Genomic DNA, 113,010 nt, shown 5'->3' on the forward strand with positions numbered 1-113,010 from the left:
CGCTTTCGAGGCCTTGTCCGCGTCGCCTGCCAATGCCTGCTGCAAGCCGCCGCACAGAACATCAAGAAGATCGCCATGGTCCTGACAAAGACCCCAAAGGCAGCCAGCGTATGAGCGGTTGCAGCCGCTTGCAACTCCTTACTAAGGCAGTCACAAAACGCGCCCCTCTCAAAAACAAAACCCGCCGAAAAATATCGGCGGGTTTGTCAGCAGCCTGAGGCCGGGAAAATCCCGGCCCTTCTGTTTTACTTCTTGTTTTGACGGTTTTCGATCAGGTCGTCCACCACGCCCGGATCGGCGAGGGTTGACGTGTCGCCCAGTGAACCGAAATCGTCTTCGGCGATCTTGCGCAGGATACGGCGCATGATCTTGCCCGAACGGGTCTTCGGCAGGCCGGGCGCGAACTGGATCTTGTCCGGTGTGGCGATGGGGCCGATTTCCTTGCGCACGTGCTGGGTCAGCTCCTTGCGCAATTCGTCGGCGTCCTGTGTTTCCGCGCCGGTCATCAAGGTGACGTAGCAATAAATGCCCTGTCCCTTGATCCCGTGCGGATAACCAACAACGGCAGCTTCGGAAACCGAATGATGTGAGACAAGCGCCGATTCGATTTCCGCCGTGCCGAGGCGATGGCCGGAAATATTCAGCACGTCATCGACGCGACCGGTGATCCAGTAATAACCGTCTTCATCGCGGCGGCAGCCGTCACCGGTGAAATACTTGCCCTTGTAGGTGGAGAAGTACGCCTCGATGAAGCGCTTGTGATCGCCGTAAAGCGTGCGCATCTGGCCGGGCCAGCTGTCGGTGATGCAGAGATTGCCATCGGTCGCACCATCGACCACATTGCCTTCATTATCCACGAGCTCCGGCTTGACGCCGAAGAACGGGCGCGTGGCGGAGCCGGGCTTGAGGTCGGTTGCGCCGGGCAGCGGCGTGATCAGAATGCCGCCGGTTTCCGTCTGCCACCAGGTATCGACGATGGGCGACTTTTCCTCGCCGACCACATGATAATACCATTCCCAGGCTTCCGGATTGATCGGCTCGCCGACCGAGCCGAGCAGGCGCAGCGAGGAGCGCGAGGAACGCGTCACGAATTCATCGCCAGCGCCCATCAGCGCGCGGATCGCCGTTGGCGCGGTATAGAAGATGTTGACATGGTGCTTGTCGATGACTTCCCAGAATCGGCCCTGATCGGGGAAATTCGGCACGCCTTCGAACATCAGCGTCGTGGCGCCATTGGCGAGCGGTCCATAGACGATATAGGAATGGCCCGTGACCCAACCCACATCCGCCGTGCACCAATAGGTGTCGCCGTCGTGATAGTCGAAGACATATTGATGGGTCATCGAGGCATAGACCAGATAGCCGCCGGTGGTGTGCAGCACACCCTTCGGCTTGCCGGTGGAGCCGGACGTGTAGAGGATGAAGAGCGGATCTTCCGCATTCATCGGTTCCGGTTCGCAATGCGGCTCGACGCTGGCGACTTCCTGATGATACCACAGATCGCGGCCACGGCCCCAGCTGACCTTGCCGCCGGTGCGGCGCACGACCAGCACCTTGTTGACCATGACATATTGCTTGGCGGCAATATCGATGGCGGTGTCGGTGTTTTCCTTCAGCGGAACCGGCTTGCCGCCGCGCACGCCTTCATCGGCGGTGATGACAAATGTGGATTCACAATCGACGATACGACCGGCCAGCGCTTCGGGTGAGAAGCCTGCAAAAACCACGGAATGCACCGCGCCGATGCGCGCGCAGGCGAGCATGGCATAGGCCGCTTCCGGGATCATCGGCAGATAGATCGTGACGCGGTCGCCCTTCTTGACGCCGTGCTTCTTGAGCACATTCGCCATGCGGCAAACGTTTTCGTAAAGCTCGCGATAGGTGATCTTCTTGTCGATATACGGATTGTCGCCTTCCCAGATGATGGCGACCTTGTCGCCACGGCTCTTCAGGTGGCGATCAATACAATTATAGGAAACGTTGGTGACGCCGTCTTCATACCACTTGATGGAAACGTCGCCGTTGAAATCGGTGTTCTTGACCTTGGTGAAAGGCTTGAACCAGTCGATGCGGCGACCGTGCTTGGCCCAGAAGCCATCCGGATCGCTCACGCTTTCCTTGTACCATTCGAGGTAGGTCTCATTGTCAATGAGCGTGTTCTTCTTTGCCTCCGGCAGCACGGGGTAAAGCTTTTCCGACATCATTTCCTCCAAGTTTCACCAACGTCCTCTCGTCGGTGCGTGGTTCGTAACCACTGTTGGGTCTTATCTAGCTTCCTAAGCGGTGAAGGTAAATTAGACGATAGGACCGTCTGCCGTCCACAATGACGCAGGCTAAATCTCCGCATTGGCAGCACTCATGCCTTTATGGTGCTAACATATTGTTTTTACACTTTAAAAACCATTTGGAGCGATTATCTCAAATACAGGAGCCAAATATATGGCTCTTCACAAAAAGGGGAAATCGCCATGACGACGTCCGCTTTTCACGCGAGATCGGCCTTCGAACTGCAACTCGCCGGTTACGGTCTAACGACGGCAAAACTTTTCTATCACATGCCGGATCACCCGCATCTGCTGCAGCTGTTTGTCTGGCAGGAATATGATGTCGCGCCGGAATTTCCGGTGCTGCATCATTTCATCGAGTTCTGGAAACGGGAAATCGACGGGCCGCTGCATTCGGTGACTTACACCCATTGCCGCTTGCTCGGCCCATCGGACTGGAAAAATGTGCAGGGCGAGATCGTTCTGCATTAATCTTGATTTACGAACTTCGATGGCCTGTAAATCGGATTTTTCAGCGCTTCAGGTCCACTCGTACCTTACGCATAATCCCTCCGGCTCTCGAAGATTGCCATTTGAGCTCGCTAAAAAACAACCTCGTCAGATCATCGCTGTGTATACTCATTGAAAACAGGCGACAGGATTGCATTTGCTTGCGTGGCTATTTCGCTGTTCGAGCCTTCATCAGCGGTCCACATGGATGTGGGCGCCGATGAAGGCTATATAATAAAGCTGCCGCATTCACGAGAAGGAATATCGTGAATGCAAGCTGCTCTATTTAAAAGTTTATGCGTATTTTTTTATAACATAGGGAGATGTGGTCCTCAGCATTTTAAATAGAAATATTACCAAGACTATAAATCTTGGTACTTAGCGACAATAAATTTCTCACCTTCTCTTCCGGGGTGGTCTGGAGTATCTTTGTTCTCCAGATAAATATTGGTGTACGAAGTGTCGCCTGGTTTCGGTTCAAATACAACAAGCCTTCCACCTCCCAATTTTTCTATATAATAAAGCTCTTTTTCACCGTCAAATTTAATAAAATTAAATAGCATGGGATTTCCGTTATCATCACTTTGAGCAATGCATTGATATACGTATAATCCGTCTATGTTGGATTCGCCTTTTAGTGCATTTAAGCTTAAAATGTTTCTTATTTCTTTTTCCCATAGGATTATTGATATAGGCTGTGAAAAAAGATATACATCATCAGTGAATTCCCATACACTTTTTTTGCGATCTAGATCTTTACTCATATTTACTAAAAATAAACCTCCGCCAATCGTTTTTTGAAGGGTGAGGTATTCTCCTGTTAATAGGCTTTTTATAGTGTATTTCGGCATTTTTTACTCCAATTTGTTTTAATATACTAATAATTATTATATCAATTAATGACATATTATTACTGTCACTTCTGACCAAATGTTTTGCTCGTATCAACAGTGGCTTTCCGTCCCGCCTTGGAGGTGATGGGGCGATGTAGGCAAGTTTGACCGGCAGCGAGCTAGCCCTGTCATCGGCCTTAGCGCTGTTCCTTCAGGGCTGATCAAAATCGTATTAAGACACGTTGTGTCGTTGCGCTGGGAGGGGCTGAGCTTCGGGCGCATCAAACCGAGAGGTGGGTCTCAGGCTGGCGACGTATAGGACCGACCGCCGAAAATCGCTGAGCCGACCCGAACCGAGGTCGCGCCGAAGCCTATAGCGGTCTCATAATCGCCTGACATGCCCATGGAGAGCTTCTCGACGCCAGCTTCGCGGGCGAGCTTTTCCAACAGGGCAAAATGTGGTCCCGGGTTTTCATCGGCAGGCGGGATGCACATCAGCCCTTCGATGGCGAGACCGTGTTCATCACGACAGCGTGCGACAAAGGCGACGGCGTCCTTCGGTGCGATGCCGGCCTTTTGTTCTTCCAGACCCGTATTGACCTGCACATAAAGTTTCGGGCTCTTGCCCTGCTTGGTGATCTCGTCGGCAAGCGCGGCTGCGATCTTCTCGCGGTCCACCGTTTCGATGACGTCGAACAGGGCGACGGCATCGGCTGCCTTGTTGGATTGCAACGGGCCGATCAAATGCAGTTCGATGCCGGAATAATGGTCGCGCAGTTCAGGCCATTTGGCTTGTGCTTCCTGCACACGGTTTTCCCCGAAGACGCGCTGTCCGGCGTCGAGTGCCGGGCGGATCGCGTCTGCGGCGAAGGTTTTCGACACGGCGACGAGCGTGACCGAGCCTTTGGTGCGACGTGCTTCCTTTTCGGCATTGGCGATTGTGGCCTTGACCGTGTTCAGGTTCGTGACGATATCTGACATGAAACTCTCGCTTTCAGGCTTTTCATCCGCAAAAGGTTGACGCTTTCGCCAATACGTGGTGAAGGTCGCCATTAAATATCGACTCTCCTTATTGCATCACCTTCGTACGAGTAAATACGGACATGGCAGCCGAACGTTATAATCCGCGCGTGGCGGAAGCTCACTGGCAGAAAGTCTGGGAAGAAAACCGGACTTTCGAAACGGACAACAGCGATCCGCGCGAGAAGTATTATGTGCTTGAGATGTTCCCCTATCCATCGGGGCGCATCCATATGGGCCATGTGCGCAACTATGCGATGGGCGATGTCGTTGCCCGCTACAAGCGCGCCAAGGGGTTTAATGTGCTCCACCCGATGGGTTGGGACGCGTTCGGCATGCCTGCGGAAAATGCCGCGATGCAGAACAAGGTGCATCCAAAGGAATGGACCTACCAGAACATCGACACGATGAAGCGCCAGCTCAAGTCCATGGGCCTGTCGCTTGATTGGTCGCGTGAATTCGCGACCTGCGATGTGGAATATTACCATCGTCAGCAGATGCTGTTCATCGACCTGTTCGAAAAAGGTCTGGTCACGCGCAAAACCTCCAAGGTCAACTGGGATCCGGTGGACAACACCGTGCTCGCCAATGAGCAGGTGGTGGACGGTCGCGGCTGGCGCTCTGGCGCGCTGGTCGAACAGCGCGAACTGACGCAGTGGTTCTTCAAGATCACTGATTTCAGCGAAGAATTGCTGGCCGGTCTCGACACGCTCGACCAGTGGCCGGAAAAAGTTCGCCTGATGCAGCGTAACTGGATCGGCAAGTCGGAAGGCTTGCAGGTTCGTTTCGCGCTCGACGGCAAGACGGCACCGGAAGGCTTCTCGGAAATCGAGGTTTACACGACGCGTCCCGACACACTGTTCGGCGCGGCTTTTGTCGCGATTTCCGCCGATCATCCGCTGGCCAAAAAGCTTGCCGAAGGTAATGCTGCGCTGACCGGCTTCATCGAAGAATGCCACCAGCACGGCACCTCGCTTGCAGCGCTTGAAACCGCTGAAAAGAAGGGCTTTGATACCGGCGTCAAGGTCAAGCACCCGTTCGACGAGAACTGGGAGCTGCCGGTCTATGTCGCCAATTTCGTGCTGATGGAATATGGCACGGGCGCTGTTTTCGGCTGTCCGGCGCATGACCAGCGCGATCTGGATTTCGCCAATAAATATGCGCTGAAGGTAACGCCGGTCGTGCTGCCGAAGGGCGAGGACGCTGCCACTTTTGCCATCACCGACTCGGCCTATACCGATGACGGCGTGATGATCAATTCGCGTTTCCTCGATGGTCTGGCGCCGGAAGCAGCCTTCAACGAGGTTGCAAACCGTCTGGAACAGACCACGCTTGGCAATCGTCCGCAAGCGGCCCGCAAGGTGCAGTTCCGTCTGCGCGACTGGGGCATTTCGCGCCAGCGCTATTGGGGCTGCCCGATCCCGATGATCCATTGCGAGAGCTGTGGCGTCAATCCGGTGCCGCGCGCCGACCTGCCGGTCAAGCTGCCGGACGATGTGGATTTCGACCGTCCGGGCAATCCGCTGGATCGTCATGCCACGTGGCGTCATGTGAAGTGCCCGAAATGCGGTGGCGAAGCCCGGCGCGAGACCGACACGATGGATACGTTTGTCGATTCGTCCTGGTACTATGCGCGCTTCACGGCGCCGTGGGAAAACGAGCCGACCGATCGTGCGATTGCAGACCGCTGGCTGCCGGTCGACCAGTATATCGGTGGTGTCGAACACGCGATCCTGCATCTGCTCTATTCGCGCTTTTTCACCCGCGCCATGAAGGTTACGGGCCATGTCGGTCTGGATGAGCCCTTCAAGGGCCTGTTCACGCAGGGCATGGTTGTGCACGAAACCTACAAGGCCGATGGTCAGTGGGTTGCTCCTGCCGATATCCGCATCGAGGACATTGACGGCAAGCGCACCGCAACCATGCTGGACAGCGGTGCGCCGGTTGAAATCGGTTCCATCGAGAAGATGTCGAAGTCGAAGAAGAATGTCGTTGATCCTGACGATATCATCTCTTCTTATGGTGCAGATACTGCGCGCTGGTTCATGCTGTCCGATTCGCCGCCGGAACGTGACGTGATCTGGACGGAAGCAGGTGCCGAAGGCGCGCATCGCTTCGTGCAACGCGTCTGGCGTCTGGTGTCGGAAGCAGCCGAACATCTGAAGGATGTCGCGCCGAAGACCGGTTCGCAGGGCGAAGCGCTTGCCGTTTCCAAGGCCGTGCATAAGACAGTCAACGCTGTTGGCGACGATATCGAAAAGCTCGCTTTCAATCGCGGCGTTGCGCGACTTTATGAGCTTGTGAATGCGCTTGCTGCACCGTTGCAGCTTGTCGCTTCGGACAAGGCCGATGATGAGCTGAAGGGCGCTGTTCGTGACGCCACGGAAAAGCTTATCCAGATGCTCGCACCGATGATGCCGCATCTTGCTGAACAGTGCCTGACGGAACTGGGCGGCAAGATCGCCGGACAGGAAACGTTGGTCGCCCGCGCGCCATGGCCGCTCTTCGACGCCGCATTGGTGGTGGAAAACGAGATCGTGATGCCGGTGCAGATCAACGGCAAGAAGCGTGGGGATTTGACAATCGCCCGCGACGCTGATCAAGCTAGCATCCAGCAGGCGGTGCTCGAACTTGACTTCGTCAAGGCTGCGCTCAACGGGGGCTCGCCGAAGAAGATTATCGTGGTGCCGCAAAGGATCGTCAATGTCGTTGCCTGATCGTTTCCTCTCCGCAATCAAGACTTTCCGCGTCGCTTTTGTGGCTGTGGGAGCTGCGGTTCTCCTTGCTGCCTGCACGGTGCAGCCGCTTTATTCGTCGGGCGGCAGCGCTGGTGGTTCGATCGGCGGCAGTGTGACGCCGGATATGCGCACCAAGCTTGCTTCCGTGTCCATCGATCCGGCTGGCGATGTCTATGGCCAGCAGGTGCGCAATCGCCTGATCTTCCTGCTCGGCGGTGGCGCTGGTGAACCAGCCAACCCGATGTATCGTCTGAGCCTCGGCCTCAGCACGAGCACGATTTCCGCCGTAAGCGTGGATATCGGCGATCAGACCGACCGCACGGGCCGTCCATCGGCTGGTATCGTCAAGGCGACGTCGAATTTCGTGCTGCGTGACAAGGACGGCAAGCCGCTTGCCACGGGCACACGAACGACGGGCGCTTCCTTTGATCGTCCGCGTCAGGAATTTGCAAACCTTCGTGCAGAACGCGACGCGCGCAAGCGCGCCGCGGAAGAACTGGCCGAACAGGTTTTCCTCGCATTGGCGCAGAAGCTGTCAAAGCTCTGATCGTTCCTCTGATCTGAAATCACAAAAGCGGCGCCTCCGGGCGCCGTTTTTTTGTTTCGCTAATCACAAAAAGGCTCAAGGAATTCAGCAAGGTAACATTGCTGTTCCCTGCAAACATTTTTATAACTCCTTGTTTCAAATGAACTAATTTACAATTTGCATATTGCCCGAGGCGTGACGCGAAAAATGGGAAGCGACTTCCCCATGCGTCATGCGTGAAAGCCGCGCGGTGTGTCCGTCGGTTCAATCATTATTTCAGGAGTATTCAGATGATGCGATTTTCAGACCTCATGAAAGGCATGGCCTTTGCGGCACTAGGCGTGGCGGGACTGGCCGTTGCGGGTCCGGCAGCGGCACAGGAAAAGGCAGCGCCGTTGCAGTGGCAGTTTTTCCAGGCCGATGAGAATGGCTTCAACCGGACGCCGGTTCTGTTGACGGGGGAAAAGGAAGCCATTCTGCTCGATGGCGGTTTTACCTTCTCCGATGGCAAGGCCGTTGCCGAAAAGATCAAGGAAACCGGCAAGAAGCTCACCACGGTCTATGTCAGCCAGAGCGACCCCGACTATTATTTCAACCTGCGCGAGATCAAGTCGGCTTTCCCGGATGTCAAAATCATCGCTGCTCCTGAAACCGTTGCCGCCATCAATGGCAATGTCGAGACGAAGCTTAACGTCTGGGGACCGCAGCTGAAGGATAATGGCCCGCAGAACCTGTCCGATCTGGTTCTGCCGCAGGCCTCGGACGTGAAGACGCTCACGCTGGAAGGCAACGAGATTGAGATCGTCCCGGCTGAAGGCATGAAGAACCGCCGCTATCTTTGGGTGCCATCGCTGAAGGCGGTGTTCGGCGGCGTGTTGATTGGCGCAGGCGAGCATATCTGGCTGGCCGATACGGCTGACAAGGCGCAGCGCGAGGCATGGATCAAGAACCTCGATGCGATTGCGGCGCGCAATCCTGAAGTGGTTGTCCCGGCCCATATGATGGCCGGTTCTGCGACGGATGTTTCGGCGGTCAAATTCACCCGCGATTATATCGCTGCATTCGATGAGGAGGCCGACAAGGCCAAGGATAGTGCCACGCTTATCGCTGCGATGAAGAAGCGCTATCCGGATCTGGGCGGCGAAAGCAGCCTGGAACTGGGCGCCAAGGTCATCAAGGGCGAGATGAAATGGGAATAATGCGCGGCCAAGAGACAATCGCCGGTTCGAGCCTGTGACGGCCTTGGCCGGTTGATTGGAATTTGTGGTTCGCATCGAGATGGATATAAAGGGCGGCGCGGCATGTGCCGCCCTTGTTGTGTCAGCCTGTTGTGGAGATCATGCGCCTCGCTTCCTTTTCGGCCAAAGGCTATCGTTCGCTGCGTTCTGTCCGGTTCGATCTTGGACAGGTGACGGTGTTCGTCGGTGAAAACGGGGCGGGCAAATCCAATCTCTATCGGGCTTTGCAACTGATCAAGGCGGCTGCGGAAGGCAATTTCTCCACGGAGATCGTGCGGGAAGGCGGCATGCAGTCGGCCATGTGGAGCGGCGGTCGTCGCAAGCACGAATCGGCGCGGATCATTCTGGAAGCGGATTTCGAGGACGAAAGGCTGGCGTCGCGCCTTTCCTATCGGGTGGAGGCGGGTTTGCCGCCACCTGTTTCCGGGGCATTTCCTTTCGAGCCGCAGATCAAGGAAGAACAGCTTAATCTCGATACGGGTCGTCGCCCGGTCGATCTCATGGACCGGCGCGGTCCGGCGGTCTTTGCCCGCGATGGGGAAGGGCGGCGCATGGAGCATCCGACGCGGCTTCTGACATCGGAAAGCGGGCTGGCCGTGCTTGGTCAGTCGGGCCATTATCCCGAGATCGGCGACCTCGCGGCGCAACTGCGTGGCTGGCGATTTTATCACGGCTTCCGAAGCGACCGCGACGCTCCTGCACGCCAGCCTTCCATTGCGGCCACCGCAGCCATGCTGGACGAGGATAGCGGCAATCTTGCCTCAGTCTTTGCCACGCTTGCGCATATCCGTCAGGATACGGTCGATCTGGATCGCTTTATAGAAGAGGCGCTGGATGGTGCGAAACTGGTCGTTCCTTATCCGGAAGAAACCGCCAGTTTCGGCCTGAATTTTCCAGCTTTCCCGCCCCGCATCTTTCGACCCGGCGAATTGTCCGACGGACAGATTCGCCTATTGGCGCTGGCGGGCGCGCTTTTAGCCTACCGCCTGCCGCCATTGATCGCGCTGAACGAACCGGAAGCAAGCCTGCACCCGGACATGATCCCGTCACTTGCGAGAATGATCGCGCAGGCATCCGAGCGCAGCCAGATCTGGGTTGTAACCCATTCCAGCGCTCTTGCCAGCGCTATAGCCGAGCATTGCGGCAGCAGGCCGATTCGGGTCAGCAAGCAGGATGGTGAAACGGTTCTGGAATAAAAAAGCGGGCCGAAGCCCGCCTTTCATTTGTTTCGCAAAAATCGCTGATTAAGCGATCTTCTGACCGGTCTTCGCCCAATCGGCGAGGAAGGTTTCGAGGCCCTTGTCGGTCAGCGGATGCTTGACGAGCGCCTTGAGCGTTGCCGCAGGCGCGGTCACGACATCGGCACCGATCAGCGCTGCTTCCTTGACGTGATTGACGGTGCGAACCGAAGCGGCAAGAATTTCGGTGCGGAAATCGTAATTGTCATAGATCGTGCGGATTTCCGCAATCAGTTCCATGCCGTTGATAGCCATATCGTCGAGACGACCGATGAACGGCGAAATGAAGGTCGCGCCAGCCTTGGCTGCAAGAAGCGCCTGATTGGCCGAGAAGCAGAGCGTCATATTGACCTTGTGGCCATCGGAAGACAGAGCCTTACAGGCCTTCAGTCCGTCGAAGGTTACGGGCAGCTTGATGCAGATATTATCTGCATATTTGGCGATGTGGGCAGCTTCCTTCATCATCTGCTCATATTCGGTCGCGGCAACTTCGGCAGAAACCGGACCCTTGACGAAGGAGCAGATTTCCTTGGTAACTTCCTCGATATTGCGACCCGACTTCAGGATGAGGGATGGGTTGGTGGTCACGCCATCGACCAGTCCAAGGTCGTTCAGTTCGCGGATTTCCTTGACGTCCGCAGTGTCCACGAAAAACTTCATAACAGCGTTCCTCCATAGTGAGCGCGGGTGGTTTTGGGAGCTAAATCCGTTTAAGTCCCGGAAGGTGGCTTTTCTTTAGCGCAAAGCCGCGCCAAGGTCACGCGATCATGTCGAAAGATTCGCACGATATTGCTAACCCTGTTCTGGGCCTGTTTTCGGACGCGCTGCCGGGCTTCACGCCGCGCGTGGTTCCCGTGCTGGTGCCTATGCCAGCAGAACGGCCTTATTCTTATATGGTCCCGGAGGGCATGAACGTCCAGCCCGGGTCGATCGTGCGCGTCCCGCTCGGACCGCGTGAAGTCGCGGGCATCGTCTGTGAGGGCGAAACCGATGCGGTCGACGCCAAAAAGCTCAGAGCGATTTCCGAAGTGTTCGATTGTCCGCCGGTGGATGGCGAGATGCTCCGCTTCATGCGCTGGGCTGCGGATTACACGCTCTCACCGCCCGGCATGGTGGCGCGTATGGTTCTGCGCGTGCCTGCCGCCTTCGACCCCGAGCCGTCGGTGCCGGGCCTGCGTTATTCCGGCGGTGAACCGGAACGCATGACCGATGCGCGCGCCCGCGTGATGGAGCTTGCCCGCGACGGGCTTGCCTGGACCCGGTCGGGTCTCGCCCATGCGGCGGGCGTTTCGGCAACGGTCGTAGAGGGATTGAAGGCGCAGGGCGTCTTTGATGAAGTGATGCTGCCACCGCCCGCCGTAGTGGCGAAGCCCGACACGGATTATGCCCGCGCCACGCTCTCGGAAGACCAGCAGGCAGCTGCCGAAATGCTTTCTGATTCCGTCGCGGCGGATTGTTTTTCCGTTTCCCTCCTCGATGGCGTGACGGGATCAGGCAAGACCGAAGTTTATTTCGAAGCTGTCGCCAAGGCGCTCGATCAGGGCAAGCAGGTGCTGATTCTCCTGCCCGAAATCGCGCTGACACAGCAGTTTCTCGACCGCTTTCATGATCGTTTCGGTGCCAAGCCCGCCGAATGGCATTCAGACCTTGCGCCCCGCACCCGCGAGCGCGTCTGGCGTCAGGTCACGGAAGGCACGGTACGGGTGGTTGCGGGCGCCCGTTCGGCGCTGTTTCTGCCCTTCAAGGAACTGGGGCTGATCGTGGTCGATGAGGAACATGATCCGGCTTACAAACAGGAAGACCGGGTTTTCTACAATGCCCGCGATATGGCCGTCGTGCGCGGCCATATTGGCGGTTTCCCGGTGGTGCTTGCCTCGGCCACGCCCTCCATCGAAAGTCAGGTCAATGCGGATCAGGGCCGCTACAAGCGAATCAAGCTTTACGGGCGTTATGCGGAAGCCGCACTCCCCGATCTTAAAACCATCGACATGCGGCGGTCACCGCCGCCGCCGGGACGCTTTCTGTCGCCCGCACTCACCGAAGCGGTCGGCAAGACCGTCGCGCGCGGCGAACAGGCCCTGCTGTTCCTCAACCGTCGCGGCTATGCGCCGCTGACATTGTGCCGGGTGTGCGGTCACCGCTTTCAGTGCCCGCAATGTTCAAGCTGGCTGGTCGAGCATCGCTTTCGCGGACAGCTGATGTGCCATCAGTGCGGCTATCACGAGCCGGTGCCCGAAGCCTGCCCGGAATGCGGCACACTCGATCATCTGGTCGCCTGTGGCCCCGGCGTGGAACGGATCGCGGAGGAAGTTGCCGCGACGTTCAACGAAGCGCGAATCATAGTGCTTTCGTCTGATATGGCGGGCGGCGTGAAGCGGCTGCGTCTGGAACTCGACGCCATTGCGAAGGGCGAGGCGGATATCGTCATCGGCACGCAGCTTGTCGCGAAGGGGCACAATTTTCCCAATATGACGCTGGTGGGCGTGGTGGATGCCGATTTGGGGCTGGCCAATGGCGACCCGCGCGCCGCCGAACGCACTTTCCAGCTTCTCAATCAGGTGACGGGCCGGGCGGGCCGTACGGGTCGCAAGAGCCTCGGTCTGATCCAGACCTATCAGCCGGATCATCCGGTTATGCGCGCCATTGTCAGCGGCGATGCGGAAGCCTTTTATGCTCGCGAGATCGAGGAGCGGGAGCGCAGCGCTCTGCCGCCCTTCGGACGGCTTGCTGCGCTGATCATCTCGGCCGATAACCGCCCGGATGCGGAAAACCATGCGCGTGCGCTTCGCCGCGCCGCCCCGTCCTCTTCAGAGATTTCCGTGCTTGGTCCCGCCGAAGCGCCGCTGGCGCTGGTGCGCGGCAGGCACCGCTTCCGAATATTGATCCACGGGACAAAACGCGCGGATATTCAATCCTTTATCCGTGCTTTGCTGGCTGCATCACCCAAGGAGCGAGGCTCAATCCGGGTTCAGGTTGACATCGATCCGCAAAGCTTTTTGTAAGGTTGGGCAACTATCGACGTGCACGCAAGAAATAGGGGCTTGCTTCTCTAGTCGCTAGAGGATGCAGACTGGTTTTCAAGGTTCCAATGAGGCTTGAGACCAATGAAATATACCCCTTCCCAACCCGCGCAATCATCAGCGAAGAATGGTCCCGGATTCTGGCTGGTCGCCCTTTTTGGGCTGGTGGTCTGGACATTGTTAATGTGGTTTGCCTATTCCATCTCGGATGCTGTGATCGTCTGGATCAGCGGCAACGGAGCGGTTCTGGCCGAGACCGGAAAAAGCCTGATCGGCTCGGAAGTAACAGCGCTGCTGGATACGACCAAACTGGACCAGATAGCCGGTTCAGGTATTGAATTGCTGCAGAGTTTGCTTGCGCCCGCACTTGCGATCATCTGGGTGATCGGTGCCGTGGCCATCCTCTTCATCCGGTCGATTCTGGCGCGTATCATCGGGATGCGCGGTTCGCTGTCGCGCTGAGGACCGGCTCCATTGATGTGCGTTCATGCCGTGCGATCGGTTTTCGTTTGGGCAAAACTGGTTTATAGCCGTGCTGTTCAAATTGAGGGGTGATCGCGATGGAATTCTATCTTCCCACCACGACCGGCGAATGGCTCGCCTGGAGCTCGGCAGCCGTGACGGCCTTTGCGGGCATCGTCATGCTGTTTGCGCCCGGCATCACCATGAAGCTGTTGCGGTTGCAGCCGGTCAATGCGCGACCGGAAGCGTTCAGTTCCATCCGCGCCGTGCTGGCCGGTCCCTATCTCGGTCTGGGGCTTGGCTGCCTCATTTTTGCACAACCCTTCTTGTGGGTTGTTCTGGGGGCGGCGTGGGGCTTCGCCCTGTTCGGGCGCTTCATCTCGATGATGTCCGATAATGTCGGACGCGGCGGCGGCACGATCTATAACTGGTTGGCAGGAATTGTAGAATTCCTTCTGGCCGCCGGGCCATTGCTCTACGCTTTTGGCTTCATCGGTTAACCCTGCGACTTTTTTGATCGGAAAACGCGACAAAACTTACACAAAAGTGCGGGATTCGCGTGTTGCGAGTCCGGTTCGTCTATGCTAGACGGCAATCACATTTCGGTGTTGACGTGCTCGCGCGTCAGTGGTTTTCCGGAAACATTCAATAAAATCATCGGCTTGGCGTCCTGAGCAACATTGGGCCCCAAAAGGATGGTTTCAACGTAGAGAGCAGGTTGTTCGTGGCTGAAACGTCTTCGCTCATTTCAGGTGTGGCACAGCGTTACGCCGGATCGCTTTTCGAGCTGGCGCTCGAAGCCAAGTCCGTTGCTGCTGTGGAGAAAGATCTTGTTCGTTTCGAGGCGCTTCTGAGCGGAAGCGAGGACCTCAAGCGTCTGATCTCCAGTCCGGTATTTTCTTCGGAAGACCAGCTCCATGCGATCGGCGCCATTGCCGACAAGGCGGGCATCAAGGGTCTGGTAGGAAATCTCCTGCGCGTCGTCGCAGCGAACCGCCGCCTTTTCGCCCTGCCGGGCATCATCGCCGCATTCCACAAGATTGCTGCTGAACATCGCGGAGAAGTTTCCGCCGATGTCACTTCCGCGCATGCGCTGACCGCTGCGCAGGAAAACGAATTGAAGGCAACGCTGAAGAGCGTGGCCGGCAAGGACGTGACGATTAACGTCACCGTCGATCCGTCGATCCTCGGCGGTCTTATCGTCAAGATGGGTTCGCGTCAGATCGACACGTCCCTTCGCACCAAACTATCTTCTCTCAAGCTTGCACTGAAAGAGGTCGGCTGATGGACATCCGCGCTGCGGAAATTTCCGCTATCCTGAAAGAGCAAATCAAGAACTTCGGCAAGGAGGCTGAGGTCTCCGAAGTCGGTCAGGTTCTGTCCGTCGGCGACGGTATTGCTCGCGTCTATGGTCTGGACAATGTTCAGGCTGGTGAAATGGTCGAATTCCCCGGCGGCATTCGCGGCATGGCGCTCAACCTTGAAAACGACAATGTTGGTGTCGTTATCTTCGGTGCCGACCGTGACATCAAGGAAGGCGACGTCGTCAAGCGTACCGGCGCCATCGTTGACGTACCGGTTGGTCCGGGCCTGCTGGGCCGCGTCGTTGACGCTCTCGGCAACCCGATCGACGGCAAGGGCCCAATCGTTGCTACCGAGCGTCGCCGCGTCGACGTCAAGGCACCGGGCATCATCCCGCGCAAGTCGGTTCATGAGCCAATGTCGACCGGCCTCAAGGCTGTTGACGCTCTGATCCCGGTTGGTCGTGGTCAGCGCGAGCTGGTCATCGGTGACCGTCAGACCGGCAAGACCGCCATCATTCTCGACACCTTCCTGAACCAGAAGCCGATCCACGACAACGGCCCGGACAGCGAAAAGCTTTATTGCGTTTACGTTGCTATCGGCCAGAAGCGTTCGACTGTTGCTCAGTTCGTCAAGGTTCTCGAAGAGCGCGGCGCACTCGAATATTCGATCGTTATCGCTGCTACCGCTTCCGATCCGGCTCCGATGCAGTACCTCGCTCCGTTCGCAGGTTGCGCAATGGGCGAATACTTCCGTGACAACGGTCAGCACGCTCTCATCGGTTACGACGATCTGTCCAAGCAGGCTGTTGCTTACCGTCAGATGTCCCTTCTGCTTCGTCGTCCTCCGGGCCGTGAAGCTTATCCGGGCGACGTTTTCTATCTGCACTCCCGTCTTCTCGAACGCGCTGCAAAGCTCAACGACGAAAACGGCGCTGGCTCGCTGACGGCTCTGCCGGTCATCGAAACGCAGGGCAACGACGTTTCGGCCTTCATTCCGACCAACGTGATCTCCATCACCGACGGCCAGATCTTCCTCGAAACCAACCTGTTCTATCAGGGTATCCGTCCGGCTGTTAACGTCGGTCTGTCGGTTTCGCGCGTTGGTTCTTCGGCACAGGTCAAGGCCATGAAGCAGGTTGCCGGTTCGATCAAGGGCGAGCTCGCCCAGTATCGTGAAATGGCCGCCTTCGCACAGTTCGGTTCGGATCTCGATGCCTCGACCCAGCGTTTGCTGAACCGTGGCGCGCGTCTGACCGAGCTTCTCAAGCAGCCGCAGTTCTCGCCGCTCAAGACGGAAGAACAGGTTGCCGTGATTTATGCCGGTGTGAATGGCTATCTCGACAAGATCGCCGTCAACCAGGTTGGCAAGTTCGAAGCAGGTCTTCTTTCTTCGTTGCGCACCGAGCACAAGGATGTGCTGGATGCTATCCGCGATCAGAAGGCACTCACCGACGACATCAAAGCAAAGCTCAAGGCAGCGGTCGACGCGTTCGCCAAGTCTTTCGCTTGAATTTTGTGACGGGATGAACGGATGCCTTCACTAAAGGATCTGAGAAACCGTATCGCCTCGGTCAAGGCGACGCAGAAAATCACCAAGGCGATGCAGATGGTCGCCGCGGCGAAGCTGCGCCGTGCCCAGGAAGCTGCGGAGGCCGCTCGGCCTTACTCGCAGCGCATGGGCGCCGTTCTCGCTAATATCGCGCAGAATGTCAGCGGCGAAGATGCACCGGCATTGATGGCCGGTACGGGTAAGGACGACGTGCATCTGCTCGTCGTCTGCACTGCAGAACGTGGCCTTTGCGGCGGTTTCAACAGCCAAATCGCACGCCTGGCGCGCGATCATACCCGCAAGCTCCTCGCTGAAGGCAAGACGGTCAAGATCATCACGGTCGGCAAGAAGGGCGCAGATATTCTGCGTCGTGAATTTGCCTCTCTGATCATCGACCACGTCAATTTGCGCGAAGTCAAGCAGCTCGCTTTTGTGCATGCCGACCAGATCGGCCACAAGGTGATCGAGCTGTTCGAACAAGGCGCATTTGATGTCTGCACCCTGTTCTATTCCGAATTCAAGTCGGTGATTGCACAGATCCCGACTGCGCAGCAGATCATTCCGGCTTCGGCTGGCGATGTTGCGCAGGCGGACGCTGCAGGCGATGCGATTTATGAGTACGAACCTGATCCTGCGGCGATCCTGAGCACGCTGATCCCACGCAACATTTCGGTCCAGATTTTCCGCGCACTGTTGGAAAATGTGGCGGGCGAAATGGGCGCGAAGATGAGCGCCATGGACAATGCGACGCGTAATGCCGGTGACATGATCAACAAGTTGTCGATCACGTATAACCGTCAGCGTCAGGCTCAGATCACCAAGGAACTGATCGAAATCATTTCGGGCGCGGAAGCGCTCTAGGGTTTACCGCATGGTCTATCCGGGAAGTCTGCAACTTTTCGGGACCATGCTAACGGAAGGTAAGGATCGATGGCAAAAGCAGCGACCCCGAAAACTACCGCCGCGGCCGAAGCAAAGCCGGCAGCGGCGAAGAAGGCTCCAGCCAAGGCTACACCAGCTAAGGCGGCTGCCGCCAAGACGCCAGCAGCTCCCAAGGCTGCAGCGACCGGTGCAGTTGGCAAGATCACTCAGGTCATCGGCGCTGTTGTCGACGTACAGTTCGAAGACGGTCAGCTGCCGCTGATCCTCAACGCTCTGGAAACCGACAATCTGGGCAACCGCCTGGTTCTCGAAGTTGCGCAGCATCTGGGCGAAAACACCGTTCGCACCATCGCCATGGACTCGACCGAAGGTCTGGTTCGCGGTCACGAAGTGCGCGACACCGGCAACCCGATCATGGTTCCGGTTGGTGAAGAAACGCTTGGCCGCATCATGAACGTCATCGGCGAGCCGGTTGACGAAGCTGGTCCGATCAAGACCACGGCGCGCCGCGCGATCCACCAGGAAGCGCCTGAATATATCGAACAGTCGACCGAAGCTGAAATCCTGGTAACGGGCATCAAGGTCGTCGACCTTCTCGCTCCTTACGCCAAGGGTGGTAAGATTGGTCTGTTCGGCGGCGCCGGCGTCGGCAAGACCGTTCTCATCATGGAGCTGATCAACAACGTCGCCAAGGCGCACGGTGGTTACTCGGTATTCGCGGGCGTTGGTGAACGTACCCGTGAAGGTAACGATCTTTACCACGAAATGATCGAATCGGGCGTTAACAAGCTCGGTGGCGGTGAAGGCTCCAAGGCCGCACTCGTTTACGGTCAGATGAACGAGCCTCCGGGTGCGCGCGCTCGCGTTGCTCTGTCGGGTCTGACGGTTGCTGAAAACTTCCGTGACAAGGGCCAGGACGTTCTGTTCTTCGTGGACAACATCTTCCGCTTCACGCAGGCTGGTTCGGAACTTTCGGCTCTTCTCGGTCGTATTCCTTCCGCTGTGGGTTATCAGCCGACGCTGGCAACCGACATGGGCGCGATGCAGGAACGCATCACCACGACGACCAAGGGTTCGATTACCTCGGTTCAGGCAATTTACGTTCCTGCCGACGATTTGACCGATCCTGCACCGGCTACGTCGTTCGCTCACTTGGACGCGACCACCACGCTGAACCGTTCGATCGCTGAAAAGGGTATTTACCCGGCTGTGGATCCGCTGGAATCCACGTCGCGTATGCTCGACCCGATGATCGTTGGTGAAGAACACTACGCCGTTGCCCGTCAGGTGCAGGCGATCCTGCAGCGCTACAAGGCTCTTCAGGACATCATCGCCATCCTCGGCATGGACGAACTGTCGGAAGACGACAAGCTGACCGTTGCGCGCGCTCGTAAGATCGAACGCTTCCTGTCGCAGCCGTTCTTCGTTGCTGAAGTCTTCACCGGTTCGCCAGGCAAGCTTGTCGCGCTCGAAGACACCATCAAGGGCTTCAAGGGCCTTTGCGCAGGTGAATACGATCATCTTCCAGAACCGGCCTTCTACATGGTCGGCTCGATTGAAGAAGCGATCGAAAAGGCGAAGAAGCTGGCTGCTGAAGCCGCTTGATGAATTGAGTTTCCCGGTGGGCCGAAAGGCCCACCGAGACGACCTGTTCATTTGTTTGAGCACGATCTTTTCGCAAACCGGTTTCCAGTTTCGAGATCACGCTCAGGAAATTTAAGTGAGAACCATGGCTCAAGCTTTCCAATTCGAACTCGTGTCGCCTGAACGCCTCCTGCTTTCCGCGCAGGTGACGGAAGTCGTCATTCCGGGTAGCGAAGGCTATCTGACGGCTCTCGCCGGTCATTCGCCGCTGATGTCGACGATCATGCCGGGAGTCGTTTCGGTGAAGCTTGCCGACGGCAAGTCTGACTCTTATGTGGTTTTCGGCGGTTTTGCCGATATTACCCCGCAGAGCTGCACCGTGCTGGCCGAATCCGCAACGCATGTCGACGCCATTGAGCCGTCGGACATTACGCGCCGCATCGATGAAGCCCGTAAGGCGCTCGATGATGCGACTTCGCCGGAGCATCGCACCAAGGCCGAAATCTTCCTGCACCAGCTGATGACGCTGCAGGGCGCGGTTATACCGGGCTGATACGGTAGAAAATTCACATATATTTGGGAAAGCGGACTCTGGTCCGCTTTTCTTTTTGGTTTTATTGTTCGTGTATATTTTTCTTATTTAAAATTTATTCATACTACCCGTTACTTCGGTTCTTTAATTCAGTCGCTCGCGAAGATCTTATTCTCGCACAACCTACCTTCAGCGGGTTTAAACTTCACGCTTGCGTGAGTTTTGCGTGCGGCCATTGAAAATGAACCGTGGGCCATTTATCCAGAAACACAATCGTTAGTTTACTAATATATAAGGCATCGGATATGAGCACCGCAGATCTCAGAGCAGAAATGATTGATGCCATGGCGAAGGTCAACCGCAGGCTTCGCACCGTTTTTGACGCCAGGGTAAAAGAGCGGGGCCTGACACTGGCGCGCGCGCGCACGCTACTGGCATTGATCGAGCAGGAAGGTCTTTATCAAAAGGAGCTGGCCGAAACGCTGGAGATCGAGAATGCGACCATGGTTCGTCTTCTCGATGGCCTGGAACGCCAGTCATTCATCGAGCGCCAGACGGTCGAGGGTGATCGCCGCGCCAAGCGGGTGGTGATGACCGAAGAGGGCAAGATTCTGGCCGAGCAGGTCGAAAAGCTTGCCGGTGATGTGCGTGAAGACCTGCTTGAAGGCGTGACCGACGAGGAATTGAGCGTGGCGCTGAATGTGTTGCGCAAAATGTCGGAATCAATGAACAAGACACATTGAGCGTCGCTCTCTTCGCACGACAACCAGCCGGGGCTAGCGTTCCGGCTTTTTCGTTTGCTCACGGTTTTGTGTAAATCTGCCCTTAAGCTGGTCTACTTGTGCCATTTTTCGGTCGCCAGTGCAGCGTTCACTGCACCCACAATTTTCAGGTTGGCTGCCGGGAGCGCCGGAAATGCGTTATTCGACTCAGACCCTTGTGGGCCTCATGGCTATTCTTTCCATCGTTTCGGTGCAGGCCAAAGATATGCGCCACGGTACCCGCCATTCCTATGCGCTGGCGCTCAACGATGTGAATACGGATGACGGCATGGTTTTCGACACCAATGCATCGACTTCGTTCGACGTGGCGACCGAGCGCACGCGAAGAAATGTTGTTTTGCGTTGAGCCGCCAGAGCATTTCCAGCAAAAGTGCGTAGCGCCTACGCGGGGAAATCAGTCCACTGGACTGATTTCTGCTCCCGCTTCGATACGTAGGATAATGCTTAAAAACAAATAAATAGAGCGGTTCCACGATTCCGTCTCAAACGTCAAATTCGAAAAATCCACTAGATACATATACTTGCTAGTGGTCTTTTTGATTCCAACATTTGCTCAGCGCGTGAACCGAGGGATGCAAATGTTGGAATCAGACCACTAGGTCAGGGGGCAAGCGTGCGCAGATATTCCATCAGTTCACTTGCCGTATTGCTGGCGCGTTCCGGTTCGCGTGACACGATGGCCTCAATGAGCGCCGCATGGGCATTCGCTGAACCGGTGATGCTGGCCGAGGGCCGCAAACGGAACCAGAACCGGCGACTATGCGTCTGAAGCGGGGCCGCGAGACGGGTCGCATAAGGATTATTGGCCGCCGAGCCAAGCACGATGTCGAAAGCCTTGTCGGCATCAAGAAATGATTGCACATCTTCATTGGGAATTGCCTGCCGCATGGCGGCCGCTGCCGCTTCCAGCCGCTGATAGTCACGCGGACTGCCGAAACGGGCGGCATCGCGCGCCAGCACACGCTCGACGCCTTCGCGGGCATCGAGAACCTTGGCGAAATCCTTGGGGTCGATGGGCGTGATCGCAATGCCGGAACGGGGGCGAACCTCCATCAGCCCTTCCCAGGCAAGCCGCTGAATGGCTTCACGCAGCGGCGTGCGGCCCATGCCCGTCAGTTCAATGAGCGTGCGTTCATTGACCACAGCGCCTGGTTCCAGCTCAAGCGTGACGACCATGCGTTCCAGCGTCTGATAGGCTTGCTCGGCGAGGCTTTCGCCGCCCAGGCTATCAATGGCGGGGATCGATTTGCCGGTGGCGCTCTTGATCGACCGTTCGCGGAGGCTCGTCTGTGTCATGTGGTCCAGTGTCTTCTATGATGGCAATTGACAGGAAACGATCCTACAAATATATCTCTGATATATCAATATCGACCAAGGTAATAGCCTTGCCGCACCCGTCCTCGCACTACCGGGTTTGAGCATAGTGTTATTCCGAAAATTTGTTGGACGGGGGATTTTCCCAATTTCAAAGTTAGCCTGATTTCGAACCAGCGTCGTGCCGGGCAGGGATCGATAGCGAATACGAAATCAGTTACCGGGAACCCGGTATTGACAAAGGCAGGGGCTCCATTCGTGATGACGCCTCGATCTGCATCGGTGGGGAGCCGCAAAAAGAATGAAATCTGATCCCAAAAATCAACAGAAAATGGGTCAGCAGGATATTGTTATCATCGGCGGCGGCATTGTCGGTTCTGCGACGGCAGCCTTGCTTGCCGAGGCCGGACGAAATGTCCTCGTCATCGATCGCACGGGCATCTGCGAGGAAACCAGTTCGGGCAACGCGGCGGCGCTTGCTTTTTCGGATATTCTGCCGATGGCGTCCAAGGGCGTCATGGGCAAGGTGCCGGGCTGGCTGATGGACCCGCTCGGACCGTTTTCGATCCGCCCGTCCTATTTCCCGAAAATGGTGCCGTGGCTTTATCGTTTCTGGCGTGCCAGCAGCGCCGGGGCGCTGGAAAAGACCGCAGTGACGCAGGCGAATATCATGCGGCTTGCGGAAAGCGAGATGCTGGCCCTGATCGACCGGGCCGGTCTGCGCGACCGCTTGCGGGAAGACGGCAATCTGGAGCTTTATGAATCCGAAGCGGAACTGACTGCCGCGTTGCCAAGCTGGGAAATTCGCGAGAAGGCTGGCATTGCGCACGATCATGTCCATGGCGCGCGACTGGCCGAATTGCAGCCGGGCCTGAGCCCGCGCATTGTGGCGGGAACTTTCGTGCCCGGCTGGAAGAATGTCAGCGATCCGAAACTGTTCGGACAGGCCATCTGGGCCCATGCGGAGCGCCTCGGTGCGCGCTTCCTGAAAGCGAAGGTGACGAGCGCGCAACCGGCTGATGGCGGCGCGCGCGTGCATCTTGAAGACGGCACGGAAATCAGCGCGAAGAACCTCATCGTGATGACGGGTGCCTTTTCGCGTGAATTCGCCAAGGGCTTCGGCGATGTCGTGCCGCTCGATACCGAGCGCGGTTACAACACCACGCTGCCGGTCGGTGCTTTCGACGTCAAGCGGCAGCTCACCTTCCCAAGCCATGGTTTCGTCATCACGCCGATGGCGACAGGCTTGCGCGTCGGCGGCGCGGTTGAATTCGGCGGGCTTGATCTGCCGCCAAATTATGCGCGCTCCAAAGCTATGTTGACCAAGGCCTCCCGCTTCCTGCCGGGTCTCAAGACCGAAGGCGGACGCGAGTGGATGGGCTATCGTCCGTCCATTCCAGACTCTCTGCCGGTCATCGGACGGGCATCATCTGGCGGCAATGTTTTCTACGGCTTCGGCCACGGCCATCTGGGCCTCACGCAATCGGCAGCGACGGCACGCCTCATCCGCGATCTGATCACCGGCGCGAAGCCTGCAATCGATATCGAACCATTCAAGCCTCAACGTTTTCGGAACTGACCATCATGGCAAGACATTCTTTTTTCTGCGTCGACGGACATACCTGCGGCAACCCAGTGCGCCTGGTGGCTGGCGGCGGCCCGAACCTCGAAGGTTCGACCATGATGGAGAAACGCGCGCATTTTCTGCGCGAGTTTGACTGGATCCGTACCGGCCTGATGTTCGAACCGCGCGGCCACGACATGATGTCTGGCTCGATCCTCTATCCGCCGACGCGCCCGGACTGCGATGTGGCGGTGCTGTTCATCGAGACCTCGGGTTGCCTGCCCATGTGCGGTCACGGCACCATCGGTACGGTGACCATGGCGATCGAGCAGGGCCTCGTGACACCGAAGACGCCCGGCAAGCTCAATCTCGACACGCCAGCGGGTCTCGTTGCCATCGAATATGAGCAGAACGGCCAGTATGTGGAGCGCGTGCGCCTCACCAATGTTCCGGCTTTCCTTTATGCGGAAGGCTTGGAAGTGGAATGCCCCGATCTTGGCACGCTCAAGGTCGATGTGGCCTATGGCGGCAATTTCTACGCTATCGTTGAGCCGCAGGACAATTACACCGACATGGCCGATTACAGCGCCTTGCAGCTGATCGCCTGGAGCCCTGTTCTGCGTCAGCGCCTGAATGAGAAATACAAGTTCCAGCACCCGCTGCTCGCCGATATTAATCGCCTGACGCATATTTTGTGGACCGGCAAGCCGACCAAGCCGGAAGCCCATGCGCGCAATGCTGTCTTCTACGGCGACAAGGCCATCGACCGTTCGCCTTGCGGCACCGGTACATCGGCTCGCATGGCGCAGCTGGCCGCCAAGGGCAAGCTGAAGCCGGGCGACGAATTCGTGCATGAATCTATCATCGGTTCGCTGTTCCACGGTCGCGTGGAGCGGGCGGTGGAAGTCACGGGGCCTGAAACGGGCCAGGAAACCGTGTTGCCGGGTATTATTCCGTCAATTGCGGGCTGGGCACGCATGACCGGTTATAATACGATCTTCATCGATGACCGGGACCCTTTTGCTCACGGTTTCACAGTTGCATAAAAACGGGTACGGCTGGTCAAAAATGACCAGCCACCCTATTTCTTGCCTTTTGAGGCTTCGGGGAAAATATGGAATAACGCGCCCGTTTCGGTAGAAAAGGACGCATAAAGGGGCTTTTCATAGGGGACATAACCGGTTTGCGGAGGGATGAAGCAATTAGTCTTTTGTTTTAGACGAAAGGGCTTGCATTCCGTGATGCAGCCGTTAGGTGTAATCGACCGGGAAAAAAATGAGGGTGCACGAAATAATAATGCGCCAATAAGATTCCGGCTTGTAAAATGGGTGGCTTTTCGATGGAATATTTCCTCCAGCAGGTGATCAACGGGCTCGCGCTCGGTTCGATCTATGGCCTGATCGCCATCGGCTACACGATGGTCTATGGTATCATCGGCATGATCAACTTTGCTCATGGCGATGTCTTCATGCTCGGCGCCTTTATGGCGCTGATTGTTTTTCTCATCATCACAACTTTCATCGGGGCGCTGCCGATTGCGTTGTTGCTGCTTCTGATGATGGTGGTTGCTATGCTCATGACCGGCTTGTGGAGCTGGACGATTGAGCGCGTGGCCTACCGGCCGCTGCGCGGTTCGTTCCGCCTTGCGCCGCTGATCACGGCAATCGGCATGTCGATCGCATTGTCCAATTTCGTCCAGGTAACGCAGGGCCCGCGCAACAAGCCGGTTCCACAACTTCTGAACGGCTCCTACAGCCTGTTCGGCACCGACGTCACGATTTCGCTGAAGCAGATCGTCGTGATCGTGGTCACCGCCGTGCTGCTGACGATCTTCTGGTACATCGTCAATCGCACGTCGCTTGGCCGCGCCCAGCGCGCCTGTGAGCAGGACCGCAAGATGGCCGCACTTCTCGGCATCAATGTCGACCGTGTGATTTCGCTGACCTTCGTGATGGGCGCCATGCTCGCAGCCGTCGCCGGTACGCTTTATCTGTCCTTCTACGGTGTGATTTCCTTCGCCGACGGGTTCATCCCCGGCGTTAAGGCGTTCACGGCTGCGGTTCTGGGCGGTATTGGTTCGCTTCCGGGCGCTGTTGTCGGCGGCCTGCTGATCGGTCTGATCGAAGCGCTCTGGTCGGCTTATTTCTCGATCGACTACAAGGATGTCGCGGCGTTTTCGATCCTGGCCATCGTGCTGATCTTCATGCCGTCGGGTATTCTTGGCCGTCCTGAAGTCGAAAAGGTGTAATCATGGCTGTACAGTCGAGTTCACGCCCGGATTCCCTTTTTGGCCGGGCCATTCGCGAGGGTATCGTCGCCGGTCTTCTGGCGCTGGGCCTCTTTATCCTGATCATCGGTTTCAAGACCGAGCAGAACATCAACAATGAACTGGTGCTGGTGCAGCGCTGGGGTGCACTGGCCGTCATGGTTGCGCTGGCGGCGGTGGGACGCTTCCTGTTCGTCGCCTTCCTGCAGCCGCAGCTGGAGGCGCGCAAGCTCGCCAAGAGCAGCCGGACGGTTGCCGCCACCGAAAGCCAGTCATTTTTCCGCACCCATTTCTCCAAGCTCGGCGTTGCCTTCCTCTTTGCCTATCCGATCCTGATCGTTCTGGCGTTGGGCTGGCAGGGCTCGCTCAAATGGGTCGATAATTTCGGGGTCCAGATCCTCATCTATGTGATGCTGGCCTGGGGGCTCAACATCGTCGTCGGTCTCGCCGGTCTTCTTGATCTCGGCTATGTGGCCTTCTACGCGGTCGGCGCCTATTCCTATGCGATCCTGTCCAGCTATTTCGGCCTGTCCTTCTGGATGCTGCTGCCCATGGCAGGCATTCTGGCCGCAACCTGGGGCATCATTCTGGGCTTCCCGGTCCTGCGATTGCGCGGTGACTATCTGGCCATCGTGACGCTCGCTTTCGGTGAAATCATCCGTCTGGTGCTGATCAACTGGACCGATCTCACCAAGGGCACCTTCGGTATTTCGGGTATCGCCAAGGCCACCTTCTTCGGTTTGCCGTTCAAGGCCGGCCCGGATGGTTTTGCCGCCCATATGGGAATTGCCTTCTCACCGGCGCATTACAAGTTCTTCCTCTATTACGTCATTCTGCTGCTGGCACTTCTGACCGCCTGGGTCACGATCCGTCTGCGCCGCATGCCGGTTGGCCGTGCGTGGGAAGCGCTGCGTGAAGACGAAATCGCCTGTCGTTCGCTCGGCATCAACACCACGACCACCAAGCTCACGGCTTTTGCCACGGGCGCCATGTTCGGCGGTTTTGCAGGCTCGTTCTTCGCGGCGCGTCAGGGCTTCGTGAGCCCGGAATCCTTCGTGTTTCTCGAATCGGCGGTTATCCTCGCCATCGTGGTTCTTGGCGGCATGGGATCGCTCGTCGGTATCGCCATTGCTGCAATCGTCATGATCGGCGGCACAGAAATCCTGCGTGAAATGGGCTTCCTGAAGGCGATCTTCGGTCCCGATTTCACGCCGGAACTCTATCGTATGCTCATCTTCGGGCTCGCCATGGTGGTTGTCATGGTCTGGAAGCCGCGCGGTTTTGTCGGAAGCCGAGAACCAAGTGCGTTCCTGCATGAGAAGAAGATGGTGTCGGGTGCCTTTACCAAGGAAGGGCACGGCTGATGGCGGAGACAGCGAGAATGCCTGACAATGTTCAGAAAGACACTGTTCTTCAGGTTGAGCATCTGTCGATGCGCTTCGGTGGCCTCGTCGCCATCAACGATCTGAGCTTCGACGTGAAGCGTGGTGATATTACCGCGCTGATCGGCCCGAATGGTGCCGGTAAAACCACGGTCTTCAACTGCATCACCGGCTTCTACAAGCCGACTGGTGGCATGTTGACCATGCATCGCAATACGGGCGAGACTTTCCTTCTGGAGCGTCTTCCTGATTTCCAGATCACCAAGCAGGCCAAGGTGGCGCGTACCTTCCAGAATATTCGCCTGTTTTCGGGCCTGACCGTTCTGGAAAATCTGCTGGTCGCGCAGCACAACACGCTCATGCGCTCGTCGGGTTACACGGTCCTTGGGCTTCTCGGCCTGCCGGGTTACAAGAAGGCCGCCAAGGAGGCTATCGAAAAGGCGCGTTACTGGCTGGAAAAGATCAACCTCACCGCACGTGCGGATGATCCGGCTGGCGATCTGCCCTACGGCGATCAGCGCCGTCTGGAAATCGCCCGCGCCATGTGCACCGAGCCGGAAATCCTCTGCCTCGACGAACCGGCAGCAGGTCTCAATCCGCGCGAGTCGGCGGAGCTGAACAAGCTTTTGCTCGATATCCGCAAGGAAACGGGAACCTCGCTCCTGCTGATCGAGCACGATATGTCGGTGGTGATGGAAATTTCCGACCACGTGATCGTGCTGGAATATGGCACCAAGATTTCCGATGGATCGCCGGAAGAAGTCCGCAACGATCCGCGCGTCATCGCCGCTTATCTCGGCGTGGATGACGAGGAAATCGCCGAGCTGATCGATGAGGCCGACAAGCCCGGTACGGGCGATCCGGCGGATTTCATCGCGACCCAGCTTGCCGAAGAAGCGATCGAGCAGGAAAAATCGGCGGAAGTCGTGCAGTTCGCCGGTGGACTGGGCGCGCCACGCGATGGCAAGGCCGACAACCTGACGCTCGTCAAGGGCATCGGTGCGGTCAACGAGAAGAAGCTGAACGAGCACGGCATCTATCATTTCGATCAGATCGCCGCGTGGTCCGAGGCCGACATCAAGCAGGCCGAAACCTATCTGGAATTCGATGGCCGCATCGCCCGGGAAGACTGGGTGGGGCAGGCGGCGCAATTGGCCGCCGGTCAGGCGACCGAATTCTCGAGCCGCGTCGAAGCCGGTGATGTTCCGACGAGCCACAAGACCACTCCCGCAAAGGCGCCGCGCAGCCGCAAAGCTCCGGCCAAGCCGAAGAAGGGAGGCGAATGATGCAGGCTGAAACCATGCAGAAAAAGCAACCGCTTCTGGCTGTTGAAAAAGTCGAGACCTATTACGGTAACATCTGTGCGCTGAAGGGCATCGACCTGACGGTGGACGAAGGTGAAATCGTCGCCCTGATCGGCGCCAATGGTGCTGGCAAGTCCACGCTGATGATGACGATTTTCGGTTCGCCGAAAGCGCGCACCGGTCGCATTCTCTTCAACGGCAAAGACATTACGTCCATGCCGCCGCATGAGATTGCGAAGCTGCGTATCGCGCAGTCGCCGGAAGGGCGTCGCATCTTCCCGCGCATGACGGTTCTGGAAAATCTCCAGATGGGCGCGAGCCTCGACAATCAGCAATACTTCGAAGAAGACGTGAAGCTGATGTTCGACCTGTTCCCGCGTCTCAAGGAGCGTATCAGCCAGCGCGGCGGTACGCTGTCGGGTGGTGAGCAGCAGATGCTGGCTATAGCCCGTGCGCTGATGGCGCGTCCGAAGCTTCTGCTTCTCGACGAGCCGTCGCTTGGTCTCGCACCGCTGATCGTCAAGCAGATCTTCGAGGCAATCAAGGAACTGAACCGCACACAGGGCCTGACGGTGTTTCTCGTCGAGCAGAACGCATTCGGCGCGCTCAAGCTCGCCGACCGCGGTTATGTGATGGTCAACGGGTCGATCACGATGAGCGGTTCGGGCCGCGATCTTCTGGCTGATCCGGAAGTGCGCGCCGCCTATCTCGAAGGCGGAAGGCATTAAGGAGGAAATCATGCAGGGTATTCTCTACGAAGAACCGTCTTTCTGGCTGTTTTTCCTCATTACGTGTCTTCTCGGCGGCTGGGCTGCCTGGATGACAGGCCGCGCCTGCGCGCAGACCTGGCGCAGCCTGCCGCAGCTGCTGGTCTATCTGATCCCGCTGGGCGCTGCGGTGCGTTTCATCCACTTCGCGCTGTTTGAAGGCACGCTGCTCTCGCTCCACTATTATCTGGTGGACACGATCGTGCTGATGATCATCGGTGCGATCGGGTTCCAATACACGCGCACCAAACAAATGGTGCGGCAGTATGGCTGGCTTTATGAAAAAGCTTCGCCGCTGAGCTGGAAAGCAAAATAATTCGAAGCTTCGCCGTTCGCGGCGGAGCTTTTTTTACAAGATCACGTTGACAGTATCATGATTCAGCGTAGATATTGCTGAGTATTCAGCAAGATAATAATGCGATGCAAAACATCGTATCGGGGTAAATACAAGGATGGGAGTTCCAAAAATGAAGAAGTATCTTTTTTCGGGCGTGGCTCTTGCTGCTGTGATGGCTTTTGGTGGCTCTGCATGGGCTGATGTACTTCTGGGCATCGGTGCGCCGCTGACCGGCCCGAATGCCGTTTACGGTGCGCAGATCCAGAAAGGCGCCGAAGCTGCTATCAAGGAAATCAACGATGCCGGCGGCATCAACGGCGAGAAGATCGCAATCACACTCGGCGACGACGTTTCGGATCCGAAGCAGGGCATTTCGGTGGCTAACAAATTCGCTGCCGATGGCGTCAAATATGTTGTCGGTCACTTCAACTCGGGCGTTTCGATTCCGGCTTCGGAAGTTTATGCCGAAAACGGCATTCTCGAAATTTCGCCTGCTGCAACTAACCCGGTCTATACCGAGCGCCAACTGTGGAACACGTTCCGTACCTGCGGCCGTGACGACCAGCAGGGTATCGTTGCCGGTCAGTACATTTTCGACAACTTCAAGGACGGAAAGATCGCCGTCATTCACGACAAGACCCCTTATGGTCAGGGTCTTGCCGATGAAACCAAGAAGAAGCTCAATGAACTCGGCACCAAGGAAGCCCTTTATGAAGGCGTGAACGTCGGCGAAAAGGACTTCTCGGCGCTGATCGCCAAGCTCAAGCAAGCTGGCGTGACGGTCGTCTATTGGGGTGGCCTGCATCCGGAAGCTGGTCTGATCATCCGTCAGATGGCTGACCAGGGCCTCAAGGCCCAGTTCATCTCGGGCGACGGTATCGTGTCGAACGAACTGGCTTCGATTGCTGGCGACGCTGTTGCCGGTACGTTGAACACCTTCGGCCCGGATCCGCGCAACAACCCGGACAACGCCGACCTCGTCAAGAAGTTCCGCGACGCTGGTTTCGAGCCGGAAGCCTACACGCTTTATTCCTATGCGGCTGTTCAGTCGCTCGCTCAGGCCGCCAAGGCCGCGGGCAGCAACGACCCGCAGGAAGTTGCCAAGGCGCTGAAGGAAAAGGGCCCGTTCAAGACCGTGCTCGGCGATATTTCCTATGACGAAAAGGGCGATCCGAAGCTCCCGGGCTACGTCATGTACAAGTGGGAAAAGGGCGCTGACGGGAAATACACCTACATTCAGCAGAAGTAAAAACGCATTATTATTGCGTCAATGGAGAATGCCCGGTCATCGTGCCGGGCATTTTTCTTTTGTTTGCTAATATAAAATCTTAAAAAACAGAATGGTCTGATTGAGCGCGTTGATCTTGAGGGGGGCAATGCGCGCGCAATTTTCTGTAAAAAATGTATTTAAAAACAGTGTATTATAACATTTCCGATACTCGACCTATTGTTGAATGACCTCCGTCGCATGACCTCATGCGAAAAACGCCGAAAGTTGAGGATTTCTACGCTTTACTTTTACGTCTCTGCGATTTTACCTAGCAAGGTGATTTTGCGTAGTGTGATTCTCTACGTTTAATCTCGCCTTCTGGGGAGGAGGCCGGTCATGCGGGCGGAGGTGCTTCATTTTCCCCCAAACTGCACCCGAAACGGGAATGCGGAATAGCCGGTTTCTTTCGACATAAAGAGACAGGGCAGTGCCGGTTCAGTTGGCAACGCTCGAAGTGGGAGTAATCGAAATGAAGAAGTCTTTGTTCTGCGGCGTTTGCCTTTCGGCTCTGGTCGCTTTTGGCGGCGCAGCCTTTGCCGATGTGATGGTCGGTGTTGGCGCGCCTTTGACCGGCAGTCAGGCCGCATTCGGCGAGCAGATCAAGCGTGGTGTTGAAGCTGCTGTCGCGGAAGCCAATGCCAAGGGCGGCATGAATGGCGAAAAGATCAGCATCGTTTATGGTGATGATGCCGCTGATCCGAAGCAGGGCATTTCGGTTGCAAACAAGTTCGTTGGCGATGGTGTGCAGTTTGTCATCGGCCACTTCAATTCCGGCGTCAGCATTCCGACCTCAGATATCTATGCCGAAAACGGCGTGCTGATGATCGCACCGGGCACCACCAACCCGACCTTTACCGAGCGTGAACTGTGGAACACCTTCCGCACCTGCCGTCGTGACGACCAGCAAGGCATCGTCGCCGGAAAATACATGGCCGACCATTACAAGGATGGCAAGGTTGCGATCCTGCACGACAAGACGCCTTACGGTCAGGGCCTTGCCGACGAGACCAAGAAGTCGCTCAACGAGAACGGCATGAAGGAAACGCTTTATGAAGGCGTGAATCAGGGCGACAAGGATTTCTCGGCGCTGATTTCCAAGATGAAGGCCGCAGGCATTACCGCTGTCTATTGGGGCGGTATGCATCCGGAAGCCGGTCTTCTGATCCGCCAGATGGCCGATCAGGGCCTCAAGGCGCAGTTCATTTCGGGTGACGGTATCGTTTCCAACGAACTGGCTTCGATTGCGGGCGATGCGGTGGCTGGCGTCATGAACACTTTTGGCCCGGACCCGCGCGACGACAAGGCGAATGCAGACCTGATCAAGGCTTTCCGCGACAAGGGTTTTGAGCCGGAAGCCTATACTTTCTATGCCTATGCCGGTGTGCAGTCACTGGTCAGCGCCGCCAATGCAGCAGGCAGCAACGATCCGCAGGAAGTTGCGACGGCGATGAAGGACAAGGGGCCGTTCAAGACCGTGCTGGGTGAAATCTCCTTCGACAAGAAGGGTGATCCAAGCCTGTCGCCTTACGTCATGTTTGAATGGCGGAAGGGTGAAGACGGCAAGTATAATTACTTCCAGAAGTAATTCTGCCTGATATATTGGCATAAATTGCTATAAAATTAATCAGAATGCCCGGCTTTTAGCCGGGCATTTTGTTTTTAATTGGTGGTTGCACAGTTTGTTTGCGCTTGATCATATTGCAAGGTAAGCAATGGCGCCTTCGTCTTTGCAGTTAGGGAGATCTGCCTTGCCTATCAGGAAAATTCTGGTCGCCAATCGATCTGAAATCGCAATTCGCGTATTCCGCGCCGCCAATGAGCTGGGGCTCAAAACGGTGGCCATATGGGCCGAGGAGGACAAACTTTCCCTGCATCGCTTTAAAGCGGACGAGAGCTATCAGGTCGGTCGTGGACCGCATCTGGCGCGCGATCTGGGGCCGATCGAAAGCTACCTGTCGATCGACGAGATCATCCGCGTCGCCAAGCTTTCGGGTGCCGACGCCATTCATCCGGGCTACGGCCTGTTGTCGGAAAGCCCGGAATTCGCCGAGGCCTGTGCCGAAAACGGCATCATCTTCATCGGGCCGAAGCCGGAAACCATGCGCCGTCTCGGCAACAAGGTTGCAGCGCGCAATCTGGCCATCGAAATCGGCGTGCCGGTGGTGCCAGCTACCGATCCGCTGCCGGACGACATGGAAGAGGTGAAGAAGCTCGCAGCCCAGGTCGGTTATCCGGTCATGCTGAAAGCCAGTTGGGGCGGCGGTGGTCGCGGCATGCGCGCCATTCGCTCCGAAGCTGATATTGCGCGCGAAGTCACGGAAGCCAAGCGCGAAGCCAAGGCAGCTTTCGGCAAGGATGAAGTCTATCTAGAAAAGCTCATCGAGCGCGCACGCCATGTCGAAGTGCAGATTCTGGGCGATACGCATGGCAATGCCGTGCATCTGTTCGAGCGCGACTGCTCGATCCAGCGCCGCAACCAGAAGGTCGTGGAACGGGCGCCTGCGCCTTATCTCAACGACGCGCAGCGTCAGGAGCTTGCCAATTACGGCCTGAAGATCGCCCATGCCACCGATTATATCGGCGCGGGCACGGTCGAATTCCTGATGGATGCGGATAGCGGCAAGTTCTATTTCATTGAGGTCAATCCGCGCATTCAGGTTGAGCATACGGTCACCGAACAGGTGACGGGCATCGATATCGTCAAGGCGCAGATCCATATTCTGGAAGGTGCTGCCATCGGCACGCCGGAATCGGGCGTGCCGCGTCAGGAAGATATCCGGCTCAATGGTCATGCGCTGCAGTGCCGTATCACGACGGAAGACCCGGAACAGAACTTCATTCCCGATTACGGGCGCATTCAGGCTTACCGTTCGGCCTCGGGCTTCGGCATTCGCCTCGATGGCGGCACGGCCTATTCGGGCGCGTTCATCACGCGCTATTACGATCCGCTGCTGGTGAAGGTGACGGCTTCGGGCGCGACGCCGCTGGAAGCCATCCGTCGCATGGACCGCGCATTGCGCGAATTCCGTATTCGCGGCGTGGCGACCAACCTCACTTTCCTCGAAGCGATCATCAATCATCCGAAATTCCAGTCGAATGATTATACGACGCGGTTCATCGACACCACGCCGGAACTGTTCGAACAGGTGAAGCGGCAGGACCGTGCCACCAAGCTTCTGACCTATATTGCCGATGTGACGGTCAACGGTCACCCTGAAACCAAGGGACGCGCTAAGCCGGCTAAGGATGCTGCAAAACCACGCGTGCCATGGTTCGGCGATACGCCGGTTGCGGACGGCACCAAGCAGCTTCTGGACAGTCTCGGACCGAAGAAGTTTGCCGAATGGGTACGCAATGAAAAGCGCGTTCTCGTCACCGATACGACCATGCGCGACGGCCACCAGTCACTGCTTGCGACGCGCGTGCGCACCTATGACATTGCGCGCATCGCCAATACCTATGCGCAGGCGCTGCCGAACCTGTTCTCGCTGGAGTGCTGGGGTGGAGCGACCTTCGACGTTTCGATGCGCTTCCTGACGGAAGATCCGTGGGAGCGTCTGGCGCAGGTGCGCGAGGGCGCGCCAAACTTGCTGCTGCAAATGCTGCTGCGCGGCGCCAATGGCGTTGGCTACAAGTCCTATCCGGACAATGTGGTGAAGTATTTCGTGCGCGAAGCCGCGCGCGGCGGCATCGACCTGTTCCGCGTGTTCGACAGCCTCAACTGGGTTGAGAACATGCGCGTGTCGATGGATGCGGTGCTGGAGGAAAACAAGCTCTGCGAAGCCGCCATCTGCTATACGGGCGATATTCTGAACCCGGACCGGGCCAAATATGATCTCAAATATTACGTCAATCTGGCGAAAGAGGTCGAGAAAGCAGGCGCGCATATTATCGCCGTCAAGGATATGGCGGGCCTGCTGAAGCCTGCCGCCGCACGCGTGCTGTTCAAGGCGCTGCGGGAGGAAACCGATCTGCCGATCCATTTCCACACCCATGACACGTCGGGCATTTCCGCCGCGACAGTGCTGGCTGCGGTGGACGCGGGCGTTGATGTGGTCGATGCGGCGATGGATGCCTTGTCGGGCAACACTTCGCAGCCTTGCCTCGGTTCCATCGTGGAAGCGCTGCACGGCGCCGAGCGTGATCCGGGTCTCGACCCGGAATCGATCCGCCGCATTTCCTTCTATTGGGAAGCGGTACGCAATCAATATGCGGGCTTTGAAAGCGACCTCAAGGGACCGGCTTCGGAAGTCTATCTGCACGAAATGCCGGGCGGCCAGTTCACCAATCTGAAAGAACAGGCGCGTTCGCTGGGCCTCGAAACCCGCTGGCATGAAGTGGCGCAGGCCTATGCCGATGTGAACCGGATGTTCGGTGATATCGTCAAGGTCACGCCGTCCTCCAAAGTGGTGGGCGATATGGCGTTGATGATGGTCAGCCAGGATCTGGACGTCAGCGATGTCGAGAACCCGGACAAGGATATCGCCTTCCCGGATTCGGTGGTGTCGATGATGCGCGGTGATCTGGGGCAGCCGCCTTCGGGCTGGCCGGCAGCGCTTCAGAAAAAAGTGCTGAAGGGCGAAAAGCCGTTCACCGTGCGCCCCGGCTCGCTGCTGCCTGCCGCCGATCTCAATGCGGAGCGCAACGGGTTCGAAGAAACCGTGGGCCGCAAGATCACTGATCAGGAGTTCGCTTCGGCACTGATGTATCCGAAAGTGTTCACGGATTTCGCAGCCGCGCAGGAAACCTACGGCCCGACAAGTGTTCTGCCTACGCCGGTTTATTTCTACGGCCTCAAGCCGGAAGAAGAAGTTTTCGTCGATCTGGAGCGTGGCAAGACGCTGGTGATCGTGAATCAGGCGATGAGCGAAACCGACGAGAAGGGCATGGTCACCGTGTTCTTCGAACTGAACGGCCAGCCGCGCCGCATCAAGGTGCCGAACCGCGCCAAGGGCGCCTCTGGCGGTGTCCGTCGCAAGGTGGAAACCGGCAATGACAAACAGGTCGGCGCGCCAATGCCGGGTGTCATCTCGACGGTCGCCGTTACCAACGGTCAGAAGGTTTCGCAGGGCGATGTGCTGCTTTCCATCGAAGCGATGAAGATGGAAACGGCAATTCATGCCGAGCGCGACGGCACCATTGCCGAAGTGCTGGTGCGCCCCGGCGAGCAGATCGACGCGAAGGATCTCCTGGTCGTCTACTCGGAGTAATTCTTGGTTCAACGGAAGCGGGGCGATTTGGGGTCGCAGTACCCGACGCCTCCTTTTCCCTCATCCTGAGGAGCCGTTGAAAACGGCGTCTCGAAGGGCGAGGGAAATGCACGGCGCCTGCCCTCGTCCTTCGACAGGCTCAGGATGAGGGGGAGGCGTAGCGCCCGTCAGACCGAACGGTCGCTTTCGCAGCAATGAAACCATCGGAAATCCCATGCCGCGCCTGTCAAAAGGCGCGGCATTTTGTTTGCGCTTGCAGTATGTGCAAATTCTGCTATGCATGTTTGTGCCGATTTATGCATGTTTATGCTTGTTGGGAGAATTAAGTGGCGACGGAGCTTTTGCTTCACGAAAGACAGGCGCGTATTCAGGACCTGTTGCAGCAGTCGGGTCGCGTGCTGGCGACGGAGTTGGCTGAGAGCTTTGGCGTGTCGGAAGACACGATCCGCCGCGATCTGCGTGATATGGCGGCTGCCGGTCTCTGCAAGCGTGTTTACGGCGGCGCTCTGAAAGCTGCACCGTCATCGCTGTCGCTGGCCGAGCGCGACGGGGAACGCACGGCGGCCAAGGCGGCGCTGGCGGGTGTGCTGCTTGGTCTGATTGAGCCGGGCATGACGGTGTTTCTGGACGCGTCCTCGGTCAACACGGCATTGTCGCGGCTTCTGGTGGAACGCGGCGAGGCGCTCACAGTTGTTACCAATACGCCGTCGATTGCGGCTATTTTGCTTCAGTCGTCGAAAATAGAGGTGATCACGATCGGCGGGCCGATTGATCGCCGTGTCAGTGCGGCGGTGGGCGCGCGGGCCTTGCGCGATGCGGAAACAGTGCGTCCTGATCTGTGCGTGCTGGGTGCCTGCGGCGTTGCGGCGGAAATCGGCGTTACGGCTCTTTTTCTGGACGATGCCGAGTTCAAGCGCACCATTGCCAGCCGCAGCCGGTCTGTCGTACTGGCAATCACCAATGACAAGCTTGGCACTGTTGCAGCGCATGATGTCGTCTCGCTGGATGATATTGGTGTCATGGCTGTTGAACAGGATGCCGATGAGAAATTGCTCGCGCCTTTTGTGGCGGCGGGCGTGAATATATTACGCGCGGCAACAGGCCGTGGCTGAGGGACATATGGAACAGGTTTCCGGACGGGAAGATACCGCGCCGTCGCGCGCGCCGATGATCACCAAAGAGCGTGTCGCTGTCGCGCTGCTCTTTCTGGCTAACGGCTATATTTTTGGCGGCTGGGCTCCGAAAATTCCAGAATTCGCCGCACGCCTTGGGCTGGATAGCGCAGGCATGGGGCTGATGATCCTCGTCTTCGGCGTCGGCTCGCTGGCCATGATGCCGGTGGCAGGCGCCTTGTCGGCGCAGCGCGGTTCCGGCGCGGTGGTGCGTATTTTCGCGCTGGCCTTTATTCCGGCGCTACTGATCATCGCTCTGGTGCCCAATGTGGTCACAGCGGTCATCGTGATGTTTTATTTCGGTGGCACCATGGCTGCGATGGATGTGGCGATGAATGCCAATGCGGTCGCCGTGGAAAAATCCATGCGCCGCGCCATCATGTCGTCCTGTCATGCATTCTGGAGCCTCGGCGGGCTTATCGGCGCAGCGACAGGCGGCTTTCTCATCACGCAGTTCGGCTCGACTGTTCATGCGCTGGTCGCGACCATCGCTGCGGCGATAATGATTGCTGTCGCGTGGCCATCGATCATTGCCGACAAGTTTCACCATCCAAGCGGCGAAAAGCAGAAGCTCACCCTGCCGCGCAATCCGCTGCCCTGGCTGGTGGGGGTGATGGCCCTGTTCTCGATGGTGCCGGAAGGCGCGATCATCGACTGGAGCGCTTATCACATGCGCCAGGATCTGGGCGCGTCGGTCACGCTCGCGGGTTTCGGCTTTGCGGCCTTCTCCTTTTCCATGGCGGTGATGCGCTTTGCGGGCGATCTGGTGCGCGACCGTTTCGGCGCGGTGCGCACGCTGCGCGCTTGCACGACGATTGCCATTATCGGCATGTTGATCGTCGGCTTTTCCACCGATCCCTATGTGTCGCTGGTCGGTTTCGCCATCTGCGGCATCGGCATTTCCAACATGGTGCCGATTGCCTTTTCGATGGCCGGAAACATACCGGGCGTGAATCCGAGCGTCGGCCTGTCGATTGCCACCACGCTTGGCTATTCCGGCATGTTGGTGGCGCCGTCGCTGATCGGCTTTGTTGCCAAACATAGCGGTTTCGGCGTGGTGTTTATCGCGCTGCCAGTCCTGCTTCTTGTTGTGCTGGCCTTTTCCAGCCTCGCCCGCTACGCCGACCAGAAGCATTAGTCTCTATTTTTACGCATTATCCAGCGCAAAACCGCTTCGCACTTTTGCTGGAAATGCTTTTTATTCCGCGGTCCAGCCGCCTTCGACCGGCAAGGCCGCGCCATTGATCTGCGCAGCGGCATCGGTGGCGAGAAAGGCGGCAAGCGCTCCGATCTGCGCGGTGGTGACGAATTCCTTCGTCGGCTGTTTATCGAGCATCACTTCGCGGATCACCGTTTCACGATCCATGTTGTGCGCTTTCATCTGATCGGGAATCTGCGCCTCCACAAGCGGCGTCAGCACATAGCCGGGACAGATGGAATTGGCGGTGATCTTCGCGGTCGCCAGTTCCAGCGCCAATGTCTTGGTAAAGCCGACAATGCCATGCTTGGCCGCAACATAGGCCGACTTGAACGGCGAGGCGACCAGTCCGTGGGCGGATGCAATATTGATGATGCGTCCCCAGCCGCTCGCGCGCATATGCGGAATGGCGGCGGCGGATGTATGGAAGGCGGAGGTCAGGTTGATCGCGATGATGCGGTCCCACTGCTCGGTCGGGAATTCTTCCACCGGCGCGACATGCTGGATGCCCGCATTGTTGACCAGAATATCGGCGCTGCCGAAAGCCTTGACGCTATCGGCGATCAGCTTGCGGCAGTCGTCGCCCTTCGACATATCGGCTGCGATATAGACCACGCTTGCGCCATGTTCCTCGCCCAGCATGCGGGCAAGCGCATGATCTTCGTCGCGGTCGGTGAAGGAATTGATCACAACGTTGTGTCCCGCAGCCGCCAATGCGTGGGCGATGCCAAGGCCGATCCCTGAATTGGAGCCGGTGACAATAGCGGTTTTGCGGGCAGTTGCGTCGGTCATGGTCTGGCATCCTCGTTTATGATGGCGCGCATAATGAGAGGGCGACAATGCGTCGGCAAGTGATTATATAGATCGAAATCCTTATAAGTGCAGACCCAGTTAAGAACAGAGCAAAATGTCTTCCGAGACCGTCAGCTATTTCTCGCATCCTTTCCCTCGTCGCCAATCGGTTGGCGTCAGTGTCGGCGGCGTTGTCGTCGGCGGCAGCGCGCCGGTTGTCGTGCAGTCGATGACCAATACGGATACGGCGGATGTGGACGCCACCGTCGCGCAGGTCGCAGCCTTGCATCGCGCGGGTTCCGAGATTGTGCGTATCACGGTGGACCGCGACGAATCCGCTGCCGCCGTGCCAAAAATCCGCGAAAGGCTGGAGCGTCTCGGCCATAATGTCCCGCTGGTCGGCGATTTCCATTATATCGGCCACAAGCTGCTTGCCGATCATCCGGCCTGTGCGGAAGCGCTGGCGAAATATCGCATCAATCCGGGCAATGTCGGCTTCAAGGACAAGAAGGACAAGCAGTTCGCCGATATCGTCGAAATGGCGATCCGCTACGACAAACCGGTGCGTATCGGCGTCAACTGGGGTTCGCTTGATCAGGAATTGCTGACCACACTGATGGATCGCAATCAGGATGCGGGCGCGCCGTTGAGCGCACAGGAAGTCATGCGCGAGGCCATCGTGCAGTCGGCGCTGATTTCCGCCAATCTGGCCGAAGAGATCGGGCTTGGCCGCGACAAGATCATTCTGTCGGCCAAGGTCAGTCAGGTGCAGGATCTGATCGCCGTCTATACGATGCTGGCGCAGCGTTCCGATCATGCGCTGCATCTGGGTCTCACCGAGGCTGGCATGGGCACCAAGGGCATTGTCGCCTCGTCGGCGGCCATGGGCATTTTGCTGCAGCAGGGCATTGGCGATACGATCCGCATTTCGCTGACCCCCGAACCCGGCGGCGACCGCACCCGCGAAGTGCAGGTGTCGCAGGAGCTGTTGCAGACCATGGGCTTCCGCCAGTTCATCCCGATTGTTGCGGCGTGCCCCGGTTGCGGACGCACGACGTCGACAGTGTTTCAGGAACTGGCGCAGACCATTCAGGACGATATCCGCCGCAACATGCCGGTCTGGCGCGAAAAATATCCGGGCGTGGAAGCGCTATCGGTCGCGGTGATGGGCTGCATCGTCAACGGTCCGGGCGAATCGAAACATGCCGATATCGGTATTTCTCTTCCCGGCACGGGCGAAACGCCGTCCGCGCCGGTGTTTGTCGATGGCAAGAAGGTCACCACTTTGCGCGGCCCTGCCATTGCCGAAGAGTTCCAGAAGATGGTTGCCGATTATATCGAGAACCGTTTCGGCCTTGGGCAGAAGATGGCTGCCGGACAGAACTAAGCCGAGCAGGTCACTGCGCGCGTCGCAGCTTCTGGTGTTGTTTTTAGTGTTGCCGCCCAGAAGACGAGCGTGGCAAGGCTGATGCCTGCGCCAAGCAGGCACACGCCATTCCAGCCCGCATGGGCATAGACCCAGGTTGAAACCGCTGAGCCACTCGCGCTGCCGATGGAATAGAAAACCATATAGGCAGCGGTCAGCCGGTTCTGCGCATCCGGGCGCACGCGATAGATCATGGCCTGATTGGTCACATGGACCGCCTGAAGGCCGAAATCGATGATCAGCACACCCGCGACCAGCCACAGCAAAGACTGTCCGAGAAGGGCGATAGGTGCCCACGCCACCAGCATCAATGTGAGTGCTACGCCGGTCATGCGCTGTGCATGGCCGCGATCCGCAGCACTCCCGGCCCGTGAGGCGGCCAGCGCTCCGGCGGCGCCCGCAAGGCCAAAGAGGCCGATCTCCGCATGGCTCAATTCAAAGGGCGGTGCACTCAGCGGCATTACCAGCGGTGCGAGCAGGGTGGTTATATCGGCAAAGATCAGCATGGCGATGATGGCGCGAATGCGCAGCACGGGCTCCTCTTTGAAAAGGGTTGCGAGCGAGAGGATCAGCGCCGGATAGGAAACGCTTGCAGCTTGTCGGGTCTGGCGCGGCAGGCTGCGCCATAGCATGAGGCCGATCAGCAAGGTAATCACCGCTGAACTGAGATAGACGCTGCGCCAGCCGCCAAGGTCGGTTAACGCGCCTGCAACCGCGCGGGCGAGCAAGATGCCAAGCACGATACCGCTGGTCACAATCCCCACGACATGGCCGCGCCGCGCCGGTTCGGCAAGGCTTGCGGCATAGGCGACGAGGGCCTGTGTCACCACGGCAAGAAGGCCGGTCGCTGCCATCGCGAGAAAGAGCAAGGATGGTTGTCCGGCAATGCCTACGGCGGCAAGTGTCAGCGAGGACAGGAGAAAATGCGCGACGATCAGTTTGCGCCGGTCGAAGAGATCGCCCAGCGGCACGAGAAAGATCAGGCCCAGCCCGTAGCCGATCTGGCTGGCACCGACGATCAGTCCCGCTGTGGAGCGGTCCAGTCCGATATCGTCGGCCATCACATCCAGAAGCGGATGCGCAAAATAGACATTGGCAACGGCAAGACCGCTCGCAATGGCAAACAGAAGAAGCGTTGGGGTGGATAGTGATGGGCGCGCGTCACTGTTCGCGGCAGTTTGCGCTGCCGCGTCGGGAGAGATCTGCATGATGAACTCCAGCAATTTTGGTTTTACTATGAAACCATTTTGTTTTTAGCCAAATAGGTTTTATATTGCAACCAAATTGAATGGATGGAGTGAGATGGTTCGCAAGAAGAGCCTGAAAGGCGACTATTGCCCCAGTGCGCGGGCGCTGGACGTGATTGGTGACTGGTGGTCGCTGCTGATCGTGCGTGAGGCGTTTGACGATGTGACGCGCTTCAGTGCCTTTCAGAAGAATCTGGGCATTGCGCGCAATATTCTGGCCGAGCGTCTGCGCAAGCTGACGGGCGAGGGCATTCTGGAAAGCGTGCCTGATCCCAATGGCGGCGCACATCAGGAATATCGGTTGACTGCGAAAGGGCGCGATCTTCTGCCAGTGGTCGTCGCGTTACGGCAATGGGGCGAGAAGCATCTGTTTACGCCGGAGGAGCCGCATTCACGGCTGGTGGACAGCGTGTCCGGTCACGACATCGCAAAGCTCGACGTGCGTGCACAGGACGGACGCGTACTTTCCGTCGATGATGTCGTTCTGATCAAGGTTCGAGAGGACGATCTCTGAGTATCAGCTCTGGCGTTCAGCGATGAAGCGCGCGGCCTGCTTGAGAATATCGGCATCCTTGCCGAACGGCGCGAGCAGGCTTTCCGCCTGGGCGACGAGGCCGGACAATTGCTTGCGCGTCCAGTCGATGCCATGCAACGCCACAAGCGTGGCCTTGCCAGCAGCCGCATCCTTGCCCGTTGCCTTGCCCATTGCAGCGGCGTCTGCCGTCACGTCCAGAAGGTCGTCGGCAAGCTGGAAGGCGAGACCAATGGCCGAACCGAATTCCGCCATGCGTTCGCGATCTTCGCGGGAGGCGTCGGCGATGATGGCTCCTGCTTCGCAGGCAAAGCGGATCAGCGCGCCGGTCTTCATCGCCTGAAGCGTGATGATACCGGCTTCGTCTGGCTTTTTTGTCTCGGCCATCAGATCGAGGGCCTGCCCGCCCGCCATTCCGCCAAGGCCGGAAGCGCGGGCAAGGGCGGAAACCAGTTTTACGCGCACGGAGGAATCGAGATCGGTCTCGTCAGCGGCAATAATGTCGAAGGCGTAGGTGAGGAGGCTGTCGCCCGCGAGAATCGCAGCCGCTTCATCAAACGCCTTATGCACTGTCGGCTGGCCGCGGCGCAGATCATCGTCGTCCATGGCCGGAAGATCATCGTGGACAAGCGAATAGCAGTGGATGCATTCCAGTGCAGCCGCGACCCGCAAGACGGCATCGCCGCTCTTGCCGAATAGTGCAGCACTTTCCACAACCAGGAACGGACGCAGTCTTTTGCCGCCATTCAGCACACCGTGACGCATGGCCGCGATCAGCCGTTCCGGTCGGGCGATCTCGCCGGTGCGCAGGCGCTCGTCAAGAAGCCCAATCAGCGTCGTCTCTACTTCGTGGGCGCGACGGTTGAGGGCATCGGTGAATTCGACAGTCACATTTTCCATGATGATCGGCATGGACGAAAGCGCTAATTTGGTCAACTGGGCATATCGATCAGCACAGGCTTTTTCATCAGACGGTCATCAAACGTTGTGTTTCCAGCTTGTTTCCAACGCAGGATTATGGAATCGGGTTCTATATTATTAAAGAATGGTTTATGTCGCTGGGGGAGTACATCAGGCGGTGGACGTGGCCAAAATCATCATCAAGAGCAAAAACGGGCGCAATTACCTGGCTGATCCCGTGTGGGGGCGCCGGATTGTTCTCGCCTTCCGCTTTCTGGTGGTGCTGGCGGTGTTGCCCCTGTTTCTCCTGCTTGTCTATTCGGTTCCCTTCGTGCGCCCGGTCTCGATGCTGATGGTGAAGGACTATGTCCTGTTGCAGGATGTAGACCGGCGATGGGTGAGCATCGACGATATTTCCCCGCATTTGATCAATTCGGTCATGATGGCGGAAGACGGTCAGTTTTGCAGCCATGGCGGCGTGGACTGGCATCAACTGAGCATCGTGCTGGATGATGAGGGCGGCCCAAGCCGGGGTGCTTCCACCATCACGATGCAGACGGTGAAAAATCTCTTCCTGTGGAATGGACGCTCTTTCATTCGCAAGGGGCTGGAATTTCCGCTGGCGCTGGCCGCCGATGCAATCCTGTCGAAGCGGCGCATCATGGAGATTTACCTGAATATCGCCGAATGGGGACCGGGCATTTATGGCATCGAAGCCGCCGCGCAGCATTATTTCAAGCGACCGGCGGCAAAGCTCAATGCGCAGCAGGCAGCCCTTCTCGCCGTGACGCTGCCCAATCCGGCGCTGCGCAATCCGGCCAAGCCGACCCGCAACATGCAGCGCCTCGCACGGGTCGTTGCCGGTCGCGCGGTGCGCTCCGGCCCCTATGTGACCTGCGTACAATAAATGCCGGTCATGAAAAAAAGATCAGACTCTGGCTGGTCAAAGCCCGCAAGAGCGTGTATAGGCACCTGACTTTCCGGAATTTTGTCCGCTGTGACAGGCTCCACCGGGGCCGTGCCGGACGTTTATTGACCGATCAGTGGAGCTGGATCCATGGCAGTACCTAAAAGAAAAACGTCTCCGTCGAAGCGCGGCATGCGCCGTTCGGCTGACGCTCTGAAGGCCCCGACCTATGTCGAGGACAAGAACTCGGGCGAACTTCGTCGTCCGCATCATATCGATCTGAAGAGCGGTATGTATCGCGGCCGTCAGGTCCTCGAAGCTAAGGAATAGGTCTGACGCTGCGGTTACCGCAGCTAGCAGACAGGTTTCAAAAACGCCGTTTCCGGGAAACCGGAAGCGGCGTTTTCTTTTATTATCTTTTGAAAAATTGCTGAGGTTTGTAATATAATTAATGTTTACTTTTACCTTTTGATGAAAAACAAAATTAGGCCTCATTTACGGTCAATATTATCGATCGTATTTTGTTTTTTTAATATATTTATTAGGTCATAAAATGGAAGAGTATTTCAAATCTGCAATTTTAAACTCTGGAATTTCATTAAGCTGCGTCGTTTCACTGTTCGATGTAATCGACAATGCGAGCTATAATGAATTTCATTCGATGAATATGTCTGATACACCCAGTTTGAATGGGCATTTGGACGAAGATGGCGCCACGGCCATTACGCATTTCGCGCTCAATAATCTGGGATAACTGATGCGATGTGAAGGCCGCGAGTATTTCGCGGCCTTTCTCCTGTTGAGCTCAGCCTGCATCCGCAGCAAAACCTGCCTTTTCTATACCGGCGATCGCGACAGCTTCGTCATTGTCGGACGTATCTCCTGAAACACCGACAGCGCCGATAATTTCACCATCGCTATTCTTGATGATGACACCGCCCGGCACAGGAACGATTCTGCCGCCGGAGACGCTGGAGAGACCTTCCAGAAAATGCGGGCGGTCCTTGGCCTGATTGTGCAGCCAGCGCGAACCGCTTCCGACCGCCAGAGCGCCGAAAGCCTTACCGGATGCGATTTCGAAGCGCAGGATCGACGTGCCGTCCTGACGCTGAAACGCCTTGAGATTGCCGCCAGCATCGAAAACCGAGACCGCCAGTGGCTTGAGCTTCAGTTCGACGGCCTTGGCAAAGGCCGTCGCGATGATGGAATTGGCCTGATCGAGCGTGAGTTGGACCATGGGGAACCCTCCTGTTTCAATGCGGCCAATGTAGCGCCTGTCGGATGATCCGCATCCGCTAAAGTACCTCCTTTTCGGAGAAACAGCTTTTCGCTTTGCTGAAGGTTTGATGTAGTCCTTGCCAAGGCGCGCTTTTTGGTTTTTCTCTGTCGCAACAGTTTGTCACGGAGGAATAGCATGACTGCCGCAACCGATCCGAAAGCTATCGTTATCGCCAGCGCCGCGCGTACGGCGGTGGGCTCCTTCAACGGTGCTTTCGCCACTGTTCCCGCCCATGAGCTGGGCGCGACGGTCATCAAGGCGGCTCTGGAACGGGCGGGCGTTGCTGCTGACGATGTCGATGAAGTCATTCTCGGACAGGTGTTGACGGCAGGCGAGGGGCAGAACCCGGCTCGTCAGGCTGCTATGGCGGCTGGCTGCCCGAAAGAAGCAACGGGCTTTGCGATCAACCAGCTTTGCGGCTCGGGCCTGCGCGCCGTTGCGCTCGGCATGCAGCAGATTCAGTCGGGCGATGCGAAAGTTATCGTCGCTGGCGGTCAGGAATCGATGTCCATGGCGCCGCATTGCGCGCATCTGCGCGGCGGCGTGAAGATGGGCGATTTCAAAATGATCGACACCATGATCAAGGACGGACTGACCGATGCGTTTCATGGCTATCACATGGGGATCACCGCAGAAAACATTGCGCGCCAGTGGCAACTGACCCGCGCCGATCAGGATGAATTCGCGCTCGCGTCCCAACAGAAGGCAGAAGCGGCGCAGAAGGCCGGAAAGTTCGAGGATGAAATCGTCCCGTTCACCGTCAAGACGCGCAAGGGCGATGTTGTCGTTTCATCCGACGAATATATTCGTCCGGGCGCGACCCTCGAAGCGCTGACCAAGCTGAAGCCAGCTTTCGACAAGGAAGGCACGGTGACGGCGGGCAATGCATCCGGCCTCAATGACGGCGCTGCGGCAGTCGTGCTGATGGAAGCCGAGGAGGCAAGCAAGCGTGGCGTCAAGCCGCTGGCGCGCATCGTTTCCTGGGCAACGGCTGGCGTCGATCCCTCGATCATGGGGACGGGTCCGATCCCAGCCACGCGCAAGGCGCTGGAAAAGGCTGGCTGGACGGTGGCCGATCTGGAACTGGTGGAAGCTAATGAAGCTTTCGCCGCGCAATCCTGCGCCGTGGTTCGTGATCTGGGTCTCAACCCGGAAATCGTCAACGTCAATGGCGGCGCAATTGCTATCGGTCATCCAATTGGCGCTTCCGGCGCGCGTGTGCTGACCACGCTGCTTTATGAAATGAAACGCCGCGATGCCAAGCGCGGTCTCGCGACACTCTGCATCGGTGGCGGCATGGGTGTTGCCATGTGTGTCGAGCGCGACTGATCCGTTTCCGACCTGCTTTATCTTTCGGCCAGGCTGTGGGTTTCCGCAGCCTGCCTTTTTATGTCCGCAAACACAGGTTTGATGGCGAATGAGGGGCGGGGCTGTTTTGGATTAGCCGCTCAAAGGTTAACGCCAAACGCCTTCTCTGTTCGTTTTAGGGTGTATCGTTGCGTCAGCTGATGTTTCAATATGGTGCGGTTTGGCAAAAGCCTACCAGATGTGGTGAGAACAAAGAGGGAAAATTGATCGATCACCGATTCGTCGCCGATTCGTTCCGGCTTTGGCCTGAAGGTTAATGAAAACGGCTTTGGCGGCTTGATGTTCGATAACCAACTATTAGGAATTGTTAAGTTTTCTTTAAGCTGCTCAAACTGTCATCGCACACTCTTGACGCGCTTTGGTCAAAAGTTAACGGCGCTGGTGTTTTGTTCTGTTTATGTCAGGACGTTGCGCATGGGAGACTCAGCATATGGTGGCTATCGACAATCCCGTTACCATATGTTGCCGTGAACAAAAGGCGAAGGAATCAGAGTCAGCGATTCGTAGCCGATTCGTTCCAGAGTCGTTCTATTCGTTAAATTGGACCCTTTGTTAAAATCGGGCGTTTGGTAAAACTGTCAGGCTGCCTATGTAAAAACTCGGGCGGCTTAAACTTAACAGGAGCGCTTTCGGCCAAGGTCGTATAGTGCTATCGCAACACACGACAATCGGCACCCCAGTTGCATGTTGGGGTGCTTGTACCGGGAATCAATTATTGGCATGAACCAACGCCCTGCCCATGATTTGCCGCTGAGCTTGAGCGGTCGCGACGTGACTGCGGTGCTGGGGCCGACCAATACAGGCAAAACCCATCTCGCCATCGAGCGCATGCTGTCGCACGGCAGCGGCATGATTGGCCTGCCGCTGCGCCTTCTGGCGCGTGAGGTCTATAATCGTGTCGTGGAGCGGGTGGGCGTCGCCAATGTCGCGCTGGTCACGGGCGAGGAAAAGATCGTCCCGCCCACTGCGCGTTATTCCGTCTGCACCGTCGAAGCCATGCCGCGCCGCACCGATGTGGCATTCGTCGCCATCGACGAGGTGCAACTCGCGGGCGATCTGGAACGCGGGCATATTTTCACAGATCGCATTTTGCATCTGCGCGGACGGCAGGAAACACTCCTGCTCGGTGCCGCCACCATGCGCGCCATTCTGGAAAAGCTCCTGCGCGGCATCAATGTGGTGACGCGCCCGCGCCTGTCACACCTGGCCTATGCCGGTTCCAAGAAGATCACGCGCTTGCCGAACCGTTCGGCCATCGTCGCTTTTTCCGCCGACGAGGTTTACGCCATTGCCGAGCTGATCCGTCGCCAGCGCGGCGGGGCTGCGGTGGTCATGGGGGCTTTGTCGCCGCGCACACGCAATGCGCAGGTCGAGCTTTATCAGTCCGGCGATGTGGACTTTCTGGTCGCGACCGATGCCATCGGCATGGGGCTCAATCTCGATGTCGATCATGTGGCCTTCGCGCAGAACCGCAAATTCGACGGCTATCAGTTCCGTGATCTGACGCCAGCCGAAGTGGGGCAGATTGCCGGTCGTGCCGGTCGTCATCTTCGCGATGGCACATTTGGCGTGACGGGGCAGGTGCAGCCCTTCGACGACGAGATGGTCGAACGGGTGGAAGCGCATAATTTCGATCCGGTGAAAGTGCTGCAATGGCGCACGGAGCGTTTCGACTTTTCGTCGATTGAAGCCTTGCGCCGATCACTGGAAACACCGGCACCAGTCGAGGGGCTGGCCAAGGCTTTGCCGGCTGTCGACCAGCAGGCGCTTGAAAATCTGTCGAAAGACGGAGAGATTGTGCGCCTCGCGACAACACCGGCGCGGATTGAACTTTTGTGGGATGCCTGTGCGCTTCCCGATTATCGTAAGATCGCACCGGCACAACATGCCGATATCATTGCGTCTATCTATCAGGATCTAGTGCGCCGAGGGAGCGTCGATGAAGATTATATGAGCGAACAGGTGCGCCGCGCCGACAGTACAGAGGGGGAAATCGACACTCTGTCGCACCGTGTGGCGCAAATTCGAACCTGGACTTTTGTGTCGCACAGGCCCGGATGGCTTGCCGATCCGACACACTGGCAGGAAAAGACGCGCGAAATAGAGGACAGATTGTCCGACGCGCTTCATGAAAGGTTGACGAAACGCTTTGTAGACCGCAGGACAAGCGTGCTTATGAGGCGCCTGAGAGAGAATGCCATGCTTGAAGCAGAAATCAGCCCGGCCGGAGACGTGAGTGTCGAAGGCCACAATGTTGGGCAACTGGAAGGATTCCGTTTCACCGCCGACGTCCAGGCCGAGGGGCCAGACGCGAAGGCGGTGAAGACGGCTGCGCAAAAGGCGCTGGCCGCCGAGTTCGATCGCCGTGCGGAGCGCTTTGCGGCTGCTCCCAACGGAGACTTCGCGCTTGGTTCGGACGGTGTGTTGCGCTGGGTCGGTGCAACCGTTGCAACTTTGGTCGCCGGTGACGACATTATGAAGCCGCGCACGGTGATCCTTGCCGACGAACAGCTCACCGGTCCTGCACGGGACAAGGTTGCTGCGCGCATCGATCGTTTCGTGGCGCATCACATCGAAACCGTTCTGAAGCCTCTGACCGATCTGGCCGGCGCCGACGCGCTGACCGGCATGACGCGCGGTCTCGCTTTCCAGATCGTCGAGAATCTCGGCATTCTCCAGCGTCGCGAGGTGGTGGAGGAAGTGCGCGGTCTCGATCAGGATTCGCGTGCGGCACTGCGTCGCCTCGGCGTGCGCTTCGGCGCCTATCACGTGTTCATGCCCATGCTGCTGAAGCCGGCTCCCGCCGGTCTCATCACGCTGCTCTGGGCCTTGAAGAACGATGGCCGCGAGCGTGCCGGTTACGGCGATGTGGTCAATGTTCTGGCCGCTGGTCGTACCTCGGTTGTGGTCGATCCGGCTTTCGATCCGATGTTCTATCGTCTGGCAGGCTATCGTGTGCTGGGCCGTCGTGCGGTTCGCATCGATATTCTGGAGCGTCTTGCCGATCTCATCCGTCCGGCTCTGGCCTGGCGTCCGGGTTCGGGTACGCGTCCGGATGGCGCTTATGACGGCGGACGTTTCATCGTCACGCCTGCCATGATGTCGATCCTCGGTGCGACCACCGAAGACATGGAAGAAATCCTGAAAAGCCTGGGCTATCGCCATGAGGCGATGGAAGCTGGCGATGTTGCCGCCAAGCTTGCGGAACTGGATGCCTTTGCTGCCGAAGCTGCCGCCAAGGATGCAGGCGCTGCCGTTTCTGCTGTTGCAGCGGAAGCGGAAAAGCCTGCCGTGCCTGCGGCGGAACCGGTGCCTGCGCCGGTTGTCGCTGTTGAAGTGAAGGCCGAAGAGACCGCACCTGTGGCGGAAGCGCCTGCTGCTGAAGCCGCTGCACCTGCCGGTGACGCGGTTGCGGAAGAGCCGAAGCCGGTTCTCCTGTGGCGTCAGGGCCGTTTCGAAGGTCGTAGCCGCAATCAGGACCAGAACAACCGTCAGCGTCATGGTGGCCAGCACAATCGCGGCCAGCAAAACGAGGCGCGCAAGTCCGAAGGCGGCGACGAGCAAAATGCGCGTGGCGGCAAGCGTTTCGACAAGAACAAGCGCCACAACCATGACGGCGAAGGTCAGGGCAAGCGCGAAGGCTTCAAGGGCAAGCCGCGTGACGGTGGCGGTCGTGATCGCCAGCCGAAGCGGGATCACGCTGCCCCCCATGGCGCGTCTAATGGCAACAAGCGTTTCGAACAGGAACGTCCGGCACGGATCGATCCCGACTCGCCGTTTGCCAAGCTGCTGGCTCTCAAGGAGCAGATGAAGAAGTAAGATGACCGGCGAACACAGCGGAAGACAGCGTATCGACAAGTGGCTGTTTTTCGCGCGCGTGGTCAAATCAAGATCGCTGGCGGCGAAACTCGCCGTCGGCGGCAAGGTCCGGGTCAACCGGGATAAGATCGAGCAGGCCGCTCATCAGGTGAAAATCGGCGATGTGCTGACCATCACGCTTGATCGCCGCATCCTCGTTTACAAAGTGCTTCTGCCCGGCGAGCGGCGTGGTCCTGCTCCGGAAGCCCAGCTTCTCTATGAAGATTTGTCGCCAGCGCCAGCCTCTTCGTCCGAGATGACGGCGGCTGCCCTGCCGCAGCGCGAAAGCGGCGCGGGACGCCCCACCAAGAAAGAACGCCGCGATACGGACCGTCTGCGCGGGATTTGATCTGGACGCGTTGCCGCAGCGTTGAAGACAGCTGCGATGGAAATTGCGCCGTAAAGTGTTTTGACGAAAGTGTTTTCTACGCTTAGGGGTTGAGACGAAAAGCCGTTTCTGCTGTCTGGCCTATGCTTACAATGCGGCGATTGCACCCTTGTCAGAGAGAGATAAAATCGCTACCTCACGCTGTGTCACGAAGAACATGGCGATGAAAAGGGTCGGATGATCCGGGATTGCTCCATGGGTCGTGATGTCGTGGCGAGATATTCCGTGACGCAGCCATTCCCATGGACCTGTCGAAATATCGGCGCAAATAAACAGGATAGACAAGCCTCCACTCGGGAAGAGGGGCGGTAACAGGAGTTCGACGATGACTTATGTCGTGACCGATAATTGCATTCGCTGCAAATATACGGACTGCGTCGAGGTCTGTCCGGTCGATTGCTTCTATGAAGGCGAGAACATGCTCGTCATCAATCCTGATGAATGCATCGACTGCGGCGTGTGCGAGCCTGAATGCCCTGCCGAAGCGATCAGCCCGGATACTGAGCCTGGCCTCGACAAGTGGCTGGAGCTGAATACGGAATATGCGGCGAAGTGGCCCAATATCACCGTCAAGAAAGATGCCATGCCGGAAGCCAAGGAAATGGACGGCGTCACGGGCAAGCTCGAAAACCATTTCTCCCCGGAGCCCGGCAGCGGCGACTAGGCCCAAAGGCCCGTCTATCGTCTTGTCATCGCATGTAGATTAGCTTTGCCTTTCACTTGCTTTTTCTACACGAAGGCGGCAAAAGACGAATAAAATCACGGGAAAGCACCGGCAAAACAGGTGTATTGAGTTGCCAGACGGGACATATCTGGCAATTTGTTGATTCTTTCGCGAAATTGTGTTAGCCTGCACCAATAATTTCGGTGACTGGACGTCAATTCGTGGCGCAAAAGCGTTTTTCTCAGAAAGGCTGATGTTTTTTACCGGGCTAAAATTGGCACCGGGGTGGATGATTGCGATCAAACGCAAGGTCCTGAAAAGTTGTTGGCTTCTCAGGGCGGTTTTATGCGCCGCAACACCATTCCGTTCCTGCTCCTTTTCTTGCCCGTTAGAGAAAATCTGCCGTTAGAGGCGTTTCCGGTTCATCGCATGTTGCAGTCAGATGAAAAGCATCTGACGCCGCATAAATGCGCCTAACAGCGGCTCAGAGTGCCGATCTGCTTATGAGATCGACTTGCTCTGGTGCCGACAACAGCTTCCGCGCTTCTCAGAAGTGCGGTCGGGTATCATGTGTCAACCGGCGGGTCGCGCCGGGCACAACAGGGAGTATTGAAGCGTATGTCATCCCAGCAGAAAAAATCCGCAATCCGTGGTGGTTTCAAGACCGGTGAGTCGATTGTGTATCCGGCTCATGGCGTTGGTCAGATCGTGGCGATCGAAGAGCAGGAAGTGGCTGGTCACAAGCTTGAACTTTTCGTGATCGATTTTGAAAAAGACAAGATGCGTCTGAAGGTTCCGGTCGCCAAGGCTGCAACCATCGGAATGCGCAAGCTGTCGGAAACGGATTATGTGGAGCGTGCTCTGAAGGTGGTGCAAGGTCGTGCTCGTGTGAAGCGTACCATGTGGTCGCGCCGCGCGCAGGAATATGATGCGAAGATCAATTCCGGCGATCTGATCTCGATTTCGGAAGTCGTGCGCGATCTTTTCCGTGCCGAAAACCAGCCGGAGCAGTCCTATTCGGAACGCCAGCTTTATGAAGCTGCGCTCGACCGCATGGCTCGTGAAATCGCAGCCGTTAACAAGCTGTCGGATACCGAAGCTGTCCGTCTGATCGAAGCCAATCTGGCCAAGGGGCCGAAGCGCGGCAAGGCCGATGCTGAAGCCGACCTTGAAGACGATGAAGTCGAAGCTGCATAAGTTTTGCTTTTCTTGATGTTTAAAAAGCCCGGCGAAAGCCGGGTTTTTTATTTGTGCTGTTCAAAGCGCCTCATATCACGCTGGTCGGATTATGCTGGCGGTGACGGATATTTGCTTCAAAGTGGAATTGTTTTCTCAAGCGATTGTTTACCCCAGCCGGCTTTTGTCAGCGTTGTCAGATATTTATACTTTTCGAAGGGAACCAGATCGCTTTTCGCGCGTTGTGAAAAGATACCAGTTCGTAATGGGTCTGTTTTGCGGCGTTTGAACGTGTGCCTCAAGACTGTTCCGAGAGGGCGTTCTGAACGACTTATGTAAGTGTTCAATTGTTCTTCGTGTAACTGGCATATCCTTCAGCCTGGCGTCCAGAAGGGTGCCAGTTCAGAACAGGAGAACCAGATGAAGCCGTCATCAATAAGCAGTTCTTCCGCAGTTCCCGCACCTCGCATGCTTCCGGCTGCGCGTAATCTCCCAACGCCAGCCTCATCCTCCCAATCCATGATCCGCAGCGCAATGTCGGCTCCTTATCTGGAGCGCGAAGAGGAGCGGGCTCTCGCCATTCGCTGGAAAGAATTGAAAGACCAGGATGCCCTGCATCGCATCACATCCGCGCATATGCGCCTTGTGATTTCCATGGCCGGGCGTTTTCGCAAGTTCAAGCTGCCGATGAATGATCTCATTCAGGAAGGCTATGTCGGTCTTCTGGAGGCCGCTGCCCGTTTCGACCCGGACCGGGAGGTGCGTTTCTCAACTTATGCTTCCTGGTGGATCCGCGCATCCATGCAGGACTATATTCTGCGCAACTGGTCCATCGTTCGCGGTGGCACGAGCTCGGCGCAGAAAGCCTTGTTCTTCAACCTTCGCCGTCTGCGCTCGAAACTTGCCCAGGCTGACGACAGCATGACCAAGGCCGAAATCTATCGCGAGATTTCGGATCAGCTTGGCGTTTCGGCGACCGATGTGGAGTTTATGGACAGTCGCCTGTCCGGGCCTGACAGCTCACTGTCCGCTCCGGTCAACAATGATCAGTCCGGGGCTTCGCGGCGCATGGACTTTCTGGTCGACGATCATCCGCTTCAGGATGAAGTTGCCGAAAGCTCCATCGATATGGAACGCCGGAACCAGTGGCTGCATGTGGCGCTGCACTCGCTCAATGAGCGCGAGCTGCACATCATCCGCGAGCGGCGTCTGGACGATGATGGCGTGACACTGGAGGCGCTGGGCGAAAAGCTCGGTATTTCAAAGGAACGTGTGCGCCAGATCGAAAGCCGCGCGCTGGAAAAGCTCAAGATTGCTCTGCTCAGCCAGCATGAACTGGCAGCCTATCAGGCTTGAGAAGCGGATAAATCAGGCAACGCAAGAAAAGGGGCGGTTCGACCGCCCTTTCTTTTTGGGGTCAGGACTTGTCGCCTTCGAGGCGGCTTGTCCAATCTTCCACCTTGCGGTTTTCCAGACGGCGCACCGCATAGCGCTTCCAGCTATCAGCCAGATGCGGGATATTGGCCATGCGCGCCAGTTCGTCGTAATTCAGCATATCGACATAAAGCAGATGCCAGATGCGATGCAGTGACCATTCCGGTGAAAGACGGTCGACCAGCACCATGCTGCCGCCAGTCTCCGCTTCCCCTTCTTCCAGCACGCGATAATACCAGCCGGTACGTCCGGTCTTCTGGACGCGGAGTGCCATGTCCGGCGTTTCCAAACGCGCATTAAGCTTCCAGCAGGGCTGACGCCCTTGCGACACTTCGACCAGCGCGGTTCCGAAACGGAAACGGTCGCCGACAGCGACATTGTGTTCATCGAGGCCGGTGGTGGAAATATTCTCGCCAAAAGCGCCTGCTGCGCCGAGGCGGTGATTGTCGCCGATATCCTTGCGCCACAGGGGGTAATGATCGCGAGGATAATGATGCAGCGCCTTCTCCGGCCCGCCATGCACCTTGCGATCGCCTTGCTCGTCGCAATCCAGCCCGACCGATGTGACGCGGACCTTGCCGGTGACGGGGCGCTTGTCGATGGCGCTTGGCGCGTTGCGCGGACCGAGCGGAGCGATCTGGCCTGCAAGCAAGGCGTCGATGCGGGTTTCCATGTTACTCACTGATGATTTTCACGCGGTCGCCGACCGAGACGGTGGCGCCGGCTGGCATAGCGTTGAGCAGGCGGAACAGTTCCAGCTTGCGCGTGGTGCCCTGAACCCGTGACGAAAGGCTCGCCATGGTGTCACCCGGCTTCACCGTCACAACGCGGATGCGCAGCGGCTTGATGGCGTTCTGCTCGGCAGGTGTCAGAAGACGGAAGGACTGCGTCACCGTCTGCGAGGCCGGAAGCAGCGCGGTGCTGCCCTTTGGCGCGGCGGTGAGGAAACGATAGACCTTGTCGTTTGCGCCAATCACCACGATGTCGAACTGCCAGCGGTCGGCAGCGGCACGTGCAGTTGCGGCTGGCAATCCGTTGACAGTGGTTGCCTGAATGGAGCTTTCATCCAGGCCCGTGACCCAGCCCGATTTGATATAATCGGTGAGGCTGGAACCGGATGGCAGAGATGCGCCGTCAAACCGGATCGCCACTTCGCCGGGACCGCTCGCCATGACGGCGGTGGCGGAATTGTCGATGGTGAAGCCGTCAGGCGCGCGGAACGTTACGCCGAGCTTCGGATGGATGAAGGTCTGTTCGCGAATATAGCCCTCATTGGGCGAGTCGCCGTAAAGCAGCCCGTCAATGCCATTGAGGAACGAATCACGGTCGGTTGTGCCGACGCCCGGCGCGCCGATACGGCGGGCATGGCCGAGCGCCAGTTCGATGCGTTGCGGCGTTGCCGGATGGCTCGCGAGGAAGTCGAGGCTGGCATCGGTCGCGCCGGATACGGAACGGAAACCGGTATAGGCTTCCATCGATTGCAGGAAACGTGCCGAGGCGAATGGATCATACCCCGCTTCGCCGATCATCTTGATGCCGATGGCATCGGCTTGCAGTTCCTGATTGCGCGAGAACTGGGCAAGCCGCAGCTTGCCGCGAATGAGCGCTTCACGGCTGGCGGATTCATTATGCAGCACTTCGCTGGCCACGCGACCGGCGATCTCGGTTTCCGCTTCCTTTTCCTGCCGCAGAATGCCGTGATTGGCGACGACGTGGCCCATTTCATGGGCGATTACGGCTGCGACTTCCGAGGAATCATTGGCGAGCGCCAGCAGGCCGCGCGTCACATAAAGATAGCCGCCGGGCAGGGCAAAGGCGTTGATGTTGGGCGAATCGAGAATGGTGATGCGGTAGGTCTGCTCCGGCTTGTCGGAAACGGTCGTGAGCTTGCCCACGATCTTCGCGACCATGCGCTCCAGCCGCTGGTCCTTATATTCGCCGCCATAGGTGGCGAGGATGCGCGGATGCTGTTGCGCGCCGATCTGCGCCAGCTTGTCGTTGCGCGTCACATTATCGACCGTCACCGGATTGTCCGATGGCTGCAAGCCGAGATCCTTGCTGGAATTGATCGACTGGCAGCCGGAAATCAGGGCGACAGCAAACAAGCCAAAGCCAATGGCTGCTTTCCGCCAATTGCGCTGCGCCCGTTCTGGCAGGGAGACTGGAAGACACAGGGAGGCCCGGATACGGGTCTTGTGACGGAACAGTATTTTATCCTCGCGATTCATAGATCATCAGGTCGTCCGCAAATCTAGTCACAGACCAGCAGACGTACAAGCGGCCCAATAGAGTTGAATACGGTTCTTCCGGGCGGATTGCGAACAAAATATGTCCGCACCCGTAACTCTATTTGAGATTTACCCGCGCTTGTCACCGATATAGCGCCGCAGCGCTTCAGGTCCAGTCTCCGACAGGAGGTCGCGAGCGTGGCCTTGCGCCGCAACCGCACCATTTTCGATAAACAGCAATTGCGCATCGAGATAGAGCGCATCTTCCGGCGTGTGCGTAACCATCAACACAGTCATGCCGGTTTCGCGGCGCAATTCATTGACGAGATCGAGCATCTGATGGCGCAATGCTGGCCCAAGCGATGCAAAGGCTTCGTCCAGCAGCAGCACCGGGCGTTCGCGAACAAGTGCGCGGGCAATCGCCACACGCTGGCGTTCGCCACCGGACAGGGCTTCGGGCTTGCGCTGCTCCTTGTCCTTGAGGCCGACGCGGGTCAGCGCTTCGGCGATGGCTGCGCGGTCGCTATCCGTCAGTTTCAGGTTTGGTGCGCGACCAAGGCCGATATTTTGCGCGACGGTGAGATGGGCAAACAGGTTGTTTTCCTGAAACACCATCGAAACTGGCCGCTCCGGCGGCGGCAGTCGGGTCACATCGACACCGCCGATGGCAATGGTGCCGGATGAGGGCGTCTCAAAACCGGCAATGAGGTTCAGGAGCGTGGATTTTCCCGAGCCGCTTGGGCCCACAATGGCCGCAATGGCGCCGCCCGCGATCGTCAGGTCGAAGCGCATTGCGGTTTCGCCATAGCTGAAGCGCACGTCGGTAAGGCGGATGTCGGCGGATGCAGTCATGCGTTGAAATTCACTTTCCGGGATATGGCAGCACGGTCGGCAAGCATCATCAGACCAAGGCAGAGAAGCCCCAGAATGAGCGCCAGACCGGCGGCATCGAATGTGCGGTAACTGCCCATGCGCTGCAAGAGAAGATAGGGCAGGGTCATCAGCGCATCGCTGCCGAACAGTGCGATTGTGCCAAGATCGCCGATGGAAAGCGCCATGGCGAAAGCGAAGGCCATGCCGAAAGGCTTGCGGATCGACGGCCAGTCGATGAGCCGCAGCCGGTTGAAGCCCTGAATACCAAGCTGGGCGCAAAGCCGGTTGTGGCGCGCTGCTGCCGTATCCCAGGCCGGGCGCAGCAGGCGAACGGCAAAAGGCATGGCCATGGCCGCGTTGACCGTCACCACCATCACCGGCGCAATTGTGAAGGGATCGGTGATGTGGCGAAGCAAGATGAACCATCCTGCACCGATCACGATGGGCGGCATGACGAGAATGAGGCTCGCGCCGGTATCGAACAGGCTGGCTATCCGGTTGCTCCTGACCGCTTCCCGCGCTGAAACCAGCGCCAATGAAAGGATGACCGACAAAGTGGCGGCAGAAAAACCGAGCGCAAGGCTCGTGACGATGGCCCGCCAGACGGTCCTTTCGCTGAGCAGGCGGGCGAGGTCGGCAGCGAGGCCAGACACGACCACGCCGGCAATCGGCAAGGCGACATAAAGAAAGCCGATGAGAATGGCGACGATGTTGAACAGGCATTCGCCCCCGGAAGGCTTGCCGTAGCGGCGTGGTGTTGCCGTGTGGGTAAAGCCTTCTTCGGAAGGACGACCGGTCAGACGCAAGGCCAGCAGGATCAACAAGGTCAGGCCGAGCTGGGTGGCGGTGAGCGCAACCGCACGCGCCGGGTCGAAATCGAAATGCAGGCTTTGATAGATCGCCACTTCCAGCGTTGTGGCGCGCGGGCCACCGCCGAGCGTCAGCACGGTGGTAAAACTCGTCACGCAGAGCATGAAGATCAGCCCCGCCATGCCGGGCAGGCTGCGGCGGATAACCGGCCACTCGATCAGCCGGAAACGGGCGCGGTTGCCCATGCCAAGCTGGGCCGCGAGTTTCCAGTAATCGGCGGGTATCGATTCATAGGCGGCGAGGATGAGCCGCACTGCCAGCGGCATGTTGAAGAACACATGCGCGATCAAAATGCCGGTAATGCCATAGATATCCGGCTGGAAAGGGTATCCCACGGCGTCCGACATATGAGCGATGAGGCCGTTGCGGCCATAGATACTGGTCACACCCAGCACAGCGACGAGGGCAGGCAGTGCGAGCGGCAGAGCGAAAAGCCGCAGGATAAGGCCGCGTCCGGGAAAATGCGCTTCCGAATGGAGGGCGCGGGCAACGGGGATCGCGAAGGCGACCGAAAGCAGGCTGGATGCGATGGCTTGTGTGATGGTGAAACGGGCGGTTCGCCAGAGATAGGCATCGAAATTTGCGGCGGCATCGAAGCCGCCGCTGGCCTCAAAGGCAAGTGCGACGAGCGCACCACCGGCCAGCACGGCAAGGAAAGCCAACGCCAAAGCCCCCGCGATGGGTTTCATCGCGGGGGTGGGGTGCGTAGCTTTGCTTGCCGGAGCGTTTATCATTTGCTGGTGGCTGCCAGCCATTCATCGACCCAGGCCTTGCGGTTCTTCGCAACCTCGTCGGATGGAATGAGCAGGGTCTTTTCCGGCTTCGGCAAAGCGTCGAATGCGGCGGGCAACGGCGTCGAGGTCTTGCCTGCCGGGAACATCCAGTTGGTTTCGGGAATCACATCCTGAAAGCCGGGGCCGGTCATGAAGGAGAGGAATTTCTGCGCCAGCGGGTTCTTGGCGCCGGTCGTCGTCTGGGCGGCCAGTTCGATCTGCAGATAATTGCCTTCCGGAAAGGCCAACGCCTTGTAGCGATCCGTCTTCTCCGCGATGACATGATAGGCGGGCGAACTGGTATAAGAGAGCACCATCGGCGCTTCACCCTTGGTGAAGAGACCATAGGCTTCCGACCAGCCCGGCGTGACGGTGAGAATGCGCTTTTGCAGCTTCTGCCAGGCGTCGTCCGCCTGATCGCCATAGACGGACTTCATCCACAACAGCATGCCGAGGCCGGGCGTCGAGGTGCGCGGGTCCTGAAGCACGAGCTTCTGCGACGGGTCGCCTTCGACCAGTTCTTTCAGGCTCTTGGGCGGATTGGGCAACTTTTCCGAATCATAGACGATGGCGAAATAGCCATAGTCATAGGGTACGAAAATATCGTCCTTGAAGCCGCCCGGCACGCTGACATTGCCAAGATCGATGCCGCTTGGCGCAAAGTAGCCGCTGGCGCGCGCTTCCGTGGTCAGATTGGTGTCGAGACCCAGCACGATATCGGCCTTGGTGTTGCCGCCTTCGAGCTTCAGCCGGTTGAGCAGCGCCACGCCATCGGCGGAAGCAACCCAGTTGATCTCGCAGTCGCATTCCTTCTCGAAGCTTTCCTTCACCTTGGGACCGGGGCCCCATTCGGAAATGAAACTGTCATAGGTGTAGATGGTGAGCTTGTCTTTCGCCTGCGCTGCGGGCGTAAGGCTTACCGCTGCCGCGAAAGAGAAGGCCAGCAAAGATAACAGCCGCATAACGGCACGTCCTTTCATCATGTTAAAAGGATATAGCGCCGCTTGGGTTCAGGAACACAATCATCACCGAAAGGTTGGAACTTGAAGCTGCAACTTTTCGGGATCGTGCCGCAGAGCAGCATCTAATCCCTCCGCCGGTGCAAACCGGATCAGGTTCGGCGGGTTGGCTTTTTGAAAAGCCTCTCAGCCATCTGCTTGCGCCGATGGCACCCCGTTAGAGCGTTGCGACATTAATATGTCAGGCCGTGAAGGGCAAGAGAGGCAAAACCATCGACAAGTCGGGCACAACGGACTTCCGGCTGCGATTTGCCCATGATATGAGCGACTTATGAGCACATTCGTCATCCTTCTCGGCGGCGATCTTGTCGTAACCGAACGGCTGCGGCAGCAGATAGCCGGCGCGCGCATTCTTGCCGCCGACGGCGGCATTCGTCATGCGGCGGTATTGGGCGTCGAGCCAGAACTTTGGCTTGGCGATTTCGATTCGACGCCACAAGCGCTCGTTGAACAATATGCGCATGTGCCGCAAAAGACATTTCCCCGCGCCAAGGACATGACAGACGGCGAACTGGCTTTCGAGGAAGCGTTTGCCCGTGGCGCAACGCGCGCCATTTTGTGCGGCGCTTTCGGCGGACAGCGCACCGATCACACGCTTCTGCATCTCACCATGGCGACGGCGCAGGCGGAAAAGGGGCGGAACGTCTTTCTTTCCAGCGGTGCGGAAGAAGCCTGGCCGGTGACATCCGGCGAATTTGCCTATGATTTTCCAGATGGTACGCTGTTCAGCGTCATCAGTTTCTCGGCTTTGGACGGACTTTCAATCACAAATGCCGAGTGGCCGTTAGACAACGTGACCTTGCCTTTTGGTTCTTCGTGGACTGTTTCCAATATAGTGCGTGGAACACTTCGTATTACTGTGCGTTCTGGCTTAGCGATACTTGTCGCAAACTTAAGTTCTGAACACGCCAACAGTGTGCCGCTAACCTTACCGATTGAAAAGGCTTGACGCTCGATAGCGAAACGTATTTCAAATGCAGCAAGCGGGTAAATTCGCTAACGCCGAAATTGGGGACGCAAAATCGGCACCTGAAATGTCAACTTTGACAGGAGATTGTTTGATGAAATCACGTCTTTCCATGATTGCGGTTGCCGGGGTGCTCGCTTTGTCAACAGCAGCCTGCACGACCAACGAACAGCGTACGGCTGGTTACGGCGTTGGCGGTGCAGCAATCGGCGCTCTCGCCGGTGGTGCAATTGGCGGCAATGGCCGTGGCGCTCTCACGGGTGCAGCGATCGGCGCTGTCGCCGGTACGCTGGTGGGCGCTGCCCAGTCGCGCAATGGCGTGCAGTACTGCCGCTATCGTGACAATTACGGCCGCATCTACGAAGCGCGTTGCCAATAAGTTCGCGCTACTATGCTCGGCAAGCTCGCAGAGCTTGAGCCGGCTTAGGCTTGAAAACCAATCACGGCAGGCCGGGGAAACCCGGCCTGTTTGTTTTTCATGCCTCTTTCCTATCGATCCATTTGACAGAACGGCTTTTGTCGCGGACAAGCAGGGCGGAATTTCAAAGCCCATCGCGCGAACCGCCCAGAAAGCCTCAGAAGAACCATGGCACCACCGCTCCTTCGTCTAGACCAGATCAAGCTCACCTTCGGCGGCACGCCGCTTCTGGAGGATGCGAGCCTTTCGGTGAGCGAGGGCGACCGCATCGCGCTGGTCGGGCGCAATGGTTCTGGCAAATCCACGTTGTTGAAGATCGCCGCAGGCATGGTCGAGCCGACCTCGGGCGAAGTGTTCAAGCATCCGGGCGCGACCATTCGCTATCTGCCGCAGGTGCCGGACATGGACGGTTTTGCCAGCGTGCGCGCCTATGTCGAAGCAGGGCTCGGACCGACCGACGATCCGCATCGCGTGACCTATCTTTTGGAGCATCTGGGCCTGACCGGCGAAGAAAATCCGGATCATCTTTCAGGTGGCGAAGCGCGCCGCGCAGCGCTGGCGCGTGTGATCGCGCCGCAGCCTGATGTGCTTTTGCTGGACGAGCCGACCAACCATCTCGATCTGACGACGATCGAATGGCTGGAAGGCGAGTTGCGCCAGATCCGTTCGGCTATCGTTCTGATCTCGCATGACCGTCGCTTTCTGGAAAATGTCAGCCGCGCGACCGTCTGGCTTGACCGTGGTATCACACGCCGTCTGGAGCAGGGATTCGGTCATTTCGAGGAATGGCGCGACAAGGTTCTGGAAGAGGAAGAGCGCGATCATCACAAGCTTGGCCGCCAGATTGCCCGTGAAGAGCACTGGCTGCGCTATGGCGTGACGGCGCGCCGCAAGCGCAATATGCGCCGCCTTGGCGAACTGCATTCCATGCGCGCCGATTTCCGCAACCACCGCAAGGCGCAAGGCACGGCGGTTCTGACCGCCAGCGATTCCAAGGAATCCGGCAAGCTGGTGATCGAAGCCAAGGGGCTGAACAAGGCCTATGGCGACCGCGTGCTGGTCAAGGATTTCTCGACCCGCGTGCAGCGGGGCGACCGGATCGGTCTGGTTGGACCGAACGGTGCCGGAAAAACCACGCTGCTTTCGCTTCTGACTGACAAACTTGCGCCGGATTCCGGTACGCTTCGGCTGGGCGTCAATCTGGAAATGGCCGAGCTTGACCAGAAGCGCGACAGTCTCAATCTGGATGAGACGCTGTCGCATTATCTGACCGATGGGCGTGGGGAGAACCTCGTCATCAATGGCGAGCAGCGTCATGTCGTTTCCTACATGAAGGATTTTCTATTCCAGCCGGAACAGGCGCGCACGCCGATCCGCGAGCTTTCCGGTGGCGAAAGGGCGCGACTGATGCTGGCCCGTGTGCTGGCCCGTCCGGCCAATCTGCTGATCCTCGACGAACCGACCAACGATCTCGACATGGAAACACTGGATCTGTTGCAGGAACTGGTGGCGGGTTTTCCGGGCACGGTTATTCTGGTCAGCCATGATCGCGATTTCCTCGACCGCACCGTGACATCGGTGATTGCGCCGGAAGGCGATGGCCGCTGGCTGGAATATGCGGGCGGCTATGCCGACATGATGGCGCAGCGCAAGGAACAGGCGCTGGAGCGTCGCAACGTGAAGACGGCGACCGCCCGCGATAAGAGCGACGACAGCGGTGACGAGGCTTCGCAGCCGAAGCGTGAGGAAAAGCGCAAACTTTCCTACAAGCAGAAATTCGCGCTGGAAACGCTGCCGGGCAAGATGGACGCCTTGGGCAAGGAAATTACCGTGCTTGAAGGCAAGCTTGCCGATCCGCAGCTTTATGCCAAGGACCCGACGCTATTTGCTAAGACTGCCGATCTTTTGGAAAAGAAGCGCAGTGAGAACGCGGCCATGGAAGAAGAGTGGCTGGAACTCGAAATGCTGCGCGAGGAGATTGAAGGTTAATCGAACCTGCCGATATGTCGACGAGGATGGTCTGCAAATGGCAATTTGCTACGCTTCCGGTGCTCACGTACATTGAGTACGCTGCGCTCCGGGTCTCGGAAATCACCATTTTCGCCTCATCCTGGCCCACATATATTCCAACTGGATAGGACTTTTAAGCGCTTGCCTTGTTGAGCAGGGCCAGATCGGTTTTGCCGAGCTTCAGCTCGGCGGCGCTGATCAGTTCTCCTAATTGGGTCAGGCGCGTGGCGCTGGCAATCGGCGCAGTGATCGACGGGTGAGCAACCAGCCAGGCGATGGCCACCTGCGCCTGCGTGGCGTCGACACTGCGGGCCACCTGGTCCAGCGCGGCGATGATCCGCGAGCCGCGATCCGTCAGATATTTCTCAACCGATTTGCCGCGAGCGCTCTGGCCAAGATCGTCGGCAGAGCGGTATTTGCCGGTCAGGAAACCGGCGGCCAGCGCGTAATAGGGAATGACGCCAATTTCATTGTCGCGGCATATGGCTTCCAGCCCATCCTCGAACCCCGACCGGTCATAAAGATTATAGAGCGGCTGCAAGGTTTCGTAGCGCGGCAGGTTGTGCTGTTTTGCAACGTCCAGCGCTTCCGTCAGCCGCTCCGGCGTCAGGTTGGACGCGCCGATGGCGCGCACTTTGCCCGCATCAATCAGCTCTTTATAAGTTCCGAGCGTATCCTCGAACGGTGTTTCAGGATCGTCCCAATGGGACTGGTAAAGATCGATATAGTCGGTCTGCAGCCGTTTGAGGGAGGCGTCCACGGCTTTGCGAATATAAGCGGGTGAAAGACCCTTTTCGTCGGGCCCCATTTCCGAGCCGACCTTGGTGGCGATGACGACCCTGTCGCGCAAGCCGCGGGATTTCAGCCAGTTGCCGATGATGGTTTCGGATTCGCCGCCGACATTGCCATTTGCCCAGGCGGAATAGACGTCCGCCGTATCGATGAAATTCAGGCCTGCATCGACAAAACGGTCGAGCAGCGAAAACGACGTCGCTTCATCGACCGTCCATCCAAAGACATTGCCGCCGAAACAGAGCGGCGAAACTTTCAGTTCGGTACGTCCGAGCTTCTTATATTCCATGGACCCAATCCCCTTCCTCTGAATGCGAATCAGGCGTGATCCGCCGGGTTCCGATTTCAGGAAGAAGGGGTAAAAGCTCCGGGTAGAGCTTTGGGTCAGCCCATGCCAAGCGCGTCCATATAGAGCTGGAGCATCGCTTCTTCTTCCTGACGTTCATGGTCTTCTTTTTTACGCAGACGAATAATGGTCCTCACGACCTTGCTGTCAAACCCCGAGCCCTTCAATTCCGCGTAAACTTCCTTGATATCGTCGGCGATGGTCTTTTTTTCTTCCTCGAGGCGCTCGATGCGCTCGATGAAGGCACGCAACTGGCCGACGGCAATGGTTTGGGCTTCGCTGGTAATGTCGTCGCTCACGCGGCTTCTCCAATTCTTGTCTTGATGGGTGCGAACGGCGCGGAGGCACGATTTCGCATGTCTGAAATTCTGCACCGGTTTTCCCGCGAGTCGCGGGCAAAATTAAGAGCCTTTTCGATGCCCGGCACGATTTATGGGGCCAAACCTTGTGGAAGAGTGTGGAACACTGTGGAAAAGCGGTGGTTCACGCCACCGTGCCGGTGCGCGAGCCGAAATGCCGGACCTCGTGCATGCCGTCGAGCGTGTTGATCTGCCGCAGCATCGGAGCAAGCCGTTCCGCCCATTCCACCGCTCCGGCCTCGTCTGCGATCAGATCCTGCCGCACCTCGATCAGCACATGGGCAAAGCCCTTGGCTGTGGCGTGGCGATACATGGCGTCGTTGCGCAATGCGCCGTCATAGGGCTCGTTGTCGCCGACCACCAGACCGGGCTCGGCGCGCAACAGCGACAGAAGCGGCGCGACGGCGCGGTCGTCCTTGTCCCACAGTAGGCCGATCTGCCAGGGGCGGGCCCTGTCTTTCCAGCGCGGTGTGAATGAATGGATGGAGACGATGAAAGGCGCATGTCCGCTTTCGCGTTCCACGCGGGCACTCATTTCCGTCACAGCCTCATGATAGGGACGGTAAAAACGGGTCAGCCGATCTTCCCGCTCACCCGCCGACATCGGATAATTGCCGGAAATAACCGCGCCATCCGATAGCTGCATGATGAGCGTCGGGTCATCCTCGCCGCGATTGGGATCGATCAGCAGACGGGAAAAGCCGCCAAGCACTGCGGGCGCCTGAAGGCGGCCAGCCAATGCCCGCGTCAGGGCTTCGACACCGATGTCATAAGCGATATGACGGTCGAATTCGCTTTCTTCCAGACCCAAACTACCGTATTCGGCAGGCACGTCGCGCCGTGCGTGGTCGGCGGTCAGAAGCAGGCCGAGGCGAAAATCGCCTTCGATCCTGTAAACGGGCGAGAACGAAGTGGCTGACGGTTTTGCGAACGACACGGATTGAATTCCCAGGAACAATTCGGGATTGATTTTCATCGGGCGCGGGAAGCTGTTTCAGGTCTGTCATGAGAAAGCCGGGATTGCAACGATCATTCTTTCGTCATGTGCTTTCTTCTCGGCGGGACTGCGTTGACATCACCGGCGAAACTGCCGAAAAGAGAGCGACCGAAATGGGATTTCCAGACGTGAAACAAAAGCGATTGCGGGCTGAAGGGGTTCGGCGGATGCGACTTCCACACTTCCTGGCTGTATTTTCCGCCGTGTTGCTTGGTGCGCTCGGCATGACCTCTGTGGAGGCGCGGGCCGATTTCCGCGTCTGTAATTCGACGCAGAATCTTGTCGGCGTCTCCATCGGTTACCGGGCCAAGACCGGCTGGGTAACAGAAGGCTGGTGGCATATCGAAGGCTCGACCTGCAAGACGCTGATCGAAGGCCCGCTGACGTCGCGCTATTATTATCTCTATGCCGAGGATGCCCAGGGCGACGGCCGCTGGCAGGGCAATGTGAACATGTGCGTCGCGGAAAAGGAATTCCGCATCTCGGGCGTGCAGGATTGCTACGCGCGCGGCTTCCAGCGCAACGGCTTCCAGGAATATGATACCGGGGAACAGTCGAGCTGGATGGTTCAGCTTGCAGACGAAACACCGCCGGAAACCCCCACTGTTACAGGAACGAATAGTCAATGAAGCGCAACCGCAAGGTCAAGATTCTCGCAACGCTGGGTCCGGCGTCTGGCGAGGAAGCCGTCATCCGCAAGCTCTTTGAAGCCGGTGCCGATGTTTTCCGCATCAATATGAGCCATGCCGACCATGACCTGATGCGCACCCTCGTGAAGCGCATCCGCAATGTGGAAAAGGCCATTGGCCGCCCGATCGGCATTCTCGCCGACCTTCAGGGGCCAAAGCTGCGCGTCGGCAAATTCAAGGACGGAAAGGTCGATCTCGTTCCCGGCCAGACCTTCACGCTCGACAATAACGAAGCGCCCGGCGACGAAACCCGCGTCTTTCTCCCGCATCCAGAAATTCTGGAAGCGGTCGAGCCGGGCCACCGCCTGCTCATCGATGACGGCAAGCTGCATCTCGTGGCCGAAGCCACCGATGGCAAGTCCATCCGCTGTAAGGTCGTTTCCGGCACCCGCATCTCCGACCGCAAGGGCGTCAGCCTGCCGGACACCACGCTCGGTGTCGGCGCACTGACCGAAAAGGACCGCAAGGACCTTGATGCCGTGTTGAAGGAAGAAATCGACTGGGTTGCGCTGTCCTTTATCCAGCGCCCGGAAGATCTGGCCGAAGTGCGCAAGGTTTCGCGCGGCAAGGTCGGCATCATGTCGAAGATCGAAAAGCCGCAGGCGGTAACACGCCTTGACGAGATCATCGAGCTTTCCGATGCCCTGATGGTCGCCCGAGGCGATCTCGGTGTGGAAATGCCGCTTGAAAGCGTTCCGGGCATTCAAAAGCAGATCACCCGCCGCGCGCGCCGTGCCGGCAAGCCGGTTGTGGTGGCCACGCAGATGCTCGAATCCATGATCACCGCGCCGGTGCCAACGCGCGCCGAAGTGTCGGACGTTGCAACGGCTGTGTTCGAAGGTGCGGACGCCATCATGCTTTCGGCTGAATCCGCATCGGGCCAATATCCGGTCGAAGCGGTCGCCACGATGAACCGCATTGCCGAACAGGTTGAGCAGGAACAGACCTATTCGACCATCATCGATGCGCAGCGTGCAGCACCTGAACCGACCGGTGCCGATGCGATTTCGCTTGCGGCCCGCCAGATTGCCGAAACGCTGAAGCTCTCGGCAATCGTGACCTATACGGCTTCCGGCACTACCGGCCTGCGTGCCGCCCGTGAACGTCCGCGCACGCCGATCATCGCGCTGTCGCCGGTCGTCGACACCGCCCGCAAGCTGTCGCTCGTCTGGGGCCTGCATTGCGTCGTAACCGCCGATGCCCACGATCTGGAAGATATGGTCGATCACGCTTGCCAGATCGTCTTCGAAGAAGACTTCGGTAAAGCCGGTTCGCGCATCATCATCACCGCCGGTGTGCCTTTCGGTACGCCGGGTGCGACCAACATGCTCCGCATCGCCTATATAGGCGCCGACGGAAAGTCCGGCGTCTAAACTGGCGATATTCGGGCTCTGGTGGCCTGCAAATGGCACGTCTTTGAGCTTCTGGTGCTCACGTACTTTATGTACGCTCCGCTCCGGGTCTCAAAGCCCCACCATTTTCGGCACACCATCATCCCGAATCTCATCCAGTTTCGGTGCTCTTGCGTATAAGTAAAAAACGCGCTCCATCCGGGGCGCGTTTTGTTTTATGGGATAGGTCTGTTTGCAGACCGGCATCACAAAGAATGCAACTGTAGTGTTAGGTGCGCGTGTCGGCCAGCTCATCGGCTAGATCGCTGAAATTCTTCTGGGCGTCCCGCATCATCGGATAGACAATCAGCGCCTGCTCATAAGCCTTCATGGCCTGCTCCTTCAGGCCGCGAACGCGCAGAATGGCCGCCATGCCCGTCAGGGCGCCATAATGGCGCGGCTCCAGCTCCAGCGTACGATTGATGTCGTACATGGCGTGAGCATAATCTTTTTGCAGGAAATAAACCGTCGCGCGGCGGTTCCATGCTTCCGCATAATCCGGATTGAGAGCGATGGCTTCGTTCAGGAAATCGAGCGCTGACGTATAGCGATGTTCCAGCATGGCGGCGTTCGCCCATTGGACCAGAAGGTCGATGGTGGCGCTGCCGGATTGCGACCAGAGCGTATTGATCTGTGATGCGATGCGTCGTGCCTTGGCTTCGTCCGTTGTTTTGCGAAGCTCGGCAAACAGCTTGTCGAGACGCTCTTCCGGCGTCTGGGGCGCTGCCGCTTTGGCGGGGGCTGTTTGCGAGGAGGAGGGCTTCTGCTCGCTGTCTGCGCCGATCTGTACAGGCGTGAGCGGAGCAGTCAGCTGGGCGTTCAACGGCGCCTTATCGGGTGCCATCTCGGCGCGTGCGCCGTGAATGGTCAAAGTCGCCGCGCTGAATGCGGCAACCGTCGCAAAAATCTTCAGACATGCAAAAACGTTCCGCATATGCATAGATTTCCCTATGCACGGCGGAACGTCAAATGCAAAATCAAAAATAAGATTAGCCCTGACGAGCCTTGTAGCGCGGAGCAGTCTTATTGATGATGTAAACGCGGCCCTTGCGGCGGACCAACTGGCAGTCGCGATGACGGCCCTTAAGCGCTTTAAGCGAGTTCTTGATCTTCATGTCAATCACCGGTCTGGTTGGCCCATCGACATGAACACGCCGCCGGGCTTCATAAAAACAGCGCCCAAGGCGCCAATTGATTACAGACACGGTATATGTGCCTGAAGGGTTGGCCGAAATACACAAGGTTTCGGGTAAATGTCAACTCCTGCGCGGCAGATTCACGGGCGGGAGCCTGAAAATCTTGTCGCAGCGGGCAGAGTCATCGGGAATCGTCCAGATTCCCGACAAAGCCTAGCGCGCGCGGGGCTTGATATGGGTCACATGGCCCATTTTCCGGCCTTCGCGAGCTTCCTTTTTGCCATAGAGATGCAGCACGGCATTGGGTTCCGATAGAATCGCTGGCACGCGATCAATATCGTTGCCGATCAGGTTTTCCATCACGCAATCGGAATGCCGGTCCGTATTGCCAAGCGACAGCCCGGCAACGGCGCGGATATGCTGTTCAAACTGCGAGATCGCGCAGGCGGCTTCCGTCCAGTGGCCGGAATTGTGCACACGTGGCGCAAATTCATTGGCGAGCAGCGAACCGTCCTTGAGAACGAAGAATTCGAGCCCCAGAACGCCGACATAATCCAGCGCATGTAAAAGCTTCTCTGCCGCTTGCCGCGCAGCATCCGCCGTCTGTGCGGAAATGCGGGCAGGAACGGTCGATGTCGAGAGAATGCCATCCTTATGGACGTTTTCGGCGATGTCGAAAATGGCAACATTGCCGCTGCGGTCGCGCGCGGCGATGACCGAGACTTCACGATCGAAATCGACAAACCCTTCCAGGATCGCCGGGGCCTTCTTGATGGCGGTCAGCGCGTCATGGGCAGCTGTTTCGTCCAGCGAAGTCAGGCGCACCTGTCCCTTGCCGTCATAGCCGAGGCGGCGGGTTTTCAGGATACCGCGTTCGCCAAGCGCACCAAGTGCTGCGATCAACGTTTCTTCGTCATCGACCAGACGCCAGGGGGCGGTTTCGATGCCGCTTTCATTGAGGAACTGCTTTTCGTTGAAGCGATCCTGCGAAATTTCCAGCGCCGCTGGCGGCGGCAGGACGATGGCGGTCTCGGCAAGCTTGTCTGCGGCGCTGACCGGCACGTTTTCGAATTCATAGGTAATGACGTCGGACGCTGCGGCCAGTTCGGCCAGCGCTTTCGGATCGTCATAGGCGGCGACGATCTGGCGGTTGGCAACCTGCGCCGCCGGGCAATCTGGCTGTGGCTCCAGAATGACCGTCTGGAAGCCGAGCCGCGCTGCGGCCATGGCCAGCATGCGGCCCAATTGTCCGCCGCCGATGATGCCGATCGTTGCGCCGGATGTGAGTGCGGATTTTTCCATATCAGACCTCATTGGTAGGACGTTCAGCCACGCTCTCGGTCTGGGCGCTGCGCCACTCATCCAGACGGGCGGCAAGAGCATCGTCGTGCAGCGCCAGAACGGCGGCAGCGAGCAGGGCGGCGTTGACGGCACCAGCGCGTCCAATGGCCAGCGTGCCGACGGGAATGCCAGCTGGCATCTGCACGATGGACAGGAGCGAATCCTGGCCGGAAAGAGCTTTGGACTGAACCGGCACACCAAACACCGGCAGCGGCGTCATGGCGGCGGCCATGCCGGGAAGATGTGCGGCACCGCCTGCGCCAGCGATCACAACTTTGAAGCCGTCGGCCTTCGCACCCTTTGCAAAGGCGACCAGCCGGTCGGGCGTGCGGTGCGCGGAAACGATACGGGCGTCAAAGCCGATACCGAGCGCCTCCAGCGTGTCTGCGGCATGGCGCATGGTTTCCCAATCAGACTGGCTGCCCATGATAATGGCGACGTCGGCGGTAACGCTCATTGGTCTTTCCTGCTCCGTTTCATGCTTTCGCGGATGAGATATTGTGTGGGTAAAAATGATAAAGCCGGGCGGACCCCGGCTTTGCTTTCGATATGAGGCGCGATCAGGCGATGATGTCAGGAATGACCTGATCTTCCATTTCCTGAAGCTTGTCCTTGATCGCGAGTTTTTTCTTCTTCATGCGCTGGACGCGCAACTGGTCGCAGCCGACGGCTATCATCGCATTGATCGCCGCATCGAAATCCGCGTGCTCCTGTTTCAGACGTGCGACGGCCAACCTGATCTCGGCCTGTTCCTGATCGGACATGCGAACCCCATTCTGTTGAATAGTTTTACGGGCTGCGCCGAACCTCGTTCAAGGCGCTGCGCAAGCCCGTTTCGGGCGAAGCCCTTATCACATTTTTCGCGATAGGAAAATGCTACCACGACAAATTCGACTTTGCACCAAACTCATGCCAAACTGTCATGGTTCTGTCATGGATGGCGGCTGTCGAAGGCGACAAATCAAAACCGCATGCATGGCAGCCGGGACTGCGTGTTGGCCCGGATAAACAGGAGGTGTGCCGGGCGTTCATGCAGTTAAGCAGATGGAACAACAGCACCTGCCGCAATGGTTGATCTGGGGTCGGTCTGGCTGTTCCGTTATCGTGTGGAAATCAACCAAAGGAGAACTGATGATGGCTATCGAGTCCCATCTTGCCACGCTTGAAAAGAAGCACGGCGCTCTGGAGCAGGAAATTTCCGATGCTTTGGCGTCACCGGCAATGGATGATCTTCACGTTGCGTCTCTCAAGCGCAAGAAGCTTATGCTGAAGGACCAGATAGAGAAGCTTAGATCTCAGGTAACGCGTCACTGACGCAAACCCAAGGGGCATGGACAGGGAAGCCGCAAAGGCGCTTCAAGCCATTTCATATCGGACGTGGAACAGGTCGGCTTAAGCCGGGTGTTGCTGCGGCCTGATATAGCGATAAGCATCTCGGCCAGAACGGTCGAATGGCGGCAGCGCCTTTGAGAGCGCATCTTGAAAACTGAAAAGCGGTTTTCAGAAAAGACGCGCGTTAAAATAAACGGTTAGAGCGCCGATGTGATGAAATCAGATCGAACCTCGCTCTCACGGCTGCACCTTGCCCGACCTGAGTTTAATATTGGCGGCTGTGCCACAGCCGCCGAACATTTTGATTCATGTTTTTTCTATCGGCGCGGTTTCAGCGCTATCCCGCTTCTTTCAATAGACGATCAGATCAGCTTTCCGTTTCGGCTCTCGGATCGAGGTTCATCGCTTCCGGTGTCGCACCACGTTCAGATGGCATGCTCTTGAACTGATCCTTCTCTTCCTTGGGCACAGCGGCGCGTTGGCGCGAGCGGAACAGCGCGTAGCCGGTAATCGAAATATGCGCCAGCATGGTTATGGCAAAGAGCCCGGACGGCCAGAATATATCCATGGCCGCAGCGGCCAGAAGCGGGCCGAGCATGGTGCCGAAACCGTAGAGCAACAGCAGGCCGCTGGAGACTTTCACAAAGCTTTCCGCCGTTGCATGGTCGTTGGCGTGCGCCACGGCGACCGGATAGAGCGCATAGGCAAGCGCGCCGTAGCAGCCCGTCATGACGATGATGACCGAGCCGTTCGACGGCCCGATGATGAATGCGACGAGGCCGACGAGGGCTGCCAGTGCGGCAACGCCCGCAAGTACAAAACGGCGATCCACCAGATCGGAAATGCGCCCGATAGGGATCTGCATCAATGCGCCTGCCGCAATGGTCACGCTGACCATGAGGGCGATTTCTGTGGTCGATATGCCGGATTTTGCGCCGAAGACAGCGCCAAGCGTGCCCCATGCGCCATTGGCGATGCCGATCAATATGCAGCCGACGAAGGCAGCGGGCGAGTTGCGGTAGAGCGCCTTTAGGTCGAGTTGCACTTCGGTCAGCGGTCTTGGGCTGACGGCTGTTGAAATGGCCGTTGGAATGAGCGCCAGACAGAAAAGAATGCCGCAAATCATGAACAGATGGTCGGAGCGCACGTCGCCGCCCGCGACCAGCATCTGGCCGGTCATGGTGGCCCCGTAATTGACCATCATATAGAGGCCGAAAATCTTGCCGCGCGATTCGTTGGTGGCGCGCTCATTCAGCCAGCTTTCAATGACCATGAAGGCGCCGGCCATCGAAAAGCCGGTAAAGGCGCGCAGGATCACCCATATGGTCGCATCGACGAATATGCCGGAGAGAAGTGCGATGACCGCCGCCGATGCGGCAAAGCAGCCGAAGGCGCGCACATGCCCGACACGGCGCACAAGGCGCGGAGCGAAAAGACAGCCCGCTACGAAACCGCCTGCCCAGGTGGTGCCCAGCATACCGAGCGAGGTGACCGAGAAACCTTCGGCACCGCCGCGCAGGGGCAAAAGCAACCCATGCAAACCCGATGCCATCAGGAGAAAGGCTGTTCCACAGAGAAGGGACAGGACCTGAATGTAAACGCGCACAACGACATTCCTATGTGATTGCCCCGCATTGATGCCGGGGATTTATGGAAGCCGCTGGCGTGGCTTCCACTGGCATTTTCAGCGAAACAAAGCTTCTGCCGCGGCTCGACTGTCGCCTTTCTTCAGTCTCTGGGTTTTCAGACGCTCGATTTCCGATTGCAACAAGACAATGCGCTGATCGATCTCCGCGACTGAAAGCAGCGACAATTCATCTTCGCTGAGCACAGCGCTATCGCGTGGTTTTATCGCATCTTCTTCGAAACCGCTCATGGCCTTCCTCCGTGGTCAATGATGCCATAGTTACCGAGAAAAGATTTAACACCTTGAATCTTCGCATATACATTTGGGAAAATCGATTACGATTTCTCTAACGGAATTGCGTGTGGCCAGGATCGAACCCAGATCAGACCTTTTGTGAGGTATTTCTGCGACGGTGCGAAACTGTGTATGACGCATGCGCTTCCGGCTGCGTTCGAACAGGAGTTTTGATGATGATGGCCGATTTACCTTCACGGATGACTGCAATCGAGATTTCCGAACCGGGTGGCGCGCATATGCTGCGCCCCGTGCAGCGGTCCATGCCGGAGCCGGGGGAGGGACAGGTGCTGGTGCGTGTGCGGGCTGCGGGCGTCAATCGGCCCGACGTGCTGCAAAGGCAGGGAAATTATGCGCCGCCGACGGGTGCATCCGATATTCCGGGTTTGGAAATCGCAGGCGATATCGTGGCGGTTGGTGCGGGCGTGCAGCGCTTCAAGAAGGGCGATCAGGTCGTGGCGCTGCTGCCCGGCGGCGGCTATGCCGAATATGCTGTGGTGCATGAAACCAATGCGCTGCCGCTGCCCTCGGGCTATGGCTATATCGAGGCTGCGGCCATCCCTGAGACTTTTTTCACCGTCTGGCACAATGTTTTTCAACGTGGGGGCCTGAAGGAAGGCGAGACCCTGCTGATCCATGGCGGTTCGTCGGGTATCGGCACGACTGCTATCCAATTGGGCAAGGCGTTCGGAGCGACGGTGATCGTGACCGCCGGGTCCAAGGGTAAATGCGATGCCTGCGTGAAGCTCGGCGCCGATCACGCGATCAATTATCGTGACGAGGATTTCGTTACTGCCGTGAAGGAGCTGACTGGCGGGAAGGGTGCCGATGTCATTCTCGACATGGTGGGTGGCGATTATGTCGACCGCAATTATAAGGTTGCCGCCGAAGATGGCCGCATTGTGCAGATCGCGTTTTTGAACGGCGCCAAGGCCACCGCCAATTTCGCGCTGCTGATGACCAAGCGTCTGACCCATACCGGATCGACCCTGCGCGCCCGCCCGGTTGAATTCAAGGCAGATCTCGCACGCGAGCTGGAGGCAAAAGTCTGGCCGCTTCTGGCCGAGCGCCGTGTCGCGCCGGTCATGGATATGATCTTTTCCCTGAAGGATGCCTGGCGTGCCCATGAGCGCATGGAAGAGGGGCGGCATATCGGCAAGATCGTGCTCGATATCGCCTGAGAGTTTCGGCTCCTCATAGCCGCAATCGAGAAATCACGCACAGATTGTTGTGCGGGCTTCAGCGCATTCTTGCCCTGCTGCCAAAAAACCTATATATAGGCCGTGATTTCCCGGAAATTGTGGTTTTTTCCACGTCCCGCGCCACCGGAGCGGACGAACAGAAGGATTATATCTAATGGCCACTCAGCTTCTTATGCCGAAGGCAACGGCCGTCTGGCTTGTCGATAATACGGCTCTGTCGTTTGACCAGATTGCAGCTTTCTGCAAGCTGCATCCGCTGGAAGTGAAGGCGATTGCCGATGGCGAAGCCTCTCAGGGTATCAAGGGTCTCGATCCGGTCATTACAGGACAGCTTTCGCGCGAGGAAATCGCGAAGGGCGAAAAAGACCAGTATTACCGTCTGAAGCTTGCTGACCCGAAGGTTCGCGTTCCTGAAGCCAAGCGCAAGGGCCCGCGCTATACGCCGCTGTCAAAGCGTCAGGACCGTCCGAACGCGATTCTCTGGCTGGTGCGCAATCATCCCGAGCTGAAGGATGCGCAGATTTCGCGCCTGATCGGCACGACCAAGTCGACCATCGAACAGATTCGCAATCGTTCGCACTGGAACTCGGCCAATCTGACGGCGATGGATCCGGTCACGCTCGGCCTTTGCTCGCAGATCGATCTCGACATCGAAGTCGAACGCGCAGCGCGCAACCGTCCGGCTGCACCGGAATCCGACAGCACGCTGCTGCCAGCTTCGGCAACAGAAAACTTCGATTATCGCGACGAACCACCTGCGGAAGAAGAACTCGACGCGGACAAGGTTTTCGCGAAGCTTTCGTCCCTCAAGGGCACGAACACCGACGAAGACGAAGAATAATCGTCAGGCATCCGCCTCTCGATATCTGTCAGTTGGCGCCCGGCTTTATGCCGGGCGTTTTCGTTCAGGCCGCCTTGTGTTCGGTTTTGTCCACGGGTGTTGCGTCTATCCAGCGCTCCAGAACCTGAACATAGCGGCTTGCCGCGCTTTCGAGCGCATCCGGTGCCAGTTTGTCTGCTGCATAGACGAAGAACGGCTCTGCCCATTCCAGCCCGCACCGATTGGCTGTGGCACGCAACGGGGCCATAAGATCATTCATTGGAAACAGGTTGCGTCCGCCGGGCGTATAAGCCTCGGGCACGTTGCCAGCGGTCGCGGCGATCATGATGGGCGTTCCTTCCAGCGCCCGGCCTTCCTGTTCATAAGTCACGTAAAACATGCGGGTCAGCACGGCATCCTGCCAGGCTTTTAAAAGCGGCGGCGTTGAATACCACTGGAGCGGAAATTGCAGCACGATGCGATCCGCCGCGAGAAGGCGTTGCGCTTCACGCTCGCCATCTTTGTAAAAGTCGATCCCGGTGGGATAGGCAGTCTGCATATCGACAATGTCCACATCCGGCAGTTGGGCGGCTGCACCTGCCAGCGTGGCATTGGCTTTTGATTGCGACAAATCGGGATGAAAAAGCAAAATCAAAGTTCTGGACATCATCTGTTCCTTCCAACGGCTCCTGATGTTGGAAGGATGATGAAATCGATGCATTAATTATTCCAATCTATTATTTATATATGTTATTATTGATTTCATGAATTTAAGGGCGATAGATCTCAATCTTCTGGTCATTCTGGATGCACTTCTCGACGAGGCGCATGTCAGTCGCGCGGCGGATCGTCTGCATCTGACACAGCCAGCCGTATCCAACGCCTTGCAACGCTGTCGAGCCGTCTTCGCCGATGAGTTGCTCGAACGCGGGCGCGGTTCGATGCGGCGCACGGCGCGCGCCGAAGCCTTGCGCGCGCCGTTGAAGACCTTGCTTTCCGATGTCATGGCGCTGGTCGACCCCCCGCATGTGCCATTGGCTTCGCTCCGACAGACAATCAAAATCTGCATGGCCGATTATCCGGCCATCTTTGTGATCAAGCCGTTGTTGCAGGTCCTTGCTGCGGATGCGCCGGGCATCGATATCGTGGTGCAGCCGTGGCATGGCGCGGCGGCCGCAAAAGAAGCGCTGGTGAGCGGCGCAAGTGACCTTGCACTATCGGTGTTTCCAGATGCGGACGACGATCTTCAGCGCAAGCATCTGCTGGACGAGACGTACCGTGTCGTCATGCGCCGTGATCATCCAGCGGCCAGAGGGTTTACGCTCGATCACTGGCTAGCTTATCCGCACATACTGGTGTCGGGACGCGGCGACACCAACAGCCCGGCAGACAAGATTCTCGCTGAAAAGGGTTTGAAGCGGCGCATCGGTCTCGTGGTGCCCAATTTTGGCATGGTGCCGGATCTGCTGAAAAGCACGGATATGATCGCCATGCTGCCTTCGCATTGCGTTCTGGATGCGGATAGCGACCTTGTTGCCTTCCCGCCGCCTATCACAGTCAGCGGCTTTCCGTTGCATATTGCCTGGCACAAGCGCCGACAGGAGGATCAGGCGCTTCGATATATCGTGGCACAACTCAGTGCGATTCTGACGGAGCAATGAAGAAAAAACTCCGTCGAATGCAGAACATTCGACGGAGCAGAGGCTGCAGTCTTCTTGGGTGATTTCAATCCTTGAATGCGTTGTACTCGCTCATTTCCATCAGGCGGTAGAAATCGGCCAGCGTTTTGCCGCGCTCGGCGCGAAACCGGCGGCCCGCTTCGCTTGCTTCGACAATACGGTCGGTGCGGAAGGTGCGGAACGCATTGCGCAACTCGCACCAGCCGATGACGGTCCACACCTTGCCCCAGAACCACAGGCCGAGCGGGCGAATGTCGCGTTCGCTCTCGCGCGCTTCGAGGTCGCGGTAGCGGATATTGAGCACACTGCTTTCATCCACGGCGCGCTCGACAGCATCGATGATGCGGCGCTCGTCAATGCTGATTCTGGCAGTAGGGGCGTGGATCTGCGTGCCGGTGATCCGCGCACGTTCTTCCTTGGGCAGAACGGCTTCGATCTTGACCAGCGCTTCCTCGGCGCCGCGCGCCATGGATACGCCACCCCAGGCGCGGATGAGGCGCGCTCCTGCCACCAGCGCGACGATTTCATCCCGCGTGAACATCAGGGGCGGCAGCTCGAAACCCTGCCGCAATATATAGCCGACACCGGCCTCGCCATCGATCGGAACGCCGGTTGATTGCAGGTCGGATATGTCGCGATAGATCGTTCGTTCGGAGACTTCCAGCCGTTCGGCAAGCTGGCGCGCGGTGACAAGCCTGCCACCGCGCAGGTGCTGAACGATCTGGAAAAGACGGTCTGCTCTGCGCATTCCGGGTTCACTCTCCGTTGCAATATTTTGTCTTGCGCTGTTCCAGATAGCGATCCGGCCAGCCCAAATCCTTGCGCAGATCTTTCGGTAAACCGTCCAGTGCCCGCTGGGTGCGGACAAAACGGCGGCGCTCATCATGCTTGCGCCGGTATTCCTTCAAGATTGCGATCAGCGGTGCGATTGCGAGTGCCATAGTTCATCTCCCTCATCCTTAGGGAAACACTATCGCACACCCCTCCTGACAGCTTTCTGTCAGGAGCAAAGCGATATTATTATGTCGCTAATATATGCCCACTGCAACAAGGGCGCGGGGTTTGCTTATGGTTTGAAGGGCGGTTCAGCCAGATAGCTGAGCGGCAGGCGACCGCCATCGGCATAGATCGTCTGGCCGGTGATGTAGCTTGCGTCCCGCGATGCGAGGAAGGAAGCGATGGACGCGATTTCCGCCGGATCGCCAATGCGGCCAAGTGGCGTTCGCGACAGGATCGTCTTTCGCGCCTCGGCGTCCGCATTCACTGCTGACAGCATATCGGTCTGGATCGAGCCGGGGCCGATGGCGTTGACGCGAATGCCCCATTTCGCCAGCGCCACGGCCATGGTGCGTGTCAGCTGGCTGAGCCCGCCCTTGGAGACGGAATAGGCAAGCTGGTCCGGCAGTCCGAAAATCGCGTTGATCGATGACATATTGATAATCGTGCCCGCTTCGCCGCCAGCTTCCACACGCGCGACCATGCGTTTGGCGACGGCCTGCCCGCATAGAAATGCGCCCTTCAGATTGACGCGCATGACGCGGTCGAAATCCTCTTCCTTGAGGTCGAGAAAATCCGCCTTATGGACGATACCAGCATTGTTGACGAGAATATCAATCTCGCCAAGATTGGTGACGGTATAGGTCATCAGATTATGGATATCGAGCTTGTCGCCGACATCCGCCGCCATGGCGCGCGCATCGCCGAATTGTTCGAGGTCTTTGACCGCCTGCAAGGTGGCCGTGTTGTCGATATCCGACAGAACGACGCTGGCGCCGTCCATGAGGAAGCGTTTTGCGATGGCATAGCCAATACCGCGGGCAGCGCCGGTGACGATGGCTACCTTGCCTTCAAGCTGCATGGTCTGTTCTCCGTTTCGCGCGGAGAGTGGACCGGCGAAAACCGCCGGTCAATAGTTTGGCTGATGCCGCTATAAAGCTCAGGCGAAGGCCATTCCGATATGGCGCTCCCGCAATAGAGTGCTGATTTCATCGAGAACCGCCGGGTCTTCGATAGTGGCGGGCATTTTCCATGTCTCACCATCGGCGATCTTCTGGATGGTTGAGCGCAGGATTTTGCCCGAGCGGGTCTTGGGCAGGCGCTTCACGGTCAGGGCCAGCCGGAAGGCGGCGACCGGGCCGATGGCGTCGCGAACCATGGCCACGCATTCCTTTTCGACTTCGTGCGGATCGCGGTCGATATTGGATTTCAGCACCAGAAAACCGCAAGGCGCTTGCCCCTTTACGGGATCGGAAATGCCCAGCACCGCGCATTCCGCCACATCGGGATGACCGGAAAGGACCTCTTCCATCGCGCCGGTGGACAGGCGATGGCCCGCGACATTGATGATGTCGTCGGTCCGGCTCATGATATAGAGATAGCCATCACTATCCATATATCCGGCATCGGCGGTTTTATAATAGCCGGGGAACTCCGAGAGATAGGCTTTCCTGAAGCGTTCATCGGCATTCCACAGCGTCGGCAGGCAGCCGGGCGGCAGTGGCAGCTTGATCAGGATATTGCCTAGCTGGCCGCGTTCGACCTCATGGCCTTCATCATCCAGCACGCGGATATCGTAGCCCGGAAGGCAGACCGCAGGCGATCCGTATTTCGTTTCCAGAAGGCCGAGACCAAGCGGATTGGCTACCATCGGCCAGCCGCTTTCGGTCTGCCACCAATGGTCAAGCACCGGGCGTCCGATCAGGTTCTCCGCCCAGTGGATTGTGTCCGGATCGGCGCGTTCGCCTGCCAGAAACAGCGCACGGAATTTCGACAGGTCATAGTTGCGGACAAAATTCCCGTCGGCATCTTCCTTCTTGATGGCGCGCAGCGCCGTCGGCGCGGTGAACATCACCTCCACGCCATGTTCGGCGATGATGCGCCAATAGGTGCCCGCATCCGGCGTGCCAATGGGCTTGCCTTCGAACAGGATCGTCGTGGCCCCTGCCAGCAGCGGCGCATAGACGATATAGGAGTGGCCGACCACCCAGCCGACATCGGAGGCCGCCCAGAAGACCTGTCCCGGCTCCACGCCGAAGACGTGTTTGAGCGACCAGGCAAGCGCCACCATGTGCCCGCCATTGTCGCGCACCACGCCCTTTGGCTCGCCGGTGGTGCCGGATGTATAGAGCACATAAAGCGGATCGGTCGCGGCGACTGGCGTGCAGGGCACGTGTCGGCCCCGCGCGGCGTCCACAGCAGCCGTGTAATCGATGTCGCGCCCTTCAACCGGGGTATGGGCATGCTGCTCGCGCTGCAGAATGATGCAATGGCCGACCTTGTGGTGGGCGGATGCAATGGCTTTGTCGAGCATGTCCTGATAGGGCACCACGCGCGTCGGCTCGATGCCGCAGGAACCGGCAATGATCATCACCGGCTTGGCATCGTCGATGCGCGTTGCAAGTTCATTGGCGGCGAAACCGCCGAAAACGACGGAATGCACAGCGCCTATGCGCGCCGATGCAAGCATGGCAACTGCCGCTTCCGGCACCATCGGCATATAGATCAGAACGCGGTCGCCCTTCTTCACGCCATGGTCGAGCATGACGGCGGAGAGCGCCTTCACTTCCTCCAGCAATTCACTATAGGTGAATTTGCGCACCTTGCCGGTGACCGGGCTTTCATAGATCAGCGCCAGTTGATTGCCGCGCCCATTGGCGACATGGCGGTCGAGCGCATTGTAACAGGTGTTGCATTCCGCACCGGTGAACCAGCGACCATAGACGCCTTCGTCGCCTGCAAAAACCTGATCCCAGGGCTTGAACCAGTCGATCGCCTCTGCGGCTTCCGCCCAGAACCGTTCAGGATCGGCCTGCCATACGGCATAGGTTTCGGCATATTTCGAAGTCATGCTGTTTCCTCCCAGAAACACGCACCGCGCACCGCCCGCATGACGGACGTTCCAAGGTGCGATTTTTCATCTGATGTCAGCGCGAGCGCGGCCTCCTCAGACCGGCCTCCTCCCGGATTTCTCCGTGCGCTTTCATCTCCTCCATCCTTAATTTACGCCGAGCCGTGAAGCTTCGTCCATGGGACTTAAGATGAAGATTGGAATAGAACAAGAAGACTTGCAGCTCGCAAGCGCCTGCGTCACAAGGAGGGGAGAGGTGTCGCCCGTGACCAAAGTTTTGCCTGTGCTGCTTGTCCTGCTGATGGGAATGCACATCATCAAACCGCTCGGCCTGCCGGGATTGAAGCGGCGCGGCGATTTCTGGAAAATTGCCGTCATCGCCATATTCGTCATGGCGCTGGCTGTCGGCTTTCATTTCCACGAATCATGAAAAAGCCCGGCCCAAACCGGGCTTATCCTTTCTATCGCTGCCCTGAAAAAAATCAGGCTGCCTGTTCTAGTTCTTTTTTCCAGCCGCCGGTTGCGGCAAGGCCGTTCATGCGGGCGCGGTGGGTGAAGGCACGCTGACCGGCAGCGACGTTCTCCGGCTTGCCACCCCACGCTTCGAGGGCTGCCGCCTGCAAGGCGCGTCCGTAAGAAAATGTCATTTTCCACGGCATGTCGTAAGCTTCATTCATGGCCGAGAGATGCGCTGTCGCCTCTTCGCCCGTCTGACCGCCGGACAGGAAGGCGATGCCCGGAACTGCGGCGGGAACGGTATTGAGGAAGCAACGCACGGTCTTTTCAGCCACTTCCTCGACCGACGCCTTGCGCCCATTCTTGCCATCGAGAACCATGTTCGGCTTCAGGATCATGCCTTCCAGCTTGACGCGGGCGTCATAAAGCTCGGCAAAAACCGTCTTTAGAACCAGCTCGGTCACTTCATAGCAGCGGTCGATGCTGTGATCGCCCGGCTTGCCATCCATCAGGACTTCCGGCTCGACAATTGGCACAATTCCAGCTTCCTGACAAAGTGCAGCATAGCGCGCCAGCGCCTGTGCATTCTGCCTGACCGCGCCCAATGTCGGCAAAGCGTCGGAAATTGATATGACGCCGCGCCATTTGGCAAAACGCGCCCCCAGGCCGTGATATTCGTTCAGGCGTTCGCGCAGGCCATCCAGACCTTCGGTGATAGTCTCCCCGGGGAAACCAGCCAGAGGCTTCGCGCCCGCATCGACCTTGATGCCCGGAATCGAACCCGCATTGCGGATGATGTCGTTGAGCGGCGTGCCGTCCTTGGCTTTCTGGTGGATGGTCTCATCGTAAAGAATGACGCCGGAAATATAGTTCTTCATCGCGTCGTCGGCGCGGAACAGCATCTCGCGGTAATCGCGGCGCGTCTCTTCCGTGGATGCCAGATTGATGGAATCGAAGCGCTTCTTGATGGTTCCGGAGCTCTCGTCAGCAGCCAGAATGCCCTTTCCAGAAGCGACCAGGGCAATCGCAATATCTTCAAGACGTTCGGTCATTCGTAAGCTCCTCTTCAGAACCGGCCGACTGGAGTTCGCCTCGGTCGGCATCGGAAATTGATGACTTATCGCCGATGGCAGAAGTGTCCGGTAAAAAGATGGCATGCGCAACTGATTGAAACGATTGAAAATTTTTTAAACGATTTAGACTGGACATGTTTTCTTGTCGCCAGTCGAACGAGGCCGGTTCAAGGTTTTTACGGTGAGGGGTTTCATCTGGGCGACAAGACCCCATGTAACGATAACCTGCCGTTCTCATCGCCCAACGCCTCCGAGGAGAAGACATGCGCGCCGCTCATCTTAGCCTGTTATTTGCTCTCGCCGCATCGGTTACATCTATTCCGATGCAATCCGCCTGGTCCGCCAGCATCAATGCGGGCGACCGCGAAACCAAGGCCGAAGCGCCATTCACCGTCACAAGTGTTGCGGAGTTCAACACGCCGTGGGCAATTGCGTTCCTGCCCGATGGCCGTCTGGTCGTGACGGAAAAACCCGGAGAGATTTTCATTGTCACCGAGGTGGGCAAAAAGACGGAAGTGGCGGGCGTGCCCAAGGTTGCCTTTGGCGGGCAGAACGGTTTGCTCGACATAGAGCCCGCGCCGGATTTCGCGAAAAGCAAGGCGCTTTATTTCACCTATAACGAACCTGCGGACGGCGGCAGCAGCGTGGTGCTGGCGCGGGCCAGACTGGCAGAGAGCGGCGACAACGCCACGCTTGAAGACCTGACCACGCTGTGGAAGCAGGATGTGGTCGCCAAGGGCGGTCAGCCGGGCGGAAAGATCGCCTTCGCACCGGACGGCAAGCATTTGTTTCTCACGGTCGGGGACCGTATGCAGCCTGCCACAGCGCAGGATGATAAGGCCCCGATGGGCAAAATTCTCCGCATGAATCTGGACGGGTCCGTGCCGCAAGATAATCCCAATGCGGGGGAGGGCGGCATTCGCGGCCTGACCTGGACGACCGGTCACCGCAATCCTTATGGGCTGGCCTTCGCGCCCGATGGCACGCTGTGGGAACACGAGATGGGGCCGCGCGGCGGCGACGAGTTCAATCTGATCAAACCCGGCCTCAATTATGGCTGGCCGGTGGTTTCCAATGGCGACAATTACAGCGGCAGGCCGATCCCGCGCCACAGCACGCGCCCGGAATTCGAAGCGCCGCGGGTCTACTGGAATCCGGTGATTTCGCCGGGCGGTCTGACCTTCTACAAGGGTAATTTGTTCAAGGCGTGGGACGGTTCCGCCCTGATCGCCGGTCTTTCTTCGATGGCGCTGGTGCGTGTCGCTTTCGACAGCAAGGGCCAGCCGGACGAAGCCGAGCGCTTCGATATGGGCAATCGCATCCGCGACGTGGCCGTTGGTCCAGACGGCGCGATCTGGCTGATCGAGGATGATGATCCCGGACGCCTATTAAAACTGACGCCGAAATCTTGAACTGAAAAAGGCCCCGTTTCCGGAGCCTTTGATTTGTTCTTCCGCATTGTCCTGCGCATCGAAGCGGGATCAGAAATCAGTCCAGTGGACTGATTTCCCCGCGTAGGCGCTTCGCACTTTTGCTGGAAATGCTTTATTTCTTCAACACATCGACGCCCGGAAGCGGCTTGCCTTCCATCCATTCGAGGAAAGCGCCGCCTGCGGTCGAGATATAGGTGAAGTCGTCGGCCACACCGGCATGGTTCAGCGCCGCGACCGTATCACCGCCGCCGCCCACCGAAACGAGCTTGCCAGCCTTGGTGCGGGCGGCGACATGCTTCGCGGTCTTGACCGTTGCCGTGTCGAACGGGCGCAGTTCGAATGCGCCGAGCGGGCCGTTCCAGACCAGCGTTGCCGCATCGTCGATGGCCGAGGCGATCAGATCGGTGGACAACGCACCTGCGTCGAGGATCATGCCATCGCTTGGCACAGCGTCAACGCCATAGGTCTTGTTCGGCGTATCGGCGGCAAAGTGCCAGCCCACAACCGCATCGACCGGCAGGATGATGGCGCATTTGGTGGTTTCGGCCTTGGCCATGATTTCACGCGCCGTATGGGCGAGGTCATGTTCGCAAAGCGACTTGCCGACATCGTGGCCCTGTGCCGCGAGGAACGTATTGGCCATGCCGCCACCGATCACCAGCGCATCGACTTTTTCGATAAGGTTCGAAAGAAGGTCGAGCTTGGTCGAGACCTTGGCGCCGCCGACAATGGCGACAACCGGACGGGCCGGATTACCGAGGCCCTTTTCCAGCGCTTCCAACTCGGCCTGCATGGCGCGACCGGCAAAAGCAGGCAGGACATGGGCCAGACCTTCGGTCGAGGCATGGGCGCGGTGGGCAGCCGAAAACGCGTCATTGACGTAGAGATCGCCATTGGCGGCCAGCGCCTTGACGAATTCTGGATCGTTCTTTTCCTCGCCCTTGTGGAAACGGGTGTTTTCCAGAAGCAGAACGTCACCGTCCTTCAGCGCATCGACAGCGGCCTTGGCCTTGTCACCGATGCTGTCTTCCGCGAAATGGACGCCCCGACCAGAAATATGGGGCCCGAGCACCTTGGCGAGCGGCTTCACGACATGCTTCAGCGAATTTTCGTCGGAGGCAACGCCTTTCGGGCGACCGAAATGGGCGAGCAGAATGACCTTTGCGCCCTTCTTCGACAGTTCGGCAATCGTTGGAACGATGCGCTCGATGCGGGTGAGGTCGGTCACCTGTCCGTCGGCCATTGGCACGTTGAGGTCAACGCGGACCAGAACGCGTTTGGATTTGACGTCGGCGTCGTCGAGAGTGCGGAAACCCATAAGTTTTCTCCCTGGCTTGTTCCGGCGCGTGGTGAAGCCTTATCGCTCTGACAGTTTGGCTTAACCAGGCAGACGCTGGAACAGGGTTGGATAATCGGTAACAAGCCCGTCTTCATCGACGGGTAGATCGGCGGTGAAAGAGCGGTCCGCCGCCGCGTAACGATAGAGCCTGCCTTCTTCCAGACAGCGGTAACGCTGGCTGTCGCGGAGGGGCTGAAAACTGTCGAACGGCACATAAAGCATGTCCAGCTGAACGGTGCCGCTTTCCGGTGTCAGGCCAAGCCTGCGTATTGGCAGTGTGTTGGTGAAGGGCGTTCCTGCCAGATCGATGTCGATGCAGCCGTCGAATTCCGGCAAAGGCTCGCCAGTCATCGACTGCCAATGGCCCTCGCCATCGGAGGAGAATTCCAGCTTCTGGCCGGATGCGGTCTCGATAAGGAAATGAAGAACGCGCCAGGTGCTGTCGCAGTCGATGCTGTAGCGGACACCGTAAGCATCGCCGCCGCGATTGCCGATCACCACGCTTTCGGCATGAATATTGCGGCCCGCGGGCGCAAGATTCAAATGTTCGAGCCCTTCTCCTTCCAGCGGACGCCAGCGGGCGACAGTGGGGAGAAGGGCGCGAAACATAGTCAGGCCACGGGGCTTAGATCAGCTTGCCGAGAGCGACGGCGGTGTCGCCCATACGGTTGGAGAAGCCCCATTCATTGTCGTACCACGACAGGATACGAACCATGGTGCCGTCCATGACCTTGGTCTGATCCATGTGGAAGACCGAGGAATGCGGATCGTGGTTGAAGTCGTGCGAGACAAGCGGCTCGTCCGTGTAGCCGAGGATGCCCTTCAGGCGGCCATTGGCGGCTGCGCGGATCGCGTCGTTGATTTCCTGCACGGTGGTCGAACGCTTGGCAATGAAGGTCAGGTCAACGACCGAGACATTCGGGGTCGGGACGCGGATAGCGACGCCGTCCAGCTTGCCCTTCAGTTCCGGCAGCACGAGACCAACAGCCTTTGCGGCACCCGTCGAGGTCGGGATCATGGAGAGCGCTGCCGCGCGGGCGCGGTAGAGATCCTTGTGCATGGTGTCCAGCGTCGGCTGGTCGCCCGTATAGGAGTGGATCGTGGTCATGAAGCCCTTTTCGATGCCGATGGCATCGTTGAGGACCTGTGCCACCGGCGCAAGGCAGTTGGTGGTGCACGACGCGTTGGAGATGACCTGATGCTCTTTGGTGAGCTTGTCGTGGTTGACGCCATAAACGACCGTCAGGTCAGCGCCGTCGGCAGGAGCCGAAACGATGACGCGCTTAGCGCCAGCTTCCAGATGCATTGCCGCCTTGTCACGCGCGGTGAAAATGCCGGTGCATTCCAGCGCGATGTCGACGCCTTCTTCCTTCCACGGCAGTTCGGCCGGGTTGCGAACGGCGTGCACCTTGATCGGACCATAGCCGACGTCGATGCTGTCGCCAGCGACCTTCACTTCCTTGGGGAAACGGCCGTGGACGCTGTCATAGCGCAGAAGATGCGCATTGGTTTCCACCGGGCCGAGATCGTTGATCGCGACGACCTGAATGTCGGTGCGGCCCGATTCCACGATGGCGCGGAGAACATTGCGGCCAATGCGGCCAAAACCGTTGATTGCGACGCGAACTGCCATTTTCTGTAAATCTCCCGATAGGATACTGCACTTGCAGTGCTTCATAATTCAGACGGTGCCGGGCATTCGGATAAATCCCGCGCGGCACTGACCGGAAACTTAAACGCCGGCGTTTTTGAGACGCCGGCGTTTAAAAAATCATGCTGCGGCGTTGAGCTTCTTTTCCGCGGCTGCAACGGCGTGTTCTGCCGTGATGCCGAAGTGCTTGTAGAGATCGTTGATCTCACCCGAAGCGCCGAAGCCCTTCATGCCGATGAATATGCCGTCTTCGCCGATGAAGCGCTCCCAGCCGAGCGAGATTGCCGCTTCGATGGCGACCTTGACCGGCGCATTGCCGATGGTTGCCTGCTTGTAGGCGTCGCTCTGGCCTTCGAACAGTTCGAAGCACGGCACCGAGACCACGCGTGTGGCAATACCCTTGCCTTCGAGAAGGTCGCGGGCCTTGAGCGCGATTTCCACTTCCGAGCCCGTGGCGAAGATCGTCACCTTGGCGTCGTCGCTGGCGGTCGCCAGTTCGTAAGCGCCGTAAGCGGAGAGGTTTTCTTCGCGATGCTCGGTGCGCACGACCGGCAGGTTCTGACGGGTCAGGGCCAGCGTCGACGGGGTTTTGGTCGACTGCAGGGCGATCTGCCAGCATTCCGCCGTTTCCACAGCGTCAGCCGGACGGAAGACATTGTGGTTCGGAATGGCGCGCAGTGCTGCCAGATGTTCGACCGGCTGGTGGGTCGGGCCGTCTTCACCCAGACCGATGGAATCATGCGTCATGACATAGATGACGCGGATGCCCATCAGCGACGACAGACGCATGGCCGGACGCGCATAATCCGAGAAGGTCAGGAAGGTGCCGGAATAAGGGATCAGGCCGCCATGCAGCGTGATACCGTTCATGGCTGCCGACATGCCGAGTTCGCGGATGCCGTAATGGACATAACGGCCGCCGTAGTTTTCCGGCGTCACTGCCTTGGTCTGGCTGGTCTTGGTGTTGTTCGAACCGGTGAGATCGGCAGAGCCGCCAATGGTTTCCGGTACGACGCCGTTGATGACTTCCAGCGCCATTTCCGAAGACTTGCGGGTGGCGACCTTCGGCTTTTCAGCAGAAAGCTTCTTCTTGTATTCGACGATGGCCGCATCGAAACCGGCAGGCAGATCGCCACGCATGCGGCGTTCGAATTCTGCGCGGGTTTCCGCGTCGGCAGCGGCGAAGCGCTTTTCCCATTCCTGGCGCTTCTTGGCGGCGTTGAGGCCAGCCACGCGCCAAGCGTCCAGAACTTCAGCCGGAACGACGAAAGGTTCTGCCGACCAGCCGAGCGCCTTGCGGGTGGCTGCGATTTCTTCCGCGCCGAGCGGCGAGCCATGCACCTTGTTGGTGCCGGCCTTGTTCGGTGCGCCAAAACCAATGGTCGTCTTGCAGGCGATCAGGGTCGGCTTGTCGGAAACCTTGGCCAGTTCGATGGCCTTGGCGATGGCTTCCTGATCGTGACCGTCAACAGCCAAGGTGTTCCAGCCGGAAGCAGCGAAACGGGCTGGCTGGTTGGTGTTGTCGGCCATCGAGATCGGGCCGTCGATGGAAATGTTGTTGTCGTCCCAGAAGGCGATCAGCTTGTTGAGCTTCAGGTGACCGGCCAGCGAGATGGCTTCCTGGCTGATGCCTTCCATGAGGCAGCCGTCGCCGACAAGCACATAGGTGTAGTGGTTGACGAGGCTGTCGCCGAACTGTGCGTTCAGGATGCGTTCGGAGAGCGCCATGCCAACGGCATTGGCAATGCCCTGGCCGAGCGGGCCGGTCGTCGTTTCGATGCCGGCAGCATGGCCGTATTCCGGGTGACCGGCGGTACGCGAGCCGAGCTGGCGGAAATTCTTGATTTCATCGATGGTGATGTCTTCGTAGCCCGAAAGATAGAGCAGCGAATAAAGCAGCATCGAGCCGTGACCGGCTGACAGCACGAAACGGTCGCGATCCGGCCAATGCGGGTTCTGCGGGTCGTGCGAAAGGAAACGGGTATAAAGCGTCGTCGCTATGTCAGCTGCGCCCATCGGCAGGCCGGGGTGGCCGGAATTGGCTTTCTCAACCGCGTCCATCGAGAGGAAGCGAATTGCGTTGGCCAACTGATTTTGTTTGTCGGAATTGCTCATGGTCTCAGCCGTCTTTCCATGGGAGGGTTTAACGGGGTTGCGGCGATGCCTTTTGGCTGAGCACGAATGGCGCCGAAAACCGTCCTCCGTTTTTCGGGTCCGTACTCCAGAAGGCACCGGGACACATAGCACCTGCGCATGAGGAGTCAATAAATGCGTGGCTTTTGGGCAATAAACTGTCTGCGACTAATCGATTGAGTTCTGTGGAAAGCAGCCCGACAATCGCTCAAAAGCCATTTTTGCACCGATTAACGGTGCATGAAAGCTCATATGGACACCTCATTTGTTGCTTATCCGGCGGTCGATTATTACAATCTTTTCAAAGAGGCCTGTCCGGCAGACGCGATTCGATGCCGTTGAATGGCATCAGAAAGGACATGGATGGCACCCGAAGCGACCCTCAGGCAAGTTTTGGAACGGCTGGAAAAAGCACTCAACACGCTCGAAGGCGCGGTTGATCTGCGGCTGGACAAGGAAGGCGATTTCGCCGAAGCCGAGGAAGAGGTGCAGCGCATGAATGCTGACCGCAGCCGTCTCGCTCAGGAACTCGACCAGTCCGAAGCCCGTGCAGAGCGGCTTGAAGCTGCCAACCGCGAAGTGTCGCGGCGCCTTGTCACGGCGATGGAAACCATCCGCGCCGTTCTGGATCGATAGGAGGCTATCATAGCGACCGTTACCGTAACCATCGATGGCAAGGCTTATCGCATGGCGTGCGATGAGGGGCAGGAAGAGCACCTCAGCGGACTTGCCGACCGTTTCGATCAATATGTCACGCATCTCAAATCGTCGTTCGGAGAGATCGGCGATTTGCGCCTGACCGTCATGGCCGGAATCATGGTGATGGACGAGATGGCCGAGATGCAGAAGCGCATCAATGGTCTGGAAAGCGAAGTCGAGACGCTGCGCCGCGCGCGTGATGAAGCGCTCGGGCGCGCCGACAGCAACGATGCGGCGCTAACCGGCATACTGTCGGATGTCGCGTCGCGTCTGGAACAGGTGGCGTCCCGCATTGCGCCACGCGCCAGTTCATAAGCTAAGCGCTTTCTGAATTTTCTGAAAAGATTTCGCGGTGAAAGCCTCGCAGCCTCTGGCGCAGCCCGTTGCGAGCGACTATATTCATCAGCGGCGTACTGCGCTTCCCGACAGGTGTAACAGCATCCCCGGGGCCTTATTGATCTCTAAGGGAACTGTCCCTGTGAAGGCTTGCGGGCTTTCGCATATGGTGCCCACCTACTTTGTAGGTTCCCGGGATCAATCACTACCATCGGTTGTCGTGGTCGCCGCTTTCCTTTCATCTTGCAATGCGTATGAAAATCCAGTCCTCAAGACTTGATCTGTGCTACGCATTGCCCGTAAACATGCGATAAACCTTAATTATTCGCATGTTCTGATGGAATCTCCCCAAGTTGCACCGCCCCAAAAGCCGCGCCCATTTGAAAGACTGTCGGTCGCCGTGCCGGTGGCTTTCGCCTATGGCCTGATTTTATACATGCTGATCTGGTCCGGTGTGGCTGACGATGAGATGCCGTTCTTTGCCGGTCTCATGCTGCTGCCGATGGCGGTGGCGAGCCTCGCATCCAGTCTGGCCGACCCGCGTGCCGAAAAAGACCTGTGGCGGCATGTCCGCATGGGCTGGGCCATCATCGGCGGGCTGGTCGTTGTCAGCATGGTGCTGTTCCACGAAGCGGGCATCTGCGTGGTGATGGCTGCGCCCTTCTTCGTGGTGTTCTCGACACTCGGCTCGACATTGACGCTGTGGATCATCCGCAAGCTCCGCTCGCGCCGTTCGACAATGCTGGTGGTCGCCCTGCCGCTGGCCGTCTTTCCGGCAGAGCTTCAGTTTTCCTATGCCCCGCATGACGGGTCGGTGACGACGGTGATCGATATTGCCGCACCGCCGGAAGTGGTGTGGAAGCAGACCGTCGAAATCCGCAATGTGCGCGCCGATGAACTGTCCTGGACATTCAGCCATGGTATTGTGGGCGTGCCGCAGCCGGTCGATGCGCGCATCGAAGGGGAGGGCGTGGGCGCCGTGCGCCAGTTGCAATGGACGCGCGGGGTGACTTTTCAGGAGATCGTGACGCAGTGGGAGGAAAACCGCCTGCTGGCCTGGGATTTCCGCTTCGGGCCGGGCTCCATTCCCGCTGCCGTCGAAGCCCATATCAAGGTGAACAGCAGCTATCTTCAACTGGCCAATGGCGACTACCGGCTGGAGCCTCTGCCCGATGGCCGCACCCGCCTGACGCTGACCACGCATTATCGCATCGCGACGCCGATCGACTTCTATTGCGACCTGTGGGGCAAGGTGTTTCTCAACGATTTTCATGGCGTCGTGCTGAAGGTGATCCGTGACCGGTCGGAGCGGATTGCCGACGCTGTCTGATCCATCACTTGACGGATCGTCTCATTGCGGTTCCACTGTTACAGTCGGATTATGCAAATGGAGAGGTTTTGGGGGATGGCAGCAGCGGCTCCGGATGGCAGTCAGGAAAAACAGGCGCTCAGGCGTGCCGTGCTTGCCCGCCGCGATGCGCTGGACCCCCGTTACCAGTATGAAGCCTCGCTCGCAGCTGCGAAACACGGCGAAGAGGCGCTGGTCATTCCCAAGGGAACGCTCGTGGCGGGCTATTGGCCGATCCGCTCTGAAATTGATCCGCGTCCGCTTCTGTCCGTCCTGCGCGGCAAGGGCGCAAGGCTCTGCCTGCCGGTGGTGCTGGACAAGGAAACCATTGCCTTCCGTGAATTTCTGCCCGATGCGCAGCTTGTGCAGACAGGGTTCGGCACGATGGGTCCCGATGCACGAGCGCCGCTCGTGGACCCGACCATCATGCTGATGCCGCTTGCCGGTTTCGACCGGCGCGGGCATCGTCTCGGCTATGGTGCGGGACATTATGATCGCGCGCTGGCACGGTTTGCCCAACGCGGTTTGCAGCCCTTGCTGATCGGCATGGCCTATGACTGTCAGCAAGTGGAGCATGTGCCCGACGAGCCGCACGATATCGCGCTCAACCAGATACTGACGGAGAGCGGCTTGCGTTCGCTGGGCGCAGGCTTATAAGGCTCATCTCATGAGATTGCTTTTTCTTGGTGACATGGTGGGCCGGTCGGGGCGCACGGCAGTTTATGAAAAGCTGCCGGGGCTGATTTCCGATCTGAAGCTGGACTTCGTGATCGTCAACGGCGAGAACGCCGCGGGCGGTTTTGGCATTACCGAAGAGATTTTTCATGAAACGATCCGCGCTGGCGCGGATGTCGTGACCACCGGCAATCACGTTTGGGATCAGCGCGAGGCGCTCGATTTCTCCAAGCGCGAGGATCGCTTCCTGCGCCCGGCCAATTTTCCGAAAGGAACGGCAGGCAAGGGCGAGGGACTTTACATCGCCAGGAACGGCGCTCGCGTGCTCGTGTCCAATGTCATGGGGCGCGTCTTCATGCATCCCGATCTGGATGATCCGTTTATCGCGGCGGAGAAGATCCTTGAAGCCTGTCCGCTGGGCGAGCAGGCCGATGCCGTGTTCTTCGATTTCCATGCGGAAGCAACCAGCGAAAAGCAGTGCTTCGGCCATTTCGTCGATGGCCGTGCGAGTGCTGTCGTCGGCACGCACACGCATGTGCCGACCGCCGATTGCCAGATCTTGCGCAATGGCACGGCCTATATGTCGGATGCGGGCATGTGCGGCGATTACGATTCGTCGCTTGGTATGGACAAGGAAGAGCCGCTCAACCGCTTTCTGTCCAAGGTGCCGAAGGGGCGTTTTGAAGCAGCCAATGGTCCGGCGACCATTTGCGGTGTCGGTATTGAAATCTCCGACCGCACCGGCCTTGCCGAAAAGGCAGCACCTTTGCGCATCGGCGCGCGTCTGGAAGAAACTATCCCGGAATTCTGGCGCTAGCCTACAATCGCAAAAGAATCGCGCATCTTGCCGGAGGCCGTTCTGACCGGACGGTGGCCGATCCATTGCACATGACGGGCGAGAATGGCGGCGGCGTGGTCGATGTCGTTCTTGCGCAGGGCATCGAGAATCGCCCGGTGATCGTGATCGGTGCGTGCTTCCCACTCCGACCGCCAGGTCGCAAACAGAAACCGCGCGCTGGCCGCATGCAGATCGTCAATGGCGGCAAGCAGGCGTGGCATCCGGCATGGTTCCAGAATGAGCCGGTGAAAGCGCCGGTTGGCGTCTTCCCAGCTTCGCACGTCCCGTGATTTGTCGCCGTCGAGCGTGGCGCGTTCGGCAGCATCAAGCGTGGCGCGGGTGATGTGCGCCGCCGCATGCCGTAAAGCCAGCACTTCGAGCGCGGCGCGCATTTCCGCCACTTCGCGAATCTCGCCAATGTCGAAGGAGGCGACGCGCACACCCCGGCGCGGCTCCGAAACGGCCAGCCCCTGCGCTTCCAGCCGCCGAAACGCCTCACGCACCGGCACATGGCTGGTCTGGAACTCTTCGGCGATGTGATCCTGCCGCAATTTGGTGCCCGGCTCGATTTCCCCTTCGATGATACGGTCAGCCAGAACCCGGCTGATACGGGCAGCGATGGTCTCGTTCGGGGCCTTCGGGGATGGGTCTTGCGGGCGTTGATTCATGATTTTATCGATAAGCTGCTTTGTCGCCCGGGTCGAGCCTTATTGAATTTTTTGACAGGTGAGGGCCTCGATCCGCGCTTTTGCTGGACGAATGAGGCTCAATTCCTTATAACGCCGCCATTCTGCACGGAAAGCATTGTGGCCGGACTTGCGGCCCCGCTTGTGTGATACTCTCTGCGTGAGATTGTCTGTTCATGCGTAACGCTTTTCCGTGCGTGACGATTAGAACAGAACAGGGGTGCCATGGCTGGCCATTCACAGTTTAAGAACATCATGCACCGCAAGGGCCGTCAGGACGCCGTGCGGTCGAAAATGTTTTCCAAGCTCGGACGCGAGATTACCGTCGCCGCCAAGCAGGGTCTGCCTGACCCGACGATGAATCCGCGCCTGCGTCTGGCGATTCAGAACGCCAAAGCGCAGTCGATGCCGAAAGATAACATTGAGCGCGCCATCAAGAAGGCCGCCGGCAATGACGGCGAAAACTATGATGAAGTGCGCTATGAGGGCCGCGGCCCCGGTGGCGTTTCGGTTATCGTTGAAGCGCTGACCGACAATCGCAACCGCACCGCGTCCAACGTCCGCGCAGCCTTCACCAAGTCTGGTGGCGCGCTGGGCGAAACCGGTTCGGTTTCCTTCATGTTCGATCGCGTTGGCGAAATCGTCTACAAGTCCTCTGTCGGCGATGCCGACAAGGTCATGGAAGCGGCTATCGAAGCTGGCGCCGAGGATGTGCAATCCGGCGAAGAAGAACACGTCATCATCTGCGCATTCGAAGATATCGGCGAAGTGTCGAAGGCGCTTGAAGCCGCTCTTGGCGAGGCCGAATCGATCAAGACGATCTGGAAGCCACAGACCAATACCGAGCTGGACGAAGAAAAGGCCCGCTCCGTTCTCAAGCTTCTCAACACGCTGGAAGACGATGACGACGTGCAGAACGTCTACACCAACTTCGAAGTCAGCGACGAAGTGATGGAAAAGCTCAGCGCCTGATTATAGCCGCTCATGCACTATCGAAGCTCCCGGTCAAAACACAAGTTTGTCCGGGAGTTTTTTATTGCCTGCTTCTGGCAAAGTGCAGGCAATAAAAAACCCCGCCGAAGCGGGGTTTTCCGAATAAGTAACCTGGTATTAGATGCCGAGGTTGCCGAAACGGTTCTTGAACTTCGTAACGCGACCGCCGCGATCAAGCAGGGTCTGCGAACCGCCAGTCCAGGCCGGATGGGTGGTCGGGTCGATATCGAGGTTCATCGTATCGCCTTCTTTGCCCCAGGTCGAACGGGTCTGGTATTCGGTGCCATCGGTCATCACGACCTTGATGGTGTGGTAGTCGGGATGGATATTGGCTTTCATCTTCTCAATCCTGATAGTCTGGCCTGAAAGTCTGGAAGAAAAGCGCAGCCTGAATGTCAAAACTGCGGCACTTTCGCCCAATGGCATTTACGAAGACCCATCACCCGCAGGTGACGGCTTCCAAAAGGGTTGCCGAGCCTATACATCAGGCGCACGGCAATAACAAGGGCACAATCTCAAGAATGGCCGATCATAATAATCCAACTGGTGTGAATCTGGAATCGAATGCAGACGAGGCGCGCAAGCGCCGCTCCCTCAAGCCTCTGCGGCGCATGGTTCCGTTCGTCGCCCGCTATAAGCTGCTGGTTATCGGCGCTCTCTTTTCGCTGGTTCTGGCCGCCGTCACGACGCTCGCAGTGCCCGTCGCACTGCGCCGCATGATCGATCACGGCTTCACCGGCGCCAACGCCATTTTCGTAAACAATTATTTCGGGATGCTGGTGCTGCTGGCGCTGGTTCTGGCGGTTGCGTCGGGGCTGCGCTACTTCTTTGTGATCTCTCTGGGTGAGCGGGTTGTGGCTGATTTGCGCAATGCGGTCTTCGCGCATGTGACGGCGCTTTCGCCGGAATTCTTCGACCGTTCACAGTCCGGCGAAATCGTGTCGCGGCTTTCCGCCGATACGACACAGATCAAATCGGTGGTGGGTGCCACCGCGTCGGTCGCGCTGCGCAATGTCATTTTGGGCGTCGGCGCACTGGCCATGATGGTTGTCACCAGCCCGAAACTCTCCGTGCTGGTGATTGCAGCCATTCCGGTGATCGTCGTGCCGCTGATCGCTTTCGGGCGCTCCGTGCGCCGCCGTTCGCGTCTAACGCAGGATATGCTCGCCAATGCCAATGCCTATGCCAGCGAGCAGATTGGCGCGATGCGCACCTTGCAGGCCTTCACCAATGAAAACATGGTGGTCGGGCGGTTTGCCCGCGCCGTGGAAAACGCCTACCAGGCGGCGCGCTCGTCCATCAAGGCGCGGGCGGTGCTGACGGCCTTCGCCATCTTTCTGATTTTTTCCAGCGTGGTTGCGGTGCTGTGGTTCGGCTCGCGCGATGTTTTGTCCGGCACAATGTCGCCGGGCACACTCGGTCAGTTCGTGCTCTATGCGGTTTTCGCGGCCAGCGCCTTCGGCGCCCTGTCGGAAGTCGGCGGTGAACTGGCGCAGGCGGCCGGTGCAACAGAGCGTCTGGCTGAAATTCTGGATGAAGACCCGGACATTTCCGCGCCTCGCAACCCGGTCGCATTGCCGGAGCCGGCGCGTGGTGAGATCGTCTTCGATGACGTTTATTTCTCCTATCCGACGCGACCTGATGCGCCATCGCTCAACGGCGTGAGCTTTGCGGTCCGGCCAGGCGAAACCGTCGCCATCGTCGGCCCGTCCGGTGCGGGGAAGAGCACGGTGTTTTCGCTGGTGATGCGCTATTACGATCCGCAGTCCGGCAAGGTGCTGATGGATGGCGTTGCCTTGCCGGAGGCCGATCCAGCAGCCGTGCGCGGGCGCGTGGCCATGGTCCCGCAGGATGTGGCGATCTTTGCGACCTCTATCCGGGACAATATCGGCTTCGGCAGGCCGGGTGCGAGCGATGCGGAAATCGAAGCTGCGGCCAGGGCTGCACTGGCGCATGATTTCATCATGGCGCTCGCCCATGGCTACGACACGGAAGTCGGTGAGCGCGGCGTAACATTGTCTGGCGGACAGCGCCAGCGCATTGCCATTGCTCGCGCCATCCTGCGCGCCGCGCCTGTCCTGTTGCTGGACGAAGCCACCTCGGCGCTCGATGCAGAAAGTGAAATGCTGGTGCAGAAGGCGCTGGATGGTCTCATGCAAGGCCGCACGACGCTGGTGGTCGCGCACCGTCTTGCAACGGTGCTGAAGGCGGACCGCATTCTTGTGCTCGATAAAGGCCGGATCGTCGAAGAAGGCACCCATCAGAGCCTTGTGGAGCGCGGCGGCATCTATGCGCGTCTGGCCAAGCTGCAATTCGAAGCCGGGGCAGGGGTGTACTAAGCGGGGCTCGAAAGAAAGGGGCGTTTTAGCGCCCCTTTATTTACCTCTCGGTCAGTTTCAACTCGATGCGGCGGTTTCGGGCGCGGGCATCAGGTGAATCCGAGGCTTCCAGCGGCTGATACTCACCGAAGCCTGCCGCCACGAGGCGGTTGGCCGGAACGCCGTTGGCGATCAGGAATTTCACGACCGCCGCCGCGCGGGCCGAAGACAGTTCCCAATTGTCGCGGAAACGTCCCGTACCGGCGAGCGGCACATTATCGGTGTGGCCATCCACGCGCAGCACCCAATTGATATCGTCCGGGATTTCCTTGTTCAGCTCGATGACGGCGTCGGCGAGCTTCTTCATCTCCACTTCGCCAGCCGGGTTGATGTCCGACGATCCCGTCGGGAACAGCACTTCCGACTGGAAGACGAAACGGTCGCCGACAATGCGGATATTGTCCTTGTCGGAGAGAATTTCACGCAAGCGCCCGAAGAAGTCGGAGCGATAGCGGTTCAGTTCCTGTACGCGCTGGGCAAGCGCCACATTGAGGCGCTTGCCAAGGTCGGCAATCTTGGCGTTCGATTCGCGGTCGCGGCTTTCCGATGCGTTGAGTGCGTCTTCAAGCGCTGCAATCTGGCGGCGCAAGGCGGAAATCTGCTGGTTCAGCAGTTCCACCTGACTGAGCGCGCGGGCGCTGACCTGTTTTTCCGCATCGAGACTTTCAGACAGTTCACCGGCGCGTTTTTCGGCGGCGGCACCCGCGCCGTTGCCCTCGTTCAGCAGTGTTTGCAGGCGCGAACGCTCGCTTTCGGCAGAGGAGAGCGAGGCTTGCAGATTGGCGATAGTGTCCTGCATATCCTGCGAATTGCTCTTCTCCAGCGACAGAAGCTGGGTCAGTTCCTGAATCTGGCTGTTGAGGCGGGCCAGCACGCTGTCCTTATTATTGACCTCGCGGCTGAGCAGAAACTGCGCCAGCACGAAGACGGTCAGCAGAAACATAATGGCGAGCAGCAGCGTCGTCAGCGCATCGACGAAGCCCGGCCAGTAATCGACATGCCTTTGCTGGCGGCGGTTGCGGGCAAGAGCCATGAGCCTTACTCCGCCTTATCGCTTGGATGTGTATCGTTGCGATCAGACTTGCGTTCGTGCGACGTCGCGCCAATGGCCTTGGACAGCCGGTCGAGCGTCTGGCGGATAGCCTTTTGCTCGTCCGCCTGCTTTTCCACCCAGTCACGCATGATCTGCTGTTCGCTGCGCATGCTTTTCACCAGACCCTGAATACCCTCGGCCAGATTGGCGAGCGCAGCCGTCGTGCGCTGGGTGGAATCGCCGCCCTGCGTCTTCAGCCGCTCGGCCAATGCATGCAGTTCGCCTGCCTGACCATTTTCGGCGTTGAGGTCGGAACCAAGATCGGTCACGGAGGAAAGCCAGTTTTCGAGCTCGGTATAGAAACGGTTCTGGGCGCGGCCCGCCTGCAGATCTAGGAAGCCCAGAATGAGCGAACCCGACAGACCGAACAGCGACGACGAGAAAGCGGTGCCCATGCCGGACAGCGGCGCCTGCAAACCGGCCTTCAGCGCATCCAGCACATCGCCGGTACTGCCAGAGCTTGGGTCCAGCGTCTGGATGGTGCGCCCGATGGAGCCAACGGTTTCGAGAAGGCCCCAGAACGTGCCGAGCAGGCCGAGGAAAACCAGAAGCCCGATGAGATAACGCGAGATGTCGCGGCTTTCATCAAGGCGTGTCGCGATGGAATCGAGGATCGAGCGCATTGACGTGGTCGTCAGCGCCATCGATTGCCGACGTCCGATCAGCGCACGCATCGGCGCAAGCAGGACCGGCGGGCGGGTGGTGCCGTCGCGGTCGCCATCGCGGAAGGAATTGACCCAGCGGATTTCCGGCAAAAGGCGCAGAACCTGCCCGAAAGCCAGCAATATGCCGACCAGCAGGACGCCGAGAATGAGGCCGTTTAGGCCGGGATTGGTAACGAAGAAAGTATGGATCTGCCGCATCAGCACCGCTGCCAGAAAGGCAACGATGATGAGGAAGATCACCATGGATAATATAACGATACGCGGGCTGCTCAGGCGATAGGGGTCATAATCGCGTCCCTCATCCAGACGTGTTCTCGGTTCCCTAAAGTCACTCATGCGTTCCGCTCCATCGTCGGCTGTTTGACGGGGAGCCTACTTCATAATTTTGTGAAGCGGAATCGCCTGAGCAGGAAAAAATGAGCTGTAAAAAACTTCAGCGCGCCGGTGGCGCGCTGAATAAGGTTTCATCAGATGGAGTTTGGTCTGGATCAGATCGGCTTCTTGATCGTCTTGAGAAGTGCTGCCTGTACGGCTTCGTTGCCAGCAACAATGTTCTTCTTTTCGAACATGTTCTGTCCGCCGTCCTTATCGGAGACGAAACCGCCAGCTTCGCGGATCATCAGCATGCCTGCGCCGATATCCCATGGATTGACGCCTTCTTCCCAGAAACCATCGAGGCGACCGGCGGCGACATAAGCAAGGTCGAGTGCGGCAGCGCCCAGGCGGCGGACACCGGCTGTTTCGGCCATAACATTGCGCAGTTCGACCAGATAATGGCCATGATGGCCGCGACCAAGATGCGGGATGCCGGTGCCGATCACCGTATCGACCAGCTTGGTGCGGGCTGCAACGCGCAGACGACGATCATTGAGGAAAGCGCCACCACCGCGTTCGGCAGTGTAAAGCTCGTCCATGGCCGGATTATAGATCACGCCAGCTACGATCTGTCCCTGACGCTCAAGAGCGATGGAGACTGCGAAAACCGGGATACCGTGAAGAAAATTCGTTGTGCCGTCGAGCGGATCGATCAGCCAGCGATGCTGTCCGTCCTTGGCTTCCACCTCGCCGGATTCTTCCATCAGGAAGCCGAAATCCGGGCGGGCGCGGCTCAATTCCGTATAGATGATCTGTTCCGCCTTGCGGTCCGCCTGGCTGACATAGTCGCCGGGGCCCTTGAGGGATACCTGAAGATTCTGGACTTCGCCGAAGTCGCGGGCAAGGTTACGACCAGCTTTCATAGCGGCCTGTACCATAACGTTAAGAAGGGCTGAGCGGGCCATTTCTTTATCCTTTTTGGCAAGATCCCACGGCCATCGAAAAGGCGTGGATATGGGCGTGGATCGTGCAGTTAAACAGATCCTTGAAAATCCGGGCGCATACACGCACACAGGCTTTCGAGGAATTGAGCAATCTGAGAAAGAACAGTCGCGGTTCAATCGCGACAAGCTGCGATGCCCGTTGGGGCATCGCAAAAGACGGGCGCTGGATTAAGCGCGGCTGACGTAGGTCAATTCATTGGTGTCGACGATCACGCGCTCACCGGAAGCGATGAAGGGCGGAACGAGGATACGGATGCCGTTTTCAAGCACGGCAGGCTTGTAGGACGAGGCTGCGGTCTGGCCCTTGACGACCGGATCGGCTTCGGTGATTGCCAGCGTGACCTGATCCGGCAGACGAATGCCGATCGGCTTTTCTTCGTAGAGTTCGACGGTGACCATCATGCCGTCCTGAAGGAAGGCAGCGCGGTCGCCCACGAAATCCTTCTGGAGTTCGAGCTGTTCGTAGGATTCCGTATCCATGAAAATCAGCGCTTCGCCCTGTTCATAGAGGAACGAAAAGTCCTTCTGCTCGAGGCGCACGCGCTCGACGGTTTCAGCGGCACGGAAACGCTCGTTGAGCTTGGTGCCGGTGATGAGGTTCTTCAGTTCGACCTGATTGTAGGCGCCGCCCTTGCCGGGCTTGACGGCGTTGGTCTTGACGGCAACCCAGAGCCCGCCGTCATGTTCGATGACGTTGCCGGGACGGATTTCGTTACCATTGATCTTCATGAGCTTGATCCGGAATGAATTGAAACCAATTGCGGTCCGGCGCACGACGACAGAAAAGGCAACCGCCCGGCTTTTTTACGGGGATTGCGTAAGCGTCTTATACTCGAACCACGATAATCGGCGTCTCCAAGACCACAAAATGGCGCTTTGTGCAAGCCTGAGCGCGAAAAGAGAATCTTTTGGAGACGTAGAATCGTCAGAATTGCTAGCGAACTCTGAGATCGTTAGCCGTCTCGATGGCCTGTTTGATCTGATCATCGGCCAATCCGTCCATCAGATCGTTGAGGTCGGGCGAGCGAAAACCGGCGCGCTGCGCAATGATATACCATGCCGCTGCCTTCACGGAATCGCCATCGGTGCCGATCCCGTCGCGATAAAGCCGGGCAAGCCAGACTTGCGCCATCACCATGCCGCGCCCGGCGGCAATCTGAATCCAGCGGAAGCCCTGTTCATAGTCCTTGTCGCCGCCACGGCCCTCCACCAGCCAGCGCCCAAGATCGAACTGGGCCGTGTCATAACCTTTGCGTGCCGCGCGGATCAGATATGTGCGGGCCTTGTTGTCGTCACGGGCGATCTTTTCGGTGCCATTGGCATAGATCTGGCTCATCGCATATTCGCCGTCGGCAAGCTTTGCCTCCGCCGCTTTCTCGAACCATGGGAAAGCAAGATCAAGGCCGGGTTTGCCGGGATGTTTCACCATCAGCATCTGGCCCCAGTTGAACTGGGCCATGGCGTTGCCGCCTTCGGCTGCCTTCTGCATCAGGGCTTCGGCCTTGGCCTGATCCTTCTTGACGTAAGTGCCCTGTAGCAGCAGCGCCGCATAGCGGAACTGCGCCTCGGTGATGCCCTTTTCGGCGGCTTTGCCATACCATTCGGCTGCGAGCTTCTGGTCGGCAGGGATGCCCATGCCGCGCGCATACATTTCGGCAATCAGCGTCTGCGAAGCCGGATCGCCTTTTTCGGCCTGCGGTTTCGCCAGATTGAAGGCGGTCAGATAAAGCCCGCGCTGGAAAGCGCCGAAGGCCTCGTCGGCAGGCTTGTCGCCGAAGCGGCTCAGATCGATGGCGGGCATCGGGTCCGTCGTCGCGGGCTGTGGCAGCATCACCGGCTGCTTCGCGGGCTTGTCGCTTTTCTTGTCCTTGTGAGTACCCTTGGCACTATCGCTCTGGCTTTTCGCAGGCTCGCCTGCAGCGGCAGCCGGCAGGGTGGGCAGCGCGAATGTCAAAGCGGCAGCGAGAAGAAGTTTGCTCTTCATGGGCATCAACAAGACCTTGGGAATGGAATGCGTTGGCTTAGTTTTCAAAACGCGGCGCGTGTTCATCGAGAAGGCGGTTTGCTTCCGCAACCGCTTTCGCCGGATCTTCCGCCTCGAACACGGCGCGACCGAGCGCCACGAAATCCGCGCCAGTCTCGGCTGCCGGGATGATGCTTTCAAGCGTGTTGCCAGCCTGCGCAATGGAGGGGATTTCGACCATTTGCGCCCACCATTCGGCTAGCGCAAGATTACGCGGATGTGCGTCCGGCTTGTTGTCCGCGCCGATCTTGCCGAAGAAAATATAGTCCGGCTGCAATTCGCCGATTTCCATCGCGCCATGACGGTCGCGCAGATTGCCGGTGCCCACGATCATTTTCGGCGTGTGCTTTTCGATGGCGTCTGCAAGCTCAGCCGCTTTGCCTTCAATATGCACGCCATCGGCGCCGACACGGCCAGCAATGCGCGTATCGTTCAAGATGAGGGCTGCGGCACCCTTTTCCTGGATGATCGGCACTGCCTTTGCGGCGACGGCCTGAAAGGTTGCTTCATCCAGATCGCCGGTGTCGAGAATCACACTTGCGACATCGCCGCCGGAAAGCGCTTCCGTCAAAAGTCTGGCCAAAACCGCGCTATCGGCAGTCGGCGGGGCGACCAGCACGATGCGGCAGCGTTCGGGTTCGGTCTTGGGAGCGGACTTGTTCATGGGGCGAAGCCTAACGAGAAAAACATGATGGAATTCGGGCAAGAGTGAAGTTCTGTTTATCCGAAACGGAAGCAGCGCTCTATCTATTTGTTTTGGCGCAAATATGCGCCTGGCTAATTGTCCTGATGCGTGTATGCGATCCAACCGGCCAAGAGCAAGCCTGCGCGCGTCGAGGCAACCCTGCCGGAGAAATCCGATAGCCGCTTAGCATTATGTTATCCACTGGAACGAAAGTTGATCGGAACCAACCCCGTTCTGCCGGGATTAATGGGTATATAAGCCCATCAAACGTCGGGCAATAAACGCTCCGATGAAGCATGTGGCTTTCATCCGATCTCCCATTCGGAGAGCTGCAACTTGAGAGATTGGAGAGCGTCGCGGTCCCAAGCGCCGGTGCTTTCCAGCAGAGACAGACAGGCTGGTAAATGACGATTGCGACCGCTAGAGAAGCGATGCCCGCGCCGACCGCGAAAGTGCGCGACACGCGCATTGACGTGTTTCGTGCACTTGCCCTGCTGACCATTTTCATCAACCACGTGCCGGGCACCATCTACGAGCATTTCACGCACAAGAATCTCGGCTTCTCCGATTCTGCGGAAGCCTTTGTGCTGATTTCCGGTATGGCCGTGGCGCTGGCCTATGGCGGCAAGTTCGGCCCCGGTAGCCGCCTTCTGCTGACATTGAAGATGTGGCGTCGTGCGGGTGTGCTTTATACGACCCACATCATGACGACCATGGCGACGATCGCCATCTTTGCTTCCGCTGCGATTTTTCTGAAGCGCGCCGAGCTGCTCAAGGAAATCAATATCGAGCCGCTGCTCAAGCACCCGGTGGAATCGCTGTTCGGTCTCGTCACGCTGGGCCATCAGCTGGGCTATAACAACATCTTGTCGATGTATGCCGTCATGCTGGTCCTGACGCCGATGCTGCTACTGCTGGCGCGCATCAGCCTGCCCCTGATGCTGGGTGTCTCGGGCGTGGTGTGGTTCCTGTCGGGACTTTATAACGTCGCGCCGATCAATTATCCGACGGAAGGCGTCTGGTTCCTGAACCCGCTTTCCTGGCAGTTCCTGTTTGCCATCGGCATTGCAGGCGTGATGCATGTGCGCCGCGGCGGCCAGTTGCCCAACCATCCGGCGCTGATCGCCCTTGCCGTTGGCTATCTGGTGCTGGCGCTGGCCTGGGTCCGCATTCCGCTTTGGGGGATCGATGCCTCGATGGGCCTGCCGATGGTCATCACCGGTTTCGACAAGACTTTCCTGTCGGGCCCCCGTCTGCTGCACATTCTGGCGATGGCTTATCTCATTGCCGTTGTGCCGACGCTGAACAATATCGCCCGCACCGCGCCGGATAATCCGCTCGCCATCCTCGGCAAGCATTCGCTGCCGGTGTTTATCGCAGGCACGCTGCTTGCCATGGTGGCGCAGGTGATGAAGCTCGTGAACCCGGGTGGTCTGCCTTACGACACGCTGCTGATCGCAACCGGTATCGTGATGCAGTTCGCGCTGGCCTATTATCTGGAGTGGCTGCCGACGATTGGCTGGGGCAAGAACGGTGCGGCTGCGAAATCTGCCAAGCCTGTTGTGCCTGCCGCCGAGCCGGTGAAGATGCAGTCAGGACCGAAGCCGCAGCCAGCGCTGCAGCGCTATTGATAAAAAGCCGCCTTCGGGCGGCTTTGTCTTTCTGCGCGGCCGTCCCGCTGGCATTTTCCACAGGTCCAACTCAAAATTAACCATTCATTAATCTTAAGAGGGTTTAATCATTTACATCCAGTTCGGCTGGATTCTTACCGAGTGGTTTTGCCACTCTGTTTGACGCCTCCCTGTTAAACTCCTGAGAGCCGCCATTGCGGCTCTTTTTTTGTGCCTGCAAGGCTCTAACCGCCAGCGTTTAAACGCATGAGGGGAACCGGAAACCGGTTCGACCCGTTCTGCTTGCAGGGATAGTTAACTACCCCTTGAAAATGTTAACCGAACGTTAAACATAATCTTGCGCGACCGTGCATGAAGGTGCAGTTTATCGTGGACTTGTTTGTCATGACAGTTCCGTCCGAACGTCCTGCGTGATCGAAAGACGGTTCAGCAATTTTCAGTCGCGTCCATTTTTCGGATGGATGCGGGCAACGGAATGGGCCGCCGATGCAGGCGGTCACGCAAGGTGGCAGAGCAGTGATTAGCGAACAGAGACAGATGCCGAGCAATATGATCAGCCTCGCGGAGCGCATGGTCTTCTCGGATTCGTTCAAGCCGATCTACAGCCAGGGCATGGATATGGTCGAGGAAGCGGCAAGCTATCTCGACGGTGAAGGCCGTGAAGAAGCGCGCAACCTGTCAAGGATTGCCGCAACCCTTTATGCCGCCGAATCAATGCGCCTCACCACCCGTCTCATGCAGATCGCTTCCTGGCTGCTGCTCCAGCGCGCCGCCCGCAACGGTGAAATGAACCGCCAGCAGGTGTCTGCCGAAAAGGCCAAGGTGCGTCTCGACACGCCATCGGCTGGAGAAGGCGCGCCGGGCTGGAACGAGTTGCCTGCTGCCTTTGCCGAACTCGTTGAACGCTCGATGCGTTTGCAGGCGCGCGTGCGCCGCATGGACCGCGAAGTCTATGGAGATGTGGTTTCCTTGCAGACCAATCCGCACGACAACCCGGTTTCCGAACAGATTGTGTTGCTGAAGACGGCTTTCGGCGCCTCTTGAGGGACAGCTGATATTTCGGCTTTGACGGCCTGCTAATGGCGTTGTTTTCCGCTTCCGGTGCTCACGTACCTTATGTACGCTGCGCTCCGGATCTCAAAGCCCACCATTTTCGGGTCGTCATAACCGAAATCTGCGCTGCCCCGACCGTGCTCTCGGTGCATGTTTCTCTTTTGTTCACTTTTCTGCTGTCAAGTGAATCCGTCTGAGGATAGGGTTCGCTTATGAAAGAAACGATTCGCATTATTGGCATCGATCCGGGCCTGCGCCGCACGGGGTGGGGCATTGTCGAATCGCTTGGCAATTCGCTGCACTTCATCGGCTCGGGCACGGTGACGTCGAATGCCGAGATGGATCTCGCCTCGCGTCTTTGCCAGTTGCATGAGGGGCTTTCCAAAGTCTTGCATGAATTCATGCCGCATGAAGCTGCGGTCGAACATACTTTCGTCAACAAGGATGCGACCGCAACGCTCAAGCTTGGCCAGGCGCGCGGCATCGCGCTGCTGGCACCGGCCCAGGCAGGTCTACCGGTGGCGGAATATGCGCCGAATGCGGTCAAAAAAGCGGTGATCGGCGTCGGTCACGGCGAAAAGCAACAGATTCACATGATGGTCAAAGTACTGATGCCGCGTGCGTCGTTCGATACGAGCGATGCCGCCGATGCGTTGGCTATTGCCATTTGCCATGCCCATCATCGTCAGAGCATTGTAAGCGCCCGCCGGATGCAGGCGTTGTTAGCGGGGTAGAACCGGAATGATCGGCAAGCTTAAGGGCGTGATCGATGAAATTGCCGAGGATCATGCCGTCATCGACGTGCATGGCGTCGGCTATGTGGCGTTTTGTTCGGCGCGCACGCTGGGCAATCTCGGCGGAGCGGGCGAGGCGGCCATTTTGTTCATCGAAACCTATGTCCGCGAGGACATGATCCGCCTTTACGGTTTCGCCAATCAGCTTGAGCGTGAGTGGTTCCGCCTGCTGCAAAATGTGCAGGGCGTCGGCGCCAAGGTGGCTCTGGCCGTGCTTGGCACATTGTCGCCGTCGGAACTTGCCAATGCGATTGCGCTGCGAGACATCGCCATGGTGTCGCGTGCACCGGGCGTCGGCAAGAAAGTGGCGGAGCGCATCGTCACCGAATTGAAGAACAAGGCCCCGGCTTTCGCTGGTGAGGCGAGCGGCACCATCGGGCTCAAGCAGGAACTTGGAGCCGGTGCGGCCCCGGCCCCCGTCGCGGATGCCGTGTCGGCGCTTTCCAATCTCGGTTATTCGCGCGATCAGGCGGCGAATGCCGTCGCGGCTGCGCTGAAAGAAGCGGGCGAGGATGCCGATTCGGCAAAGCTCATCCGGCTTGGTTTGAAGGAATTGTCGCGGTGATTAGCTTGTGTCGGCGATATGTTCATGCGAGGAGGAAGGCATGAGCGACCGCAACCCTCTCATCGATGCCGACAAACGCGTGGACGAAGACAATACGCTGCGCCCGCAGACGCTTGACGATTTCGTGGGGCAGGCAACGGCGCGCGCCAACCTCAAGGTCTTCATCGAAGCGGCCAAGGTGCGCGGCGAAGCGCTGGATCATGTGCTGTTCGTCGGACCTCCCGGTCTCGGCAAGACGACGCTGGCGCAGATCATGGCCAAGGAGCTGGGCGTCAATTTCCGCTCCACCTCCGGCCCGGTCATCGCCAAGGCTGGCGACCTGGCGGCTCTGCTGACCAATCTCGAAGAGCGCGACGTGCTCTTCATCGATGAAATTCATCGTCTGAGCCCCGCTGTGGAAGAAATTCTCTATCCGGCGATGGAAGATTTCCAGCTCGATCTGATCATTGGTGAAGGCCCGGCAGCGCGCTCGGTAAAGATCGATCTTGCCAAATTCACGCTGGTTGCGGCGACGACGCGTCTTGGTCTCCTGACCACGCCTTTGCGCGATCGCTTCGGCATTCCGGTACGGCTCAATTTCTATACCGTCGAGGAACTCGAATATATCGTGCGCCGTGGCGCGCGCATCATGCAGATGGGCATTTCGCCGGATGGTGCGCTGGAAGTCGCGCGCCGCTCGCGAGGCACGCCGCGCATCGCCGGACGCCTGCTGCGCCGTGTGCGCGATTTCGCGCTGGTCGCCGGTAGCGACGTCATCGACCGCAAGATTGCCGATGAAGCGTTGTCGCGGCTTGAAGTGGATAATCGCGGCCTCGACCAGCTCGACCGGCGTTACCTCAATATCATTGCTCGCAATTTTGGTGGCGGTCCGGTCGGGATCGAAACCATCGCGGCGGGACTTTCCGAACCGCGCGATGCGATTGAAGACATTATTGAACCCTATCTCATCCAGCAGGGCTTTCTGCAGCGCACGCCGCGCGGTCGCGTTCTGACGGCGATTGCGTGGCAGCATCTGGGATTGCCTGCGCCCGCCGAAATCATCCAGCAGGCGCAATTCGGCCTCTTCATGGAAGACAATGACTAAGACAACCGGGACTGATCGAAACGACCATGCGGCGCTTGAAGGCGTATCGGGTGCGCTGAAAGACGGGGCGCATCACCTTTATGCGCGCATCTATTATGCCGACACGGATTTTTCAGGTTTTGTCTATCACGGGCGCTATCTGGAATTTTACGAGCGCGGACGCACCGACTTCTTGCGCTTGCAGGACGTGCACCATATCGAGCTCGCCGAAGGTGCGCTTGGTGAAGAAATGGTCTGGGTCGTGCGGCGCATGGAGATCGATTACAAGTCTCCGGCCCGGATGGACGATCTGATCCTGATTGAAACGCGTGTCAGCGAAATACGCGGCGCGCGGGTCATCATGGCGCAGACAATCACCTGCGAAGGGCGCCTGCTTTCGGAAGCGAAAGTGGAAGCGGTGATGATCACCAAGGAAGGCCACCCGCGCCGGATACCGGACGAGTGGCGCGAAGCGTTTACCAAGGGACGCTGATTTTCTGCCGCCCTCCCAAGAATTGAGGGTGCGCCTATCGCGTTTATTTTTAAAGCGCTGGCTCATTTGATGACCGAATTTGGCATCCTGGGCCGTTATTGGTGCAAATGCTAACGCATCTTTAACCATAATCTCCGATTAATCATCCTGACGGAATCGGTTGAAGGGCAGGCGGCAAGCGCAGCGCCTTCCTTTCACCAAAATTAACCGTAACAAGCGCCGTAGGGATTTAAAGTTGTAAATCCGGCATGTGTGCTTTGGGGCGGTTGCGATGCGAATGTCTGCATGTCCTGCCTGGATGTGCGAACAGCGCTTGAAGCAGTTTCGGGAAAAGTGCCGAGCGTTTTTCCTGATCCAACTGCATCGAACAAGACGTAAAGCTGCGCAGATTTGGATCACCCGCATCAAAGGGCGATCCGTGACGATTTGCGATGCCGCCCGGTCCCGTGCCGGGCGTTTGGATTCAAAAACAGGATATTTCCAGCAGAAGTACGAAACGGCTCTGCGGATGGAAATGCCTAAAGACAGAGAAGGTTGGGGTCTGCGGTCCGGGTGTCGGACCGGCAAGAACCTCGAAACGGTGGATCGATGGAAAATGTTGCGTTAGCGGCCCCCGCCGCCGATGTTACCCTCTGGGGCCTGTTCATGCAGGCAAACTGGGTGGTCAAGCTGGTCATGCTGGGCTTGCTTGGCGCTTCGGTCTGGACCTGGGCTATCGTCGTGGACAAGGTGATCGCCTATAGCCGCGCACGCCGCGCCATCGACCGCTTCGAACAGGCTTTCTGGTCGGGCCAGTCTCTGGAAGAACTCTATCGCAATCTGGGCGAACGCCGCACCACCGGCATGGCGTCGATCTTCATGGCCGCCATGCGCGAATGGAAGAAATCCTTCGAGAAGGGCGCACGTTCCCCCATCGGCCTTCAGATGCGTATCGACAAGGCGATGGATGTCGCGTTGGCGCGTGAAAGCGAAAAGATGGAATCGCGTCTCGGCTTCCTCGCCACCATCGGTTCCGCGGCGCCGTTTATCGGTCTGTTCGGTACGGTTGTCGGCATCATGACCTCGTTCCAGGCCATCGCGGCCTCCAAGAATACCAGCCTTGCGGTTGTGGCGCCGGGTATCGCCGAAGCCCTTCTCGCGACGGCCATCGGTCTTCTTGCCGCTATCCCGGCCGTTATCGCCTACAACAAGCTCTCGTCCGATGCGGGCAAGATCGGCGGACGACTTGAGGGTTTTGCGGATGAGTTCTCCGCCATACTGTCGCGCCAAATTGATGAGAAGCTGACGCCGCGCAGCTAAGCGCCTTCCAGCGAATACGGCAAATCGAGCTTTCGGGAATTTTGCAATGGGCATGTCGGTCGGAAATGGAATGCAGTCGGGCGGACGCCGCAGGCGCGGTCGCAGACAAGCATTGATGAGTGAAATCAACGTTACGCCGTTCGTCGACGTAATGCTGGTGCTGCTCATCATCTTCATGGTCTCTGCGCCGCTTTTGACGGTTGGCGTGCCGATTGACCTGCCGGATACGCAGGCCAAGGCGATGAACGCCGATACGCAACCGATTACCGTTTCGGTCAGCAATGAGGGCAAGATCTACTTGCAGGAAACCGAAATTCCGATCGAAGAGGTTGTGCCGAAGCTTCAGGCCATTTCCAAGACGGGGTATGACGAGCGCATTTTCGTGCGCGGTGACAAGGCTGCCGATTACGGCACCGTCATGAAGGTCATGGCCCGCATTTCCGCCGCCGGTTTCAAGAATATCGGCCTTGTGACTCTCCAGGAGCAGGATAGCTGACGCCATCATGAAGGCTGGCCTGACATCTTCTGTAGCGCTCCATACCATCGTCATTGCGCTGGGGCTCTTTTCCTTTTCCTCGCCGAAGGCTTTCGACGTGCAGGATTCGGAATCGTTCCCGGTCGACATCGTGCCGATTGAATCCATCACGCAAATTCAGCAGGGCGAAAAGACGGCACCCATGAAGGAGAAGTCTGCGCCGATCCCGACCACCAAGCCGCAGACCGTTCCCGATGCCCAGAATGTCGGCGATCAGGACGTAGACACCACGACCCCGCCGAAGCCCGATACCAAGGCAAAGCCTATCGAGGCGGCGGAAGAGCCCAAAGCCCAGCCGGAACCGGTGAAAAAGCCGGAACCGAAGCCGGAGCCAAAACCCGAACCAAAGCCGGAAGAAAAGCCGACGCCGGTTCCCGCGACCGAAATGCAGGCCAAGCCTGAACCGAAGCAGGAAGTAAAGCCTGACCCGGTGGCGGAAGCCATCGAAAAGCAGGCCGAAACGCCGGATGCGAACACGCCGAAGCTGCCGGACAATGTTCCCGCGCCGCAGTCCAAGCCGAAGCCGCCCCAGGCGCAGACCGCCAAGACGCCGGATCGCAAGCCGACGGAAGAAAAGAAGCCGACGCAGTCCGCATCGCAGACCTCGCAGTCGAAGAAGGATGCGATTGCCGATGAGGTTGCAGCCCTTCTCAACAAGCAGAAGGCTTCCGGTGGTGGCGCGAAACGTTCGACCGATCAGGCTTCGCTCGGCGGCAAGAAGAATACCGGCGGCTCGAAGCTGAGCCAGAGTGAAATGGATGCGCTGCGCGGTGCGATTTCCAAGTGCTGGAACGTGCCAGCCGGTGTGGCCGATGCGCCGGGGCTGGTTGTGACCGTGAAGATGAAGCTGAACCAGGACGGATCTATTCAGGGCGTCCCGGAAGTGACATCCGGCGGCGGCGGCGACGGCGTTGGTCGCGCGGCGGCGGAAAGCGCCAAGCGCGCGGTTGCACGCTGCGCCCCGTATAATCTGCCCGTCGACAAATATGATTCATGGTCGGAAGTGATCGTCAACTTCGACCCGAGCGAAATGTTCTGATCGGGGTTTCCCGGTCGCCAGACTAAATGAAGCCCAGTAGGGGCAAAGGACAAAAGAGGTCCCAGAAGATATGAAAACCGGCATCATGAAAACAAAGATCCGGACAGTCCTCTCGGCTTTCGCCTGCATGATTGCCGCAAGTCTTGTCTGCACCATGCCAGCGCGCGCCGTGGTGGAAATCAACATCAACAAGGGTGTGATCGAGCCTCTGCCGATCGCCATCACGGATTTCCTGTCCGCGGACCAGCTTGGTCCGAACATCACGTCGGTCATCGCTGCCGATCTTGAGCGGTCCGGCCTATTTGCGCCCATCGACAAGGGTGCCTTCATTGAAAAGATTTCCAATCCCGATGCCGCGCCGCGCTTCGAGGACTGGAAGGTCATCAATGCGCAGGCACTGGTTACTGGTCGCATCACCAAGCAGCCGGATGGCAGGCTGAAGGCGGAATTCCGTCTCTGGGATACGTTTGGCGGTCAGCAGATGATCGGCCAGCAGTTCTTCACCTCGCCGGATAACTGGCGTCGTGTCGCCCATATCATCGCCGACGCCATCTATGAGCGCCTGACGGGTGAAAAGGGCTATTTCGATACGCGCATCGTTTTCGTCGATGAATCCGGCCCGGCCCAGAAGCGCATCAAGCGCCTCGCCATCATGGATCAGGACGGCGCGAATATCCGTTATCTATCCGATGGTCGCGACATGGCGCTGACCCCGCGCTTCTCGCCGAACCGTCAGGAAGTCACCTATATGTCGTTCGCTGGCGGTCAGCCAAAGGTTTACCTGCTGCAGCTCGAAACGGGCCAGCGTGAACTGGTCGGCAATTTCCCAGGCATGACCATCGCGCCGCGCTTCTCGCCGGATGGCCAGAAGGTCGTCATGAGCCTGCTTCAGGACGACGGCAGCGCCAATGTCTACGCAATGGATCTGCGCTCGCGCACCACGACCCGTCTGACCAACAGCCAGGCGATCGATACCAGCGCTTCCTATTCGCCGGATGGTTCTCAGGTTGTGTTCGCATCCGACCGCGGCGGTCGCCCGCAGCTCTATATCGCCGGTGCCGATGGCTCCAATCCGCGCCGCCTGTCGATGGGCGACGGCAGTTATTCCACACCGGTCTGGTCGCCGCGTGGCGATCTCATCGCCTTCACCAAGCAGTCGCAGGGTCAGTTCTCGATTGGCGTGATGAAGACCGACGGTTCGGGCGAACGCCTTCTGACATCGGGCTTCCACAATGAAGGTCCGACCTGGGCACCGAACGGTCGCGTGCTGATGTTCTTCCGCAAGGCGGCAGGCGCGGGCGGTCCAAAACTGTTCACCATCGATCTGACAGGTCGTAACGAACGTCAGATCCAGACGCCGAATTTCGCGTCCGATCCGGCCTGGTCGCCGCTGCTCGAATAGGCTGACGGTCGGAGAATCATAAAAAGATTAAGGCGCGGGATTTTGGTTCCGCGCCTTTTTCATTGG

General features: G+C 58.2%; 109 protein-coding genes, 1 other RNA gene and 1 riboswitch. Of the genes, 66 read left to right on the forward strand and 44 right to left on the reverse strand.

Features of this window, described 5'->3' with window-relative positions:
• Positions 1-245 precede the first annotated feature (245 nt).
• Positions 246-2,201: an acetate--CoA ligase gene (gene acs, locus FIC94_RS15345; protein WP_109369826.1), complete on the reverse strand. Its 1,956-nt coding sequence runs from the start codon at positions 2,199-2,201 to the stop codon at positions 246-248.
• A gap of 267 nt (positions 2,202-2,468) precedes the next feature.
• On the opposite strand from acs, the gene FIC94_RS15350 reads away from it, so the two are divergent.
• Positions 2,469-2,756: an usg protein gene (locus FIC94_RS15350; protein WP_109369825.1), complete on the forward strand. Its 288-nt coding sequence runs from the start codon at positions 2,469-2,471 to the stop codon at positions 2,754-2,756.
• Between the two features lie 380 nt (positions 2,757-3,136).
• Here FIC94_RS15350 and FIC94_RS15355 read toward each other — a convergent pair whose 3' ends face one another.
• Together FIC94_RS15355 and FIC94_RS15360 are read right to left on the reverse strand one after the other, a co-directional pair.
• Positions 3,137-3,625: a hypothetical protein gene (locus FIC94_RS15355; protein WP_140025468.1), complete on the reverse strand. Its 489-nt coding sequence runs from the start codon at positions 3,623-3,625 to the stop codon at positions 3,137-3,139.
• Between the two features lie 282 nt (positions 3,626-3,907).
• Complete coding sequence (locus FIC94_RS15360) at positions 3,908-4,588, reverse strand: YggS family pyridoxal phosphate-dependent enzyme (RefSeq protein WP_140025469.1); 681 nt, start codon at positions 4,586-4,588, stop codon at positions 3,908-3,910.
• A 122-nt stretch (positions 4,589-4,710) separates the two neighbouring features.
• Between FIC94_RS15360 and leuS the strand changes: the two genes are divergently transcribed.
• The 4 genes from leuS (at position 4,711) to FIC94_RS15380 (ending at position 10,325) form a co-directional block, all read left to right on the forward strand.
• Positions 4,711-7,344, forward strand: a complete 2,634-nt coding sequence (gene leuS / locus FIC94_RS15365; RefSeq protein WP_140025470.1) for a leucine--tRNA ligase — start codon at positions 4,711-4,713, stop codon at positions 7,342-7,344.
• Entirely contained in the window at positions 7,331-7,912 is a 582-nt protein-coding gene (gene lptE / locus FIC94_RS15370) for an LPS assembly lipoprotein LptE (RefSeq protein WP_121538637.1), read from the forward strand. Before leuS ends, lptE begins: the two co-directional genes overlap by 14 nt.
• A gap of 269 nt (positions 7,913-8,181) precedes the next feature.
• A complete protein-coding gene (locus tag FIC94_RS15375) occupies positions 8,182-9,090 on the forward strand; it encodes an MBL fold metallo-hydrolase (RefSeq protein ID WP_235892025.1) in 909 nt (302 codons plus the stop codon).
• 140 nt (positions 9,091-9,230) lie between these two features.
• Positions 9,231-10,325: an AAA family ATPase gene (locus tag FIC94_RS15380; protein ID WP_140025471.1), complete on the forward strand. Its 1,095-nt coding sequence runs from the start codon at positions 9,231-9,233 to the stop codon at positions 10,323-10,325.
• Positions 10,326-10,373: 48 nt separating this feature from the next.
• Here the strand turns inward: FIC94_RS15380 and fsa are convergent, their stop codons facing one another.
• Positions 10,374-11,027, reverse strand: a complete 654-nt coding sequence (gene fsa, locus FIC94_RS15385; protein WP_109369821.1) for a fructose-6-phosphate aldolase — start codon at positions 11,025-11,027, stop codon at positions 10,374-10,376.
• 107 nt (positions 11,028-11,134) lie between these two features.
• On the opposite strand from fsa, the gene FIC94_RS15390 reads away from it, so the two are divergent.
• The 10 genes from FIC94_RS15390 to FIC94_RS15435 all read left to right on the forward strand — a co-directional run bounded on the left by FIC94_RS15390 (position 11,135) and on the right by FIC94_RS15435 (position 20,828).
• On the forward strand, positions 11,135-13,369 hold the full coding sequence (locus tag FIC94_RS15390; protein ID WP_140025472.1) for a primosomal protein N': 2,235 nt from the start codon (positions 11,135-11,137) through the stop codon (positions 13,367-13,369).
• A gap of 102 nt (positions 13,370-13,471) precedes the next feature.
• Positions 13,472-13,849, forward strand: coding sequence for a hypothetical protein (locus FIC94_RS15395; protein WP_124915896.1), 378 nt, complete (start codon positions 13,472-13,474; stop codon positions 13,847-13,849).
• Positions 13,850-13,947: 98 nt separating this feature from the next.
• The gene (locus tag FIC94_RS15400; protein ID WP_109369818.1) at positions 13,948-14,349 is read left to right on the forward strand and encodes an AGROH133_08824 family phage infection protein; all 402 of its coding nucleotides are present in this window, start codon (positions 13,948-13,950) and stop codon (positions 14,347-14,349) included.
• 224 nt (positions 14,350-14,573) lie between these two features.
• The gene (locus FIC94_RS15405; protein ID WP_109370319.1) at positions 14,574-15,134 is read left to right on the forward strand and encodes a F0F1 ATP synthase subunit delta; all 561 of its coding nucleotides are present in this window, start codon (positions 14,574-14,576) and stop codon (positions 15,132-15,134) included.
• Positions 15,134-16,663: a F0F1 ATP synthase subunit alpha gene (gene atpA / locus FIC94_RS15410; protein WP_124915895.1), complete on the forward strand. Its 1,530-nt coding sequence runs from the start codon at positions 15,134-15,136 to the stop codon at positions 16,661-16,663. The genes FIC94_RS15405 and atpA overlap by 1 nt, the downstream gene beginning before the upstream one ends.
• Positions 16,664-16,684: 21 nt before the next feature.
• Positions 16,685-17,563, forward strand: a complete 879-nt coding sequence (locus FIC94_RS15415; protein ID WP_109369817.1) for a F0F1 ATP synthase subunit gamma — start codon at positions 16,685-16,687, stop codon at positions 17,561-17,563.
• A gap of 69 nt (positions 17,564-17,632) precedes the next feature.
• Entirely contained in the window at positions 17,633-19,189 is a 1,557-nt protein-coding gene (gene atpD, locus FIC94_RS15420) for a F0F1 ATP synthase subunit beta (RefSeq protein WP_109369816.1), read from the forward strand.
• Between the two features lie 124 nt (positions 19,190-19,313).
• Positions 19,314-19,721, forward strand: a complete 408-nt coding sequence (locus tag FIC94_RS15425; protein WP_078339547.1) for a F0F1 ATP synthase subunit epsilon — start codon at positions 19,314-19,316, stop codon at positions 19,719-19,721.
• A gap of 284 nt (positions 19,722-20,005) precedes the next feature.
• Positions 20,006-20,443: a MarR family winged helix-turn-helix transcriptional regulator gene (locus FIC94_RS15430; protein WP_109369815.1), complete on the forward strand. Its 438-nt coding sequence runs from the start codon at positions 20,006-20,008 to the stop codon at positions 20,441-20,443.
• A 172-nt stretch (positions 20,444-20,615) separates the two neighbouring features.
• Positions 20,616-20,828, forward strand: a complete 213-nt coding sequence (locus FIC94_RS15435; protein ID WP_109369814.1) for a hypothetical protein — start codon at positions 20,616-20,618, stop codon at positions 20,826-20,828.
• 254 nt (positions 20,829-21,082) lie between these two features.
• On the opposite strand, the gene FIC94_RS15445 is transcribed toward FIC94_RS15435, so the two are convergent.
• Entirely contained in the window at positions 21,083-21,778 is a 696-nt protein-coding gene (locus tag FIC94_RS15445; protein ID WP_109369812.1) for a GntR family transcriptional regulator, read from the reverse strand.
• 319 nt (positions 21,779-22,097) lie between these two features.
• Between FIC94_RS15445 and FIC94_RS15450 the strand changes: the two genes are divergently transcribed.
• From FIC94_RS15450 to FIC94_RS15505, 12 genes are all read left to right on the forward strand, one after another.
• On the forward strand, positions 22,098-23,375 hold the full coding sequence (locus FIC94_RS15450) for an NAD(P)/FAD-dependent oxidoreductase (protein ID WP_140025473.1): 1,278 nt from the start codon (positions 22,098-22,100) through the stop codon (positions 23,373-23,375).
• A gap of 5 nt (positions 23,376-23,380) precedes the next feature.
• Positions 23,381-24,406, forward strand: a complete 1,026-nt coding sequence (locus FIC94_RS15455) for a 4-hydroxyproline epimerase (RefSeq protein ID WP_109369810.1) — start codon at positions 23,381-23,383, stop codon at positions 24,404-24,406.
• Between the two features lie 293 nt (positions 24,407-24,699).
• Positions 24,700-25,608, forward strand: a complete 909-nt coding sequence (locus tag FIC94_RS15460) for a branched-chain amino acid ABC transporter permease (RefSeq protein WP_109370318.1) — start codon at positions 24,700-24,702, stop codon at positions 25,606-25,608.
• Between the two features lie 2 nt (positions 25,609-25,610).
• Positions 25,611-26,990, forward strand: a complete 1,380-nt coding sequence (livM, locus tag FIC94_RS15465; RefSeq protein WP_140025474.1) for a high-affinity branched-chain amino acid ABC transporter permease LivM — start codon at positions 25,611-25,613, stop codon at positions 26,988-26,990.
• 17 nt (positions 26,991-27,007) lie between these two features.
• The gene (locus FIC94_RS15470; RefSeq protein ID WP_371830922.1) at positions 27,008-28,294 is read left to right on the forward strand and encodes an ATP-binding cassette domain-containing protein; all 1,287 of its coding nucleotides are present in this window, start codon (positions 27,008-27,010) and stop codon (positions 28,292-28,294) included.
• On the forward strand, positions 28,294-29,040 hold the full coding sequence (locus tag FIC94_RS15475; RefSeq protein ID WP_109369807.1) for an ABC transporter ATP-binding protein: 747 nt from the start codon (positions 28,294-28,296) through the stop codon (positions 29,038-29,040). Before FIC94_RS15470 ends, FIC94_RS15475 begins: the two co-directional genes overlap by 1 nt.
• 10 nt (positions 29,041-29,050) lie before the next feature.
• Positions 29,051-29,395 carry a DUF6867 family protein gene (locus FIC94_RS15480; protein WP_109369806.1) on the forward strand — a complete coding sequence of 115 codons (345 nt, stop codon included), beginning with the start codon at positions 29,051-29,053 and terminating at the stop codon, positions 29,393-29,395.
• A 151-nt stretch (positions 29,396-29,546) separates the two neighbouring features.
• Positions 29,547-30,665 carry a branched-chain amino acid ABC transporter substrate-binding protein gene (locus tag FIC94_RS15485; RefSeq protein WP_121538619.1) on the forward strand — a complete coding sequence of 373 codons (1,119 nt, stop codon included), beginning with the start codon at positions 29,547-29,549 and terminating at the stop codon, positions 30,663-30,665.
• Between the two features lie 490 nt (positions 30,666-31,155).
• Complete coding sequence (locus FIC94_RS15490) at positions 31,156-32,271, forward strand: branched-chain amino acid ABC transporter substrate-binding protein (RefSeq protein WP_140025476.1); 1,116 nt, start codon at positions 31,156-31,158, stop codon at positions 32,269-32,271.
• A 127-nt stretch (positions 32,272-32,398) separates the two neighbouring features.
• Positions 32,399-35,896, forward strand: coding sequence for a pyruvate carboxylase (gene pyc, locus FIC94_RS15495; RefSeq protein ID WP_140025477.1), 3,498 nt, complete (start codon positions 32,399-32,401; stop codon positions 35,894-35,896).
• 326 nt (positions 35,897-36,222) lie between these two features.
• A complete protein-coding gene (locus tag FIC94_RS15500; protein WP_109369802.1) occupies positions 36,223-37,008 on the forward strand; it encodes a DeoR/GlpR family DNA-binding transcription regulator in 786 nt (261 codons plus the stop codon).
• Positions 37,009-37,015: 7 nt separating this feature from the next.
• Complete coding sequence (locus tag FIC94_RS15505; protein WP_140025478.1) at positions 37,016-38,206, forward strand: MFS transporter; 1,191 nt, start codon at positions 37,016-37,018, stop codon at positions 38,204-38,206.
• Positions 38,207-38,266: 60 nt separating this feature from the next.
• Here the strand turns inward: FIC94_RS15505 and FIC94_RS15510 are convergent, their stop codons facing one another.
• Positions 38,267-39,058, reverse strand: a complete 792-nt coding sequence (locus FIC94_RS15510) for a 3-hydroxybutyrate dehydrogenase (protein WP_109369800.1) — start codon at positions 39,056-39,058, stop codon at positions 38,267-38,269.
• 115 nt (positions 39,059-39,173) lie between these two features.
• Between FIC94_RS15510 and ispG the strand changes: the two genes are divergently transcribed.
• A complete protein-coding gene (gene ispG, locus FIC94_RS15515) occupies positions 39,174-40,445 on the forward strand; it encodes a flavodoxin-dependent (E)-4-hydroxy-3-methylbut-2-enyl-diphosphate synthase (RefSeq protein WP_140025479.1) in 1,272 nt (423 codons plus the stop codon).
• Here the strand turns inward: ispG and FIC94_RS15520 are convergent.
• On the reverse strand, positions 40,442-41,692 hold the full coding sequence (locus FIC94_RS15520; RefSeq protein ID WP_140025480.1) for an MFS transporter: 1,251 nt from the start codon (positions 41,690-41,692) through the stop codon (positions 40,442-40,444). The two genes, ispG and FIC94_RS15520, sit on opposite strands and share 4 nt — an antisense overlap.
• A gap of 94 nt (positions 41,693-41,786) precedes the next feature.
• Here FIC94_RS15520 and FIC94_RS15525 point away from each other — a divergent pair, with 94 nt between their 5' ends.
• Positions 41,787-42,245 carry a winged helix-turn-helix transcriptional regulator gene (locus FIC94_RS15525; protein WP_121538609.1) on the forward strand — a complete coding sequence of 153 codons (459 nt, stop codon included), beginning with the start codon at positions 41,787-41,789 and terminating at the stop codon, positions 42,243-42,245.
• Between the two features lie 3 nt (positions 42,246-42,248).
• Here FIC94_RS15525 and FIC94_RS15530 read toward each other — a convergent pair whose 3' ends face one another.
• Positions 42,249-43,163 (reverse strand): polyprenyl synthetase family protein, encoded by a 915-nt coding sequence (locus FIC94_RS15530; RefSeq protein ID WP_140025547.1) that lies wholly within the window; start codon positions 43,161-43,163, stop codon positions 42,249-42,251.
• A gap of 184 nt (positions 43,164-43,347) precedes the next feature.
• Here FIC94_RS15530 and mtgA point away from each other — a divergent pair, with 184 nt between their 5' ends.
• A complete protein-coding gene (gene mtgA / locus FIC94_RS15535) occupies positions 43,348-44,070 on the forward strand; it encodes a monofunctional biosynthetic peptidoglycan transglycosylase (protein WP_171318714.1) in 723 nt (240 codons plus the stop codon).
• Positions 44,071-44,220: 150 nt separating this feature from the next.
• The gene (gene rpmF / locus FIC94_RS15540) at positions 44,221-44,400 is read left to right on the forward strand and encodes a 50S ribosomal protein L32 (protein WP_006467787.1); all 180 of its coding nucleotides are present in this window, start codon (positions 44,221-44,223) and stop codon (positions 44,398-44,400) included.
• A 475-nt stretch (positions 44,401-44,875) separates the two neighbouring features.
• On the opposite strand, the gene FIC94_RS15545 is transcribed toward rpmF, so the two are convergent.
• Positions 44,876-45,307 (reverse strand): GlcG/HbpS family heme-binding protein, encoded by a 432-nt coding sequence (locus FIC94_RS15545; protein ID WP_140025481.1) that lies wholly within the window; start codon positions 45,305-45,307, stop codon positions 44,876-44,878.
• A gap of 177 nt (positions 45,308-45,484) precedes the next feature.
• Between FIC94_RS15545 and FIC94_RS15550 the strand changes: the two genes are divergently transcribed.
• The 3 genes from FIC94_RS15550 to FIC94_RS15560 all read left to right on the forward strand — a co-directional run bounded on the left by FIC94_RS15550 (position 45,485) and on the right by FIC94_RS15560 (position 50,924).
• The gene (locus tag FIC94_RS15550) at positions 45,485-46,678 is read left to right on the forward strand and encodes an acetyl-CoA C-acetyltransferase (protein WP_109369794.1); all 1,194 of its coding nucleotides are present in this window, start codon (positions 45,485-45,487) and stop codon (positions 46,676-46,678) included.
• Positions 46,679-47,437: 759 nt separating this feature from the next.
• On the forward strand, positions 47,438-50,536 hold the full coding sequence (locus FIC94_RS15555; RefSeq protein WP_124915890.1) for a helicase-related protein: 3,099 nt from the start codon (positions 47,438-47,440) through the stop codon (positions 50,534-50,536).
• A 1-nt stretch (position 50,537) separates the two neighbouring features.
• Complete coding sequence (locus FIC94_RS15560; protein ID WP_109369792.1) at positions 50,538-50,924, forward strand: RNA-binding S4 domain-containing protein; 387 nt, start codon at positions 50,538-50,540, stop codon at positions 50,922-50,924.
• Between the two features lie 126 nt (positions 50,925-51,050).
• Here the strand turns inward: FIC94_RS15560 and FIC94_RS15565 are convergent, their stop codons facing one another.
• Complete coding sequence (locus FIC94_RS15565; RefSeq protein WP_124915889.1) at positions 51,051-51,248, reverse strand: hypothetical protein; 198 nt, start codon at positions 51,246-51,248, stop codon at positions 51,051-51,053.
• A gap of 40 nt (positions 51,249-51,288) precedes the next feature.
• On the opposite strand from FIC94_RS15565, the gene fdxA reads away from it, so the two are divergent.
• From fdxA to FIC94_RS15580, 3 genes are all read left to right on the forward strand, one after another.
• The gene (gene fdxA / locus FIC94_RS15570; protein ID WP_109369791.1) at positions 51,289-51,627 is read left to right on the forward strand and encodes a ferredoxin FdxA; all 339 of its coding nucleotides are present in this window, start codon (positions 51,289-51,291) and stop codon (positions 51,625-51,627) included.
• 618 nt (positions 51,628-52,245) lie between these two features.
• Positions 52,246-52,824 (forward strand): CarD family transcriptional regulator, encoded by a 579-nt coding sequence (locus FIC94_RS15575; RefSeq protein ID WP_109369790.1) that lies wholly within the window; start codon positions 52,246-52,248, stop codon positions 52,822-52,824.
• Positions 52,825-53,223: 399 nt separating this feature from the next.
• Positions 53,224-54,159, forward strand: coding sequence for an RNA polymerase factor sigma-32 (locus FIC94_RS15580; RefSeq protein ID WP_140025482.1), 936 nt, complete (start codon positions 53,224-53,226; stop codon positions 54,157-54,159).
• Positions 54,160-54,220: 61 nt separating this feature from the next.
• Here the strand turns inward: FIC94_RS15580 and FIC94_RS15585 are convergent, their stop codons facing one another.
• The 5 genes from FIC94_RS15585 to thiB all read right to left on the reverse strand — a co-directional run bounded on the left by FIC94_RS15585 (position 54,221) and on the right by thiB (position 59,943).
• Complete coding sequence (locus FIC94_RS15585) at positions 54,221-54,910, reverse strand: MOSC domain-containing protein (protein WP_140025549.1); 690 nt, start codon at positions 54,908-54,910, stop codon at positions 54,221-54,223.
• A gap of 1 nt (position 54,911) precedes the next feature.
• Positions 54,912-56,342 (reverse strand): cell division protease CdlP, encoded by a 1,431-nt coding sequence (gene cdlP / locus FIC94_RS15590; protein WP_140025548.1) that lies wholly within the window; start codon positions 56,340-56,342, stop codon positions 54,912-54,914.
• Positions 56,343-56,594: 252 nt separating this feature from the next.
• Positions 56,595-57,317, reverse strand: a complete 723-nt coding sequence (gene thiQ, locus FIC94_RS15595) for a thiamine ABC transporter ATP-binding protein (protein WP_109369787.1) — start codon at positions 57,315-57,317, stop codon at positions 56,595-56,597.
• Positions 57,314-58,963: a thiamine/thiamine pyrophosphate ABC transporter permease ThiP gene (gene thiP, locus FIC94_RS15600; protein WP_371830923.1), complete on the reverse strand. Its 1,650-nt coding sequence runs from the start codon at positions 58,961-58,963 to the stop codon at positions 57,314-57,316. Before thiP ends, thiQ begins: the two co-directional genes overlap by 4 nt.
• On the reverse strand, positions 58,939-59,943 hold the full coding sequence (thiB, locus tag FIC94_RS15605) for a thiamine ABC transporter substrate binding subunit (protein ID WP_109369785.1): 1,005 nt from the start codon (positions 59,941-59,943) through the stop codon (positions 58,939-58,941). The genes thiP and thiB overlap by 25 nt, the downstream gene beginning before the upstream one ends.
• Positions 59,944-60,052: 109 nt before the next feature.
• A riboswitch (TPP riboswitch) is annotated at positions 60,053-60,167 on the reverse strand.
• A gap of 104 nt (positions 60,168-60,271) precedes the next feature.
• Between thiB and FIC94_RS15610 the strand changes: the two genes are divergently transcribed.
• The 3 genes from FIC94_RS15610 to FIC94_RS15625 all read left to right on the forward strand — a co-directional run bounded on the left by FIC94_RS15610 (position 60,272) and on the right by FIC94_RS15625 (position 63,374).
• Positions 60,272-60,949 carry a thiamine diphosphokinase gene (locus tag FIC94_RS15610; RefSeq protein WP_140025483.1) on the forward strand — a complete coding sequence of 226 codons (678 nt, stop codon included), beginning with the start codon at positions 60,272-60,274 and terminating at the stop codon, positions 60,947-60,949.
• Positions 60,950-61,061: 112 nt separating this feature from the next.
• Positions 61,062-61,346 (forward strand): YMGG-like glycine zipper-containing protein, encoded by a 285-nt coding sequence (locus tag FIC94_RS15615; RefSeq protein WP_109369783.1) that lies wholly within the window; start codon positions 61,062-61,064, stop codon positions 61,344-61,346.
• 207 nt (positions 61,347-61,553) lie between these two features.
• A complete protein-coding gene (locus tag FIC94_RS15625; RefSeq protein ID WP_109369782.1) occupies positions 61,554-63,374 on the forward strand; it encodes an ABC-F family ATP-binding cassette domain-containing protein in 1,821 nt (606 codons plus the stop codon).
• A gap of 154 nt (positions 63,375-63,528) precedes the next feature.
• Here the strand turns inward: FIC94_RS15625 and FIC94_RS15630 are convergent, their stop codons facing one another.
• The 3 genes from FIC94_RS15630 to FIC94_RS15640 all read right to left on the reverse strand — a co-directional run bounded on the left by FIC94_RS15630 (position 63,529) and on the right by FIC94_RS15640 (position 65,868).
• Positions 63,529-64,476, reverse strand: a complete 948-nt coding sequence (locus tag FIC94_RS15630; protein ID WP_140025484.1) for an aldo/keto reductase — start codon at positions 64,474-64,476, stop codon at positions 63,529-63,531.
• 95 nt (positions 64,477-64,571) lie between these two features.
• Entirely contained in the window at positions 64,572-64,832 is a 261-nt protein-coding gene (locus tag FIC94_RS15635) for a DUF2312 domain-containing protein (RefSeq protein ID WP_061348000.1), read from the reverse strand.
• Positions 64,833-65,016: 184 nt separating this feature from the next.
• Positions 65,017-65,868: an N-formylglutamate amidohydrolase gene (locus FIC94_RS15640; RefSeq protein ID WP_140025485.1), complete on the reverse strand. Its 852-nt coding sequence runs from the start codon at positions 65,866-65,868 to the stop codon at positions 65,017-65,019.
• Between the two features lie 188 nt (positions 65,869-66,056).
• Here FIC94_RS15640 and FIC94_RS15645 point away from each other — a divergent pair, with 188 nt between their 5' ends.
• Entirely contained in the window at positions 66,057-66,518 is a 462-nt protein-coding gene (locus FIC94_RS15645; RefSeq protein ID WP_109369779.1) for a DUF1036 domain-containing protein, read from the forward strand.
• On the forward strand, positions 66,515-67,951 hold the full coding sequence (pyk, locus tag FIC94_RS15650; protein ID WP_109369778.1) for a pyruvate kinase: 1,437 nt from the start codon (positions 66,515-66,517) through the stop codon (positions 67,949-67,951). Before FIC94_RS15645 ends, pyk begins: the two co-directional genes overlap by 4 nt.
• Positions 67,952-68,198: 247 nt before the next feature.
• On the opposite strand, the gene FIC94_RS15655 is transcribed toward pyk, so the two are convergent.
• From FIC94_RS15655 to FIC94_RS15675, 5 genes are all read right to left on the reverse strand, one after another.
• Positions 68,199-68,921: a tetratricopeptide repeat protein gene (locus FIC94_RS15655; protein WP_109369777.1), complete on the reverse strand. Its 723-nt coding sequence runs from the start codon at positions 68,919-68,921 to the stop codon at positions 68,199-68,201.
• A gap of 37 nt (positions 68,922-68,958) precedes the next feature.
• Positions 68,959-69,084, reverse strand: coding sequence for a type B 50S ribosomal protein L36 (ykgO, locus tag FIC94_RS15660; RefSeq protein ID WP_010661422.1), 126 nt, complete (start codon positions 69,082-69,084; stop codon positions 68,959-68,961).
• Positions 69,085-69,318: 234 nt separating this feature from the next.
• Positions 69,319-70,407 carry a 5-(carboxyamino)imidazole ribonucleotide synthase gene (locus tag FIC94_RS15665; RefSeq protein ID WP_140025486.1) on the reverse strand — a complete coding sequence of 363 codons (1,089 nt, stop codon included), beginning with the start codon at positions 70,405-70,407 and terminating at the stop codon, positions 69,319-69,321.
• 1 nt (position 70,408) lies between these two features.
• Positions 70,409-70,903, reverse strand: a complete 495-nt coding sequence (gene purE / locus FIC94_RS15670; RefSeq protein ID WP_109369775.1) for a 5-(carboxyamino)imidazole ribonucleotide mutase — start codon at positions 70,901-70,903, stop codon at positions 70,409-70,411.
• A 103-nt stretch (positions 70,904-71,006) separates the two neighbouring features.
• On the reverse strand, positions 71,007-71,210 hold the full coding sequence (locus FIC94_RS15675) for a YdcH family protein (protein ID WP_078339590.1): 204 nt from the start codon (positions 71,208-71,210) through the stop codon (positions 71,007-71,009).
• A gap of 367 nt (positions 71,211-71,577) precedes the next feature.
• Here FIC94_RS15675 and FIC94_RS15680 point away from each other — a divergent pair, with 367 nt between their 5' ends.
• Positions 71,578-71,760, forward strand: coding sequence for a YdcH family protein (locus FIC94_RS15680; protein WP_171058804.1), 183 nt, complete (start codon positions 71,578-71,580; stop codon positions 71,758-71,760).
• Between the two features lie 385 nt (positions 71,761-72,145).
• Here FIC94_RS15680 and FIC94_RS15685 read toward each other — a convergent pair whose 3' ends face one another.
• Together FIC94_RS15685 and FIC94_RS15690 are read right to left on the reverse strand one after the other, a co-directional pair.
• Positions 72,146-73,384 (reverse strand): MFS transporter, encoded by a 1,239-nt coding sequence (locus FIC94_RS15685; protein WP_109369774.1) that lies wholly within the window; start codon positions 73,382-73,384, stop codon positions 72,146-72,148.
• Between the two features lie 78 nt (positions 73,385-73,462).
• A complete protein-coding gene (locus tag FIC94_RS15690; RefSeq protein WP_078339509.1) occupies positions 73,463-73,654 on the reverse strand; it encodes a DUF1192 domain-containing protein in 192 nt (63 codons plus the stop codon).
• A 221-nt stretch (positions 73,655-73,875) separates the two neighbouring features.
• Here FIC94_RS15690 and FIC94_RS15695 point away from each other — a divergent pair, with 221 nt between their 5' ends.
• On the forward strand, positions 73,876-74,880 hold the full coding sequence (locus tag FIC94_RS15695; RefSeq protein WP_140025550.1) for an NAD(P)H-quinone oxidoreductase: 1,005 nt from the start codon (positions 73,876-73,878) through the stop codon (positions 74,878-74,880).
• Between the two features lie 175 nt (positions 74,881-75,055).
• Positions 75,056-75,742 carry a DUF1013 domain-containing protein gene (locus tag FIC94_RS15700; RefSeq protein WP_121538587.1) on the forward strand — a complete coding sequence of 229 codons (687 nt, stop codon included), beginning with the start codon at positions 75,056-75,058 and terminating at the stop codon, positions 75,740-75,742.
• A gap of 64 nt (positions 75,743-75,806) precedes the next feature.
• Here FIC94_RS15700 and FIC94_RS15705 read toward each other — a convergent pair whose 3' ends face one another.
• Entirely contained in the window at positions 75,807-76,391 is a 585-nt protein-coding gene (locus tag FIC94_RS15705; RefSeq protein WP_235892026.1) for an NAD(P)H-dependent oxidoreductase, read from the reverse strand.
• Between the two features lie 94 nt (positions 76,392-76,485).
• On the opposite strand from FIC94_RS15705, the gene FIC94_RS15710 reads away from it, so the two are divergent.
• Complete coding sequence (locus FIC94_RS15710) at positions 76,486-77,382, forward strand: LysR family transcriptional regulator (RefSeq protein ID WP_140025487.1); 897 nt, start codon at positions 76,486-76,488, stop codon at positions 77,380-77,382.
• A gap of 64 nt (positions 77,383-77,446) precedes the next feature.
• Here FIC94_RS15710 and FIC94_RS15715 read toward each other — a convergent pair whose 3' ends face one another.
• The 4 genes from FIC94_RS15715 to FIC94_RS15730 all read right to left on the reverse strand — a co-directional run bounded on the left by FIC94_RS15715 (position 77,447) and on the right by FIC94_RS15730 (position 81,247).
• Positions 77,447-78,148, reverse strand: coding sequence for a helix-turn-helix transcriptional regulator (locus FIC94_RS15715; protein WP_078339507.1), 702 nt, complete (start codon positions 78,146-78,148; stop codon positions 77,447-77,449).
• A gap of 7 nt (positions 78,149-78,155) precedes the next feature.
• Positions 78,156-78,341 carry a hypothetical protein gene (locus tag FIC94_RS15720; RefSeq protein WP_109369772.1) on the reverse strand — a complete coding sequence of 62 codons (186 nt, stop codon included), beginning with the start codon at positions 78,339-78,341 and terminating at the stop codon, positions 78,156-78,158.
• A 125-nt stretch (positions 78,342-78,466) separates the two neighbouring features.
• A complete protein-coding gene (locus FIC94_RS15725; protein ID WP_140025488.1) occupies positions 78,467-79,258 on the reverse strand; it encodes an SDR family NAD(P)-dependent oxidoreductase in 792 nt (263 codons plus the stop codon).
• Positions 79,259-79,336: 78 nt separating this feature from the next.
• Entirely contained in the window at positions 79,337-81,247 is a 1,911-nt protein-coding gene (locus tag FIC94_RS15730) for a propionyl-CoA synthetase (protein WP_140025489.1), read from the reverse strand.
• Between the two features lie 265 nt (positions 81,248-81,512).
• Between FIC94_RS15730 and FIC94_RS22465 the strand changes: the two genes are divergently transcribed.
• Positions 81,513-81,677, forward strand: coding sequence for a hypothetical protein (locus FIC94_RS22465; protein ID WP_167836096.1), 165 nt, complete (start codon positions 81,513-81,515; stop codon positions 81,675-81,677).
• A gap of 52 nt (positions 81,678-81,729) precedes the next feature.
• On the opposite strand, the gene FIC94_RS15735 is transcribed toward FIC94_RS22465, so the two are convergent.
• Both FIC94_RS15735 and FIC94_RS15740 read right to left on the reverse strand, forming a co-directional pair.
• A complete protein-coding gene (locus FIC94_RS15735) occupies positions 81,730-82,755 on the reverse strand; it encodes a class I fructose-bisphosphate aldolase (RefSeq protein WP_140025490.1) in 1,026 nt (341 codons plus the stop codon).
• Positions 82,739-83,014, reverse strand: coding sequence for a hypothetical protein (locus tag FIC94_RS15740; protein WP_124915885.1), 276 nt, complete (start codon positions 83,012-83,014; stop codon positions 82,739-82,741). Before FIC94_RS15740 ends, FIC94_RS15735 begins: the two co-directional genes overlap by 17 nt.
• Before the next feature lie 25 nt (positions 83,015-83,039).
• Here FIC94_RS15740 and FIC94_RS15745 point away from each other — a divergent pair, with 25 nt between their 5' ends.
• Positions 83,040-84,188: a PQQ-dependent sugar dehydrogenase gene (locus FIC94_RS15745; RefSeq protein ID WP_140025491.1), complete on the forward strand. Its 1,149-nt coding sequence runs from the start codon at positions 83,040-83,042 to the stop codon at positions 84,186-84,188.
• Positions 84,189-84,321: 133 nt separating this feature from the next.
• On the opposite strand, the gene FIC94_RS15750 is transcribed toward FIC94_RS15745, so the two are convergent.
• The 4 genes from FIC94_RS15750 to tkt form a co-directional block, all read right to left on the reverse strand.
• The gene (locus FIC94_RS15750) at positions 84,322-85,527 is read right to left on the reverse strand and encodes a phosphoglycerate kinase (protein ID WP_109369767.1); all 1,206 of its coding nucleotides are present in this window, start codon (positions 85,525-85,527) and stop codon (positions 84,322-84,324) included.
• Positions 85,528-85,587: 60 nt separating this feature from the next.
• A complete protein-coding gene (locus tag FIC94_RS15755; protein ID WP_140025492.1) occupies positions 85,588-86,157 on the reverse strand; it encodes a putative glycolipid-binding domain-containing protein in 570 nt (189 codons plus the stop codon).
• A gap of 16 nt (positions 86,158-86,173) precedes the next feature.
• Entirely contained in the window at positions 86,174-87,181 is a 1,008-nt protein-coding gene (gene gap, locus FIC94_RS15760) for a type I glyceraldehyde-3-phosphate dehydrogenase (RefSeq protein WP_140025493.1), read from the reverse strand.
• A gap of 138 nt (positions 87,182-87,319) precedes the next feature.
• Positions 87,320-89,314 carry a transketolase gene (gene tkt, locus FIC94_RS15765; RefSeq protein ID WP_140025494.1) on the reverse strand — a complete coding sequence of 665 codons (1,995 nt, stop codon included), beginning with the start codon at positions 89,312-89,314 and terminating at the stop codon, positions 87,320-87,322.
• Between the two features lie 381 nt (positions 89,315-89,695).
• On the opposite strand from tkt, the gene FIC94_RS15770 reads away from it, so the two are divergent.
• From FIC94_RS15770 to FIC94_RS15795, 6 genes are all read left to right on the forward strand, one after another.
• On the forward strand, positions 89,696-89,968 hold the full coding sequence (locus tag FIC94_RS15770) for a DUF4164 domain-containing protein (protein ID WP_109369763.1): 273 nt from the start codon (positions 89,696-89,698) through the stop codon (positions 89,966-89,968).
• A gap of 9 nt (positions 89,969-89,977) precedes the next feature.
• Positions 89,978-90,346, forward strand: coding sequence for a cell division protein ZapA (locus FIC94_RS15775; RefSeq protein WP_109369762.1), 369 nt, complete (start codon positions 89,978-89,980; stop codon positions 90,344-90,346).
• A 92-nt stretch (positions 90,347-90,438) separates the two neighbouring features.
• Positions 90,439-90,597: non-coding RNA, 6S RNA (gene ssrS, locus FIC94_RS15780), on the forward strand.
• A gap of 107 nt (positions 90,598-90,704) precedes the next feature.
• Complete coding sequence (locus FIC94_RS15785) at positions 90,705-91,697, forward strand: SRPBCC family protein (protein WP_140025495.1); 993 nt, start codon at positions 90,705-90,707, stop codon at positions 91,695-91,697.
• A 75-nt stretch (positions 91,698-91,772) separates the two neighbouring features.
• Positions 91,773-92,372, forward strand: coding sequence for a 5-formyltetrahydrofolate cyclo-ligase (locus FIC94_RS15790; protein WP_140025496.1), 600 nt, complete (start codon positions 91,773-91,775; stop codon positions 92,370-92,372).
• Between the two features lie 10 nt (positions 92,373-92,382).
• Positions 92,383-93,207, forward strand: coding sequence for a TIGR00282 family metallophosphoesterase (locus tag FIC94_RS15795; protein ID WP_109369759.1), 825 nt, complete (start codon positions 92,383-92,385; stop codon positions 93,205-93,207).
• On the opposite strand, the gene FIC94_RS15800 is transcribed toward FIC94_RS15795, so the two are convergent.
• Positions 93,204-93,896 (reverse strand): GntR family transcriptional regulator, encoded by a 693-nt coding sequence (locus FIC94_RS15800; protein WP_140025497.1) that lies wholly within the window; start codon positions 93,894-93,896, stop codon positions 93,204-93,206. The genes FIC94_RS15795 and FIC94_RS15800 overlap by 4 nt on opposite strands.
• A 243-nt stretch (positions 93,897-94,139) precedes the next feature.
• On the opposite strand from FIC94_RS15800, the gene FIC94_RS15805 reads away from it, so the two are divergent.
• Positions 94,140-94,886, forward strand: coding sequence for a YebC/PmpR family DNA-binding transcriptional regulator (locus FIC94_RS15805; protein WP_078339492.1), 747 nt, complete (start codon positions 94,140-94,142; stop codon positions 94,884-94,886).
• A gap of 138 nt (positions 94,887-95,024) precedes the next feature.
• Here FIC94_RS15805 and rpmE read toward each other — a convergent pair whose 3' ends face one another.
• On the reverse strand, positions 95,025-95,246 hold the full coding sequence (rpmE, locus tag FIC94_RS15810; RefSeq protein WP_078339491.1) for a 50S ribosomal protein L31: 222 nt from the start codon (positions 95,244-95,246) through the stop codon (positions 95,025-95,027).
• An 80-nt stretch (positions 95,247-95,326) separates the two neighbouring features.
• Here rpmE and FIC94_RS15815 point away from each other — a divergent pair, with 80 nt between their 5' ends.
• Complete coding sequence (locus FIC94_RS15815) at positions 95,327-97,246, forward strand: ABC transporter transmembrane domain-containing protein (RefSeq protein ID WP_140025498.1); 1,920 nt, start codon at positions 95,327-95,329, stop codon at positions 97,244-97,246.
• Positions 97,247-97,286: 40 nt separating this feature from the next.
• On the opposite strand, the gene FIC94_RS15820 is transcribed toward FIC94_RS15815, so the two are convergent.
• The 6 genes from FIC94_RS15820 to FIC94_RS15845 all read right to left on the reverse strand — a co-directional run bounded on the left by FIC94_RS15820 (position 97,287) and on the right by FIC94_RS15845 (position 103,049).
• A complete protein-coding gene (locus FIC94_RS15820) occupies positions 97,287-98,318 on the reverse strand; it encodes a peptidoglycan -binding protein (RefSeq protein ID WP_140025499.1) in 1,032 nt (343 codons plus the stop codon).
• Positions 98,319-98,323: 5 nt separating this feature from the next.
• Positions 98,324-99,379 carry a MotA/TolQ/ExbB proton channel family protein gene (locus tag FIC94_RS15825; RefSeq protein WP_140025500.1) on the reverse strand — a complete coding sequence of 352 codons (1,056 nt, stop codon included), beginning with the start codon at positions 99,377-99,379 and terminating at the stop codon, positions 98,324-98,326.
• Between the two features lie 152 nt (positions 99,380-99,531).
• Positions 99,532-100,323 (reverse strand): inositol monophosphatase family protein, encoded by a 792-nt coding sequence (locus FIC94_RS15830; RefSeq protein WP_109369754.1) that lies wholly within the window; start codon positions 100,321-100,323, stop codon positions 99,532-99,534.
• 207 nt (positions 100,324-100,530) lie between these two features.
• Positions 100,531-101,091 (reverse strand): elongation factor P, encoded by a 561-nt coding sequence (efp, locus tag FIC94_RS15835; protein ID WP_109369753.1) that lies wholly within the window; start codon positions 101,089-101,091, stop codon positions 100,531-100,533.
• A gap of 205 nt (positions 101,092-101,296) precedes the next feature.
• Positions 101,297-102,346 carry a tetratricopeptide repeat protein gene (locus FIC94_RS15840; protein WP_140025501.1) on the reverse strand — a complete coding sequence of 350 codons (1,050 nt, stop codon included), beginning with the start codon at positions 102,344-102,346 and terminating at the stop codon, positions 101,297-101,299.
• Between the two features lie 37 nt (positions 102,347-102,383).
• On the reverse strand, positions 102,384-103,049 hold the full coding sequence (locus FIC94_RS15845; RefSeq protein ID WP_109369752.1) for a thiamine phosphate synthase: 666 nt from the start codon (positions 103,047-103,049) through the stop codon (positions 102,384-102,386).
• Positions 103,050-103,501: 452 nt separating this feature from the next.
• On the opposite strand from FIC94_RS15845, the gene FIC94_RS15850 reads away from it, so the two are divergent.
• The 10 genes from FIC94_RS15850 (at position 103,502) to tolB (ending at position 112,944) form a co-directional block, all read left to right on the forward strand.
• Positions 103,502-104,701 carry an OpgC family protein gene (locus FIC94_RS15850; RefSeq protein ID WP_140025552.1) on the forward strand — a complete coding sequence of 400 codons (1,200 nt, stop codon included), beginning with the start codon at positions 103,502-103,504 and terminating at the stop codon, positions 104,699-104,701.
• Between the two features lie 537 nt (positions 104,702-105,238).
• Positions 105,239-105,745, forward strand: a complete 507-nt coding sequence (gene rcdA / locus FIC94_RS15855; protein WP_121538711.1) for a protease adaptor protein RcdA — start codon at positions 105,239-105,241, stop codon at positions 105,743-105,745.
• A 221-nt stretch (positions 105,746-105,966) separates the two neighbouring features.
• Positions 105,967-106,488: a crossover junction endodeoxyribonuclease RuvC gene (ruvC, locus tag FIC94_RS15860; RefSeq protein ID WP_002964793.1), complete on the forward strand. Its 522-nt coding sequence runs from the start codon at positions 105,967-105,969 to the stop codon at positions 106,486-106,488.
• Between the two features lie 7 nt (positions 106,489-106,495).
• Entirely contained in the window at positions 106,496-107,113 is a 618-nt protein-coding gene (ruvA, locus tag FIC94_RS15865) for a Holliday junction branch migration protein RuvA (protein ID WP_109369751.1), read from the forward strand.
• 40 nt (positions 107,114-107,153) lie between these two features.
• Positions 107,154-108,197: a Holliday junction branch migration DNA helicase RuvB gene (gene ruvB, locus FIC94_RS15870; protein ID WP_109369750.1), complete on the forward strand. Its 1,044-nt coding sequence runs from the start codon at positions 107,154-107,156 to the stop codon at positions 108,195-108,197.
• On the forward strand, positions 108,190-108,669 hold the full coding sequence (locus tag FIC94_RS15875; RefSeq protein WP_109369749.1) for a YbgC/FadM family acyl-CoA thioesterase: 480 nt from the start codon (positions 108,190-108,192) through the stop codon (positions 108,667-108,669). Before ruvB ends, FIC94_RS15875 begins: the two co-directional genes overlap by 8 nt.
• Before the next feature lie 588 nt (positions 108,670-109,257).
• On the forward strand, positions 109,258-109,968 hold the full coding sequence (gene tolQ, locus FIC94_RS15880; RefSeq protein ID WP_078339480.1) for a protein TolQ: 711 nt from the start codon (positions 109,258-109,260) through the stop codon (positions 109,966-109,968).
• A gap of 46 nt (positions 109,969-110,014) precedes the next feature.
• Positions 110,015-110,464: a protein TolR gene (gene tolR / locus FIC94_RS15885; RefSeq protein ID WP_109369748.1), complete on the forward strand. Its 450-nt coding sequence runs from the start codon at positions 110,015-110,017 to the stop codon at positions 110,462-110,464.
• A gap of 7 nt (positions 110,465-110,471) precedes the next feature.
• Positions 110,472-111,542, forward strand: coding sequence for a cell envelope integrity protein TolA (gene tolA / locus FIC94_RS15890; RefSeq protein WP_109369747.1), 1,071 nt, complete (start codon positions 110,472-110,474; stop codon positions 111,540-111,542).
• Positions 111,543-111,612: 70 nt separating this feature from the next.
• Positions 111,613-112,944 carry a Tol-Pal system beta propeller repeat protein TolB gene (tolB, locus tag FIC94_RS15895; RefSeq protein ID WP_109369746.1) on the forward strand — a complete coding sequence of 444 codons (1,332 nt, stop codon included), beginning with the start codon at positions 111,613-111,615 and terminating at the stop codon, positions 112,942-112,944.
• Positions 112,945-113,010 lie beyond the last annotated feature (66 nt).

The sequence above is a fragment of the Ochrobactrum teleogrylli genome (genome assembly GCF_006376685.1).
GTDB lineage: Bacteria > Pseudomonadota > Alphaproteobacteria > Rhizobiales > Rhizobiaceae > Brucella > Brucella teleogrylli.

Coding starts and splice junctions, on each gene's coding strand:
- acs (WP_109369826.1), bottom strand. CDS start 2,201: ATGTCGGAAAAGCTTTACCCCGTGCTGCCGGAGGCAAAGAAGAACACG.
- FIC94_RS15350 (WP_109369825.1), top strand. CDS start 2,469: ATGACGACGTCCGCTTTTCACGCGAGATCGGCCTTCGAACTGCAACTC.
- FIC94_RS15355 (WP_140025468.1), bottom strand. CDS start 3,625: ATGCCGAAATACACTATAAAAAGCCTATTAACAGGAGAATACCTCACC.
- FIC94_RS15360 (WP_140025469.1), bottom strand. CDS start 4,588: ATGTCAGATATCGTCACGAACCTGAACACGGTCAAGGCCACAATCGCC.
- leuS (WP_140025470.1), top strand. CDS start 4,711: ATGGCAGCCGAACGTTATAATCCGCGCGTGGCGGAAGCTCACTGGCAG.
- lptE (WP_121538637.1), top strand. CDS start 7,331: ATGTCGTTGCCTGATCGTTTCCTCTCCGCAATCAAGACTTTCCGCGTC.
- FIC94_RS15375 (WP_235892025.1), top strand. CDS start 8,182: ATGATGCGATTTTCAGACCTCATGAAAGGCATGGCCTTTGCGGCACTA.
- FIC94_RS15380 (WP_140025471.1), top strand. CDS start 9,231: ATGCGCCTCGCTTCCTTTTCGGCCAAAGGCTATCGTTCGCTGCGTTCT.
- fsa (WP_109369821.1), bottom strand. CDS start 11,027: ATGAAGTTTTTCGTGGACACTGCGGACGTCAAGGAAATCCGCGAACTG.
- FIC94_RS15390 (WP_140025472.1), top strand. CDS start 11,135: ATGTCGAAAGATTCGCACGATATTGCTAACCCTGTTCTGGGCCTGTTT.
- FIC94_RS15395 (WP_124915896.1), top strand. CDS start 13,472: ATGAAATATACCCCTTCCCAACCCGCGCAATCATCAGCGAAGAATGGT.
- FIC94_RS15400 (WP_109369818.1), top strand. CDS start 13,948: ATGGAATTCTATCTTCCCACCACGACCGGCGAATGGCTCGCCTGGAGC.
- atpA (WP_124915895.1), top strand. CDS start 15,134: ATGGACATCCGCGCTGCGGAAATTTCCGCTATCCTGAAAGAGCAAATC.
- FIC94_RS15415 (WP_109369817.1), top strand. CDS start 16,685: ATGCCTTCACTAAAGGATCTGAGAAACCGTATCGCCTCGGTCAAGGCG.
- atpD (WP_109369816.1), top strand. CDS start 17,633: ATGGCAAAAGCAGCGACCCCGAAAACTACCGCCGCGGCCGAAGCAAAG.
- FIC94_RS15425 (WP_078339547.1), top strand. CDS start 19,314: ATGGCTCAAGCTTTCCAATTCGAACTCGTGTCGCCTGAACGCCTCCTG.
- FIC94_RS15430 (WP_109369815.1), top strand. CDS start 20,006: ATGAGCACCGCAGATCTCAGAGCAGAAATGATTGATGCCATGGCGAAG.
- FIC94_RS15435 (WP_109369814.1), top strand. CDS start 20,616: ATGCGTTATTCGACTCAGACCCTTGTGGGCCTCATGGCTATTCTTTCC.
- FIC94_RS15445 (WP_109369812.1), bottom strand. CDS start 21,778: ATGACACAGACGAGCCTCCGCGAACGGTCGATCAAGAGCGCCACCGGC.
- FIC94_RS15450 (WP_140025473.1), top strand. CDS start 22,098: ATGAAATCTGATCCCAAAAATCAACAGAAAATGGGTCAGCAGGATATT.
- FIC94_RS15455 (WP_109369810.1), top strand. CDS start 23,381: ATGGCAAGACATTCTTTTTTCTGCGTCGACGGACATACCTGCGGCAAC.
- FIC94_RS15460 (WP_109370318.1), top strand. CDS start 24,700: ATGGAATATTTCCTCCAGCAGGTGATCAACGGGCTCGCGCTCGGTTCG.
- livM (WP_140025474.1), top strand. CDS start 25,611: ATGGCTGTACAGTCGAGTTCACGCCCGGATTCCCTTTTTGGCCGGGCC.
- FIC94_RS15470 (WP_371830922.1), top strand. CDS start 27,008: ATGCCTGACAATGTTCAGAAAGACACTGTTCTTCAGGTTGAGCATCTG.
- FIC94_RS15475 (WP_109369807.1), top strand. CDS start 28,294: ATGCAGGCTGAAACCATGCAGAAAAAGCAACCGCTTCTGGCTGTTGAA.
- FIC94_RS15480 (WP_109369806.1), top strand. CDS start 29,051: ATGCAGGGTATTCTCTACGAAGAACCGTCTTTCTGGCTGTTTTTCCTC.
- FIC94_RS15485 (WP_121538619.1), top strand. CDS start 29,547: ATGAAGAAGTATCTTTTTTCGGGCGTGGCTCTTGCTGCTGTGATGGCT.
- FIC94_RS15490 (WP_140025476.1), top strand. CDS start 31,156: ATGAAGAAGTCTTTGTTCTGCGGCGTTTGCCTTTCGGCTCTGGTCGCT.
- pyc (WP_140025477.1), top strand. CDS start 32,399: ATGGCGCCTTCGTCTTTGCAGTTAGGGAGATCTGCCTTGCCTATCAGG.
- FIC94_RS15505 (WP_140025478.1), top strand. CDS start 37,016: ATGGAACAGGTTTCCGGACGGGAAGATACCGCGCCGTCGCGCGCGCCG.
- FIC94_RS15510 (WP_109369800.1), bottom strand. CDS start 39,058: ATGACCGACGCAACTGCCCGCAAAACCGCTATTGTCACCGGCTCCAAT.
- ispG (WP_140025479.1), top strand. CDS start 39,174: ATGTCTTCCGAGACCGTCAGCTATTTCTCGCATCCTTTCCCTCGTCGC.
- FIC94_RS15520 (WP_140025480.1), bottom strand. CDS start 41,692: ATGCAGATCTCTCCCGACGCGGCAGCGCAAACTGCCGCGAACAGTGAC.
- FIC94_RS15525 (WP_121538609.1), top strand. CDS start 41,787: ATGGTTCGCAAGAAGAGCCTGAAAGGCGACTATTGCCCCAGTGCGCGG.
- FIC94_RS15530 (WP_140025547.1), bottom strand. CDS start 43,163: ATGGAAAATGTGACTGTCGAATTCACCGATGCCCTCAACCGTCGCGCC.
- rpmF (WP_006467787.1), top strand. CDS start 44,221: ATGGCAGTACCTAAAAGAAAAACGTCTCCGTCGAAGCGCGGCATGCGC.
- FIC94_RS15545 (WP_140025481.1), bottom strand. CDS start 45,307: ATGGTCCAACTCACGCTCGATCAGGCCAATTCCATCATCGCGACGGCC.
- FIC94_RS15550 (WP_109369794.1), top strand. CDS start 45,485: ATGACTGCCGCAACCGATCCGAAAGCTATCGTTATCGCCAGCGCCGCG.
- FIC94_RS15555 (WP_124915890.1), top strand. CDS start 47,438: ATGAACCAACGCCCTGCCCATGATTTGCCGCTGAGCTTGAGCGGTCGC.
- FIC94_RS15560 (WP_109369792.1), top strand. CDS start 50,538: ATGACCGGCGAACACAGCGGAAGACAGCGTATCGACAAGTGGCTGTTT.
- fdxA (WP_109369791.1), top strand. CDS start 51,289: ATGACTTATGTCGTGACCGATAATTGCATTCGCTGCAAATATACGGAC.
- FIC94_RS15575 (WP_109369790.1), top strand. CDS start 52,246: ATGTCATCCCAGCAGAAAAAATCCGCAATCCGTGGTGGTTTCAAGACC.
- FIC94_RS15580 (WP_140025482.1), top strand. CDS start 53,224: ATGAAGCCGTCATCAATAAGCAGTTCTTCCGCAGTTCCCGCACCTCGC.
- FIC94_RS15585 (WP_140025549.1), bottom strand. CDS start 54,910: ATGGAAACCCGCATCGACGCCTTGCTTGCAGGCCAGATCGCTCCGCTC.
- thiQ (WP_109369787.1), bottom strand. CDS start 57,317: ATGACTGCATCCGCCGACATCCGCCTTACCGACGTGCGCTTCAGCTAT.
- thiP (WP_371830923.1), bottom strand. CDS start 58,963: ATGGCTGGCAGCCACCAGCAAATGATAAACGCTCCGGCAAGCAAAGCT.
- thiB (WP_109369785.1), bottom strand. CDS start 59,943: ATGCGGCTGTTATCTTTGCTGGCCTTCTCTTTCGCGGCAGCGGTAAGC.
- FIC94_RS15610 (WP_140025483.1), top strand. CDS start 60,272: ATGAGCACATTCGTCATCCTTCTCGGCGGCGATCTTGTCGTAACCGAA.
- FIC94_RS15615 (WP_109369783.1), top strand. CDS start 61,062: ATGAAATCACGTCTTTCCATGATTGCGGTTGCCGGGGTGCTCGCTTTG.
- FIC94_RS15625 (WP_109369782.1), top strand. CDS start 61,554: ATGGCACCACCGCTCCTTCGTCTAGACCAGATCAAGCTCACCTTCGGC.
- FIC94_RS15630 (WP_140025484.1), bottom strand. CDS start 64,476: ATGGAATATAAGAAGCTCGGACGTACCGAACTGAAAGTTTCGCCGCTC.
- FIC94_RS15640 (WP_140025485.1), bottom strand. CDS start 65,868: ATGAAAATCAATCCCGAATTGTTCCTGGGAATTCAATCCGTGTCGTTC.
- FIC94_RS15645 (WP_109369779.1), top strand. CDS start 66,057: ATGCGACTTCCACACTTCCTGGCTGTATTTTCCGCCGTGTTGCTTGGT.
- pyk (WP_109369778.1), top strand. CDS start 66,515: ATGAAGCGCAACCGCAAGGTCAAGATTCTCGCAACGCTGGGTCCGGCG.
- ykgO (WP_010661422.1), bottom strand. CDS start 69,084: ATGAAGATCAAGAACTCGCTTAAAGCGCTTAAGGGCCGTCATCGCGAC.
- FIC94_RS15665 (WP_140025486.1), bottom strand. CDS start 70,407: ATGGAAAAATCCGCACTCACATCCGGCGCAACGATCGGCATCATCGGC.
- purE (WP_109369775.1), bottom strand. CDS start 70,903: ATGAGCGTTACCGCCGACGTCGCCATTATCATGGGCAGCCAGTCTGAT.
- FIC94_RS15675 (WP_078339590.1), bottom strand. CDS start 71,210: ATGTCCGATCAGGAACAGGCCGAGATCAGGTTGGCCGTCGCACGTCTG.
- FIC94_RS15680 (WP_171058804.1), top strand. CDS start 71,578: ATGATGGCTATCGAGTCCCATCTTGCCACGCTTGAAAAGAAGCACGGC.
- FIC94_RS15690 (WP_078339509.1), bottom strand. CDS start 73,654: ATGAGCGGTTTCGAAGAAGATGCGATAAAACCACGCGATAGCGCTGTG.
- FIC94_RS15695 (WP_140025550.1), top strand. CDS start 73,876: ATGATGGCCGATTTACCTTCACGGATGACTGCAATCGAGATTTCCGAA.
- FIC94_RS15700 (WP_121538587.1), top strand. CDS start 75,056: ATGGCCACTCAGCTTCTTATGCCGAAGGCAACGGCCGTCTGGCTTGTC.
- FIC94_RS15705 (WP_235892026.1), bottom strand. CDS start 76,391: ATGATGTCCAGAACTTTGATTTTGCTTTTTCATCCCGATTTGTCGCAA.
- FIC94_RS15710 (WP_140025487.1), top strand. CDS start 76,486: ATGAATTTAAGGGCGATAGATCTCAATCTTCTGGTCATTCTGGATGCA.
- FIC94_RS15715 (WP_078339507.1), bottom strand. CDS start 78,148: ATGCGCAGAGCAGACCGTCTTTTCCAGATCGTTCAGCACCTGCGCGGT.
- FIC94_RS15720 (WP_109369772.1), bottom strand. CDS start 78,341: ATGGCACTCGCAATCGCACCGCTGATCGCAATCTTGAAGGAATACCGG.
- FIC94_RS15725 (WP_140025488.1), bottom strand. CDS start 79,258: ATGCAGCTTGAAGGCAAGGTAGCCATCGTCACCGGCGCTGCCCGCGGT.
- FIC94_RS15730 (WP_140025489.1), bottom strand. CDS start 81,247: ATGACTTCGAAATATGCCGAAACCTATGCCGTATGGCAGGCCGATCCT.
- FIC94_RS15735 (WP_140025490.1), bottom strand. CDS start 82,755: ATGACCGAACGTCTTGAAGATATTGCGATTGCCCTGGTCGCTTCTGGA.
- FIC94_RS15740 (WP_124915885.1), bottom strand. CDS start 83,014: ATGAGAACGGCAGGTTATCGTTACATGGGGTCTTGTCGCCCAGATGAA.
- FIC94_RS15745 (WP_140025491.1), top strand. CDS start 83,040: ATGCGCGCCGCTCATCTTAGCCTGTTATTTGCTCTCGCCGCATCGGTT.
- FIC94_RS15750 (WP_109369767.1), bottom strand. CDS start 85,527: ATGGGTTTCCGCACTCTCGACGACGCCGACGTCAAATCCAAACGCGTT.
- FIC94_RS15755 (WP_140025492.1), bottom strand. CDS start 86,157: ATGTTTCGCGCCCTTCTCCCCACTGTCGCCCGCTGGCGTCCGCTGGAA.
- gap (WP_140025493.1), bottom strand. CDS start 87,181: ATGGCAGTTCGCGTCGCAATCAACGGTTTTGGCCGCATTGGCCGCAAT.
- tkt (WP_140025494.1), bottom strand. CDS start 89,314: ATGAGCAATTCCGACAAACAAAATCAGTTGGCCAACGCAATTCGCTTC.
- FIC94_RS15770 (WP_109369763.1), top strand. CDS start 89,696: ATGGCACCCGAAGCGACCCTCAGGCAAGTTTTGGAACGGCTGGAAAAA.
- FIC94_RS15785 (WP_140025495.1), top strand. CDS start 90,705: ATGGAATCTCCCCAAGTTGCACCGCCCCAAAAGCCGCGCCCATTTGAA.
- FIC94_RS15790 (WP_140025496.1), top strand. CDS start 91,773: ATGGCAGCAGCGGCTCCGGATGGCAGTCAGGAAAAACAGGCGCTCAGG.
- FIC94_RS15795 (WP_109369759.1), top strand. CDS start 92,383: ATGAGATTGCTTTTTCTTGGTGACATGGTGGGCCGGTCGGGGCGCACG.
- FIC94_RS15800 (WP_140025497.1), bottom strand. CDS start 93,896: ATGAATCAACGCCCGCAAGACCCATCCCCGAAGGCCCCGAACGAGACC.
- FIC94_RS15805 (WP_078339492.1), top strand. CDS start 94,140: ATGGCTGGCCATTCACAGTTTAAGAACATCATGCACCGCAAGGGCCGT.
- rpmE (WP_078339491.1), bottom strand. CDS start 95,246: ATGAAAGCCAATATCCATCCCGACTACCACACCATCAAGGTCGTGATG.
- FIC94_RS15815 (WP_140025498.1), top strand. CDS start 95,327: ATGGCATTTACGAAGACCCATCACCCGCAGGTGACGGCTTCCAAAAGG.
- FIC94_RS15820 (WP_140025499.1), bottom strand. CDS start 98,318: ATGGCTCTTGCCCGCAACCGCCGCCAGCAAAGGCATGTCGATTACTGG.
- FIC94_RS15825 (WP_140025500.1), bottom strand. CDS start 99,379: ATGAGTGACTTTAGGGAACCGAGAACACGTCTGGATGAGGGACGCGAT.
- FIC94_RS15830 (WP_109369754.1), bottom strand. CDS start 100,323: ATGGCCCGCTCAGCCCTTCTTAACGTTATGGTACAGGCCGCTATGAAA.
- efp (WP_109369753.1), bottom strand. CDS start 101,091: ATGAAGATCAATGGTAACGAAATCCGTCCCGGCAACGTCATCGAACAT.
- FIC94_RS15840 (WP_140025501.1), bottom strand. CDS start 102,346: ATGAAGAGCAAACTTCTTCTCGCTGCCGCTTTGACATTCGCGCTGCCC.
- FIC94_RS15845 (WP_109369752.1), bottom strand. CDS start 103,049: ATGAACAAGTCCGCTCCCAAGACCGAACCCGAACGCTGCCGCATCGTG.
- FIC94_RS15850 (WP_140025552.1), top strand. CDS start 103,502: ATGCCCGCGCCGACCGCGAAAGTGCGCGACACGCGCATTGACGTGTTT.
- rcdA (WP_121538711.1), top strand. CDS start 105,239: ATGCCGAGCAATATGATCAGCCTCGCGGAGCGCATGGTCTTCTCGGAT.
- ruvC (WP_002964793.1), top strand. CDS start 105,967: ATGAAAGAAACGATTCGCATTATTGGCATCGATCCGGGCCTGCGCCGC.
- ruvA (WP_109369751.1), top strand. CDS start 106,496: ATGATCGGCAAGCTTAAGGGCGTGATCGATGAAATTGCCGAGGATCAT.
- ruvB (WP_109369750.1), top strand. CDS start 107,154: ATGAGCGACCGCAACCCTCTCATCGATGCCGACAAACGCGTGGACGAA.
- FIC94_RS15875 (WP_109369749.1), top strand. CDS start 108,190: ATGACTAAGACAACCGGGACTGATCGAAACGACCATGCGGCGCTTGAA.
- tolQ (WP_078339480.1), top strand. CDS start 109,258: ATGGAAAATGTTGCGTTAGCGGCCCCCGCCGCCGATGTTACCCTCTGG.
- tolR (WP_109369748.1), top strand. CDS start 110,015: ATGGGCATGTCGGTCGGAAATGGAATGCAGTCGGGCGGACGCCGCAGG.
- tolA (WP_109369747.1), top strand. CDS start 110,472: ATGAAGGCTGGCCTGACATCTTCTGTAGCGCTCCATACCATCGTCATT.
- tolB (WP_109369746.1), top strand. CDS start 111,613: ATGAAAACCGGCATCATGAAAACAAAGATCCGGACAGTCCTCTCGGCT.